This window comes from Alteraurantiacibacter buctensis (assembly GCF_009827655.1).
Classification (GTDB): domain Bacteria; phylum Pseudomonadota; class Alphaproteobacteria; order Sphingomonadales; family Sphingomonadaceae; genus Alteraurantiacibacter; species Alteraurantiacibacter buctensis.
On the sequence record NZ_WTYV01000002.1, the window covers coordinates 231,342 to 342,670 of the forward strand.

General features: G+C 67.3%; 113 protein-coding genes (2 of these 113 cut by a window edge). 72 read left to right on the forward strand and 41 right to left on the reverse strand.

Features of this window, described 5'->3' with window-relative positions:
* Positions 1-454, forward strand: the 3' portion of a protein-coding gene (locus GRI99_RS05560; protein ID WP_237438162.1) for a murein L,D-transpeptidase catalytic domain family protein. The gene continues 266 nt to the left of window position 1, outside the view; only the last 454 of its 720 coding nucleotides appear in the window; its start codon lies off the left edge, out of view; its stop codon occupies positions 452-454.
* Here the strand turns inward: GRI99_RS05560 and GRI99_RS05565 are convergent.
* Positions 451-2,055 (reverse strand): phytoene desaturase family protein, encoded by a 1,605-nt coding sequence (locus GRI99_RS05565; protein ID WP_160771054.1) that lies wholly within the window; start codon positions 2,053-2,055, stop codon positions 451-453. The genes GRI99_RS05560 and GRI99_RS05565 overlap by 4 nt on opposite strands.
* A 65-nt stretch (positions 2,056-2,120) precedes the next feature.
* Between GRI99_RS05565 and GRI99_RS05570 the strand changes: the two genes are divergently transcribed.
* Positions 2,121-3,404: a Xaa-Pro dipeptidase gene (locus tag GRI99_RS05570; RefSeq protein WP_160771055.1), complete on the forward strand. Its 1,284-nt coding sequence runs from the start codon at positions 2,121-2,123 to the stop codon at positions 3,402-3,404.
* Here GRI99_RS05570 and GRI99_RS05575 read toward each other — a convergent pair.
* Together GRI99_RS05575 and GRI99_RS05580 are read right to left on the reverse strand one after the other, a co-directional pair.
* Positions 3,401-3,709: a YdeI/OmpD-associated family protein gene (locus GRI99_RS05575; protein ID WP_160771056.1), complete on the reverse strand. Its 309-nt coding sequence runs from the start codon at positions 3,707-3,709 to the stop codon at positions 3,401-3,403. The two genes, GRI99_RS05570 and GRI99_RS05575, sit on opposite strands and share 4 nt — an antisense overlap.
* 12 nt (positions 3,710-3,721) lie before the next feature.
* Positions 3,722-5,713, reverse strand: coding sequence for a S9 family peptidase (locus tag GRI99_RS05580; RefSeq protein WP_160771057.1), 1,992 nt, complete (start codon positions 5,711-5,713; stop codon positions 3,722-3,724).
* Positions 5,714-5,800: 87 nt separating this feature from the next.
* On the opposite strand from GRI99_RS05580, the gene GRI99_RS05585 reads away from it, so the two are divergent.
* From GRI99_RS05585 to GRI99_RS05605, 5 genes are all read left to right on the forward strand, one after another.
* Positions 5,801-7,210: a M20/M25/M40 family metallo-hydrolase gene (locus GRI99_RS05585; RefSeq protein WP_160771058.1), complete on the forward strand. Its 1,410-nt coding sequence runs from the start codon at positions 5,801-5,803 to the stop codon at positions 7,208-7,210.
* 31 nt (positions 7,211-7,241) lie between these two features.
* Positions 7,242-8,414, forward strand: coding sequence for an aromatic ring-hydroxylating oxygenase subunit alpha (locus tag GRI99_RS05590; RefSeq protein WP_160771059.1), 1,173 nt, complete (start codon positions 7,242-7,244; stop codon positions 8,412-8,414).
* Between the two features lie 10 nt (positions 8,415-8,424).
* Positions 8,425-8,775 carry a DUF2200 domain-containing protein gene (locus tag GRI99_RS05595; protein ID WP_160771060.1) on the forward strand — a complete coding sequence of 117 codons (351 nt, stop codon included), beginning with the start codon at positions 8,425-8,427 and terminating at the stop codon, positions 8,773-8,775.
* Positions 8,772-10,514, forward strand: coding sequence for a tetratricopeptide repeat-containing sulfotransferase family protein (locus tag GRI99_RS05600; RefSeq protein WP_160771061.1), 1,743 nt, complete (start codon positions 8,772-8,774; stop codon positions 10,512-10,514). Before GRI99_RS05595 ends, GRI99_RS05600 begins: the two co-directional genes overlap by 4 nt.
* 174 nt (positions 10,515-10,688) lie before the next feature.
* On the forward strand, positions 10,689-13,121 hold the full coding sequence (locus GRI99_RS05605) for a TonB-dependent receptor (RefSeq protein ID WP_237438164.1): 2,433 nt from the start codon (positions 10,689-10,691) through the stop codon (positions 13,119-13,121).
* A gap of 60 nt (positions 13,122-13,181) precedes the next feature.
* Here the strand turns inward: GRI99_RS05605 and GRI99_RS05610 are convergent, their stop codons facing one another.
* Together GRI99_RS05610 and GRI99_RS05615 are read right to left on the reverse strand one after the other, a co-directional pair.
* Entirely contained in the window at positions 13,182-13,571 is a 390-nt protein-coding gene (locus GRI99_RS05610) for a MerR family transcriptional regulator (protein WP_160771062.1), read from the reverse strand.
* The gene (locus GRI99_RS05615; protein WP_160771648.1) at positions 13,564-15,228 is read right to left on the reverse strand and encodes a long-chain-fatty-acid--CoA ligase; all 1,665 of its coding nucleotides are present in this window, start codon (positions 15,226-15,228) and stop codon (positions 13,564-13,566) included. The genes GRI99_RS05610 and GRI99_RS05615 overlap by 8 nt, the downstream gene beginning before the upstream one ends.
* 251 nt (positions 15,229-15,479) lie before the next feature.
* Between GRI99_RS05615 and GRI99_RS05620 the strand changes: the two genes are divergently transcribed.
* The 7 genes from GRI99_RS05620 to GRI99_RS05650 all read left to right on the forward strand — a co-directional run bounded on the left by GRI99_RS05620 (position 15,480) and on the right by GRI99_RS05650 (position 23,752).
* The gene (locus tag GRI99_RS05620) at positions 15,480-16,601 is read left to right on the forward strand and encodes a thiolase family protein (RefSeq protein ID WP_160771063.1); all 1,122 of its coding nucleotides are present in this window, start codon (positions 15,480-15,482) and stop codon (positions 16,599-16,601) included.
* Positions 16,601-18,928, forward strand: a complete 2,328-nt coding sequence (locus tag GRI99_RS05625) for a 3-hydroxyacyl-CoA dehydrogenase/enoyl-CoA hydratase family protein (protein ID WP_160771064.1) — start codon at positions 16,601-16,603, stop codon at positions 18,926-18,928. The genes GRI99_RS05620 and GRI99_RS05625 overlap by 1 nt, the downstream gene beginning before the upstream one ends.
* A 28-nt stretch (positions 18,929-18,956) precedes the next feature.
* Entirely contained in the window at positions 18,957-20,747 is a 1,791-nt protein-coding gene (locus GRI99_RS05630; protein WP_160771065.1) for an acyl-CoA dehydrogenase C-terminal domain-containing protein, read from the forward strand.
* A gap of 65 nt (positions 20,748-20,812) precedes the next feature.
* On the forward strand, positions 20,813-21,658 hold the full coding sequence (locus tag GRI99_RS05635) for an NAD(P)H-dependent flavin oxidoreductase (protein WP_160771649.1): 846 nt from the start codon (positions 20,813-20,815) through the stop codon (positions 21,656-21,658).
* On the forward strand, positions 21,655-22,404 hold the full coding sequence (locus GRI99_RS05640) for an electron transfer flavoprotein subunit beta/FixA family protein (RefSeq protein ID WP_160771066.1): 750 nt from the start codon (positions 21,655-21,657) through the stop codon (positions 22,402-22,404). The genes GRI99_RS05635 and GRI99_RS05640 overlap by 4 nt, the downstream gene beginning before the upstream one ends.
* On the forward strand, positions 22,401-23,324 hold the full coding sequence (locus GRI99_RS05645; protein ID WP_160771067.1) for an electron transfer flavoprotein subunit alpha/FixB family protein: 924 nt from the start codon (positions 22,401-22,403) through the stop codon (positions 23,322-23,324). The genes GRI99_RS05640 and GRI99_RS05645 overlap by 4 nt, the downstream gene beginning before the upstream one ends.
* Positions 23,321-23,752 carry a PaaI family thioesterase gene (locus GRI99_RS05650; protein ID WP_337192878.1) on the forward strand — a complete coding sequence of 144 codons (432 nt, stop codon included), beginning with the start codon at positions 23,321-23,323 and terminating at the stop codon, positions 23,750-23,752. The genes GRI99_RS05645 and GRI99_RS05650 overlap by 4 nt, the downstream gene beginning before the upstream one ends.
* Here the strand turns inward: GRI99_RS05650 and GRI99_RS05655 are convergent.
* The gene (locus GRI99_RS05655; RefSeq protein WP_160771068.1) at positions 23,749-24,789 is read right to left on the reverse strand and encodes a chemotaxis protein CheB; all 1,041 of its coding nucleotides are present in this window, start codon (positions 24,787-24,789) and stop codon (positions 23,749-23,751) included. The genes GRI99_RS05650 and GRI99_RS05655 overlap by 4 nt on opposite strands.
* Before the next feature lie 168 nt (positions 24,790-24,957).
* Here GRI99_RS05655 and GRI99_RS18635 point away from each other — a divergent pair, with 168 nt between their 5' ends.
* The 10 genes from GRI99_RS18635 to GRI99_RS05700 are packed head-to-tail and all read left to right on the forward strand — an operon-like array spanning position 24,958 to position 32,428.
* Positions 24,958-25,608 carry a hypothetical protein gene (locus GRI99_RS18635; protein WP_237438166.1) on the forward strand — a complete coding sequence of 217 codons (651 nt, stop codon included), beginning with the start codon at positions 24,958-24,960 and terminating at the stop codon, positions 25,606-25,608.
* Positions 25,500-26,417, forward strand: a complete 918-nt coding sequence (locus tag GRI99_RS18640) for a methyl-accepting chemotaxis protein (protein ID WP_337192879.1) — start codon at positions 25,500-25,502, stop codon at positions 26,415-26,417. The genes GRI99_RS18635 and GRI99_RS18640 overlap by 109 nt, the downstream gene beginning before the upstream one ends.
* 29 nt (positions 26,418-26,446) lie before the next feature.
* Positions 26,447-26,698, forward strand: a complete 252-nt coding sequence (locus GRI99_RS05665) for a hypothetical protein (protein WP_160771070.1) — start codon at positions 26,447-26,449, stop codon at positions 26,696-26,698.
* Entirely contained in the window at positions 26,695-28,779 is a 2,085-nt protein-coding gene (locus GRI99_RS05670; protein ID WP_160771071.1) for a chemotaxis protein CheA, read from the forward strand. Before GRI99_RS05665 ends, GRI99_RS05670 begins: the two co-directional genes overlap by 4 nt.
* Complete coding sequence (locus GRI99_RS05675; protein ID WP_160771072.1) at positions 28,776-29,669, forward strand: CheR family methyltransferase; 894 nt, start codon at positions 28,776-28,778, stop codon at positions 29,667-29,669. Before GRI99_RS05670 ends, GRI99_RS05675 begins: the two co-directional genes overlap by 4 nt.
* On the forward strand, positions 29,666-30,697 hold the full coding sequence (locus tag GRI99_RS05680; RefSeq protein ID WP_160771073.1) for a protein-glutamate methylesterase/protein-glutamine glutaminase: 1,032 nt from the start codon (positions 29,666-29,668) through the stop codon (positions 30,695-30,697). The genes GRI99_RS05675 and GRI99_RS05680 overlap by 4 nt, the downstream gene beginning before the upstream one ends.
* Complete coding sequence (locus GRI99_RS05685) at positions 30,697-31,260, forward strand: chemotaxis protein CheD (RefSeq protein ID WP_237438167.1); 564 nt, start codon at positions 30,697-30,699, stop codon at positions 31,258-31,260. The genes GRI99_RS05680 and GRI99_RS05685 overlap by 1 nt, the downstream gene beginning before the upstream one ends.
* Before the next feature lie 15 nt (positions 31,261-31,275).
* Positions 31,276-31,647, forward strand: coding sequence for a response regulator (locus GRI99_RS05690; protein ID WP_160771074.1), 372 nt, complete (start codon positions 31,276-31,278; stop codon positions 31,645-31,647).
* Between the two features lie 23 nt (positions 31,648-31,670).
* Positions 31,671-32,114, forward strand: a complete 444-nt coding sequence (locus GRI99_RS05695; protein WP_160771075.1) for a chemotaxis protein CheW — start codon at positions 31,671-31,673, stop codon at positions 32,112-32,114.
* Positions 32,111-32,428: a hypothetical protein gene (locus tag GRI99_RS05700; RefSeq protein WP_202392962.1), complete on the forward strand. Its 318-nt coding sequence runs from the start codon at positions 32,111-32,113 to the stop codon at positions 32,426-32,428. The genes GRI99_RS05695 and GRI99_RS05700 overlap by 4 nt, the downstream gene beginning before the upstream one ends.
* 54 nt (positions 32,429-32,482) lie before the next feature.
* Here the strand turns inward: GRI99_RS05700 and GRI99_RS05705 are convergent, their stop codons facing one another.
* The 8 genes from GRI99_RS05705 to GRI99_RS05740 form a co-directional block, all read right to left on the reverse strand.
* Positions 32,483-33,232 (reverse strand): sigma-70 family RNA polymerase sigma factor, encoded by a 750-nt coding sequence (locus tag GRI99_RS05705; RefSeq protein WP_160771076.1) that lies wholly within the window; start codon positions 33,230-33,232, stop codon positions 32,483-32,485.
* A complete protein-coding gene (locus tag GRI99_RS05710; RefSeq protein ID WP_160771077.1) occupies positions 33,229-35,328 on the reverse strand; it encodes a flagellar biosynthesis protein FlhA in 2,100 nt (699 codons plus the stop codon). Before GRI99_RS05710 ends, GRI99_RS05705 begins: the two co-directional genes overlap by 4 nt.
* 3 nt (positions 35,329-35,331) lie before the next feature.
* Positions 35,332-36,213 carry a transglycosylase SLT domain-containing protein gene (locus GRI99_RS05715; RefSeq protein ID WP_160771078.1) on the reverse strand — a complete coding sequence of 294 codons (882 nt, stop codon included), beginning with the start codon at positions 36,211-36,213 and terminating at the stop codon, positions 35,332-35,334.
* A gap of 60 nt (positions 36,214-36,273) precedes the next feature.
* Positions 36,274-36,606 carry a flagellar protein FlgN gene (locus GRI99_RS05720; RefSeq protein WP_237438168.1) on the reverse strand — a complete coding sequence of 111 codons (333 nt, stop codon included), beginning with the start codon at positions 36,604-36,606 and terminating at the stop codon, positions 36,274-36,276.
* A complete protein-coding gene (locus tag GRI99_RS05725; RefSeq protein ID WP_160771079.1) occupies positions 36,606-36,893 on the reverse strand; it encodes a flagellar biosynthesis anti-sigma factor FlgM in 288 nt (95 codons plus the stop codon). Before GRI99_RS05725 ends, GRI99_RS05720 begins: the two co-directional genes overlap by 1 nt.
* Before the next feature lie 107 nt (positions 36,894-37,000).
* Positions 37,001-37,522 carry a flagella basal body P-ring formation protein FlgA gene (locus tag GRI99_RS05730; RefSeq protein WP_160771080.1) on the reverse strand — a complete coding sequence of 174 codons (522 nt, stop codon included), beginning with the start codon at positions 37,520-37,522 and terminating at the stop codon, positions 37,001-37,003.
* A 22-nt stretch (positions 37,523-37,544) separates the two neighbouring features.
* Entirely contained in the window at positions 37,545-38,000 is a 456-nt protein-coding gene (locus GRI99_RS05735; protein WP_160771081.1) for a hypothetical protein, read from the reverse strand.
* Complete coding sequence (locus tag GRI99_RS05740) at positions 37,997-38,662, reverse strand: MotA/TolQ/ExbB proton channel family protein (RefSeq protein ID WP_160771082.1); 666 nt, start codon at positions 38,660-38,662, stop codon at positions 37,997-37,999. The genes GRI99_RS05735 and GRI99_RS05740 overlap by 4 nt, the downstream gene beginning before the upstream one ends.
* A gap of 194 nt (positions 38,663-38,856) precedes the next feature.
* On the opposite strand from GRI99_RS05740, the gene flgB reads away from it, so the two are divergent.
* The 15 genes from flgB (at position 38,857) to GRI99_RS05815 (ending at position 51,804) form a co-directional block, all read left to right on the forward strand.
* Positions 38,857-39,204 (forward strand): flagellar basal body rod protein FlgB, encoded by a 348-nt coding sequence (gene flgB, locus GRI99_RS05745; RefSeq protein WP_160771083.1) that lies wholly within the window; start codon positions 38,857-38,859, stop codon positions 39,202-39,204.
* A gap of 41 nt (positions 39,205-39,245) precedes the next feature.
* On the forward strand, positions 39,246-39,650 hold the full coding sequence (gene flgC / locus GRI99_RS05750) for a flagellar basal body rod protein FlgC (RefSeq protein ID WP_160771084.1): 405 nt from the start codon (positions 39,246-39,248) through the stop codon (positions 39,648-39,650).
* Positions 39,650-39,952, forward strand: coding sequence for a flagellar hook assembly protein FlgD (locus GRI99_RS05755; protein WP_160771085.1), 303 nt, complete (start codon positions 39,650-39,652; stop codon positions 39,950-39,952). The genes flgC and GRI99_RS05755 overlap by 1 nt, the downstream gene beginning before the upstream one ends.
* 13 nt (positions 39,953-39,965) lie before the next feature.
* The gene (locus GRI99_RS05760; protein WP_160771086.1) at positions 39,966-40,784 is read left to right on the forward strand and encodes a flagellar hook-basal body protein; all 819 of its coding nucleotides are present in this window, start codon (positions 39,966-39,968) and stop codon (positions 40,782-40,784) included.
* A 25-nt stretch (positions 40,785-40,809) separates the two neighbouring features.
* Positions 40,810-41,550: a flagellar basal body rod protein FlgF gene (locus GRI99_RS05765; protein WP_160771087.1), complete on the forward strand. Its 741-nt coding sequence runs from the start codon at positions 40,810-40,812 to the stop codon at positions 41,548-41,550.
* A 22-nt stretch (positions 41,551-41,572) separates the two neighbouring features.
* Complete coding sequence (gene flgG / locus GRI99_RS05770) at positions 41,573-42,361, forward strand: flagellar basal-body rod protein FlgG (protein WP_160771088.1); 789 nt, start codon at positions 41,573-41,575, stop codon at positions 42,359-42,361.
* 8 nt (positions 42,362-42,369) lie between these two features.
* Entirely contained in the window at positions 42,370-43,032 is a 663-nt protein-coding gene (locus tag GRI99_RS05775; RefSeq protein WP_237438169.1) for a flagellar basal body L-ring protein FlgH, read from the forward strand.
* Positions 43,032-44,132, forward strand: coding sequence for a flagellar basal body P-ring protein FlgI (locus tag GRI99_RS05780; RefSeq protein ID WP_160771089.1), 1,101 nt, complete (start codon positions 43,032-43,034; stop codon positions 44,130-44,132). The genes GRI99_RS05775 and GRI99_RS05780 overlap by 1 nt, the downstream gene beginning before the upstream one ends.
* Positions 44,129-44,470: a rod-binding protein gene (locus GRI99_RS05785; protein WP_160771090.1), complete on the forward strand. Its 342-nt coding sequence runs from the start codon at positions 44,129-44,131 to the stop codon at positions 44,468-44,470. Before GRI99_RS05780 ends, GRI99_RS05785 begins: the two co-directional genes overlap by 4 nt.
* A gap of 3 nt (positions 44,471-44,473) precedes the next feature.
* Entirely contained in the window at positions 44,474-45,802 is a 1,329-nt protein-coding gene (gene flgK / locus GRI99_RS05790; RefSeq protein WP_160771091.1) for a flagellar hook-associated protein FlgK, read from the forward strand.
* Positions 45,802-46,716, forward strand: coding sequence for a flagellin N-terminal helical domain-containing protein (locus GRI99_RS05795; RefSeq protein WP_160771092.1), 915 nt, complete (start codon positions 45,802-45,804; stop codon positions 46,714-46,716). Before flgK ends, GRI99_RS05795 begins: the two co-directional genes overlap by 1 nt.
* Positions 46,717-46,755: 39 nt before the next feature.
* On the forward strand, positions 46,756-47,619 hold the full coding sequence (gene motA, locus GRI99_RS05800) for a flagellar motor stator protein MotA (RefSeq protein ID WP_160771093.1): 864 nt from the start codon (positions 46,756-46,758) through the stop codon (positions 47,617-47,619).
* A 1-nt stretch (position 47,620) separates the two neighbouring features.
* Positions 47,621-48,463, forward strand: coding sequence for a flagellar motor protein MotB (locus GRI99_RS05805; RefSeq protein ID WP_160771094.1), 843 nt, complete (start codon positions 47,621-47,623; stop codon positions 48,461-48,463).
* Between the two features lie 90 nt (positions 48,464-48,553).
* On the forward strand, positions 48,554-50,968 hold the full coding sequence (locus GRI99_RS05810) for an HAD family hydrolase (protein WP_160771095.1): 2,415 nt from the start codon (positions 48,554-48,556) through the stop codon (positions 50,966-50,968).
* On the forward strand, positions 50,965-51,804 hold the full coding sequence (locus GRI99_RS05815) for a class I SAM-dependent methyltransferase (protein ID WP_160771096.1): 840 nt from the start codon (positions 50,965-50,967) through the stop codon (positions 51,802-51,804). The genes GRI99_RS05810 and GRI99_RS05815 overlap by 4 nt, the downstream gene beginning before the upstream one ends.
* Before the next feature lie 34 nt (positions 51,805-51,838).
* Here the strand turns inward: GRI99_RS05815 and GRI99_RS05820 are convergent, their stop codons facing one another.
* Entirely contained in the window at positions 51,839-52,549 is a 711-nt protein-coding gene (locus tag GRI99_RS05820; RefSeq protein ID WP_337192880.1) for a DUF2189 domain-containing protein, read from the reverse strand.
* A 235-nt stretch (positions 52,550-52,784) separates the two neighbouring features.
* Here GRI99_RS05820 and GRI99_RS05825 point away from each other — a divergent pair, with 235 nt between their 5' ends.
* Positions 52,785-53,939 (forward strand): HEPN domain-containing protein, encoded by a 1,155-nt coding sequence (locus tag GRI99_RS05825; RefSeq protein ID WP_160771098.1) that lies wholly within the window; start codon positions 52,785-52,787, stop codon positions 53,937-53,939.
* Between the two features lie 369 nt (positions 53,940-54,308).
* On the opposite strand, the gene GRI99_RS05830 is transcribed toward GRI99_RS05825, so the two are convergent.
* The gene (locus GRI99_RS05830) at positions 54,309-55,127 is read right to left on the reverse strand and encodes a flagellin N-terminal helical domain-containing protein (RefSeq protein WP_160771099.1); all 819 of its coding nucleotides are present in this window, start codon (positions 55,125-55,127) and stop codon (positions 54,309-54,311) included.
* A 230-nt stretch (positions 55,128-55,357) separates the two neighbouring features.
* Here GRI99_RS05830 and GRI99_RS05835 point away from each other — a divergent pair, with 230 nt between their 5' ends.
* Genes GRI99_RS05835 through GRI99_RS05920 form a run of 18 tightly spaced genes read left to right on the forward strand, consistent with a single transcriptional unit; the run spans position 55,358 to position 70,296 of the window.
* Positions 55,358-56,635 carry a sigma-54 interaction domain-containing protein gene (locus tag GRI99_RS05835; RefSeq protein WP_160771100.1) on the forward strand — a complete coding sequence of 426 codons (1,278 nt, stop codon included), beginning with the start codon at positions 55,358-55,360 and terminating at the stop codon, positions 56,633-56,635.
* A gap of 17 nt (positions 56,636-56,652) precedes the next feature.
* Positions 56,653-57,006 carry a flagellar hook-basal body complex protein FliE gene (fliE, locus tag GRI99_RS05840; RefSeq protein WP_202392963.1) on the forward strand — a complete coding sequence of 118 codons (354 nt, stop codon included), beginning with the start codon at positions 56,653-56,655 and terminating at the stop codon, positions 57,004-57,006.
* Between the two features lie 3 nt (positions 57,007-57,009).
* The gene (gene fliF, locus GRI99_RS05845) at positions 57,010-58,650 is read left to right on the forward strand and encodes a flagellar basal-body MS-ring/collar protein FliF (RefSeq protein ID WP_160771102.1); all 1,641 of its coding nucleotides are present in this window, start codon (positions 57,010-57,012) and stop codon (positions 58,648-58,650) included.
* Positions 58,647-59,651: a flagellar motor switch protein FliG gene (locus GRI99_RS05850; protein ID WP_160771103.1), complete on the forward strand. Its 1,005-nt coding sequence runs from the start codon at positions 58,647-58,649 to the stop codon at positions 59,649-59,651. The genes fliF and GRI99_RS05850 overlap by 4 nt, the downstream gene beginning before the upstream one ends.
* Positions 59,635-60,252, forward strand: a complete 618-nt coding sequence (locus GRI99_RS05855; protein ID WP_160771104.1) for a FliH/SctL family protein — start codon at positions 59,635-59,637, stop codon at positions 60,250-60,252. Before GRI99_RS05850 ends, GRI99_RS05855 begins: the two co-directional genes overlap by 17 nt.
* Positions 60,246-61,577, forward strand: coding sequence for a FliI/YscN family ATPase (locus tag GRI99_RS05860; RefSeq protein ID WP_439098424.1), 1,332 nt, complete (start codon positions 60,246-60,248; stop codon positions 61,575-61,577). Before GRI99_RS05855 ends, GRI99_RS05860 begins: the two co-directional genes overlap by 7 nt.
* Positions 61,570-62,001 carry a hypothetical protein gene (locus GRI99_RS05865; protein ID WP_160771105.1) on the forward strand — a complete coding sequence of 144 codons (432 nt, stop codon included), beginning with the start codon at positions 61,570-61,572 and terminating at the stop codon, positions 61,999-62,001. The genes GRI99_RS05860 and GRI99_RS05865 overlap by 8 nt, the downstream gene beginning before the upstream one ends.
* 23 nt (positions 62,002-62,024) lie before the next feature.
* A complete protein-coding gene (locus GRI99_RS05870) occupies positions 62,025-63,341 on the forward strand; it encodes a hypothetical protein (protein WP_160771106.1) in 1,317 nt (438 codons plus the stop codon).
* 35 nt (positions 63,342-63,376) lie between these two features.
* Positions 63,377-63,967, forward strand: a complete 591-nt coding sequence (locus GRI99_RS05875; RefSeq protein ID WP_160771107.1) for a flagellar basal body-associated FliL family protein — start codon at positions 63,377-63,379, stop codon at positions 63,965-63,967.
* A 4-nt stretch (positions 63,968-63,971) separates the two neighbouring features.
* Positions 63,972-64,886 carry a FliM/FliN family flagellar motor switch protein gene (locus tag GRI99_RS05880; protein ID WP_160771108.1) on the forward strand — a complete coding sequence of 305 codons (915 nt, stop codon included), beginning with the start codon at positions 63,972-63,974 and terminating at the stop codon, positions 64,884-64,886.
* The gene (locus tag GRI99_RS05885) at positions 64,879-65,148 is read left to right on the forward strand and encodes a FliM/FliN family flagellar motor switch protein (protein ID WP_160771109.1); all 270 of its coding nucleotides are present in this window, start codon (positions 64,879-64,881) and stop codon (positions 65,146-65,148) included. Before GRI99_RS05880 ends, GRI99_RS05885 begins: the two co-directional genes overlap by 8 nt.
* Positions 65,148-65,441, forward strand: coding sequence for a flagellar biosynthetic protein FliO (locus tag GRI99_RS05890; RefSeq protein ID WP_160771110.1), 294 nt, complete (start codon positions 65,148-65,150; stop codon positions 65,439-65,441). The genes GRI99_RS05885 and GRI99_RS05890 overlap by 1 nt, the downstream gene beginning before the upstream one ends.
* Positions 65,441-66,229 (forward strand): flagellar type III secretion system pore protein FliP, encoded by a 789-nt coding sequence (fliP, locus tag GRI99_RS05895; protein ID WP_160771111.1) that lies wholly within the window; start codon positions 65,441-65,443, stop codon positions 66,227-66,229. The genes GRI99_RS05890 and fliP overlap by 1 nt, the downstream gene beginning before the upstream one ends.
* Before the next feature lie 4 nt (positions 66,230-66,233).
* Complete coding sequence (locus GRI99_RS05900) at positions 66,234-66,509, forward strand: flagellar biosynthetic protein FliQ (protein WP_160771112.1); 276 nt, start codon at positions 66,234-66,236, stop codon at positions 66,507-66,509.
* Positions 66,506-67,288, forward strand: a complete 783-nt coding sequence (locus GRI99_RS05905; RefSeq protein ID WP_160771113.1) for a flagellar biosynthetic protein FliR — start codon at positions 66,506-66,508, stop codon at positions 67,286-67,288. Before GRI99_RS05900 ends, GRI99_RS05905 begins: the two co-directional genes overlap by 4 nt.
* Positions 67,285-68,442 (forward strand): EscU/YscU/HrcU family type III secretion system export apparatus switch protein, encoded by a 1,158-nt coding sequence (locus GRI99_RS05910; RefSeq protein ID WP_160771114.1) that lies wholly within the window; start codon positions 67,285-67,287, stop codon positions 68,440-68,442. The genes GRI99_RS05905 and GRI99_RS05910 overlap by 4 nt, the downstream gene beginning before the upstream one ends.
* Positions 68,443-68,447: 5 nt before the next feature.
* A complete protein-coding gene (gene fliD / locus GRI99_RS05915; RefSeq protein ID WP_160771115.1) occupies positions 68,448-69,902 on the forward strand; it encodes a flagellar filament capping protein FliD in 1,455 nt (484 codons plus the stop codon).
* A gap of 1 nt (position 69,903) precedes the next feature.
* Positions 69,904-70,296 (forward strand): flagellar protein FliS, encoded by a 393-nt coding sequence (locus GRI99_RS05920; protein WP_160771116.1) that lies wholly within the window; start codon positions 69,904-69,906, stop codon positions 70,294-70,296.
* Here the strand turns inward: GRI99_RS05920 and GRI99_RS05925 are convergent.
* Complete coding sequence (locus GRI99_RS05925) at positions 70,293-71,198, reverse strand: helix-turn-helix domain-containing protein (protein WP_160771117.1); 906 nt, start codon at positions 71,196-71,198, stop codon at positions 70,293-70,295. The genes GRI99_RS05920 and GRI99_RS05925 overlap by 4 nt on opposite strands.
* Before the next feature lie 119 nt (positions 71,199-71,317).
* On the opposite strand from GRI99_RS05925, the gene pobA reads away from it, so the two are divergent.
* The gene (gene pobA, locus GRI99_RS05930; RefSeq protein WP_160771118.1) at positions 71,318-72,487 is read left to right on the forward strand and encodes a 4-hydroxybenzoate 3-monooxygenase; all 1,170 of its coding nucleotides are present in this window, start codon (positions 71,318-71,320) and stop codon (positions 72,485-72,487) included.
* A gap of 85 nt (positions 72,488-72,572) precedes the next feature.
* Positions 72,573-73,976, forward strand: coding sequence for an aldehyde dehydrogenase (locus GRI99_RS05935; protein ID WP_160771119.1), 1,404 nt, complete (start codon positions 72,573-72,575; stop codon positions 73,974-73,976).
* 61 nt (positions 73,977-74,037) lie between these two features.
* On the opposite strand, the gene GRI99_RS05940 is transcribed toward GRI99_RS05935, so the two are convergent.
* From GRI99_RS05940 to GRI99_RS05950, 3 genes are all read right to left on the reverse strand, one after another.
* On the reverse strand, positions 74,038-75,795 hold the full coding sequence (locus GRI99_RS05940; RefSeq protein ID WP_160771120.1) for a DUF8021 domain-containing protein: 1,758 nt from the start codon (positions 75,793-75,795) through the stop codon (positions 74,038-74,040).
* Positions 75,792-77,951: a PQQ-dependent dehydrogenase, methanol/ethanol family gene (locus GRI99_RS05945; protein WP_160771121.1), complete on the reverse strand. Its 2,160-nt coding sequence runs from the start codon at positions 77,949-77,951 to the stop codon at positions 75,792-75,794. The genes GRI99_RS05940 and GRI99_RS05945 overlap by 4 nt, the downstream gene beginning before the upstream one ends.
* Positions 77,952-78,030: 79 nt before the next feature.
* Positions 78,031-78,477 (reverse strand): MarR family winged helix-turn-helix transcriptional regulator, encoded by a 447-nt coding sequence (locus tag GRI99_RS05950; protein WP_160771122.1) that lies wholly within the window; start codon positions 78,475-78,477, stop codon positions 78,031-78,033.
* A 96-nt stretch (positions 78,478-78,573) separates the two neighbouring features.
* On the opposite strand from GRI99_RS05950, the gene GRI99_RS05955 reads away from it, so the two are divergent.
* Positions 78,574-79,461 (forward strand): alpha/beta hydrolase, encoded by an 888-nt coding sequence (locus tag GRI99_RS05955; protein WP_160771123.1) that lies wholly within the window; start codon positions 78,574-78,576, stop codon positions 79,459-79,461.
* Between the two features lie 5 nt (positions 79,462-79,466).
* Positions 79,467-81,050, forward strand: a complete 1,584-nt coding sequence (locus GRI99_RS05960; RefSeq protein WP_160771124.1) for a flavin-containing monooxygenase — start codon at positions 79,467-79,469, stop codon at positions 81,048-81,050.
* Here the strand turns inward: GRI99_RS05960 and GRI99_RS05965 are convergent.
* Entirely contained in the window at positions 81,047-81,187 is a 141-nt protein-coding gene (locus GRI99_RS05965; protein ID WP_160771125.1) for a hypothetical protein, read from the reverse strand. The two genes, GRI99_RS05960 and GRI99_RS05965, sit on opposite strands and share 4 nt — an antisense overlap.
* A 147-nt stretch (positions 81,188-81,334) precedes the next feature.
* On the opposite strand from GRI99_RS05965, the gene GRI99_RS05970 reads away from it, so the two are divergent.
* A complete protein-coding gene (locus GRI99_RS05970; protein WP_160771126.1) occupies positions 81,335-82,033 on the forward strand; it encodes a pirin family protein in 699 nt (232 codons plus the stop codon).
* A 21-nt stretch (positions 82,034-82,054) separates the two neighbouring features.
* Here GRI99_RS05970 and GRI99_RS05975 read toward each other — a convergent pair whose 3' ends face one another.
* Genes GRI99_RS05975 through GRI99_RS05990 form a run of 4 tightly spaced genes read right to left on the reverse strand, consistent with a single transcriptional unit; the run spans position 82,055 to position 86,715 of the window.
* The gene (locus GRI99_RS05975; protein ID WP_160771127.1) at positions 82,055-83,251 is read right to left on the reverse strand and encodes an ABC transporter permease; all 1,197 of its coding nucleotides are present in this window, start codon (positions 83,249-83,251) and stop codon (positions 82,055-82,057) included.
* Positions 83,251-83,955: an ABC transporter ATP-binding protein gene (locus tag GRI99_RS05980; protein ID WP_160771128.1), complete on the reverse strand. Its 705-nt coding sequence runs from the start codon at positions 83,953-83,955 to the stop codon at positions 83,251-83,253. Before GRI99_RS05980 ends, GRI99_RS05975 begins: the two co-directional genes overlap by 1 nt.
* A 10-nt stretch (positions 83,956-83,965) precedes the next feature.
* Positions 83,966-85,276: an efflux RND transporter periplasmic adaptor subunit gene (locus GRI99_RS05985; protein WP_160771129.1), complete on the reverse strand. Its 1,311-nt coding sequence runs from the start codon at positions 85,274-85,276 to the stop codon at positions 83,966-83,968.
* A complete protein-coding gene (locus tag GRI99_RS05990; RefSeq protein WP_337192881.1) occupies positions 85,273-86,715 on the reverse strand; it encodes an efflux transporter outer membrane subunit in 1,443 nt (480 codons plus the stop codon). The genes GRI99_RS05985 and GRI99_RS05990 overlap by 4 nt, the downstream gene beginning before the upstream one ends.
* A gap of 126 nt (positions 86,716-86,841) precedes the next feature.
* Here GRI99_RS05990 and GRI99_RS05995 point away from each other — a divergent pair, with 126 nt between their 5' ends.
* From GRI99_RS05995 to GRI99_RS06010, 4 genes are read left to right on the forward strand one after another with little or no spacing between them, the layout of a single operon-like run.
* Positions 86,842-87,975, forward strand: coding sequence for a HupE/UreJ family protein (locus tag GRI99_RS05995; RefSeq protein ID WP_237438170.1), 1,134 nt, complete (start codon positions 86,842-86,844; stop codon positions 87,973-87,975).
* Positions 87,976-88,944 carry an MBL fold metallo-hydrolase gene (locus tag GRI99_RS06000; RefSeq protein ID WP_160771131.1) on the forward strand — a complete coding sequence of 323 codons (969 nt, stop codon included), beginning with the start codon at positions 87,976-87,978 and terminating at the stop codon, positions 88,942-88,944.
* Positions 88,945-88,992: 48 nt separating this feature from the next.
* Positions 88,993-89,811 (forward strand): XdhC family protein, encoded by an 819-nt coding sequence (locus tag GRI99_RS06005; RefSeq protein WP_337192882.1) that lies wholly within the window; start codon positions 88,993-88,995, stop codon positions 89,809-89,811.
* Positions 89,801-90,373: a nucleotidyltransferase family protein gene (locus GRI99_RS06010; RefSeq protein ID WP_160771133.1), complete on the forward strand. Its 573-nt coding sequence runs from the start codon at positions 89,801-89,803 to the stop codon at positions 90,371-90,373. Before GRI99_RS06005 ends, GRI99_RS06010 begins: the two co-directional genes overlap by 11 nt.
* Here GRI99_RS06010 and GRI99_RS06015 read toward each other — a convergent pair.
* The 9 genes from GRI99_RS06015 to GRI99_RS06055 all read right to left on the reverse strand — a co-directional run bounded on the left by GRI99_RS06015 (position 90,357) and on the right by GRI99_RS06055 (position 99,426).
* A complete protein-coding gene (locus tag GRI99_RS06015; protein WP_160771134.1) occupies positions 90,357-91,172 on the reverse strand; it encodes a nuclear transport factor 2 family protein in 816 nt (271 codons plus the stop codon). The two genes, GRI99_RS06010 and GRI99_RS06015, sit on opposite strands and share 17 nt — an antisense overlap.
* Positions 91,169-91,555, reverse strand: a complete 387-nt coding sequence (locus tag GRI99_RS06020; RefSeq protein WP_160771135.1) for a lysozyme inhibitor LprI family protein — start codon at positions 91,553-91,555, stop codon at positions 91,169-91,171. The genes GRI99_RS06015 and GRI99_RS06020 overlap by 4 nt, the downstream gene beginning before the upstream one ends.
* Before the next feature lie 6 nt (positions 91,556-91,561).
* Entirely contained in the window at positions 91,562-92,851 is a 1,290-nt protein-coding gene (locus GRI99_RS06025; RefSeq protein WP_160771136.1) for an O-acetylhomoserine aminocarboxypropyltransferase, read from the reverse strand.
* Positions 92,852-92,873: 22 nt separating this feature from the next.
* On the reverse strand, positions 92,874-93,644 hold the full coding sequence (locus GRI99_RS06030) for an enoyl-CoA hydratase-related protein (RefSeq protein ID WP_160771137.1): 771 nt from the start codon (positions 93,642-93,644) through the stop codon (positions 92,874-92,876).
* 28 nt (positions 93,645-93,672) lie between these two features.
* Positions 93,673-94,503 carry an HAD-IIA family hydrolase gene (locus tag GRI99_RS06035; protein ID WP_160771138.1) on the reverse strand — a complete coding sequence of 277 codons (831 nt, stop codon included), beginning with the start codon at positions 94,501-94,503 and terminating at the stop codon, positions 93,673-93,675.
* 118 nt (positions 94,504-94,621) lie between these two features.
* Positions 94,622-96,082 (reverse strand): hydroxymethylglutaryl-CoA lyase-like TIM-barrel protein, encoded by a 1,461-nt coding sequence (locus GRI99_RS06040; protein ID WP_160771139.1) that lies wholly within the window; start codon positions 96,080-96,082, stop codon positions 94,622-94,624.
* 1 nt (position 96,083) lies between these two features.
* On the reverse strand, positions 96,084-96,566 hold the full coding sequence (locus tag GRI99_RS06045; protein ID WP_160771140.1) for a biotin/lipoyl-containing protein: 483 nt from the start codon (positions 96,564-96,566) through the stop codon (positions 96,084-96,086).
* Positions 96,563-97,603, reverse strand: coding sequence for a PEP/pyruvate-binding domain-containing protein (locus GRI99_RS06050; RefSeq protein ID WP_160771141.1), 1,041 nt, complete (start codon positions 97,601-97,603; stop codon positions 96,563-96,565). The genes GRI99_RS06045 and GRI99_RS06050 overlap by 4 nt, the downstream gene beginning before the upstream one ends.
* A complete protein-coding gene (locus GRI99_RS06055; protein WP_160771142.1) occupies positions 97,600-99,426 on the reverse strand; it encodes a PEP-utilizing enzyme in 1,827 nt (608 codons plus the stop codon). Before GRI99_RS06055 ends, GRI99_RS06050 begins: the two co-directional genes overlap by 4 nt.
* Positions 99,427-99,724: 298 nt before the next feature.
* Between GRI99_RS06055 and GRI99_RS06060 the strand changes: the two genes are divergently transcribed.
* The gene (locus GRI99_RS06060) at positions 99,725-100,912 is read left to right on the forward strand and encodes a cation:proton antiporter (RefSeq protein WP_160771143.1); all 1,188 of its coding nucleotides are present in this window, start codon (positions 99,725-99,727) and stop codon (positions 100,910-100,912) included.
* Here the strand turns inward: GRI99_RS06060 and GRI99_RS06065 are convergent.
* Both GRI99_RS06065 and GRI99_RS06070 read right to left on the reverse strand, forming a co-directional pair.
* Positions 100,909-101,724, reverse strand: a complete 816-nt coding sequence (locus GRI99_RS06065; protein ID WP_160771144.1) for a DODA-type extradiol aromatic ring-opening family dioxygenase — start codon at positions 101,722-101,724, stop codon at positions 100,909-100,911. The genes GRI99_RS06060 and GRI99_RS06065 overlap by 4 nt on opposite strands.
* A gap of 11 nt (positions 101,725-101,735) precedes the next feature.
* Complete coding sequence (locus GRI99_RS06070; protein ID WP_160771145.1) at positions 101,736-102,725, reverse strand: helix-turn-helix domain-containing protein; 990 nt, start codon at positions 102,723-102,725, stop codon at positions 101,736-101,738.
* Positions 102,726-102,779: 54 nt separating this feature from the next.
* On the opposite strand from GRI99_RS06070, the gene GRI99_RS06075 reads away from it, so the two are divergent.
* The 4 genes from GRI99_RS06075 to GRI99_RS06090 all read left to right on the forward strand — a co-directional run bounded on the left by GRI99_RS06075 (position 102,780) and on the right by GRI99_RS06090 (position 107,852).
* Positions 102,780-104,684, forward strand: a complete 1,905-nt coding sequence (locus tag GRI99_RS06075; RefSeq protein WP_160771146.1) for a nuclear transport factor 2 family protein — start codon at positions 102,780-102,782, stop codon at positions 104,682-104,684.
* A gap of 29 nt (positions 104,685-104,713) precedes the next feature.
* On the forward strand, positions 104,714-105,751 hold the full coding sequence (locus GRI99_RS06080) for an amidohydrolase family protein (RefSeq protein WP_160771147.1): 1,038 nt from the start codon (positions 104,714-104,716) through the stop codon (positions 105,749-105,751).
* 10 nt (positions 105,752-105,761) lie between these two features.
* Complete coding sequence (locus tag GRI99_RS06085) at positions 105,762-106,868, forward strand: CaiB/BaiF CoA transferase family protein (RefSeq protein WP_160771148.1); 1,107 nt, start codon at positions 105,762-105,764, stop codon at positions 106,866-106,868.
* Between the two features lie 72 nt (positions 106,869-106,940).
* Positions 106,941-107,852: a hypothetical protein gene (locus tag GRI99_RS06090; protein WP_160771149.1), complete on the forward strand. Its 912-nt coding sequence runs from the start codon at positions 106,941-106,943 to the stop codon at positions 107,850-107,852.
* A gap of 407 nt (positions 107,853-108,259) precedes the next feature.
* On the opposite strand, the gene GRI99_RS06095 is transcribed toward GRI99_RS06090, so the two are convergent.
* From GRI99_RS06095 to GRI99_RS06115, 5 genes are all read right to left on the reverse strand, one after another.
* Complete coding sequence (locus GRI99_RS06095) at positions 108,260-109,102, reverse strand: class III extradiol dioxygenase subunit beta (RefSeq protein ID WP_160771150.1); 843 nt, start codon at positions 109,100-109,102, stop codon at positions 108,260-108,262.
* Positions 109,102-109,506 carry a protocatechuate 4,5-dioxygenase subunit alpha gene (gene ligA, locus GRI99_RS06100; RefSeq protein WP_160771151.1) on the reverse strand — a complete coding sequence of 135 codons (405 nt, stop codon included), beginning with the start codon at positions 109,504-109,506 and terminating at the stop codon, positions 109,102-109,104. Before ligA ends, GRI99_RS06095 begins: the two co-directional genes overlap by 1 nt.
* 95 nt (positions 109,507-109,601) lie before the next feature.
* Entirely contained in the window at positions 109,602-109,985 is a 384-nt protein-coding gene (locus tag GRI99_RS06105; protein WP_160771152.1) for a PilZ domain-containing protein, read from the reverse strand.
* A gap of 75 nt (positions 109,986-110,060) precedes the next feature.
* Complete coding sequence (locus GRI99_RS06110; protein WP_160771153.1) at positions 110,061-111,119, reverse strand: DUF8021 domain-containing protein; 1,059 nt, start codon at positions 111,117-111,119, stop codon at positions 110,061-110,063.
* Between the two features lie 86 nt (positions 111,120-111,205).
* Positions 111,206-111,329 carry the end of a glutathione S-transferase family protein gene (locus GRI99_RS06115; RefSeq protein WP_160771154.1) on the reverse strand. 509 nt of this gene lie beyond the right edge of the window, so only the last 124 of its 633 coding nucleotides appear in the window; its start codon lies off the right edge, out of view; its stop codon occupies positions 111,206-111,208.

Genomic DNA, 111,329 nt, shown 5'->3' on the forward strand with positions numbered 1-111,329 from the left:
CTTGCTGGCCGACCGGCTGGCGATTGCCGATTTTACCGCCGGATCGGCCCGGCCGCGCTTCCACCTTGTGGACCGCGAGGCAGGCAGCGTTACGGCGCTGCACGTGACCCACGGCTCCGGCTCGGACCCGGGCCACACCGGGCTGTTGCACCGCTTTTCCAACCAGCCGGGCTCCAACGCGACCAGTGCGGGGGCCTTTGTCACCCGGAACCCCTACCACGGCCGGCACGGGCTGTCGCAACGGCTGGAAGGACTGGACCCCACAAACAACCTGGCGCTGGACCGGGCCATCGTGGTGCACGCGGCCTGGTATGCGGAAGCCGACGTGCTGGCACAGACCGGCAAGCTGGGGCGCAGCCAGGGCTGCTTCGCCTTCGCCCAGGCCGATCTGGCGCGGGTGATGGACTTCCTGGGTGAAGGCCGGCTGATCTACAGCGGCCGCAGCGTGGGTTAGCCGAACAGGCGCCCTAGCACGCTGCGGTCCTTCAGGATGGCGGCGGCGGCGTTGTGTCCCGGCGCGCCGGTTACCCCGCCGCCCGGATGGGTGCCCGCGCCGCACATGTACAGGCCCTTCACCGGCGCGCGATAGCTGCCGTGGCCCAGCACCGGGCGCGCGGCCCAGAGCTGGTCCAGCCCCATGTTGCCGTGCATGATGTCGCCGCCGATCAGCCCGAACTTGCGTTCAAGATCCAGCGGGGAGTGGACCTGGCGGGCGATCACGCTGGCGCGGAAGCCGGGGGCGTGGGCCTCCACCGTGTCGATGATGCAATCGGCCGCTACCTCGCGCTCGTCATCCCAGCTTCGCCCGTCGGGCAGTTCGGGGGCGAACTGCTGGCAGAACAGGCTGGCCACATGCTGGCCCGGCGGGGCCAGGGTGTCGTCCACGGTGGAGGGGATCAGCATTTCCACGATCGGCTGCTTCGACCAGCCATAACGCTTCGCGTCCAGGAAGGCGCGGTCCATGTAATCCAGCGTGGGGGCAATGATGATGCCGCTCTGGTGGTGTTCACCGGGTTCGGGCAGGCAGGTAAAGCGCGGCAGCTCGCTCAGCGCCACGTTCATGCGGAAGGTGCCGCTGCCGGCCTTAAAGCCGCGCATCCGGCGGCGGAAATCCTCGGGCAGGGCGCTTTGCGGCACCAGCCGGTCATAGAGCAGCTTGGGCCCCACGTTGGCCGCCACGATCGGCGCCACCAGTTCCTCGCCGCTGACCAGCTTCACGCCCACGGCCTTGCCACCATCGACCAGCACCTCGGCCACCGGGCTTTCCAGGCTGATTTCCACACCCAGCTTCTCGCAGGCCTGGCGCATGGCCCCGGTGATTGCGCCCATGCCGCCCACGGCGTGGCCCCAGGCACCCTTCTTGCCGTTCACCTCGCCGAACACGTGGTGCAGCAGGACATAGGCGCTGCCGGGGGTGTCCGGGCTGGCATAGTTGCCGACTACGGCATCGAAGCCGAAGGCGGCCTTGACAGCCTCGCTCTCGAACCACTGGTCCAGCATCCCGCGCGCGCTCTTGGCGAACATGTCGAGCAGGTCGCGCTTGGCTTCCAGCGGCAGGCTGGCCAGCGGGCGGCCCTGCGCGGCGGCGGCGATCAGCGTGGTCAGCCCTTCGCCCATGTTGGGCGGAGCCTTGAGGGCGAGGCTGCGCAAGATGTCGGCAATCCGCTCCAGCGCATCGTAATAGGCGGGCAGCGCCTCGGCATCGCGGGCGGAAAACTTGCGGAATTCCTCCTGCGTTTTCAGCATACCTCCACCAAGCTTCAGGTAGCCTCCGTCTTCCTGCGGCAGGAAATTGCTGATCGGCCGCTCGATCACGCGATAGCCGTAATCGGCCAGCCGCATGTCCGCGATCACCTTGGGTTGCAGCAGGCTGACGGTGTAGCTGGCGGTGGAATTGCGGAAGCCGGGGGCAAATTCCTCTGTCACCGCCGCGCCGCCGACCACGGCCCTCGCTTCCAGAACGCGCACTGACAGGCCGGCGCGGGCGAGGTAGAAGGCGCAGGTGAGGCCGTTGTGGCCACCGCCGATGATCAGGGCGTCATAAGTCTTGGTCATGGATGATCCTTGCTTGTTTTACACTTGTAAGACAAGATTGGCGGCGAAACAAGCGAGGAGGGCTTATGGCACGGTTGGCGGCGGCGGCAATTGGTCTGGCGGCGATAGTGGCGCTGGGCACCTCGCCCGCGCTGGCGGACCCGGCCTATGTTCACGCCGGGCGGCTGGTGGATGTGCAGGCGGGCCGCGTGCTGACCGACCAGCGCATTGTCATCGAGGACGAGCGGATCGTGGCAGTGGAGCCGTGGAGCCCGCCCGGCCCCGGTTCGCAGGTGATCGACTGGTCCGGCATGACCGTGTTGCCCGGCCTGATCGATGCCCATACCCACCTGGCGGACTGGGGCCAGAGCAACAACGTGGCCGAGCCGCTGCTGCATTCCCCACAGGAAATCGCCCTGATCGGCGCGCACCATGCGCGGGTCACGCTGGAGGCAGGGTTCACCAGTGTGCGTGACGTGGGCACCTTCCGCGCTTTTGGCGACGTGGCGCTGCGCGATGCCATCCATCGCGGCTGGGTGCCCGGCCCGCGCATGTGGGTGGCCAGTTCCTACATCACCGTGCCCGGCGGGGGCGGGGAGGTGACCGGCTTTGCCCACGGGGTTGAAGTGCCCGAGGACATGCGCGTGGGCGTGGTCCGCAATGCCGACGAGGTGCGCGAGAAGAGCCGCTACCTGTTCCAGCACGGGGTCGATTTCCTGAAGCTGATCGCCACCGGCGCCGTACTGGCTGAAGGGACCGAACCAGGCGCGATCGAGCTGTCCGAAGAAGAGATTGCCGCCGCGGTGGAAGTGGCGCGCGGCTATGGCAGCTATGCCACGGCCCATGCCCACGGGGCCGAGGGCATCCGCCAGGCGATCCGCGCCGGGGTCCGCTCTATCGAGCACGCCAGCCTGATCGACGCCGAAGGTATCCGCATGGCGCGCGAGGCCGGCACCTGGCTGGTGATGGACATCTACAACGGCGATTTCATCGAGGAGGTGGGCACGCGCGACGGCTGGCCCGCCGACATGCTGCGCAAGAACGAGGAGACGACCGACGCCCAGCGCGAAGGTTTCACCCGCGCGGTGCAGGCCGGGGTGCGGATTGCCTATGGCACCGATGCGGGCGTCTTCCCGCACGGCGATAACGCCCGCCAGTTCGCCTACATGGTCCGCTATGGCATGACGCCGATGCAAGCCATCCAGAGCGCCACGATCAGCGTGGCCGAGCTGATGATGGCGCAGGATGTGGGGGCGATTGCCCCGGGCCGCTTTGCCGACATGGTGGCGGTTGACGAAGACCCGCTGGCCGACATCACCGCGCTGGAGCGGATCGACCACGTGATGCAGGGGGGCAGGGTGGTGCGCTAGTCGCGCCGCCGTTTGCCCTCCACCAGCACTGCATGCTGCCACTTGCCCGGCACCTTGTCGGTCCGGTGGATACAGCCGGCCCAGCAGCAGGGGCGGCGGTTGCCTTCGGCCAGCTCCGCAAGCGTGCGGGTGATGCGTTTTGCGCGGGTGGCGGGTTGCTTTGCGTCTTCCACCCAACAGATAAACTCGTTGCGGCCGAGCGGGGTCAGGCCCTGCCACAGGGCCAATTGCGCAGGCTGTTCTCTCAGCGCGGCCTCAAGATCCGCTGGAACTTCGTGGACGGTGCCCTGGGCGATTGCAGTCATCCGGCCTTACCCTCATTGCCCCCGCAGCCACCTATCATACCAAGCAATAGACCGCACCATGCGGTCCTTCAGGTAGCTGGGCACCACCAGCCCGTGGTTCTGCCCCGGATAGACCACCAGCGTGGTCGGCACGTCGTTGCTTTGCAGCGCCTGGTACATCGCCAGCGAGCCTTCGCACGGCACGTTCCAGTCCTTCTCGGCGCACAGGTACAGGGTGGGGGCGGTGATGCGTTCGGACTGGAAGAAGGGGTAGGATAGCTGCATCCACCGCTCCACGTTGTTCCACGGCTCGCCCAGTTCCAGCACGTAGTCGCGGGCATATTCGTCCACGCCGAAGCCGCCGAAGAAGTTGGCCATACCGGCGCCCGCCACCGCCGCCTTCACGCGGGTGTCGCTGGCGATCATGTAGTTCGACAGGATGCCGCCATAGGACCAGCCGCCCACGCCGATCTGGTCCGGACGGGACACGCCGTTGTCGATCGCCCAGGTGATCCCGGCGCTGATGTCGGCCGCGTCGACCGTGCCCCAGCGGCCCATCTGTGCCTGGGCAAAGGCCGCCCCGCGCCCGGAAGATCCGCGCGGGTTGATCGCCAGCACGGCATAGCCGGCGGCGGCGAACACCTGGTGGTCGGCCATGAATTCGTGGCTGAACTGGTACACCGGCCCCCCGTGCAGCCGCACGATCATGGGCAGGGGTGTATCCTGCTCGCGCCCCGCAGGCAGGGTGAGCAGGCCGTGGATTTGCACCCCGTCGCTGGTGAAGCTGACATCCTGCGTAGTCGCCAGGCGGCGGTTGGCCAGCCAGCGGTTGTGCGGCGACAGCATACGCGGGCTCGCCTCGACCGAGCGCAGCGCCAGCGGTGTCAGCGGGTCGCCGTCCAGCACTGCCAGTTGACCCTGCGGCCCCTCGGCAAAGTCATAGGCGAAGCGCGCCCCGCCGGTCAGGTATTCCACCGCATCGGTGGCGGGGTCGATGCGGGCCAGCCAGGTGTCCTGCGGCTGCTCGACCAGCGCCAGGATATGGCGGCCATCGTGGCTCCATTCGGGCTGCTGCACCCAGCGGTCGATCCAGGCGACCTGCCGTTCCTGCCCGCTGGCGAGATCGGCCACCACCAGTTGCAGCGGGTTGTACCAGGTCTCCTGCGGCGGGCCGCTGCGCAGCCACAGCAGGCGGCGGCCATCCGGCGACCACTGCGGGGCATTGGTGTCCATGCCGGGGTCGGCGTCTTCGCCCTTGAACGTGTCGATCCGCCGCGCCGGGCCGCCGGCTACCGGCATCACGTAAACGTCCGAACAGCGCAGGCGAACGGCGGGATCGCACTGGCGCGAGACATAGGCGAGCTGGGTGCCATCGGGCGAGAGGCTGGGATGGCCCACATCGTAATCGCCGCTGGTCACCGGCACGGCCTCGCTGCCGGGCGTAAAGTCCACGCGGAACAGGTGGGTACGGCGATCGTCCACGAAGCCGCGATAGTCCTCGCGCGCGGTGAAGCGGGTGATCACGATGGGCGGGGCCACTGCGGGCGCTTCGGCCACCACGTTGGTGCCAACCTCGGTGAGGACTATGGCAAAGCTGCCGTCGGGAGCCAGCGAATAGTCACTGACGCCGCCCGCCAGCGTGCTGACCTGGCGCGGCGGTTCGCCAGCGGTACTGGCCCACAGCTGCGCCGCCTCGCCTTCCGCCCCGCTGCGGATGAAAGCGAAAACGCGCCCGTCGGCGCTCCAGCGGGGCATGGCCTCGTCGCGGTCCAGCGTGGGGTAGAGCGGCTGCGCGCTGCTGCCGTCCCATTGGGCGATCCAGATGTCGGACTGCGAAGCATCCCCCTCGGCCGGGCCATTGACCACATAGGCAATCCGCGCGCCATCGGGGGCGAAGACCGGGTCTGACAGGTCCTCCAGCCGCAGCACGTCGTCCACGGTAAAGGGCGCGGCCTCCTGCGCGGCCAGCGCGCCAGGCAGGGTGGCAAGCGCCACGGTGGCGAGGAGCAGCGGCAGGCGAAGCATGGCTATGGGTCCTGTTTTACAACTGTCCACTTGCAGCACGGCGCGGCTTGCGGTTCAAGGGTGGTTCCAGACGAAAGGAATTTTGCCGTGCGCCCCTCTCCCAAGCGCCATGCCGCCACCCTGCTCGCCGCTGCCGCCCTTGCAGGACTGGCCCAGCCCGCCGCCGCGCAGGCCGATCAGACGCTGGCACGGCAACTGCTGGCGGAAGCGGTCGCCAGCAACACCGCGCCCAGCGGCGGCACCACCACGCGGCCCTTGGTGGACCTGCTGGTGCGCCACCTGCGCGCCGCGGACTTCAGCGAGGCGGACATCGCCACCCCCGCCATCAGCGAAGCGCTGCCCAGCCTGGTCGTCCGCTATCGCAGCCCGAACCCGCAAGCGCGCCCGGTGTTGCTGATGGCGCACATGGACGTGGTGGAGGCCCTGCCAGCGGACTGGTCCTACCCCCCGTTCGAACTGACCGAGGAGGACGGCTGGCTCTATGGCCGCGGTTCTGAGGACAACAAGGCGGGCGTCGCCATCCTGGTGGCCAATTTCATCCGCCTGAAGCAGGAAGGCTTCGTGCCCGACCGCGACCTGATCGTGATGCTGACGGCAGACGAGGAAACCAACGGCCTCTCCGCCCAGCAACTGCTCAGCCAGCATAGCGATCTGGTGGATGCAGAATTCGCCCTCAACACCGATGGCGGCGGGGTGATCGCGGACGAAGCAGGCAATCCGCAGGCCTTCATCATGCAGACGGCGGAAAAGGTCTATGCCACCTATGCCTTCACCGCCAGCGACCCCGGCGGCCATTCCAGCCTGCCCAAGCCCGACAGCCCGATCTCGGCCGTGGCGCGCGCGCTGGTGGCGCTGGAGGACTGGCACTTCCCGATCAACCTGGGCGAGACAAGTCGCAGCTTTTTCCGGCAATGGAGCGTGGTGGCCGACGCCGACGAGCGCCCGCTGCTGGCGGCGCTGGCAGCCTACCAGCCCGGTGATCTGGAGCCGGCAGGGCTGGCGGCCAACCCCTATTACAATTCGCTGGCGCGGACCACCTGCGTTGCCACGGGATTGACCGGTGGCCATGCCGAGAACGCCCTGCCGCAGAATGCCCGTGCGGTGATCAACTGCCGTGTCCTGCCGCAGGAAAGCGAGGCTTCGGTGCGTGAGCGGCTGGCCGCGCTGGCTGCGCCCTATGGCGTGACGGTGGAGGAGGTATTCCCCTATGCCGGCAGCCCGCCTTCGGCGCTGGAACCGGGGATCATGCAACTGGTGAGCGATACTGCGGCTCGCCATTTCGGGGTCATTCCGGTGATCCCGGAACTCAGCACCGGGGCCACCGACGGCTCGTTCACCCGCAGCGAGGGCATCCCCACCTATGGCGTGGGCGCGGTTGCCGAAGACCCCGCCGGCACCCGCATCCACGGCAAGGACGAGCGGATCGCGATCACCTCGTTCAACCTGGCGCTGGATTACTGGTACGATCTGACCCGATCCGTAGCGACGCTCGATTGATCCGCTGTTTTACATCTGTTAAACAAGCGCCATGACCGAGATGACCAAACCCGTTGCCGACCAGTCCGGCTGGAGCCTGCCGGCCTGGACCTATTCCGATGCCGACTTCATGGCGCTGGAAAAGGCCAAGCTGTTTATGCCGGCCTGGCACCTGGTGTGCCACGTGTCCGACATTCCGCGGCCCGGCGATTACCAGACCTTCGCCATGATGGGCGAGCGGGCCGTGGTGGTGCGCGGGCGCGACGGGGCGATCCGCGCCTTCCACAACGTCTGCCCGCACCGCGCGGCACGGTTGCTGGATGGCGAGAGCGGCAATTGCGGCGGGCGCGTCACCTGCCCCTATCATGCCTGGTCCTTCGGGCTTGATGGCAAGCTGCTGGCGGTGCCCTTCATCGAGGAATACGAGAATTTCGAGAAGGCGGATTTCGGCCTGTTCCCGCTGGAGCACGCGGTCAGCCACGGCTTCGTCTATATCCGCTTCGAAAACGGCGGGCAGAGCCTCGACGAATTCCTCGCCCCGATCGAGGAGGAGATGGGCCTCTACCGCTTCGGGGCGATGGAGCCGCTGGTGCCGATCCGCAGCCGCGTGCGCGAGGTCAACTGGAAGAACGCCTGCGACAATTATGTGGATGCCCTGCACGTGCGCGTGGCGCACCCCGGTTTGAACAGCCTGGTGCGCGATACCTATCGCCTGACGATTGATCGCGGGGTGGACAAGATCTTCGCCGAAGCGGGCGCGGGCAAGAGCGCGCACGCCAGCGTCACCGCCTATCGCGAGGTGCTGCCCCGGGTGGACCATCTGCCCGAGGAGCGGCAGCAGATGTGGACCTATTACCGGCTGTTTCCCGGCCTGATGTTCGATGTCTACCCGGACCAGATCGACTTCATGCAGTTCATTCCGCTAACCCCCACCACCTGCATCCTGCGCGACGGGGCCTATGCCCTGCCTGACAGCCGGCGCGAGATGAAGGCAGCGCGCTATCTCAACGGGCGGATCAACCGCGACGTGAACTTCGAGGACAAGGGCCTGATCGAGCGGGTGCAGGACGGCATGGGCACCAGCCGCTTCCGGCAAGGGCCGCTGGGGAAGAACGAGATTTGCCTGCGCGCATTTGCCCAGCGGATGCGGCGCGAAATCCCGATCAGCGCCGAAGTCGACCGGCCATCGCCGGAACGGTTGCGCGAAAGCCTGAACGCGGCCTAACCTGCCCGCCATGAGCGGACACAAGATCTACGGCATGGCCTTTGCGCGCATCTATCCGATGTACGTGGCCAAGGTGAAGAGGAAGGGCCGCAGCACGGGCGAGCTGGACCAGGTGATTGCCTGGCATACCGGTTATGCGGGCGCATCGCTGGACGCGGCGCTGGGGGACGAGCGCAGCATGGAAGCTTTCTTCGCCCAGGCTCCGGCGCTGAACCCGGCGCGCGAGCTGGTCACCGGCAAGGTTTGCGGGGTGCAGGTGGAAACGGTGGCAGAGCCGCTGATGCGGGAGATACGCATACTCGACAAGCTGGTGGACGAACTGGCCAGGGGCCGCTCGCTGGAGAAGATCCTGCGCGCATGAGCCAGTCCGCCGCTCCCACCATCTCCCAGCTACAGGCCTTCCTGGCCGCCAATCCGCAATCGGCCGATGGCTGGCGGGTGCTGGGCGATGCCTTCACGGCTGCAGGCAAGGTGGCCGATGCCGATGCGGCCTATGCCCGTGCAATCAAGGCCGCCACGCGCGACCCGGAGCTGCTGCAGGCGGCCGATGCGCTGGTGCGGGGCGAGCTGGCCGTGGCCGAGCCGATCCTGCGCGGCCGCCTGAAGCGCGCGCCCACCGATGTCGCAGCGATCCGAATGCTGGCCGAACTGGCCAGCCGCCTGGGCCGGTTCGGCGATGCCGAGAAGCTGTTGCGCCGCGCGCTGGAACTGGCGCCCAGCTTCCGCGTCGCCCGCCACAACCTGGCGCTGGTGCTGCACCGCCAGGGCCGCAGCGTGGAGGCGCTGGACGAGATTGCCGCGCTGGAAGCCGATGGCGAGGACACTGCCGCCTTGGCCAACCTGAAGGCGGCGGCTCTGGGCCGCATCGGCGACTATGGCGATGCCCTGGCCCTTTACGAGGAGGCGCTGGATCGCCGTCCCGCACAGCCCAAGACCTGGATGAGCTATGCCCACGCTCTCAAGACCGTGGGCCGCCAGGCCGATGCCGTGGCCGCCTATCGCCGGGCAATCGAACTGCAGCCGGGCATGGGAGAGGCCTGGTGGAGCCTCGCCAACCTGAAGCGCGTGGCCTTCGCGCCGGAGGACCGCGCTGCCATGCGCCGGGCGCTGGCGGGGGAGCTGTCGCAGGAAGACCGCTTCCACCTGGAATTCGCGCTGGGCAAGGCGGAGGAGGACGCGGGCGATTTTCCCGCCTCGTTCGCCCACTATGCGCGCGGCAATGCCCTGCGCCGCACGATGATCCGGCACGATCCGGCAGAACTGGACGACCAGGTGGCACGCGCGCGCGCGCTGTTCACCCCGAGCTTCCTCGCGCAACGGCAGGGGTGGGGTTGCCAGGCGACGGACCCGATCTTCATCCTCGGGATGCCCCGCGCCGGATCGACGCTGCTGGAACAGGTGCTGGCCAGCCATCCGGCGGTGGAAGGCACGATGGAACTGCCCGATATCCCGCAGCTCGTCACCCGCGTGTCAGGCCGCAAGCTGCGCAGCGAGCCGAGCGCCTATCCCGAGGCGTTGGCCGCCCTCACGGCGGAGCATGCCCGGGCGCTGGGCGAGGAATACCTGGAAAACACCCGCGTGCAGCGCAAGACCGATGCACCGCATTTCATCGACAAGCTGCCCAACAACTGGCTGCACGTGGGCCTGATCCGCCTGATCCTGCCCAATGCGCGGATCATCGATGCGCGCCGCCACCCGCTGGCCTGCTGTTTTTCCAACTTCAAGCAGCACTTCGCGCGGGGCCAGACTTTCTCCTACAGCCTGGAGGATATGGGCCACTATTACCGCCGCTATACCGAGCTTCTGGCCCATTTCGACGAGGTGCAGCCCGGCCTGGTGCACCGCGTGTTCTACGAGCGGGTGGTAGAGGACCTTGAGGGCGAGGTGCGCCGGATGCTGGCCTTCCTGGGCCTGCCGTTCGATCCGGCCTGCCTGCGCTATTACGAAAGCGAGCGGGCGGTGCGCACCGCCAGTTCCGAACAGGTGCGCGAGCCGATCTTCCGCCAGGGGCTGGACCAGTGGCGGCACTACGAACCCTGGCTCGATCCGCTGAAACAGGCCCTCGGGCCGGCGCTCGCGGACTATCCGCACCAGTCCTGAGCCGTGGGGAGACTGTGGCCTTTGCGCCATAGTCTCTCGCCTTCGCAACATGGTTTCAGCGCAAACTTGACAGTTCGGTGACGGAGGAGTTCTTTTACACCTGTCAAACTGGGTGCCGTGCCGGGGGACAGGCCGCCGGCGCCTTGATCGATGGCGAACAGAAAAGGGGTCAATATGGGTACTGTGCGCATTGGCATGGCAGCGGGGCGGACCGGCAGGGCGCTGGGCGGTCTGCTGCTGGGGTCAACCATTCTGGCGGGCGTGCCCGCGCTGGCGCAGGATGCCGCCACTACCGAAGCAGAGGATGACGTGATCGTCGTGACCTCGCAGCGGCGCGAGCAGGACCTGCAGGACGTGCCGCTGTCCGTACAGGTGCTGGGCACCGAGCAGATGGACAACCTCCAAGTCAGCGACTTCGAGGACTATGTGAAGTTCCTGCCCAGCGTTTCCACCACCAACTTCGGCGGGCCGTTCAACCAGCTGGTCTACATGCGCGGCGTCGCCAGCGGGGGTGACGGCAACCACTCCGGCCCGATGCCTTCGGTCGGCACTTATCTGGACGAGCAGCCGATCACCACGGCGCAGGGCAACCTCAACGTCCACCTCTACGATATCGCCCGCGTGGAATCGCTGGCCGGGCCGCAGGGCACCCTCTACGGCGCCAGCAGCCAGGCTGGCACCATCCGCATCATCACCAACAAGCCCGACACGTCGGGTTTTGACATGAGCCTGGATGGAGAGCTCAACACCGTGGCGCATGGCGCCGAGGGCGGCTCACTGGAAGGCATGATCAACCTGCCGCTGAACGACATGGCTGCACTTCGCGTGGTGGGCTGGTACGTGCAGGACGCGGGCTACATCGACAACGTCCGCGTACGCCGGGTCTATCCCACGTCCGGCGCAGCCGATGACAACGGCTTTCTGGCCGAAGACAACTTCAATAACGTCGAGACCTATGGTGCCCGCGCGGCGCTGGGCATCGATCTGGACGACAACTGGACCGTGACCCCGGCGGTGATGGCCCAGCACCAGCGCGCCAACGGCAGCTTCGCGTGGAACCCGCGCTTGGGTGACCTCAATACCGCCGTCTATCGCGACAATTACGGCGTAGATGAATGGTATCAGGCATCGCTGGCGGTGGAAGGCAAGATTGGCAACTTCGATCTGGTCTATTCGGGCGCCTACCTTGATCGCGCGATCGACAGCCTGAACGACTATTCGGACTACTCGTACTTCTACGATACCGAAGCGGGCTATGGCACCTACTTCGTGGGCGATTGCCCGGCCAACGACTATTCGTGTGATCCGATCAACCCCTCGCAATACATCCGCGGCCGCGACCGGTTCACCAAGCTGAGCCAGGAACTGCGCCTGTCGACCGATATCGGGGACCGGCTGCGCTTCACCGGCGGTGCGTTCTTCCAGCGCCAGACGCACAACATCGAGCAGGCCTACACCATCGACAACCTGGCCCAGTTCCTGGGCGTGACCGGTTGGGACGATACCATCTGGCTGACCAAGCAGGAACGCGTGGACCGCGACTTTGCCGTGTTCGGCCAGGCCGAATTCGACCTCACCGACGATCTGACGCTGACCGGCGGCGCGCGCTATTTCCGCTACAACAACACGCTGGTGGGCTTCTTCGGCTATTCCACCGGCAACGCCTTCTCCAGCGGCGAAAAGCAGTGCTTCGCCGGGCCGGTGGTGGAAGGTTCGCCCTGTACCAACCTCGGCTCGGTAAGCGGCGGCGTGGTCAACCCGGCGCGGTCGAAGGACGATGGCTACATCCACCGCCTCAACCTCACCTGGAATGCGACTCCGGACAACATGTTCTATGCCACCTGGTCGCGCGGGTTCCGTCCCGGCGGCAGCAACCGGCGCGGCGGCTTTGCCTATGGGGCGGACTTCCTGACCAACTACGAAGTAGGCATGAAGCACACCCTGGCCGATGGCATGGTGCGGTGGAACACGGCGGTCTTCCAGCAGGACTGGAACAACTTCCAGTTTGCCATCCTTGGTCCCAACGGCCTGACCGAGATCCGCAACGCCGCCCAGGCCCGTATCCGGGGCATCGAAAGCGACGTGACGATCATGCCCGGCGACGGGCTTACCATCGGCGTGGGCGGGACCTACCTTGATGCCAAGCTGTCGGCCAACTACTGCGGCACCACGGACGCTCAGGGTGTGCCGATTACCAATTGCGGGGCCCCGCTGGCGGCGCGTGGCACCCAGCTTCCCGCATCGCCCGATTTCAAGGGCAACGTGGTAGCCCGCTACGAGTTCGAAACCGATCTGGACCTGCTGGGCCACATCCAGCTGGCGGGAGTTTACCAGACGGGCATTCGCACCGAGTTGCAGGACGCCGACGACGCGCTGATCGGTCGCCAGGCCGGGTATGGCACGATCGACTTCGCGGCGGGCGTGGAAAGCGAGGAGGACGGATGGAACCTGGAGTTCTACATCACCAACCTGCTGGATGAACGCGGTACCAATTACCAGTATACCCAGTGCTTCATCTCGGTGTGCGCCAATCCCACCACCGGTATCGTATACCAGGTGCCCAACCAGCCCGCGACAATGGGCATCAAGTTCGGCTGGGAGTACTGATCGGAAAGGGGGGCGGCCGCAGGGCCGCCCCCCTTGTCCCTTTACGGATCGCCTGTTGGCCTAGCCGCGCGTGGCTGTAACCAGCCGTTCGTTGGCCTCGCGCACGATCTGTTCCAGTTCGGTGATGGTTTCCTCGATCGCGGTCTTCTGGGCCTGCAGGCTGTCGAGCCGCTCCTCCACCCGGCCGATCAGGTGCTCCATCTGCTCGCGGTGGCTGGGATCTGCGTCGTAGAGGTCCAGGAACTCGCGGATCTCGCGGATGGTGAAGCCCAGCCGCTTGCCGCGCAGGATCAGTTGCATCCGCCCGATATCGCGCCGCGAATAGACACGGGTGGAGCCCACCCGCTGCGGGCTGATCAGGCCGTTGTCCTCGTAGAAGCGCAGGGTCCGCGGGGTTACCCCCAACTGGCTCGCCACTTCCTGGATGCCCTTGTGCTGGCTGTCAGGCACGCTTGCGCTTCTCCTCTTCGACGAGTTCCTTCTTCGACAGCTTGCCGATCATGGTCTTGGGCAGGCTGTCGCGGAACTCGAATTCGGTGGGCATTTCTATCTTGTTGATGCGCGTGGCAAGGAATTCCCGCAAGCCCTCCACCGTCAGGTCCGATCCCGGCCGGGCAGCGATGAACAGCTTGGGCACCTGGCCCAGCATCGGGTGGGGGATGGCAATGGCAATTGCCTCGCGCACATCGGGGTGTTCGTAGGCGGCATCCTCGATCACGCGGGGATAGACGTTGTAGCCGCCGCGCAGGATCAGGTCCTTGATCCGGTCGACCAGGAACAGGTAGCCGTCCTCGTCCAGATAACCGATGTCACCCGTGCGCAGGGCACCGTGATAGAAGGTCGCCTCGGTCGCCTGCGGGTTGTTCCAGTAGCCCTTCATCAGTTGCGGCCCGCGTGCCATCACTTCGCCACGCTCGCCCTGCGAGCAGACATGGGCGGGGTTTTCGGGGTCGCGGATCTCGATGATCGTTCCGGGAAAGCGCGGCCCGGCGCTGTCTGCCTTCACCAGCCCGAACAGCGGGTTGCAGGTGATGATAGGGCTGGCCTCGGACAGGCCATAGCCTTCCACCACGCGCGTCTTGGTGCGCGCCTCGAACACGGTGCGCACTTCCAGCGGCAGCGGCGCACCACCGGAGATGGCGCAATAGACCGAGCTGAAATCGGGCACCTGGTTTTCGGGCAGGGCATTGAAGGCAGCCCACATGGTCGGCACGCCATAGATCTGCGTGGGCGGCTTGCGCTTGGCTGCGGCCAGCACTTCCTTCATCACGAAGCGCGGCAGCAGAACCAGTTCGGCCCCTGTCTCGATGGTAAAGTTGAGCACCGAGGTAAGCGCGAAGACGTGGAACATCGGCAGCACGCCCAGCGTGCGCTGCTGCTCCACCGGATGCCCGCCGAAATGGGCCAGCATCTGCGCGCAGTTGGCGGCCAGGCTGGCGTGGGTCAGCATGGCACCCTTGGGCAGGCCGGTGGTGCCGCCGGTATATTGCAGCACGGCCACGTCATCGGGATGCCGCTCCACCGGATCGGGCTTGCCGGCATTGGCCAGCAGGTCGGCCAGTTCCAGCGTCAGGTCGGGCCGGGTTACGCGGATATGGTCGGCGCGGCGCAGCAGGCGGAAGCCCAGGTTCAGGTGCCAGGGCAGGATGTCGCGCATCCGGCAGACCAGCAGCTTCTCGATCCCTGCCTCGTCGGCCAGCTGCTCCACCTTCTCGTGCACGAAGCGCACTTCCGGCACGGCGACCATGCGGATGCCGGCATCGCGGGCGAGCTCGATCATCTCCGGCTCGGTATAAAGCGGGTTGAGGTTGACCACGATCAGCCCGATCCGCAGCGCGGCGAAATAGAGCACCACGTGATAGGGCGAGTTGCCCAGGCAAAGGCCGAACCTGTCGCCGGGCTGCATACCCGCGTCCTGCAACCCGCGCGCCGCACGTTCCACCAGCGCACCGATCTCGGCATAGGACCAGCAGCGCCCGTAATAGTCGATCGCGTTGCGCCCAGGCCAGCGGGCCACCGCATGGTCGATAAGGTCGGTTAGCAGGCGCGGGGGGAAGACATGCTCGCCGTTCTCGTCGAAATGCCAGGGCACGGGCACGTCGGACATGGCGCCGGGAAACTTGCCGTCCAGTGTGGCGGTTGCAGCCTTCTGCGAGGCCCGATCATGCGGGGGTGGGGCCAGCCCGCTTCCCATGGCTTTTCTCTCCATCGTGGCCGCCGGACATGGAATTGCCGCAAGCCCGTTCTATCTGATTCGCATAGTGCACATTTTTTGATTGACGTATAGGGAATTTGTATCACCTATAGGGAAAGTAACTGCCGGGCCTGCCGAGTCCCGGTCTGCGGAGAGACTGTATCATGCGCGATGTCGTGATTGCCGGCTATGCCCGGTCCCCCTTTACCCTGGCCAACAAGGGCGCGCTGGCCAAGGTGCGGCCGGACGATCTGGCCGCCGAAGTGGTCAAGGGCCTGGTCGCCCGCACCGGCGTGAATGCGGAGGATATCGAGGACCTGGTGCTGGGCTGCGCCTTCCCCGAAGGCGAGCAGGGCTTCAACCTGGCCCGCCTGGTGGTGCTGCTGGCCGACCTGCCGATCAGCATCGGTGGGATGACCATCAACCGCTTCTGCGGCAGTTCGATGAGCAGCGTCCACTATGCCGCCGGCCAGATCCAGCTTGGCGCGGGCGAGGCGTTCATCTGCGCGGGCGTGGAATCGATGAGCCGGGTGCCGATGATGGGCTTCAATCCCATGCCCAATCCTTCGCTGGCCAAGTCCAGCTATGCCTATATCGGCATGGGCGACACGGCGGAGAACGTGGCCAAGGCCTATTCGCTAAGCCGCGCCGACCAGGAGGCATTCGCCGTGCTCAGCCAGCAGAAGGCGCGCGACGCGATTGCCGCTGGCAAGCTGATGGACGAGATCGTGCCCGTGGCCGGCGTGACCGCCGATGGCACCCCGCGCCCCGATACCACGGCGGAGACGCTGGCCGGCCTGAAGCCCGCTTTCAGCGCTGACGGCACGGTGACGGCAGGCACGTCTTCGCCGCTTACCGATGGTGCGGCGGCGGTGCTGGTCTGCAGCGCGGACTATGCCGCAGCCAACAACCTTGAGGTTCTGGCCAAGGTGAAGTCGGTGGCCATTTCCGGCTGCGCGCCGGAGATCATGGGCATCGGCCCGGTTGCTTCCAGCCGCAAGGCGCTGGAGCGGGCGGGCATCACCGCCGCCGACCTGGACGTGGTGGAACTGAACGAAGCGTTTGCCAGCCAGAGCCTGGCCGTGATCCGCGATCTGGGCCTCGATATCGCCAAGGTGAACCTTGATGGCGGTGCCATCGCCATCGGCCACCCGCTGGGGGCCACCGGCGCGCGCATCGTGGGCAAGGCGGCCGCGCTGCTCAAGCGCCAGGGCGGCAAATACGCGCTCGCCACCCAGTGCATCGGCGGCGGGCAGGGCATTGCCACGGTGCTGGAGGCGATCTGATGGCAGACGGTTCGGTGAAAAAGGTCTGCGTGATCGGCGCTGGCACCATGGGTGCCGGCATCGCCGCGCAGGTGGCCAACGCCGGGGTGCCGGTCCTGCTGCTCGACATCGTGCGCGATCCGGCGGACCGCAATGCGGTGGCGCGCGGTGCGGTGGAGAAGATGCTCAAGACCGATCCCGCCCCCTTCATGGGCAAGGGCGCGGCGCGGCTGGTCGAGGTGGGCAACATCGAGGACGACTTGGCCAGGGTGGCCGAGTGCGACTGGGTGGTGGAAGCCATCATCGAGAAGCTGGAACTGAAGCAGGACCTCTACGCAAAGCTGGAAGCGGTGCGTAAACCCGGCACGGCAGTATCCTCGAACACCAGCACCATCCCGCTGGCGCAACTGACCGCTGGCCGCAGCGATGCGTTCAAGCGCGACTTCCTGATCACCCACTTCTTCAATCCGCCGCGCTACATGCGGCTGATCGAGATCGTGGCGGGGCCGGAGAGCGATCCGGCCACCGTGGCGAAGATCCGCGACTTTACCGATCGCGTGCTGGGCAAGACCCCGGTGGATGCCGAGGACAGCCCCGGCTTCATCGCCAACCGCATCGGAACTTTCTGGATCCAGGCGGCGGTGAACGCGGCGTTCGACATGGGCGTTTCGGTGGAAGAGGCCGATGCCATCGGCGGCAAGCCGATGGGGGTGCCCAAGACCGGCGTGTTCGGGCTGATCGACCTGATCGGGCTGGACCTGATGCCCTACCTGCAGAAGAGCCTGACCAGCACGCTGCCGGCCAGCGATGCCTACCAGCAGATCGCCCGCAGCGAACCGCTGATCGAGCGTCTGATTGCCGAAGGCTACACCGGTCGCAAGGGCAAGGGCGGGTTCTATCGCCTCAACCGTGAAGGCGGGAAGAAGGCCAAGGAAGCGATCAACCTGCAAACGGGGGAATATGCCCCGCAGGCGAAGGCCCCGGAGATTTCCGGCCCCGCCGGCAAGGGTGATCTGGCTGCGCTGGTGGCCCTGCCGGGCAAGACCGGCGCCTATGCCTGGGCCGTGCTTGGCCCCACGCTGGCCTATGCCGCCAGCATCGTGCCCGAAGCCACCAGGAGCGTGCTGGGCGTGGATGACGCGATGAAGCTGGGCTATAACTGGAAGGCCGGCCCGTTCGAGATGATCGACGCCTTCGGCCCCGCAGCGCTCCGCGCCAGCCTGGCGGAAAGCGGCATCCCCGTGCCGCCGATCCTGGAAGCCGTGGGCGATGGCAAGTTCTACCGGATCGAGAACGGCAAGCGCCAGTACTTCGGCCTTGATGGCCAGTATCACGATGTGGTGCGCCCCGATGGTGTGCTGCTGCTGGCGGATATCAAGCTGGCATCCAAGCCGCTGCTGAAGACCGCCTCCGCCGCGCTGTGGGACGTCGGCGATGGCGTGGTGGCGCTGGAATTCACCGGCAAGATGAACGCCCTCGACGTAGAGGTGATGAAGCTGATCGAACAGGCGATCCCGCTGGTTGCCGAGAAGTACAAGGCGCTGGTGGTCTATAACGAAGGCACCCACTTCTCCGCCGGGGCCAACCTGGGCCTGGCGCTGTTCGCGGTGAACATTGCCGCGTGGAGCGAGATCGACAAGCTGATCGCCGGCGGGCAGCAGGCGTTCAAGGCGCTGAAATATGCCCCGTTCCCTGTGGTGGCTGCCCCCGCCGGCATGGCGCTGGGCGGCGGGTGTGAGATCGTGCTCAATTCCGATGCGGCGCAGGCCCATGCGGAAACCTATATCGGGCTGGTGGAGCCGGGCGTGGGCCTGATCCCCGGCTGGGGCGGCTGCGGCGAGATGCTCGACCGCTGGCGCAACATGCCCAGAATGCCCAAGGGGCCGATGCCCGCCGTGGGTAAGGTGTTCGAGATCGTCTCCACCGCCACCGTGGCCAAGTCTGCTGCCGAGGCCAAGGAGCTGGGCTTCCTGCGCCATACCGATGGCGTGACCATGAACCGTGACCGGCTGCTGGCCGATGCCAAGGCCCGCGCGCTGGCCATGGCGGAAGGCTACATGCCGCCCGCACCGCCCGAATTCCGCCTGCCCGGACCCAGTGGCAAGGCGGCGCTGGACCTGGCGGTGCAAGGCTTCCGCGCCCGTGGCCTCGCCACCCCCTATGACGAAGTGGTGGCCGGCAAGCTGGCCACCGTGCTGACCGGAGGCGACACCGACCCGACCGAAGTGATCACCGAGGAGCGGATGCTGGAGCTGGAGCGGATCGAGTTCATGCACCTGGTCCACGAAAGCGGCACCCAGGCGCGCATCGAACACATGCTGGCCACCGGCAAGCCGCTGAGAAACTGACGAGATAGACCCGAGAGAGGACTGAACAATGCAGGTCTATGAAGCCCCCTTGCGCGATATGCGCTTCGTGCTGGACGAGCTGTGGGTGGACGATGGCTTCGGCGATCTCCCCGCGCTGGCAGAATTCGACGCTGACCTGACCAGCGCGATCCTGGAGGAAGCGGCCCGCTTTTCCCGCGAGGTGCTGCTGCCGCTGAACCGCACCGGTGACGAGGAAGGCTGCGTGCTGGAAAACGGCGTGGTCCGCACCCCAGCCGGGTTCAAGGATGCCTACAAGCAGTTCACCGAAAGCGGCTGGGCGGCGCTCGCCGCCGATCCGCAGTGGGGCGGGCAGGGCCTGCCGGAACGGGTCAACAAGCTGGTGGAGGAGATGACCTGTTCCACCAATCTTTCCTTCGGCCTCTATCCCGGCCTCACCCACGGCGGCGCGCTGGCGCTGGAAGCGCATGGGTCGGAAGACCTGAAGCAGCGCTACCTGCCGAAGATGACCAGCGGCGAATGGTCGGGCACCATGTGCCTGACAGAAAGCCATTGCGGTACCGACCTTGGCCTTCTGCGAACCAAGGCGGTTCCACAGGAGGATGGCAGCTACAAGATCAGCGGGGCCAAGATCTTCATCTCCGCCGGTGACCATGACCTGACCGAGAACATCATCCACCTGGTGCTGGCCCGCCTGCCCGATGCACCCAAGGGGGTGAAGGGCATCTCGCTGTTCCTGGTGCCCAAGTTCCTGCCCAATGACGATGGCAGCGTGGGTCCGTCTAACGGGGTGCAGTGCACGGCCCTTGAACACAAGATGGGCCTGAAGGCATCGGCCACCTGCCAGATGCAGTTCGAGGACAGCACCGGCTGGATAGTGGGTGAGCCCAACGCTGGCCTGGCCGCCATGTTCACCATGATGAATGCCGAGCGGCTTTCGGTGGGCGTACAGGGGCTGGGCGTGGGCGAGGCGGCCTACCAGTCTGCCGTGTGGTACGCCAAGGACCGGCTGCAGGGCCGCGCGCTCTCCGGCCCCAAGTATCCGGACAAGGCAGCCGATCCGATCATCGTCCACCCGGACGTGCGGCGCATGCTGATGACCATGCGCGCCTATAACGAAGGCTGCCGGATGCTCGGCGGCTGGGTAAGTCGCGCGCTGGATGCCGAGCGGCTGTCCGAGGAACCCGAAGCTCGCCAGCGGGCGGAAGACTTCGTGGCCCTGATGACCCCGATCGTGAAGGCCCTGTTCACCGACCTGGGGCACGAAACCGCGCACCTGGCGGTGCAGGTCTATGGCGGCCACGGCTATATCCGCGAAAGCGGGGTGGAGCAGTATGCCCGCGATGCCCGCATTGCCATGATCTATGAAGGCACCAACGGCATCCAGGCGCTGGACCTGGTGGGCCGCAAGCTGGGGGCCAACAACGGCCGCTTCCTGCGCAGCTTCTTCCACCCGGTGTCCGCCTTCATCGAGGCGAACAAGGGCGACGGGCCGATGAAGCCGATGATCGACGGGCTGGAAAAGGCCTTCGGCGCGCTGCAACTGAGCACCGCGACCATCGCCCAGCGCGGCCTGAGTGACCCCGAGGAGGCGGGCGCGGCGGCCAGCGACTACCTGCGCCTGTTCGGGCTGGTGGCCATGGGCTACTGCTTTGCCCGCGCCACGCTGCTTTCCGGCATGAAGATCGCCTTCGGGGCCGAGGACAAGGCGTTCTACGAAGACAAGATCAAGACCGCCACGTTCTACTTCGAGCGCATCCTGCCGCAGGTTTCGGCCCTGTTCCTGCAGATCAAGGCCGGCAAGAAGAGCATGATGGCCCTGACCGAGGACGCGTTTTGAACCCCGTTTCGACCAGGGCCGATGATCTGAAGGCCGGGCTGGCGATCCCCGCCATCATCGCGCCCATGTTCCTCGTCAGCGGCGTGGAGCTGGTCTGCGCCACCTCGCAGGCCGGGCTGCTGGGGACGTTCCCCACGCTGAATGCCCGCACCACCGAGGCGCTGGACCAGTGGCTGGGCGAAATGCGCGAGCGGCTGGGCGACAAGCCCTTCGGTGCCAACCTGATCGTCCACAAGAGCAACCCGCGCGTGGCGGAAGACCTGGCGCTGCTGGTGAAGCACAAGGTGCCGCTGGTCATCACGTCGCTGGGCGCGGTGCCCGATGTGGTGCAGGCGGTGCAAAGCTATGGCGGCATGGTGCTGCATGACGTGATTTCCATCCGCCACGCGAAGAAGGCGCTGGGGGCGGGAGCCGATGGCCTGATCGCCGTGGCGGCGGGCGCAGGCGGCCACGCCGGCACGCTCAGCCCCTTTGCGCTGGTAAGCGAAATCCGCGAGTTCCATGCAGGCCCGCTGGCCCTGTCCGGTGCGATGACGCGAGGTAACCATGTGCTGGCCGCGCAGGTGATGGGGGCGGACTTTGCCTATATCGGCAGCCACTTCATCCCCACGCACGAAAGCATGGCAGGCGAGGGGCAAAAGCAGATGATGGTGGAGGCCGAGGCCGCCGATATCGTCTATACCGACAAGGTGACGGGCGTTGGTGCCAATTTTCTGCGTCAGAGCCTTGAGGCCGCCAGCCTGCCCGACGGGCACGGCGAAATGAGCCTGTCTGACGAAGCCAAGGCGTGGAAAAATATCTGGTCGGCCGGGCATGGCGTGGGGGCCACCCATGCGCTACGGCCCGCCGCTGAGATCGCGGGCGAGCTGATCGCCCAGTACAATCAGGCGCGGGAGGAATTTGCACGATGAAGATCCTGGTGCCCGTGAAGCGGGTGATTGATTACAACCTGAAGCCGCGGGTGAAGGCGGATGGGACGGGCGTTGACCTGGCCAACGTCAAGATGAGCATGAACCCGTTTGACGAGATCGCGGTGGAAGAGGCCCTGCGGCTGAAGGAGAAGGGTGCCGCCACCGAAGTGGTGGCCGTGTCCATCGGCCCGGCCAAGGCACAGGAAACGCTGCGCACGGCGCTGGCGATGGGTGCCGACCGGGCGATCCTGGTGGAAACAGATGCGGAGGTGGAACCGCTGGCCGTGGCCAAGATCCTGCAAGCCATCGTGGCCGAGGAAGCGCCGGGCATGGTGGTGATGGGCAAGCAGGCAATCGACGATGACAGCAACCAGACCGGCCAGATGCTGGCCGCGCTGCTGGGCTGGGGCCAGGGCACCTTTGCCTCCAAGGTCGACGTAACCGGTGACAGCGTGGCGGTGACCCGCGAGGTCGATGCGGGGCTTGAAACGGTCAGCCTGAAGCTTCCCGCCATCGTCACCACCGACCTGCGCCTGAACGAGCCGCGCTATGCTAGCCTGCCCAACATCATGAAGGCCAAGTCCAAGCCGCTGGCGGTGAAGAAGCCGGAAGACCTGGGCGTGGACATTGCCCCGCGCCTGAAGGTGCTCAAGGTCAGCGAACCGCCGGTGCGCAAGGCGGGCGTAATGGTCGGCTCGGTGGACGAGCTGGTGGCGAAACTGAAGGAAATGGGAGCTGTCGCATGACCGCGCTGGTTCTGGCTGAACACGATGGCGCGAAGCTCAGCGCCGCAACCAATGCCATTGTCACCGCCGCTGCGAAGCTGGGCGGTCCGGTCCACGTGCTGGTCTGCGGGCCGCAGGCCGTGGCCGATCAGGCGGCCAAGATCGCCGGTGTTGAGAAGGTGCTGGTGGCCGCCGATGCCGCTGTCGCCAATCAGCTGGCCGAAAACGTCGCCCCGCTGGTGGCCGGCCTGATGGGCGCATACGATGCGTTCCTCGCTCCCGCGACGACCACCGGCAAGAACGTGGCCCCGCGCGTGGCTGCGCTGCTCGACGTAATGCAGCTTTCCGAAGTGATCGGCGTGGAGGGCCCCAAGACCTTCACCCGCCCGATCTATGCCGGCAACGCCATCGCCACAGTTGAATCGAGTGATCCGAAGCTGGTGCTGACCGTGCGCGCGACGGCGTTCGACAAGGCGGGCGAAGGCGGCAGCGCTGCGGTGGAAGCCGTGGGCGGCGCGGCTGATGCGGGCCTCAGCAGCTTCGTCGGCCTCGAAGCCAGCAAGAGCGAGCGACCCGAACTGACCAGCGCGGGCACGGTCGTCTCCGGCGGCCGCGCGCTGAAGGATGCGGACACCTTTGCCCAGGTCATCGCCCCGCTGGCCGACAAGCTGGGGGCCGCCATCGGCGCCAGCCGCGCGGCGGTGGATGCAGGCTATATCGGCAACGATCACCAGGTGGGCCAGACCGGCAAGATCGTCGCCCCGTCGCTCTATGTGGCGGTGGGCATCTCCGGGGCGATCCAGCACCTGGCAGGCATGAAGGATTCCAAGGTGATCGTGGCGATCAACAAGGATCCCGATGCGCCGATCTTCCAGGTGGCCGATGTGGGCCTGGTGGGTGACCTGTTCACCGTGGTGCCGGAGCTGGTGGCCAAGCTGTGAGCGAGTTGTTCGGGCTGGACCTCATCCGTTCGCGGATGCTGGATGCAGCCCCGCACGGCATGGCCGCACTGCTCGACATGCGGGTGACCGCAGCGGAGGAGGGCGAGGTGACGCTGACCGCCACGCCCACCCGCGCACATTACAACCTGATCGGCGTGGTCCACGGCGGCTTTGCGGCGACCTTGCTCGACAGCGCTTGCGGCCTTGCCGCCGTGGCTGCCACGCGCGAGCCTTCGCGCTGCCTGACGCTGGAGATCAAGGTCGCCTATCACGCGGCGCTGACCGACCATACGGGACCGGTCCATGCCAGGGGTCGCGTGCTCAAGATCGGGCGCCGCACTGCCTTTACCGAGGCTCGGCTGGAGGATGATGCCGGACGGCTCTACGCCAGCGCCACCAGCACCCTGCTGATCGAACCTGCCGCCTAGAGGAAATTGCAGGCAGCGATGATCCGGCCGCCAAGCTGCGCGCCGGGGACAGGTTCGCCGGCCCCGGCGGCCACGGCCGCGTGCGGGGCCTCGCCGGCCAGCGCGCTGGCCGGATCCTGCACCATCGTCGTCGCGCCCGTGCCTTTCAGCATGGCCAGCCCGCGCGCGCCATCGGTGCCCTTGCCGGACAGGAGCGCGCCCAGCGCGGGGGTCTCGGCCCGGGCCAGGCTGCCGAAAAGCAGCTCTGCCGAAGGCCGCACGCCGCCCACGGGATCGCGCGCCATCAGCCGCAGGCGGGGCGGGGTGCCCTTCTCGACGATGGCATGGCATGCGGGATCGCAGGCCACGTGGATCACGCCGGGCTTTAGCTCGGCATTGTCCTTCGCCTCCACCAGACCGCAGGCCACCGCGGGCGCCATGCGGGCGACGAAGTCGCGCGCCTGGCCGGGATCGTCCGGCAGGCAGACCACTGTAGGCGGGCAGTCCGCCGGATAGGCGGCCAGCAGCCCTTTCAGCACGTCCAGCGCGCCATTGCCGCCGCTCAGTGCTACCAGGGTGCCGTTCCACATGAAGTCGCCGCCCGCTGCATTGCTGTTGGCGGCCGCTTCGGCCAGCGCTGTGGCGCGCGCCTCCATGTCGGTGTTGGCGGCATCGAGCACGATCTTGCCCAGCTTGCCGACGGTGGCGTTGAAATCCTCCGGGCTGGTGTGCAGCGGCTTGGGAAAGCACTCGATCGCGCCCAGCTCCATCGCCTTGGCGGCGGTGCCGGTGCCCATCTGGGTGACGCTGGAGAGCATCACGACCGGCATGGGCTTGTCGGCCATGAGCTCGGCCAGGAAATCCATCCCGCTCATGCCGGGCATTTCCACGTCCAGCGTCAACACGTTGGGCTTCAGGTCGCGGATCTTGTCGCGCGCCTCGGCAGCGCTGGCTGCAACGCCCACGACGCTGACGTTGCGGGCGGAATCGGGGATGTCGCAGAACAGCGCGCGCATGGCCGCTGAATCGTCCACCACCAGTACACGTGCGTCTTTCATGATCAGTCCTTCCCTTCACACCGAAGGTTTGCCGCTCCGATCTAAGCCCAAGCAGAAAATGGAACCCACCTTCTAATCTAGGGAGTTGTGCCTAAGCGATCCGCAAGTCGGCCTTCGCCGCTTCCGACTATTTGGCCAAAGTGTAGCCCGAGAAGGAAGTTCGGTCCCATGTTTACCTGGTTCCAGAAGTACGCACCCATCCGCACAAAGTTCAGGGTGCTGGCCCTCGTCATCGGGGGCATGGGTTCGCTCTCCCTCCTCGGTTCCCTGCTGGCGACGCTTGGCGTGGTGGGCCCTGGCCTGGCCATGGCAACAAGTGCCTTCGTTGTGGCCGGCACGGTGGCAACCGTGATTGTTGCCGGCCAGCTGATATGCGAGCCTTACGTCAACACGGTCGTGCGCATGGAAGCCCTGGCTGCCGGCGATACCAGGAGCCACATTACCTATACCGACTTCAGCGATTGCGTGGGCCGGATGACCAAGGCGATGGCAACCTTCCGCCACAACGCCGAAATCGTCCGGGAAGCCGGCGCCATCCAGGAAAGCCTGGTCAAGACGCTGGGCATCGGCCTGGAACATCTGGCCGACAAGGACCTGGACTATCGCATTTCCGATCCCCTGCCCGCGACCTACGAGCCGCTGCGCCTCAGCTTCAATCGCTGGCCGAGCTTTCCGGCGCAATCGAGGGTGTCCACAGCGCCGCGCTGGCGGTGGAAACTGGTTCGCGTGAAATCCGCGCAGCATCCGATGACCTCTCGGTCCGCAACGAGCGGCAGGCCGCCAGCCTCGAAGAGACAGCGGCCGCCATGGACCAGGTGACCAGCCTGGTGCGCGAGTCCGCAAGCAGCGCCACCGAAGCCCAGGCTTCGATCACTGAAACGCACACGAAGGCGACCGACGGTGGCAGGGTGGTGCGCCAGGCCGTGGCCGCCATGGCCGCGATCGAGAAGTCGGCCAAGGAGATCACCCAAATCATCGACGTGATCGACGGTATCGCCTTCCAGACCAACCTGCTGGCGCTCAACGCCGGCGTGGAAGCAGCCCGTGCGGGCGATGCCGGCAAGGGCTTTGCGGTGGTCGCCAACGAAGTGCGCGCGCTGGCCCAGCGCAGCGCGGATGCCGCCAACGACATCAAGGCGCTGATCAATACGTCCAGCCAGCAGGTCAGCCAGGGCGTGGGCCTGGTGGGCGAAACCGGCACGCTGCTGGAAGCCATCGTTGAACGCGTGGGCCAGGTTTCGGCCCAGGTCCAGGCAATCGCCAAGTCAGCCGTGTCGCAGGCCGCCAACCTGGAGCAGGTCAATACCTCGGTACGCGAGATGGACCGGATGACCCAGCAAAACGCTGCCATGGTGGAGCAATCCACCGCCGCCGCTCGCAGCCTGGCAGAGGAAGCCGCGGAGCTCGGCCAGTTGGTCTCGCAGTTCCGGATCAGGGAGACGGGCCGGACGCAGCCGTCCCGCGCACGCAGCGCGGGGCCGCTTCCCGCCGCGGGCCCCGTGCGCCGTGCTGCCGCCCACCGCGCGCCGTCATCGCGCCCTACGGCACCGCGCAGCGCCGTGCCGCCAGTAGTGGGCAACCTGGCGTTGAGCCACGCCGCCGACGAAGACGACTGGAGCGAGTTCTGACGTCCGGTCGAACCATCGGGAGCATGCCCATGACCACGATTACCCTGCCACCCCAGTGTACCCGCGAAGCCGCGCTCGCCGTGCTTGCCCAAGCGCGCGAGCAGGGCACGGCGGACCTGGCCATCGATGGCATCGCGGTTGAATCCGTGGGCCAGGCGATGCTCCAGGTGCTGCTGGTGGTGCTTGGCGGCCGACCGCTGGGCAGCCCGTCTGCCGCCCTGGCCGACATGGTGCGCAAGGTGGGCCTTGGCCCGCGCCTGCTGGAAGGGGCCGCGCAATGACTCCCAAGGACCTGACCGATATCTTCTTCGTCGAGTGCGAGGAATCGCTGCAACTGGCTGAAGCGGGCCTTGCCGCCTGCCAGGAAGGCACGCACGACGATGATACGATCAACGCCGTGTTCCGCGGCGTGCACTCGATCAAGGGCGGCGCCGGGGCCTTCGGCTATTGGCCGCTGCAGGGCTTCACCCACATTTTCGAAACCCTGTTGAGCGACGTGCGCGACTGCACGGTGGCGATCGAGCCTCACCTGGTGGACCTGTTGCTGCGCGCGCTCGACACGGTGAGCGACCATGTGACGGCCGCGCGCGAAGGCGGCGATCCGCCGGCCGATGCCGCGCTGCTAGCCGAGCTGGAAGCGGCCATGGCGGCCAACCAGGGCAAGGCAGCCGCCTTCGCTGCGGCGGTGCCGGTGCCGGTTGTTGCCCCGGCGCCTGCGGCGGCGGACGATTTCGACCTCGATGCCCTGCTCGACGGACTGGGTGACGAGCCGGCTGAAACCGTGCCGGAGAAAGAATGGCTGGTCCAGGTCCGCCCGCACGCCGGGGCCATGCTGAACGGCAGCGAGCCGGTGCTGCTGCTGCGCGAGTTGGTGGCCCTGGGCGGCCAGTGCCTGGCCTGCGACACGGCGGACCTGCCCGATCTCGACAAGTTCGATCCGGCGCAGGGCTACCTCGTATGGACCTTTGCCATGCCGGCCACGGTCAGCGAGGATGCCCTGCGCGAGCTATTCGACTTCCTCGGCGAGGATTGCGATCTGGCCATCGGAGCAGATGCGCCGCGCCCGGCCCTGCGGCTGGCTGCCCCGCCGCCGCCGGTGCCCGTGGCGAGTGTCTCTGCAGGTGGGCCGGACAAGCCTGCCGCGTCCGCTGCGGCTGCCCCGCGTGCCGCCGCTGCTGCGCCCGGCCAGTCGGTCCGCATCGACCTCGCCAAGCTGGACCGGCTGATCGATACGGTGGGCGAGCTGGTGATTGCCCAGGCCATGCTGGCCCAGCGGCTGGGCCATGCCAACCTGGCCAACGTGGAGGAACTGGGCACGCTGGACGTGCTGGTGCGCGACATCCAGGAAAGCGCCATGGCCTTCCGGGCCCAGCCGATCGACACGGTGTTCGGCCGTGTGCCGCGCCTGCTGCGCGAACTGGGCAGCTCCACCGGCAAACGGGTCCGGCTGGAGGTGAGCGGCGAGACCACCGAGCTGGACAAGACCGTGATCGAGCGGCTGGGCGAGCCGCTGACCCACCTGATCCGCAACGCCGTTGACCACGGTATCGAGACGCCGGAGGAACGGCTGGCCGCCGGCAAGAGCGCTGAGGGGACGCTGACCCTGTCCGCCGAACAGCGCGCCGGCCGCGTGCTGATCCGTATTGCCGATGACGGGCGCGGGATCGACCGGGCCCGTGTGCTGGCCAAGGCGCGCGAACGCGGGTTGGTGGCCGCCAATGCTACCCCGTCCGACGAAGAGATCGACTTGCTGATCTTCGCCCCCGGGTTCTCCACAGCGCAGGCGGTGTCGAACATCTCGGGCCGCGGCGTGGGGATGGATGTGGTGCGCCAGAACGTGAAGGACCTTGGCGGCCGCATCACCATCGAGAGCGTGCCGGAGCATGGCACGGCCTTTGTTCTGGCCCTGCCGCTGACCCTGGCCATTTCCGATGGCATGATCGTGGAGGTGGGTGACCAGACCCTGGTGGTGCCGCTGGCCCACGTGGTGGAGAGCCTGCGTCCGGCGGAGGCCGAGCTGAAAGGCGTGGGCAGCGGGCGGCAGATGTTGAACGTGCGCGGGCGGTTCATCCCGGTGGTGCCCCTGTGCCAGGCCCTGGGCGACCACCGCACCGGGGTGGACAAGCAGGCGGGTGTCCTGATCGTGGTGGAAACGGGTAACTCGGGCCGCGCCGCGCTGGCCGTGGATGCCATTACCGACCAGCGCCAGTTCGTGATCAAGAGCCTGGAGCGGCACTATTGCCATGTCGACGGCGTGGCCGGGGCCACGATCATGGGTGACGGCCGCGTGGCCCTGATCCTGGACGTGGACCAGCTTGTCGCCAGCCATTCGCGGCCACCCGCGCAACTGGAGGCGGCATGAGCGCCGGTCCCGCCATTGCTCCCGGCCGCGCTGCAGGCGGTGAACCGTGCGTTCCGGGGATCAGCCCGGACATCTATTCGGTCGCCGATTTCGAGCGCGTCTCGCGCATGATCCATGCTGAAGCGGGCATCGTGATCGGCGATGCCAAGCGCATGCTGGTCTATTCCCGGCTGGCCCCGCTGGTGCGGGAGAGCGGGCTGGGTGCCTTCTCGCTGTTCCTCGACAGCCTGCCGCAGCAGCCGCAATGGCGTGCCAGGACGATTGCCGCGCTGACCACCAACCACACCTACTTCAATCGCGAGCCGCACCATTACGAGCACTTCGGGCTGGAAGTGCGGCCCGGCCTGCTGAAGGCCCTGGCCGCAGGCCAGCGGGTGCGGCTGTGGTCGGCCGCGTGTTCCAGCGGCGAGGAAGTCTGGACCCTGGCCATGACGCTGCTGGGTCCGGAAAAGGGCCCCGGCCTGAAGCTGGCGGGCGGCAACCTGCGGTTCCTGGCCACCGACCTGGCGCCCCACGCCGTCGCCCGCGCCGTGGCCGCGCAATACGATCCCGCAGCGCTTGATCCGGTGCCTGCCGATCTGCGCAAGACCTGGGTAGCGGTACGCGACGGCGTGGCCACGATCAGCGATGACCTGCGCCGGCTGGTCAGCTTCCGCGAACTCAATCTGCTGGGAGACTGGCCGATGCGCGGCGTGTTCGATGCAATCTTCTGCCGCAACGTGATGATCTATTTTGATGTGCCCACCAAGGAGCGGCTGATCCACCGCCTGGCGCAGCAACTGGCACCGGGCGGCTACCTCTACATCGGCCACTCCGAACGGGTCAGCGGCCCGGGCAGCGCGCTGCTCGATATCGCCGGCCCCACCGTCTATCGCCGGAGGGCGGCATGATCCGCGTCCTGATCGTCGACGATTCCGCCACCATGCGCGCGCTGTTGCAGGCGCGGCTGGAGGACGAGCCGGATATTCGCGTGGTGGGCAGCGCCTGCAACGCGGTGGAAGCGCGCGAACTGATCAAGCTGCTCGACCCCGACGTGCTGACGCTGGACATCGAGATGCCGGGGATGGACGGCCTCACCTTCCTGGAAAAGATCATGCGGCTGCGGCCGATGCCGGTGATCATCGTCTCCGGGTCCACCCAGGCGGGAACGGCCAACGCGGCCCGCGCGCTCGCCCTGGGGGCGGTCAGTTGCTATGCCAAAGCAGACCGTTCGGGCAGCCTGCTGCTGCACGACCAGGGCGCGCTGGCCGCGCTGGTGCGCGAGGCGGGACAGGTGAGGTTCGGCCCGGCCTGGCCGGTCTCGCCGCAGGTGGAAGCCCAGGTGCGCAAGTCCACGCAGACGGCCACCAGCCTGGTCGCCATCGGTTCGTCCACCGGCGGGGTGGAGGCCCTGCGCAGCCTGCTGCCCGAATTCGGCACCGATTGCCCGCCCACGCTGATCGTGCAGCACGTCAACGCCCGCTTTGCCGCAGCCATCGCGGAATCGCTTGACCAGGTGACCCGCGCCCAGGTGGTGCTGGCCACCAGCGATACCCGGCTGGAACGCGGCAAGATCTACCTCGCCCCCGGTGGCGACCGGCACCTGCTGCTGGGCCGCGCCGGCAACGGCTCCTATCGCACCGTGCTGCGTGATGGCGGGCTGGTCAGCGGCCACCGGCCCAGCGTGGATGCGCTGTTCCATTCCATCGCCGCGCTGGACGTGCCCGATGCCGTTGGCGTGTTGCTGACCGGCATGGGCAAGGACGGGGCCGAGGGCCTGCTGGCCATGCAGCAGAAGGGCGCGCTGACCATCGCCCAGGACGAGGCGAGCAGCGTGGTCTTCGGTATGCCGCGCGCCGCCATATCGCTGGGTGCGGCAGAGATCGTCGCCCCGCTCGGCCGCATTGCCGATCATGTTCTGGGCAGGAAGGCCGCCTGATGACGCTAATGACCCCCTTCGAAACCCGCTCTTCACCGGTCAAGCGCATTGCGGTGATCCAGGGCGAGGTGCGCACTTCGGCCGATCCCGATGTAGAGTTGACGACCGTGCTGGGAAGTTGCGTGGCCACCTGCCTGTACGATCCGGTCGCCCGCATCGGCGGCATGAACCATTTCCTGCTGGCCGAACCGCCCGAACACCAGCGCAGCAGCGGCGATTTCGACGAGCACTATGGCCTCTACCTGATGGAGCTGCTGATCAACCGCATGATCGGCTGCGGCGCGGTAAAGGGGCGGATGAAGGCGCGCCTGTTCGGCGGGGCCAACTTCTACCACACGATCCAGCAGATCGGCGCGATAAATGCCGAATTTGCCCGCAGGTTCCTGCAGCAGGAAGGGATCGGGCTGGTCAATGCAGACCTGGGCGGCACCTGCGCCCGGCGGGTCCATTTCCGCCCCGCATCCGGCCAGGTCCGCTGCAAGAATACTGAGGCGAAAGCCATCGCCGCGCCGCAACCCACCCGCCGCCCGCCCACCGCGCTCGGCGAAGTCGAACTGTTCTGAGCGAGGTACGTACCCATGACCAAGACAACCCGCATCCTTACCGTGGACGACAGCGCATCGATGCGCGCGCTGCTGTTGCACGCACTGACGCAAAGCGGCTTCGAGGTGGAGCAGGCCGAGGACGGCCAGGTGGCGCTGGAGTGGCTGGAGACCAACGAGGTCGACCTGGTGATCACCGACATCAACATGCCCCGCCTGGACGGCTTCGGCCTGATCGAGCAGTTGCGCGCCGGCCCGCTGCACCGGGACAAGCCGATCCTCGTGCTGACCACCGAAAGTTCCGACGAGAAGAAACAGCGCGCCCGCCAGGCCGGTGCCACCGGCTGGATCGTCAAGCCGTTCGATGCCGCCAAGCTTGCCAGCGCCGTGCGGCGCGTGGCCCACTGATCCAGACAGGAGTAACCGTCACCATGTCGCACCGCGAACTCATCACCTTCCAGGTTGCCGACCAGCTCTTCGGCCTGGACATCATGGCGATCCGCGAGATCCGCGCCTGGTCGCCCGTCACCCGCCTGCCGCAGGTGCCCGATTACGTCGCCGGCGTGGTCAACCTGCGCGGCACCGTGCTGCCGGTTTTCGACCTCGCCGCGCGGCTGGGCTGGGGGCCCACCCAGGCGACCCCGCGCAATCCGATCATCGTCACCAGCATCGGCGGGCAGACCCGCGGGCTGATCGTCCACAGCGTGAACGACATCGTGGCCCTGCCGGCGGATTCGCTGCAACAGCCCGAAGGCGGCGCCAGCGACGGCATCGACCGCTTCATCGAAGGCCTGGCCCCGCTGGGCGATGACATGGTAATCGTGCTGGACCTGGCCACCCTGGCCCGCGACGAGCCGCTGGACATGGCGGCGTGAACCACGTCACGCCCCACCGGCTGCTGGCCCTGGGAGCGGCAGAACTGCTGGCCGAGCTGTCCTATGAGGTGGAAGCCCTGGGCAGTGCGCTGTGCCGGGATCCGGCGCTGGCGCAGGGGCACATGCCCAGCCTGCAGGCCATCGACCTGGTGGCGCAGAAGCTGTGCGGCCTGGCCGACCTACTGGCTGCGGAAAGTCCCGCCACCGGCATTGCCCGCCTGCGGCTGGACAGCCTGCGCGAACGCTTCGCGCACCTTGAAGCCTATACCGATAGCCCGCCCGAACAGGTCGGGGAGAACGAGATCTGGCATTAGGAAAGGGGGCAAAAGCCCCCTTTTTGCTGGCCAGGGCTGGCAGCGGCGCGTCGCTCAGTCCGCCTCGTCCCGCTCCATCAGCGCGCGCAGCTTCAGCATGGCCTGCGCCTTCAACTGGTGGACGCGCGGCACGCTGACTTCCAGCACCTCGGCAATCTCGGTGAGGTTCAGTTCCTCCACGAAGAACAGTTGCAGCACCAGTTGCAGCCGTTCGGGCAGGTCCACCATCGCGCGGCCGAGCCGCTCGATGTCCTGCAGCTCGCACAGAACGGCAAAGGGGTCCGGCATGTCGCTGGCGAAGGCGGCGTTGCGATCGTCATAGCTTTCATCAAGCGAGGCGATCTGCACCTCGGCATCGCTCCACCCGGCAAGCTCGGCCACGGACACGTCCAGCCGGGCGGCCAGTTCGGCCATCGTCGGCGCGCGGCCCAGTTCCTGGCGCAGGCGCCCGCGCGCATCCTCAAGCTGGCGGCGGCGGCGCACCTGGCCCCGGCTTTCGGGCATGGCCTTGCGCACCAGGTCGAACATGGCCCCGCGCACGCGGATCTTGGCATAGGCGGCAAAGCCGTCCTCGTTGGGCCCCTCGTGGTTGCGGGCCGCTTCGGTGAGGGCGATGTAGCCTGCCTGCATCAGGTCCTCGATCTCCAGCCCGTCACGCCCGGCACCGTGGATGTGCCAGGCGGCCTTGCGCACCATCGGCACGAAGCGGCGGACGCGGTCCTCCACCAGGTCGCGGACCGGCCGGCCATAGGCGGCGGCAGCGGCAGTGCGGGGGGCGGCAAAGGCGGATTGGTCGTGTTTCATGCGGCCAGCACCTCGGGTTCGGGATCATGGGGTTGGAGGTCCAGCTGGCGCGGCTCGCCGCCGATCACGGCGACGACCTCCACCGGCTGGGTGGCGGGCAGTTCGGCAATCGACAGCACCAGGCAGTGCGGTACCCGCTGGCGCAGCAGCGCGGCCAGCGACCGGCGGGCCGGCGGCTGGACGATCAGCGCCAGGTTGCGGCCCGGCTCCTGCATGGAACACAGGCGGCCTACCTCGTCGGCGATCATGCGCGCGCAATCGGGCTCGATGATCGGCTGGCCGGTGGCAGGATCCTTCATCCCGCCCAGGATCGCGCCTTCCAGCGCGGCATCCAGCGTCAGCACGCCCAGCCGCTCGCCGGGCGGGCACACCTGGCCCACCAGCCAGCCGCCCAAGTCGGCGCGGACATGGTCGATCAGCGCATCGAAATCCTTGGTCCGCTGCAGCCCCAGCGCCAGGCTGGAAAGGATCGGCAGCGGGTGGCCCAACGATATGCCATCGGCCAGCAGCGCGCGCAGGAAGCGGGTGAGCGCGGCCAGCGACAGCGGATCGGGATGGATCGCCTCGGCAATGCCGGGGGCCTTGTCGCGCACGGCATCGATGATCGCGCGCACTTCCTCCGGCCCCAGCAGCAGGTCGGGCCGGGCGGACAGGAGCTGGTTGATGTGGGTGGCGATGACCGTGTCGGCCTCCACCGTCAGGAAACCCTCGGCAATCGCGTGGTCGCGCTCTGATGCAGGCACCCACAGGGCGGGGCAGCCGAAGCTGGGATCGCGCGTGGGCTCGCCGTGGACCTGGTGGCCGGGGCGGACCTCGCCGGTGTCGATCGCCAGGATCATGTCGGCGCGCGCCTCGGCCCGGGCCAGCTCCACGCCGCCCAACAGCACGCGATAGGTGTTGGCCGGCAGGTCCAGGCTGTCGCGGATGCGGAACTGCGGGACCACGAAGCCGAAGCTCTGGCTCAGTTGCTTGCGGACCCCGGTGATTCGCGCGACCAGCGGCGATCCGCGCGCTTCCTCCACCAGGTGGACCAGGGCAAAGCCCACTTCCAGCGTGACCAGCGTGGCATCCATCACATCGGTGATGGCGATGCGCTGCGGCTCGTCCACCGGGGCGGGTTCCTGCACCACCTGCGCCACGGCCAGCTTTTTCTTGAGCGTGCGATAGAGCCAGAAGGCAAGGCCGGCAGCGGGCAGGAAGATCATTTGCGGCATGGCCGGCACCAGCCCCACCGCGCCCAGCACCAGCGCCACCGGCAACCAGCTGCCGGGATCGGCAAATTGCCGCCCGATCTGGCCGACCAGGTCGCTGCTGTCGGACACGCGGGTAACGATGGCGGCAGCGGCAATCGACAGCAGCAGCGCGGGCACCTGCGCCACCAGCGCATCGCCCACGGCCAGCGAGATATAGGTCTGCGCCGCATCGCCGGCAGAAAGGCCGTGACTGATCATGCCCAGGGCAAAGCCGCCGATCACGTTGACGAACAGGATCAGCAGCGCGGCAATGGCATCGCCCTTCACGAACTTGGAAGAGCCGTCCATCGCGCCATAAAAATCCGCCTCGGTCGCCACTTCGGCGCGGCGAGCCTTGGCTTCCTCGGCCGTCATCAAACCGGCGGCGATATCGGCATCGATCGCCATCTGCTTGCCGGGCAGGGCATCCAGCGTGAAGCGGGCGGACACTTCCGACACGCGGCCTGCGCCCTTGGTGATCACCACCATGTTGATGATCAGCAGGATCACGAAGACGAACAGGCCCACGGCAAAGTTGCCGCCCACCAGGAAGGCAGCAAAGGCCTCGATCACGTGGCCGGCGGCCGCTTCGCCCTCGTGCCCGTGGACCAGCACCACGCGGGTGGAAGCGACGTTCAGCGACAGGCGCAGCAGGGTGGCGAACAGCAGGACGGTGGGGAAGGACGAGAAATCGAGCGGCTTCCTCGCATTCAGCGCGGCCATCAGCACGCCGATGGACAGCGCGATATTGAACACGAAGAATATGTCCAGCAGCAGCGTGGGGATGGGCAGCACCATCATGGCGATCAGCGCCAGGATGCCGGCCGGCAGGATCAGGGCGGCGGAGGGGAGCGGAAGCTTCATCGGTTACATCCCCAGCGCCGAAAGGCGGGCATAGGCGCGGCGCACGTGGGCCTGCGCGGGTGAGTTGCCGCTATTGCCGAAGGTCTGGCCGATCAGGTCGGCCATCGATCCGCTGCCGGGCGGCGGCAGGGAAGCCACCTGCGGCAGGGCCGGGGTGGAGAACGTGCGTTGCGGCTGGCCATTGGGCTGGCCGGGCAGCGGGACGGTATCCAGCGAGCCGGCGGGCAGCTCGAAGCCCTGTTCCATGGCATTCGCCATCCGGCTGCGGATCACACCCATCACTTGCGCGACCGAGCGGGCGGCACCGCCTTCGCCATAGAAGATGCCGCGGTTGGCGTGCGCGGCGCTGGGCAGCAGGCTGGCGGCGGGCGTATCGGGCGCGGTCTGGAGAGTGGTCAGCATCCGGCTGGCCCCGTCCGGACCCAAGAAATGGGCAAGGTAGAGCTCGCTGGCATCGGGCGTGCGGCCCAGCACCTGCTCCAGCGCGGCGGTGTTGTCCCCCGCCAGCGCGCCAGCCATCAGGGCCGAGGCTCCGGGATCATAGCGCAGGCCCATGATCGCCTCGCGCATGGCCGGATCGGTGATGCGGGCGCGCCCGCCGCTGGTATCGATTGCCTGGGCCAGCTGGCCAAAGCCCAGCCGCTCGCCGTGCCGGTCAAGCGTGGCGAGCCAGGTCTGGTCAAGGAACTGGAACAGGCCGGTGGCGCTGGAGGTGCGGGCGCGGGCGGCGGGGTTCAGCCCGCTTTCGATGCGCGCCTGGGCCAGCAGGTAGCCGAAATCCACCCCGGTGCGCTGCGCCGCATCGGCAATGGCCGCCTGCGTGCGCTGGCTGCGCGCAGGTTGCGCGCCTTGCAGGACCTGGTTGGTGCCGAGCGGATTGCTCATTGGTGGCGGGTTCCTTGCCGAAAAGTCTCTGCAGACTATTCAGCAAGTTGCGTGCCAAACTCAGGCCGTGCGGGCGCGCGGTCCTGTGTAGAGGCCAGGCGAGCGGGTGAGCGCGTCCAGCCGGGCGGCCACGTTGGCGGCCAGCAGGTTGCGAACCTTGCGGTTCACCTCGTTCTGGTGGCGGGCCGCTTCCAGCAGGCCTCGGCATTCGGCGTCCACGTCGTTCGCCGCGTGGCCTTCAAGCGCGGCGCACAGGCGCTGCTTGTCGCCGGTGGCCAGTACGAGGGCATCGATGTTCATCGCGGCAAGGGCTTGCCGCTCGGCATCGAGGGCGGCAACCATCTGCCGCAGGCTGGCGGCAAGGCCGTTCTCGTGCAGGACAACCTCGCCCATCAGTTGGTGCTCAACATCAGGCGCGCGGCAATCAGCGCGTCGGTGATCCTGGCGGGCACGATGGGATAGCTGCCGTCGCGCAGCGCCTGGCGGATGGTGGCCACCCGGTCGCCGTCCACCGGCACGCTGCCGGCAGAAACGCGGTTGCCGGTTTCCACCGTCACGCCCTGGTCGGCCGGGGCGATGCCGGATTGGCGCGGGGCACCGGTGGTCCGCGCCGCACTGTCGCGGCTGACGGGGCGCAAGGGTGCGGCGCCATTCAGCCTGGATACGTCGTAGAGAGACATGACCGTCACTCCTTCGCTTGATCTGTCAGAGGGCAGGACGGCGTGCGGTGCCCGGGTTTAAGGATTGCTTCAGCTATTTTTTCGCCCAAGCGGATTCGGGGCACCGCTCAGTGCAGCGGAATGGTGACGCGGATCGGGCTGTCCACGCGGGCGCGCACTTCCTCGCGGCTGCCTTCGGGGCGCACCCGGATCCACTGGCCCACGGCCCCCTGCTCCAGCGCCTCGGCCTGCTGGGTGATCGAGAAACCCCGGCCCTGCAGCGTGATCGTCAGCACCTGGCCGCGGGCAATGGCCGGCGGCAGGGGCGAGGCGGCCGAGCGAACGGCGTTGACTTCGCCGCCGGTGTTGACCGGCACGAAGATGCGCCAGGGGGCCTGCGTGGCATTGCATTCCACCCGCACCATGCTGGCCCCGCGGCCATGCCAGGCGAGTTGCAGCGGGCCACCGCAGGCGGTCATCCGCAGGCGGCGGTCCACCGGGCCGCGCGCGCCGCCGGGGGTGCCGGGTGCAGCGCCGGTGAAGGCGGCCACCTCGGCATCGATGGCGGCGGGATCGGCATAGCCGAGGGACTGGGCGTGGGCGGCTGCGGGCAGGGCCACGGCAGCCAGGAAAACGGCAAAGCGCAACATGGGACAGGCTCCTTGTGAACTGTCAGCGTTGCGCGTTCTCCAGCAAGTCGCGTGCCAATTGCGGGTCGCGGTCATAGGCGAACACGGTCACCACCTGGCTGGCGGCCCCCGGTTCCAGCACCACGCGCGGCTCCACCCCGGCGGCACGCGCCTCGGTCGCCAGCGTGTTTACCCTGGCCTCGATCTGCGGGCGGTCGGCAGCGGCGGCAAAATGGCCTTCGATCGTCACCAGCCCGGTGGCATCGCCGGCATGGCCTGCCAGCCACCGGGCCAGCGGCGGCGCGCCGGGCGTGTCGGCCAGCATGGCCACGGGCACGGTCTGGACGAAGCCGGTGGGCCGGCCATCCTCCTCGCGCGGACGCACGGCCGGCGCCGCCTGCTGCGCCAGCGCCGCGCCGGTGACCACGAACAGGATCATCGACAGGTCGGCCAGCGGCACCAGCCAGCTCGCGCCGGTGGTGGCGGGATGATCGCTCATGCCACCCGTTCCAGGCGCGGTTCCGGGGGCCGGGCAGCGGGCGGCACGGCAGCGGCGAGCTGGCGTGCCAGCCAGTCGATCAGCATCTGCCGTTGCGCTTCCTCGTGCGCGCCGCGCCGGGCGATCAGCCGGGCCAGCGGGTTGCAGGCCAGGTGCGCCAGGACCAGGCCATAGAGCGTGGTCAGCACGGCCATGGCGATGCCGCCCACCATCGATCCGCCGGCCGGCGCGGCCAGCGGCATCTGGCTGAGCGAGACCAGCGTGCCCACCATGCCGAACACCGGCCCCATTTCCGCCGCCAGCAGCACCGGGCGCATGGCCATGGTGCGGCGGGCAATCCGCTCGTCGCGAAACTTCTCGTGCGTGGCGACCAGTGATGCCAGCGACCGGTCGTGGATCAGCGCCTCGGTGGCAGACAGGATCTCGCGGTCGGTGCTGTGGACGCTGTGGGCGCGGACCACGCCATCCTTGCGCATGGCCGCCACGTCACGGGCAATCTCGGCCCGGGCCTGTTCGTAATCGAACGGGCGCCGGAACAGGTTGGCCACGGCTCCAAGGCTGGCCGCAACCTCGCCCCGGCCGCTGCCCAGCAAGGTCGCCGCCAGCGTCCCGCCAAGCACGATTGCGGCGCTGGCCGGGTCCAACAGGGCTGCAAGATCCATCCGTCCACTCCTTCGCGTCCCCGCAGAACGGCGCACCGGCAGGGCGGATTAAGGGCGGCAATATGCTGCCGGTGGCGGCAAGCGGCTGCCGGTTGCGGGCGCTTCCGGGCGCATGAAGGCGGCAAAGGCGCAATTGGCACGCTGCTTGCTGAAAGGACCGCGAGAAACCGCAACCTGAGCAAAAGGAAGCAGCCATGAGCGATCGTCTGTTCGGCATCCACGGTGCAGCGCTGGAATTGCGCTCGCAGCGGATGGGGCTGATCACCGCCAACATCGCCAATGCCGCCACCCCCGGCTACAAGGCGCGCGATATCGACTTTGGTGCCGCGCTGGCCGCCCGCACCGGCGGGGCCAGCCGCGATGCCGCCATCGATGGTGCCACCCGCTTCCGCCTTCCCACCATGCCATCGCTGGATGGCAACACGGTGGAACTGGCCAACGAGCAGATGGCCTTTGCCGAAAACGCGGTCGCCTATTCGGCCACGCTCAGCTTCCTCACGGGCAAGGTGAACACCATCACCCGCGCGCTGAAGGGGGAGTAGAGCCATGTCCTCAAGTAGCAACGCGATAGGACGATAGAGCCATGTCCGGTCCTTCTTCGCTGTTCTCCATCGTCCAGCGCGGCATGAGCGCGCAGATGGTGCGGATGAATGCCGCCGCCTCCAACCTGGCCAATGCCGGGTCGGTCGCCGGCAACGAAGCCGATGCCTACCGCCCCCTGCGCCCGGTGTTCCAGCAAGAGCTGGACCAGCAGAGCGGCCTCAGCAGCGTGCGCGTGGCCGAAGTGCGCCGCGCCGATGTGTCCGCCACCCGCCGCCATGATCCCGGCCACCCGCTGGCCGATGCCAATGGCGACGTGTGGGAGGCCCCCGTCGATGAGACGACCGAGATGGTCGAAGTGATGGAAGCCAGCCGCCAGTACCAGAACCTTGTCGAGGCCATGCAGACCGCCAAGCAGCTCATGCTCGACACCATCCGGAGCAAGTGATGACCACCATTTCCCCCACCACGCTCGCGCAGTTCAATGCTGCCGGCAAGCCCACCACCAGCAATGACGCGCTGGACCAAGGCGATTTCCTGAAGCTGCTGACCACCCAGTTGCAGCAGCAGGACCCGCTCTCGCCGGTCGATAACAAGGACATGCTGGCCCAGATGGCACAGTTCTCCGCGCTCGCCGGCTCAACCAAGACCAACGCCACCCTGGCCGACATCTCGGCCAAGATGGATGCGCTGATCGCCGCCCAGCAGGCCGCCACCGCCGCCAATCCCACCCCTTCCGCTACCGCCTGAGGAGCCTGAACCCATGACGTCCTTCTACACCTCGCTGAACGGCCTGAAGAATTCGCAGACCGATCTCTCCACCATCGCCCACAACATCGCCAACGCGGAGACCACTGGCTTCAAGAAGAGCAACGTGGAGTTTGCGGATATTGTCGCCAATGGCTCTGCCGCCAACCCGCGCATGACGCAGGGCATCGGTGCCACCGTGGCCGGCATCAACCAGAACTTCGGCCTGGGCGCGATCGAGCAGACCGGGCGCAGCCTGGACCTGGCCATCGATGGCGACGGCTTCTTTGCCACCAGGAACGCGGAAAGCGGCCAGGTGCTGTTCACCCGCAACGGCAGCTTCCAGATCGACAACAGCGGCACGGTGACCGATTTTGCCGGCAAGCGCCTGCAGATGTTCGAGGTGGATGCCACGGGGGCGGCGATCAACGTGCCCGCCACGGTGGATGCGGTGATCCCCACAACCAATGGCGCGGGTTCCGCGCTGGCCAGCATCACCATCGAGAAGAACGGCCTGATCAACGCGGCCTATGCCGATGGCTCCACTACCTCGGTGGGCCGCACCGCGCTGGCCACCTTCACCGCGCCCACGGGCCTGCGCCCAGTGGGGAGCACCAACTGGGAGGCCACCGGCTTTTCCGGCAGCGCCACTTACCAGTTGCCCGGCACCGGGCGGAATGGCCAGTTGCTGGCCGGATCGCTGGAAAAGTCGAATGTGGACCTGGCCGAGGAAATGGTCGGCCTGATCACCGCCCAGCGCAACTTCCAGGCCAATGCCAAGGCGATCGATACCGCCACCCAGTTCTCGCAGACGATCATCAACCTGCGCAGCTGATCCTGACTGAGAGGAGGCACCCGCCATGGACCGCCTGATCTACACTGCCCTTTCCGGCATGAATTCGGCAATGGACCGGCAGCGGGCCATTTCCAGCAACCTGGCCAATGCCAGCACCCCCGGTTTCCGGGCGGAGAGTTTCAGCACCCAGGCCATGCGCGTGGTGGGCGATACCTTCGACGTGCGCGGCATGGCGCAGGGGTCGGTGCGCGGGGCGGACATGTCGCCCAGCCAGATCAATCCCACCGGCCGCCCGCTGGACGTGGCCGTGCGCGGCGATGCGCTGATCGCGGTGCAGACTGCCGATGGCGGCGAAGGCTATACCCGGAGGGGCGACCTGATGACCGATGTCACGGGTCGCCTCCTCAACGGCGACGGCCTGCCGGTGATGGGCGAGGGCGGGCCAATCGCGGTGCCGCCCGGCTGGCAGGTTTCCATCGGCACCGATGGCAGCGTGTTTGCCGCCGATCCCGCCGCGCCCGATGCGCCCGCCGAGACCGTGGGCCGGATCAAGCTGGCCAGCCCTGCCGGTTCTGCCGTGATCAAGGGCCTGGATGGCCAGTTGCGCGTGCCCGATGGCGGCGTACTGCCCGCCGATCCCACCGCCGAGCTCAGCGTCGGCGCGCTGGAGCAGAGCAACGTGAACACCGGCGACGTGCTGGTGGACATGATCGAGGCCCAGCGCGGGTTCGAACGCCGTGCCAAGCTGATTTCCACCGCCGACCAGCTCGACCAGGCCAGCGCGCGCCTGATGTCGCTGAGCTGACCCCTCCCGAAAGGATTGCCCCATGCCCACTTCCGCCCTCCAGGTCGCCCGCACCGGGCTTGAAGCGCAGGACTCGCGGATGCGCGTCATTGCCAACAACCTGGCCAACATCGGTACCACCGGCTTCAAGCGCGACCGGGCCAATTTCCAGACCCTGGCCTATGACGATGCCCGCGTGGCCGGGCAGCGCAGCAGCAACCAGACCGCCTATGCCATCGGCCTGAACCTGGGCACCGGCGTAGCCGTGCAGGGCACCACCCGTGTCGATACGCAGGGCGCGCTGGCCACCACCGGCAACAACCTGGACGTGGCGCTGGATGGCGACGGGTTCTTCCAGATCGAGCTGCCCGGCGGACAGACTGCCTATACCCGCGCCGGCAACTTCACCCTGTCTGCCGAAGGCACGCTGGTGACCGCGCAGGGCTATACCGTGGTGCCTGCCATCCAGGTGCCGGCGGGCGCGCAGTCGATCGCCATCGGGCCGGACGGCACGGTGACCGCCATCGTGGAAGGCGATGCCGCCCCCGCCGAACTGGGCCAGTTGACCGTGGCCAGCTTCGTCAACCCGGCGGGCCTGCAAGCCACGGGTGACAACCTGTTGCTGGAAACCGCCGCCAGCGGGGCCGCCGACGTGGGCGCGCCGGGCGAGAACGGGCGCGGCCAGATCCGCCAGGGGATGCTGGAGTCCTCCAACGTCAACGTGGTGGAGGAACTGGTCGAGATGATCGAGGCGCAGCGCGCCTATGAGATCAATTCCAAGATGATCAGCGCCGTCGACGAGATGCTGCGCAACGCCAACCAGACCCTGTGAGGCTTTCCATGACCATGCGTTCAGCCACCATCGCCATTGCCTGCCTCTCGCTTGCCGCCTGCGGCATGGAGGGCGGCCGCCCGCAGGCCGGGTTCGATCCCGTGCTGCCGCCTGCGCCGCCGATCGTCACCCCGCAGAACGGCTCGATCTTCCAGGCCGAGCTTGGCTATGCCGCGCTGCACGAAGGGACCCGCGCCCGCCGCGTGGGCGATGTGGTGCTGATCCGGCTGGTGGAGAACATCGGCTCCAGCACCACCACCAGCGGGCGCACCCAGCGCCAGGGCGGTGCCAGCCTGACCCCGCCCAGCGCGGGCCTGCTGGGCTTCCTCAATCCCGATGCCCTTAATGCCGAGGCGGAAGCGTCGTTCAACGGGCAGGGCAATGCCACCCAGCGCAGCCAGCTTGCAGGCAGCGTGTCGGTGACCATTGCCGAAGTGCGGCCCAACCGGACCGCGCTGGTGGTCGGAGAACGGCAAATGAGCCTGAGCCAGGGGCAGGAATGGGTGCAGTTTGCCGGCATTGTCCGCCTGGCGGACATCGACAGTGACAACACCGTGCCCAGCAGCCGGATTGCCGACGCTCAGATCCTGCACGGCGGGCGTGGGGCCATTGCCCAGGCCAGCCGGCCGGGCTGGCTCAGCCGGTTCTTCAACATGGTGAGCCCGTTCTGATGCGCCGGTTCCTCTCCGCCCTGCTGCTGGTGCTGGCCGCCCTTGCCGCTGCCGCCCCCGCCCATGCCGAGCGCGTGCGCGACCTGGGCAGCTTCGATGGCGTGCGGCCCAACCAGTTGACCGGCTATGGCATCGTGGTGGGCCTGGACGGCACAGGCGATGACAACTTCGAATACCTGACCGAGGCGATGCGCGGCGTGTCGGGCCGCATGGGCCTGACCCTGCCGCCCGGCGTCTCCCCCGGCCTGAAGAACGCCGCCGCGGTAATGATAACTGCCGAGCTGCCGCCCTTCGCCAAGCCGGGCCAGACGATCGACGTGACCGTGTCCGCCATCGGCAAGGCGCGGTCCTTGCGCGGCGGGTCGCTGGTGCTGACCCCACTGTATGGCGCGGACGGGCAGATCTATTCGATGGCCCAGGGCAACCTGGCCGTGGGCGGGCTGGGCGTGTCGGGCCGCGATGGCTCGCAATTGTCGGTCAACGTGCCCACCGTGGGCCGCATCGCCGATGGCGCGACCGTGGAGCGCGAGGTGGCGACCGGGTTCGACACGCTGGGCGAGCTGCGCTTCAACCTGAACACCGCCGATTTCCAGACCGCTGCGCGGATGCGCGATGCGATCAATGCCCGCTATGCCGGCGCGGCGCGGGTGGTGGACGCGGTGACGCTGTCCATCGTCATGCCCTTCGGCTCCGACGCGCGCGCCGAGATGATCGCCGGGATCGAGATGATCGAGGTGACCCCGGCGCAGACCCCGGCACGGGTGATCGTCAACAGCCGCACCGGCACCGTGGTGATCAATTCCGCCGTCCGCCTGTCTCCCGCGGCGATCAGCCACGGCAAGCTGGTGGTGCGGATCGAGGAAGACCCGCTGATCGTGCAGCCCGAACCCTTCAGCCGCGGCGAAACCGCGCAGGAGGAGGCAAGCACAATCAGCATCGAGGAGGAGGAGGCCCGCGTGGTCGCCATGCCGGGCGCGGCCAACCTGTCCGAGATCGTCGATGCGCTCAACATGCTTGGCGTGGGCGCATCGGACCTGGTGGTGATCCTGGAAGCCCTGAAGCAGGCCGGTGCCCTGCAGGCCGAGATGGTGGTGATGTGACACTGATTTCGTCCCTTTCCACTGGCGCCATCGCCACTGGCGCCATCGCGGTGCCTGCCGGTTCTTCGTCCGAAGAGCTGAAGCAGGCCGCGCAGGCTTTCGAGGCGATCTTCCTGCGCCAGATGCTGGCCAGCGCCCGCGCGGCCGACTTCGGCGGCGACGAGCTGTTCGGCGGGCCCGGCCTGGAACAGTTTGAAACCATGCGTGACGAGCACCTGGCCGATGTGGCCAGCCGGCAGGGCGTGTTCGGCCTGGCCGAGGCGATCGAGCGGCAGGTCACGGCCATGCAGCCGCAGACCTACGTTTCGCCCGCCAGCAATCCCACGGGAGGCGGCTAGGCCATGTCCGGCAACCTGATCCTGATCGGCAAGAGCGGGGCGATGGCGGCCCGCGCGGCGCTTGACGTTACCGCGCAGAACATCGCCAATGCCGCCAACCCCACCTATGCCCGGCGCACGCTGAGCATGGCGGAACTGGCCAGCAAGGGCGGGATTGCCAACGAGCCGGGCGCGGCGCTGTCCGGCGTGCGGCCCGATCAGGTGCTCCGCACCAATTCGCTGTTCCTGCAGACCGAAGCGCGCCGCACCGGCAGTGATCTGGCGCGCGCCAATGCCGAACTGACCGGGCTGACCAACGCCGAAAGCGCGGTGGAGCAGGCCGGTATCTATCCCTCCATCGTCGATTTCGAAGCTGCCCTGTCGCAGCTTGCCAGCGATCCGCTGTCGGGCAGCTTGCGCGCCGCCGTGCTGGAAGAAGGCCGCCGCGTGGCGCAGACCTTCGCCATCGCCAAGAACGGGCTGGACGTGGCCCGCGCGGACCTGACCTTCTCCGCCGACGAGGGCGTAAACCAGATCAACCTGCTGGCGGGCGAACTGGCCCGCACCAACGCCGGCATCGCCCGCGCCAGGCCGGGATCGGCCAACATGGCCGTGCTGCACGACCAGCGCGATGCCCTGCTGGGCGAAATGTCCGGCTATGCGGGCCTTTCCACCACCTTCGATGCCCTTGGCCGCGCCACCGTGAAGCTGGGCAGCGAAACGCTGGTGGACGGGGTCGACGCCTTCACGCTGGCCAAGACCGGCAATGCCAACGGCACCCTGTCCTTCACCGTGAACGGCGCCGCCACCACCGTGACCAGCGGCAGCCTGCAAGGGCAGAGCCAGGCCCTGCAGGGCATCGTGACGCTGGAAGGCGAGCTGGACGATCTGGCCGCGCTGATGATCGACAGGGTCAACGATGCGCAAGCCACCGGCGCGGCGCTGGATGGCACGCCCGCGCAGCCGTTCTTCTCCGGCACCGATGCGGGCACCATCGCGCTGGCCCTGACCAGCGGTGACGGCATCGCTACCGCCCCCGCCGGTTCGGGCGCGCGCAGCCGCGACATTTCCAACCTCCAGGCCCTGCGCGACAGCATGGCCGTGGATGGCCCCGCCAAGGAAGCCGACGCCCTTCTGTTCCGCCTTTCCAGCGGCATCAGCGCGCGCTCGGTCACCCGCGATGCCCTGTCCACCATCGGCCAGACGGCGGGGGTGGCCCTGTCTGCCGAAACCGGCGTGGACCTGGACCAGGAAGCCACCAACCTGCTGCGCTACCAGCAGATGTTCCAGGCATCCGGCAAGGTGATCCAGGCTGCGGCGGACATCTTCGACACGCTTATGGGGATCGGCTGATGACGACGATAACCAACGGCACGCTGGCCTTCTATCGCCGCGCCGCGCTGCAGATGGGTGACCTGCGCAGGAGCGCCGAGGACCTGCAGAACCAGCTTTCCACCGGTGAGCGGCTGACCCGTTCGTCAGACGATCCGGTGGCCGCCTCGCGCCTGCGGATGCTGGCCCGCGACGAGCGGCTGGCCACGATCGATGCCACCAACGCGCGCCGCACGGCAGAGAACCTGGAACTGGCCGGCAATGCGCTGGAATCGATCGCCTCCGATCTGATCCGCGCCCGCGAGCTGGCCCTGTGGGCCGCCAGCGAGACGCTAGGCAATACCGAGCGCAAGGCCATCGGGGAGGAGCTGGAGCAGCTCCGCATCCGCATCATGTCGGCCGCCAATGCCCGCGATGCCGGGGACAACGCGCTGTTCGGCGGCGAGACCAGCGGCAACGCCTACGAGATGAACGGGGCGGGCGTGGTCAGCTATATCGGCACGGCCAGCGCGGGCGAGATCGACCTGGGGCAGGGGCAGATGCTCAGCCGCGGGCAGACCGGGCCGGAAGTGCTGAACTTCACCACCGGCGGCACGGCCACCGATGTGTTCGCCTTCCTGGGCACGCTTGGCACCGAATTGCAGGCCGGGGCCGATCCGGTCACCGCCGCGCGCGATGCGCTGCCGGGCATGGACGATGCGATCGACGCGCTGACCCGCGCGCAGACCGTGGCCGGCACCCGCATCGCCTGGATCGAGGTGATCCAGGACCGTCAGATCGACCAGAGCCAGACCCGCGCCCAGCGCACCAGCGATGCCGGCGGCGTGCCCTTTGCCCAGACCGTGGCCGAACTGCAGCAGATGCTGACCGTGCTGGAAGCCAGCCAGGCCGGCTTCACGCGGCTGGCCGGCCTGACGCTGTTCGACAAGATCTGATTGCTTCGCCCGCTTTTTATTTAGTTACGGGGATTTACCATGTTTGCTGCCATCGGCATCGTCCTGTTGATCGTGTTCGTCTTCGGCGGGTTTGCCATTACCGGCGGCGCGCTGGGCCCGGTGATGCATGCCCTGCCGCACGAAATGCTGATCATCGGCGGCGCGGCCATTGCCGCCACCGTCACCGGCAATTCCATGCACGAACTGAAGTTGCTGGGGGCGGGCATGGGCAAGGTGTTCAAGGGCCCCAGGTACAACGACCAGGACCATATCGATGCCATTGCCCTAACCAGCCGCCTGATGCGGATGATGAAGACCGAAGGGCCGGTGGCGCTGGAAAGCCACGTGACCGATCCGGCAAACTCGGCGATCTTTGCCGAATATCCCCGCATCCTGGCCGACAAGGCCCTGACCGGGCTGATCTGCGATACGCTGACGCTGATCGTCGTCTCCTCCGGCACGCTGGACACCCATGCGGTGGAGGACGTGATGGACAATTCGATCAAGAGCCAGCTGCACGAACTGGACGAGCCTGCCCATGCCCTGCAGACGCTGGCCGACGGCCTGCCCGCGCTGGGCATCGTGGCCGCCGTGCTGGGCGTGGTGAAGACCATGGGTTCGATTGACGAGCCGCCTGCCGTGCTGGGCGGCATGATCGGTTCGGCCCTGGTCGGCACCTTCCTGGGCGTGCTGCTGGCCTATGGCATTGTGGGCCCGCTGGCCGGCCGCCTGAAGCAGGTGAACGCGCACGATGCGCAGATCTTCCATTCGGTGAAGCAGGTGCTGATCGCCTCGCTCCACGGCTATCCGCAGCCGCTGGTGGTGGAAAGCGCCCGCTCGGGCCTGCCGCCGGCGCACCGCCCGGCGCTGACCGAGCTGCTCGACATGCTGCGGGGCAAGTAACATGGCCTCCGCCCCCGTTCCCAACGAGCCGCTGGCCCCGATCATCGTCAAGAAGATTACCGTGGTGGCCGGCGGCCATCACGGCGGTGCCTGGAAGGTGGCCTATGCCGACTTCGTGACCGCGATGATGGCCTTCTTCCTGCTGATGTGGCTGCTGGGCGCGACCACCGAGGACCAGAGGAAGGGCCTGGCCGACTATTTCACGCCCACCCTGGTCAAGATGCGCGAGCAAAGCGCCGGGGCCGATGGCATGCTGGGCGGATCGTCCATCGTCGATGCCGACAACTATCCCCATGCCGCCGGGCAGACCGGCAACATGGCCATCACCATCCCGCGAGACGCCAGGGGCGGCCCGCAGGAAGGCGGCGAGGCCGAGCAGGAGCGCCGCCGCCAGCAGATCGCGCAAGCGATCCAGGACAGGATCGACAGCGTGGAGCGCCTGCGCCGCCTGTCGCGCCAGGTGCGGGTGACCCGCACGCCCGAAGGCATCCGCATCGACCTGGTGGACGATGCCGATTTCTCGATGTTCCACCTGGGCTCCACCGTGCTGGTGCCCGAGGCGCGCGAACTGCTGGGCATCATTGGCGAGTCGCTGGCGGGCGAGGGCGGCCAACTGATCGTGCGCGGCCACACCGATGCCGTGCCGTGGCGCAGCGGGGCAGGGGCCAACAACTGGTCGCTGTCCAGCGCCCGGGCCGAGGCGACGCGGCAGGAGATGTTGCGCCACGGCCTCACCGATGCCCGCTTCGACCGGATTGAGGGCGTGGCCGACCGCGAGCCGCTGGTGCCCGCTGACCCCGCCGATCCGCGCAACCGGCGCATGTCGATCCTGCTGAAGTCCTGAGGGCCAACCCCTAGTCCGGCTTCGGCGCATGGTTAACCAGATGTTTTTACACCCCGGCAGGTGACCCGCTGCCGTGGGAAGGAGTGTGCCTTGACCCATACCGTTCTGCCGCACGAAGTGCCCGCGCTGCTTGACCGGTTCCCGGATGCGCGGTGCCTGTCGCTCGATTGCTTCGATACGCTGCTGTGGCGCGATTGCCATGCGCCGGTGGACCTGTTCACGGCCCTGCCGGGCGTGGCCCGGGCGCAGCGGGTGGGTGCGGAAGGCGCTGCCCGCAAGGCGCGGGCGCTGGCCGGCAAGGGGACCGAAGTCTCGCTGGCCGAGATCCACGCGCGGTTGCACCCCAACGGCTCGGCCGCCGGGCGGGCACAGTCTGCGGCGGAGGAACTGGCTGCCGAGGCGCGCCACTGCCATGGCTTTGCGCCCGTGGTGGCCCTGATGCAGGCGGCAAAGGCGCGCGGGATGGAGGTGGTGATCGTGTCCGACACCTACCTCGACGCCGCGCAGTTGCGCGCCCTGATCGCCGCCGCTGCCGGTGCAAATGTCGCCGCGCTGATCGACCAGGTGTTCTGCTCCAGCAAGTTCGGCCTGTCCAAGGGGGCGGGCCTTTATGGTCAGGTTCTGAAGAAGCTCCGCCACGCGCCGCACGAGATTGTCCACCTGGGTGACAATTTCCATGCCGACGTGGAAGGGGTGGCCCCGCTGGGGGTCAATGCCGTCCACCTGGTGCAGTTCGCCGACGAGGTGCGCCAGCGGCTGCGGCTGGAGGCCTCTGCCGATGCCCTGCTGCATCCGCACTGCGCACCCAAGGCCCGCGCGCTGCAACCGCACCGTGCCGCCCTGTCCCTGGCCGAGCCGCTCTGCGGCGACGCTGCCGAACGGCTGGGGGCCAGCGTTCTCGGCCCGGTGTTCCACGCCTTCCACCACTGGTTGGATGGCGAGGCGGCGGCGCTGGAAGCGGCCCACGGTGGCCGGGTGCACAAGCTGTTCCTGATGCGCGACGGCTACCTGCCGCTGCGCGTTCACCGCGAACTGGGCGGGACTGACGGGCACGAGCTGGAGATCAGCCGTTTCACCGCCACCGCCGCGCATTTCACCAGCGATGCCGCGATCACCGCCTTCGTCGAGGACGAGATCGGCCTGCGCCCCACCACGCTGGCACGCCAGATGCTGCTGCCGGAGGAGCGGATCGCCAGCCTGCTGGAACCGCTTTCGATGGAGGACGGCACCCAGGCATTGCTGAAGGAAACCCGCACCGGCCCGTTCCGCAAGGCCCTGCTGCGCGCCAGCCGCGCCTTTGCCGACCGGCTGCAAGCCCATTTGCGCGCCACCTGCAAGCCGCAGGCCGGCGATACGCTGATGCTGGTGGACCTTGGCTATAACGGCACCGTGCAGAACCGCGTGGCCGCGCTGCTGGCCAGCCGCCTGAAGGTGCATGTCGCCGGCCGCTATCTTGTCCTGCGCGAGAAGGAGGTAACCGGCCTCGACAAGCGCGGGCTGATCGATGCCCGCCACTATGCGCCCGAGGTGCTGGAGGGCTTCTGCGCCAACGTGGCCCTGCTGGAACAGCTCTGCACCAAGGCGCAAGGTTCAGTGGTGGACTACACGCCCGATGGCACCCCCCTGCGCGGGCCGAACGACATCAAGCAGCAGCAGAGCGCGGTCCGCGAGGCGGTGCAGCAGGGCTGCCTGGCTTTCCAGCGCGCCGCCCGTAATGCCGTGGTCCGCACCCCTTGCGATCACGCACCAGCCATGTGGCGCGAGGCCGCCGCCAGCGTGCTCGCCCGCGCCATGTTCCTGCCGCTGCCTGCCGAACTGGCCGTGGTCGAAGCTTTCGAGCACGATGTGAACCTGGGCACCCAGCAGACCGTGCCGCTGTTTGACCGCGCCGTGGCTGCCCGCGGCCTGAAGCAGCGCGGCCTGTTCTACATGAACGGGGCCGAGCGGATGCTGCTGCCCGCCGAGATCGACCGCGAAGGGCTGGCCACGCGCCTGTCGCTGATGGTCCACCGCCTGTTCGATCCGCCGTTTGCCTACAGCGATTTCGGCCAGGGCGGGGTGGCGCTGGATGTCACGCTGGTGGATCCCGCCAGCGGCCAGGTGGCCCGCCGCCAGGTGCAGGCCACCCCCACGCACGATGGCTTCTACACCGCCGCCATTCCCGTGGGCGAGGGCCGCTTCGCCGTGGCCGCCCACATCGGCCAGCTTGCCGAATGGTTCGAGGTGGAAAGTGCCGTGCATGTGCCGGTGGCCGATTTCATCTCCGGCAAGCATGAGGCGCTGCGCCGCGAAACCGTGGCCCATGCCGCGCCCGAGGGGATCGGTCGCATGGCCGACCGCCTGTGGCACAGTCCCGCCGCCGATGGCCACCTGCTGTTCCCGCCCCCTGCCGACAGCCGGGATGAACCCGTGCTGCTGGCGCTGACCTTCCGCCCGCTGGTGCTGCGCCAAACGCGCGCCGCTGCCGGGCAAACCACACCCGCCGCCGAAAGGACCGTTGCATGACCAACCTGCTGATCCACTCGATGGCGGAATTCGCCCCCATCATTCGCCCTTGCCTGGAACGGGCCGGCGTGCGTGACGTGGTGGAAATCGGTGCCGAATTCGGCGGCATGAGCCACGTCCTGGGTGACTGGTGCGCCAGTGTGGGCGGCACGCTGACCAGCGTTGACCCCGCGCCCAAGCAGGAATTCCTGGACTGGGCGGCAGACCATCCCGCCGTCGCCCATGTTGCATTGCCCAGCCTGGAAGCGCTGCCGCAGATGGCCCGCTGCCCGGATGCCTGGGTGGTTGATGGCGATCACAATTATTACACCGTTTTCAACGAATTGCTGCACATCGATGCGATCTGCCAGCGCGAAGGCAAGCCGCTGCTGGCCTTCCTGCACGATATCTCGTGGCCCTGCGCCCGGCGCGATTGCTATTACGCGCCGGACCGGATCCCCGCCGCCCACCGCCACCCCTACAGCTACAAGGCCGGGGTGCATGTCGACGATGACGCGATCCACATGGGCCGCGGATGGCGCGGCATGGGCCAGTTCGCCTGGGCGTTGCACCAGGGCGGCCCGGAGAATGGCGTGCTGACCGCGGTGGAGGATTTCCTGGCCCGCGCCGACACGCCCCAGCGCCCGCTCGCCTTCGCCCACGTGCCCGCCGTGTTCGGCCTGGGCGTGGTGATGGACGCCAGCGCTGAATGGGCCGAGGACCTTGCCGGCATGCTGCTGCCCTATCACGCCAACGGCCTGATCGCCTCGCTGGAGCTGAACCGTCTGCGCAACTACCTGGCGGTGATCGACTGGCAGGACCGCGAGGCCGAGCGGGAGCAGGGTGCGGCGGCATGACCGCCAGCCGGGCAGCCCTGGCTGGTTGCCGTCCCTAACCGATCGCGCGGCGATAGAGGTGCCAGCTTGCATGGGCGAACACCGGCAGCACCAGCAGCAGGCCGGTGAGCAGGGGCAGCATTGCCACGAACAGGGTGATGGCGATGAAGGCGGCCCAGCCCAGCAGCACCATCCGGTTGGCCTTTACCAGCGCTACGCTGGCGATCATGGCTGACACGCAATCGACATCGCGATCGACCAGCATCGGCAGGCTGATCAGGGTGATCGCGAAGATTGCCATGGCCAGCACGCCACCCACGCCGCCGCCCACCAGCAGCATCGCCATGCCCGAGGGCGTGACCAGGAAGTCCAGGCTCTCGGTCCTCAGGCCCGCCTGGCCCAGGAAGATATAGAAGATGGCGTGGGCCAGGATCACCCAGAAGCAGAAGATCACGAAGGCGATCACCCCGATGCCCAGCACCTGGCCATCCCCCCGCCCGCGCACCGCGCCCAGCACGGCACCCCAGTCGGGCGGCAGCCCCGCCCCGCGGCGGCGGCTCACCTCGTACAGGCCCACGGCCGAGAATGGCGCCAGCAGCGGGAACCCGGCTGCCGGAACCAGCCAGACGAACTGCCCGCGCTCCACCAGCGCGTAATAGAGGCCAAGGCCTGCCAGCACATAGATGCCGGCAAAGAACAGGCCATAGGCCGGACAGGCGCGGAAATCGGCCCAGCCCGCGGCCAGCGCCCGGCCAAGATCGGCCACGGAAATATCGGCTGCAACGCGCGCGGACGGCAAGCGCTCTTGCTGCGAGACATGCATGTCTCTTCCCCCTCCAGAGCGATCCTCCGGGGCGAAGGTGCATCAAGTGGGGCACGGGCGCAAGCGGGGGCGGGATGTGAGGGGAGGACACTCCACACAGCTGTCTTGAAAGCATGGAGATAGCAGCAATCCGTGACAGGTTGACTAAGAGGTAGCTCAGAGACCAGACTGAGACTGCATGACCAACGAACTTGAGAAATTAATTGGCGAATACCTTGCAATGAGATCGGGTGCACTACCTGTGCCGGAGGGGCAGCATCCTGGCCAATACCTCAATAGCAAAATCGAATTGATTGAGCCCGTCAGTCGGTTGGCAAAGTCCACAGTTTCCATGGGGCCTGCCAATGGAGGAGCCAGCGGGTCAGGGCTTGCAGGCACCTTCGTAAGGTCGTTAGCTGATGCTGGTCGAGACGCGGCGCATATCGCGGTTAGCTTAGTTCGACAAATAGGAAAAAATTCATACACCTATTATGATACTTACGCCATTTCCGGTGTCTCGGTAGACCGCCGCATCTCAATCTCGGACAACATCTATATCGTTCCGAACGACCAAGCGCCTAAGGGATGGTTTACCGATCATATTTTTACCGATTTTCGCTTTCCCTCGCCGTTTGGTGATCGAGAATTTCGAAAAAGCGAAGATGCGGCCCTGATCATCGAGAGAGTTGTTTCTCCAGCTTTAGTCGATGGAGAAGCACGAACCGATGACGAGGCGCATGCTTGGGAGGATGAGCGTCACAGGCTGACGCAACTTCTGATGCTTTCGATATCGCTCGTCACAGGCGGCTTCTCCGGTATTCGCAATCGAACCTACACTTATGAAGAGGATTCGCTATTTGGCCTAATGGGCCAAGGGATATTCGGCGGGACGTCGCGATATCCGAAGGGGTCGAATAAGCTACTGAAAGACGGAGCAGAGGTAGCAAAATATCTTCAAAAACTTTCTGATTTTTCGTATCCTAGGGCAATCGAATTAGCCGCGATGAGACTTCTAAAATCACGGTCGCTTAGTACAATTGAAGATTCGATAATCGATCTTGGCATCGCGATTGAGGTCCTACTAGTGCAAGGTTCACGACAAGAGATTTCGATGCGTGCAGCATTGAGAGGCGCATTTCTGCTCAGCAGTGAGCCCGTTGAAAGACGAAAGTTGTATGAATCCTTTCGGGACCTCTACAATGCTCGTTCTGCGACCGTGCATGATGGCGAGACCCCTAAGAAGTTTCGGCGGCGCCTAGCCGAATGGGATCAGCTCATAGATCGCTTGATCAAGAGCCTTCTTGCCAGAGGTGAATTCCCAGATTGGGATACCCTTGTACTCGGAGCCACGTGATATTTGACGAATATCTCAGTTGCGCGCGAGTGCAGGTCTCCAATTTCGTGGGAAATCAAAAGAGCATATCTCGTTCTCGATTTTCTACCCGCCTCCTGTCACAAAGCCCCTTTCCTACAGCCTTCCACCTGTGCCAAGTCAGGGAGGCTCTTTCCCCTCGTCCAGCCCCTTTCTCGCAGCCGCGCCGCCGGAACGCAGCGCGCGGCAGCCGCTCGCGCACCCGCGCGCCTTTGGTATCGACATGCGCCGCCCCCCCGCATGTACTTCATCAACTAAACCCACCCCCAAACGCCAAAACGGCCCGGAACCGAAGTTCCGGGCCGCTGTGCGGGAGGGGACGGGGCTCCTCCCGGGGGGAGAGCCGGTGGCTTAGCGCAGCAGCGACAGCACGTTCTGCTGGCTCTGGTTGGCCTGGGCCAGCATCGCGGTGGACGCCTGGCTGAGGATCTGCGCCTTGGCGAGCGCGGTCGTTTCCGCCGAATAGTCGGCATCCATGATCCGCGAACGGGCGTCCGACAGGTTGGTGCTGTTGGTCGTCAGGTTGGCGATGGCCGATTCCAGGCGGTTCTGGCCGGCGCCCAGCGTGCCGCGGGTATCGCTGATGGCGGTCAGCGCGGCGTCCACGTTGGTGATCGTGGTGGCGGCCTTGGTGGCATCCGTCACGTCCAGCGCGGTGGTGCTCAGCTTGGTGCCGTCGATGCCCTTGCTGGTCAGCGTCACCGTGCCGGTGGAACCGGTGGCGACCGAGACCGACACGTCGGTGCCGCTGGTCTTGCTGAACAAGGTCACGCCGTTGAACTTGGTGTTGGTCAGCACGTCATCGATCTGGGCCTGCAGCTGGTCCACTTCGGCATCCATGTAGGTGCGGTCCGAGGTGGAGTAGGTGCCGTTCTTCGACTGCACCGCCAGTTCGCGGACGCGCTGCAGCATGTTGGTCACCTCGTCCAGCGCGCCTTCGGCGGTCTGGGCCAGCGAGATGCCGTCGTTGGCGTTGCGGATGCCCTGCTTCATCGCGCGGATGTCGCTGGTCATAGTGGTGCTGATGGCAAGGCCGGCGGCGTCGTCCTTGGCGCCGTTGATGCGCTTGCCGGTCGACAGGCGCTCCATGGCCACGCCCTGCATCTTCTCGGCCGAGACCGAAGCGTTGGCGGCGCGCAGAGCGCTGATGTTGGTGTTGATAACGCCCATGATAGTTCTCCTGGTTCTTCGTTGATCTGGTCACTTCAAGCCACAGCCTGATTGGCGGATTGCCGCGGCTGTCAGGGCAAAGAGCGACCCCCCGGCGAAATGTTTAAGCCTGGCCGGGCGAATGTGCGGCGCCGGGAAATAGGTGTTTCTACCGGGGCTTACATTACCGCTTCCTTGGCCGTTGGAGCGGCATTTCCCCTCTTGCAACACGGTTAACAGGGGCAAGGGACATGGCATCGATCACGGCTTCGGCAGGGGTGAAAAAAACCCATCCCGTGCTGTCGGCGCAAGTGGCGGCGGTGGCCGGATCCTGGCCGCAGGTGCCCGGAATCAAAGGTGAAGTGCTGCTGGCCCAGGCCGGTGACCCGCTGCCCGCCCGCCGCAGGGACGATCGCCTGCTGCTTCTGGCCGACGGCACCGCGCCCCGCATCGAGCGGCTGGGAGCTAATGCCTTCACGCTGGCCGGCCTGGGGGACGAATGCCCCGCCGCCCGCGCTGCGCTGGTGGCCATGGCGGCCGCGCCGGGCGAGCCGGTGCATGCCGATACCGGGGCCATTGCCCTCCTCAACCTGGCCGCCCGCGTGGCCTCCGCCGATATTCCGGTGCTGATCGAGGGGCCGACTGGCACCGGCAAGGAAGTGCTGGCCCGCTTCATCCACCGCGCGAGCGCGCGCAAGGATGGCCCGTTCGTGGCGGTCAACTGCGCCGCCATGCCCGAAACTATGCTGGAAGCGCTGCTGTTCGGCCACAAGAAGGGCGCTTTCACCGGTGCGGGGGAGGCGGCCGAGGGGCTGTTCCGCGCGGCCGACGGCGGCACCCTGCTGCTCGACGAACTGGGCGAGATGCCGCTGCCGCTGCAGGCCAAGCTGCTGCGTGCGCTGCAGGAAGGCGAGGTGCTGCCGCTGGGCGCCACCCAGCCTGTGCCGGTGGACGTGCGGGTAGTCGCCTGTACCAACCGCGACCTGCCGGGCGAGGTGGCCGCCGGTCGTTTCCGCGAGGACCTGTATTACCGCCTCAACGTGTTTCCCCTGCGCATCGAGCCGCTGCGTGAACGCCGCGACGATATTGCCCCGCTGGCCGTGGCCATGGTGCTTCGCCATGCGACCGGACCCGTGGTGCCGTGGCTGTCTGCCGATACCCTGGCCAAGCTGGCCGCCCATTCCTGGCCGGGCAACGTGCGCGAGCTGGAGAACGTGGTCCGCCGCGCGTTGCTGTTGGCGGGGGACGAGGCGACCATCACCCCGGCGCACATCGTGTTTGACCATGCCGTTCGCCCGGTTGCCGAGGCTGCGCCCGTGTCGCAGGGCCTGAGCGTGATCGAGGGCGGCAAGACCCTGTCCGCCGTTGCCCGCCAGTCCGAAGCCCAGGTGATCGCCGATACGCTGGACCGCAACGGCGGCAACCGGCTGGCCACGGCCCGCGAGCTGGGCATTTCCGAACGCACGCTGCGCTATCGCCTGGCCTCCATGCGTGAAGCCGGCCTGGTGGCCGCCGGAGGCGCGCGGTGAGTACCATAGGCTCAGGGATGGGCGCAGCCCAAGGCAGCCTGCAGCAGGTGATGGCCCTGCGCCGTCAACTGGTGGAGCAGAGCGACTCCTTAAAAACCCTGCGCCAGGCCGGCGCCAGCGAACAGGCCGAAGGGCCGCGCCCGGCTGCAGGCGGCGGCTTTGCCGATACGCTGCAATCCACGCTGGACCAGGTCAACCAGATGCAGGCCCGGTCGGAGCAGATGTCGACCGCCTACGAACGCGGCGAGGTTACCGATATCGCCCAGGTGATGCTGGCCCGCCAGGAAGCGGGCGTGGCGTTCGAAGCAACGCTGCAAGTCAGGAACAAGCTGCTGTCCGCCTACCAGGACATCATGCGGATGGGGGTTTGATAGATGGCTGATGCTGCTCTCCCCGCCACCACGACCCCGCTGCTCCCCGGCGGCGGGGCTATCCCTGCGCGCCTCAACGGCCTGATGGCCAACCCTGCCGTGCGCCGCAGTCTGCCCGCGCTGGCGGGCCTTGGCATGCTGGGCGTGGCGGGGGCGCTGTATCTCTCGCTGTCCAACGGCCCGGAGCGCGTGCTCTATGCCAGCCTGACCGACGAGGAGCGCGCCGGAGTGACCGCCGCGCTCGATACCGGCGGCATCGCCTATGACATCGATCCGGCCAGCGGCACGCTGACCGTGGCCGAGGACGATCTCTACCGCGCGCGGATGCTGGTGGCATCGGATGGCGCGCTGGCCAGCCCTGACAGCACCAGCGAGATGCTCGACGCGATCCCGCTCGGCTCCAGCCGCACACTGGAAGGCGAGCGGCTGAAGAACGTGCGCGAGCGCGAGCTGATGCTGACGATCCAGGAAATCGACGGGGTGGAAAGCGTGCGCGTGCACCTGGCCAGCCCGGAACGCAGCGTCTTCGTGCGCGAGAACGTGGCCCCCAGCGCATCGGTGATGGTGCGGCTGGCGCGCGGCCGCAGCCTGTCGGAAGATCAGGTGCGCGCGATCGTCAATCTGGTTGCCGGCTCGGTACCCGGCCTGGCTCCGGAGGCGGTGAGGGTGGTCGACCAGTCGGGTCGGCTTCTTTCCGCCTCCGGATCTTCCGCTGGCGACGGGCTGGAACTGCAACGCCAGTTCGAGGACAAGCTGCGCCTGCAGGTGGCCCAACTGCTGACCCCGCTGATCGGCGAAGGCAACTTCTCGACCGAAGTGCAGGTGGAACTGAACCGTTCCGAAGTCACCTCGGCTACCGAAAGCTATGACAACGAAGGCGCGATCAGGGCGGAAAGCGAAACCAGCTCCTCCCAGGGAGGTGAGCAGCTTGCCGGCGGCGTGCCGGGCGCTACCACCAACACGCCACCACCGCCGGCCACGCTGGAGGAGGGTGCGCCACAGGGCAATGCGGCCAATGCCGCAACCACGCCCGCCAACGGCGCACGCAGCACTACCCGCACCTATGAACTGGGGCGGGAAGTGGCGGTCAGCTCGACCGGGCCGGGCGGCGTGCGTCGCTTGTCGGTGGCCGTGGCGCTGAGCAAGGAAGCGCTCGACAAGATCCGCCCTGCCACGGCAGCGCAGGTGCAGCAGCTCGTCTCAGCCGCGGTGGGCGCCAACACCCAGCGCGGCGACCAGGTCACCGTGGTGGCCGGTGCCTTCGAGGCGGTGGAAGATGTGGAAGTGCCGTTCTACGAGACCGGCTGGTTTGCCATGGCGTTGCGCTATGGCGGTGGCCTGCTGGCCCTGGTCCTGGCGCTGGTGCTGGGCGTGCGGCCGATCGTCAACGCCATCCGCGGCAAGCAGACCGATGCCGCTGCCGAGGACGCCGGTGGGGAGGGCGCCGATGCCGCCGAGGGCGAGGACGCCTTCCAGGTACCCGGCCGCCCGCAGGCGACCGTGGCCAACCTGACGGTGGACAACGGTAACGATGTGCTGCGCGAGCAGGTTGACCTTGCCCGCCGCCTGGCCGCCGAACAGCCCGACCGCGCCGTGGCGGCGCTGCGCCGGATGCTGGCCGCACCCGTGGAACCCGTGGCATGACCCTGATGCAACCCGTCAACGAGGCCGAACGCGCGGCCGTGATCCTGATGCTGATGGATGACGACGAGGCCGCACGCCTGCTGGGCCAACTCGAGCCCGACGAACTGCAGGTGATCGGCGAGAAAATGCTGGCGCTGGGCGAGGTCGGTCCTGACCGGATTGCCGGGGCCATCGAAGGCTTCGTGACCCATGCCGACAGCGCCACGCTGGACGATCGCGACCGCCCCGCACTTGTGCGCCAGAGGATGACCCTGGCCCTGGGCGAGGTGAAGGCGGATTCGATCATGCAGAAGATCGCGCCCGACGTGCGCCCGCACAGCCTGGAACTGGCCCGCTGGCTGGCCCCGCAGGTCCTGCTGCCGCTGGTCGAAGGCGAGCATCCGCAGGCCGTGGCCGCGCTGCTGCTGCTGCTGGATGCGGAACCTGCTGCCGAACTGCTAAGCCTGCTGCCGCCCGCGCTCCAGCCCGAGATGGTCGAGCGGATCGCCCGGATGCGGCGCGTTTCCGCCCATGCCATGGCGATGCTGGACGAGATGCTCTCGGCCCGGATCGGCCAGCGCTTTGGCCAGGCCGCGCTGCAACTGGGCGGCGCGCGCGAGGCGGCGGAACTGATCAACCTGGCTGCGGGCAACCTGGGCAAGGTGGTGATGCCGGTGATTACCGAGCGCGACGCAGACCTCGCCAAGGCCATCGAGGCCGAGATGTTCACCTTCGAGATGCTGTTCGCGCTGGAACCGATGGCCATGGGCCGCCTGCTGCGCGACGTGGAAAGCGAAGTGCTGGTGGACGCGCTCAAGGGCATCGCCGAGGAACAGCGCGACCCGTTCTTCCGCGCGATGTCCAGCCGTGCGGCGGATGGCGTGAAGGACGAGATCGACATGCGCGGCCGCCTGAAGCTGGACGATGTCCGCGCGGCGCAGCGCAAGATCATCGCCAAGGCGCGCGAACTGGCAGAACTTGGCGAAATCAGCCTGGGGGCCGGCGATGCCGAGTTCGTTTGAGCCGCTGTTCGCCGCCCCTGCGGCCAGCGGCGCTACGCCTGCATGGCTGGCCGCGCTGGCTGACGGGCAGGGTGGCTTTGCCGGCGATGCCCGCTTTGGCGGCGCGGCTGCTGCGGCTCCGCCCGAAGCCCTTCTTTTCGACCGGGCCGAACTGGACGCGGCCTATGCCGATGGCCTGGCCGCAGGGCGCGCCGAGGCCGAGGCTGAGGCTGCTGCCAATGCTGCCGCCCGTGCCGGGTTGGGGCTTGCGCTTGCCCGGCTGGACGACGAACTGGGCGAGGCCCTGGCCGCGCGGCTGGCGCAGGCCGTGATGGCGCTGTGCGAGGCGACGATGGCCCCCTATGCCATCGATCCCGATAGCCTGCAGCGCCGCTGCGTGGTGGCGGCGGCCCGCGTGGGCGAAGGCATTATCGATGCCAGCCTGCGGCTGCACCCGGCTGACATTGACCTGCTCGATCCAGCCTTTGCCTCCACTTGGCATATCGTGCCCGATGCCGGGCTGGAACGCGGCAGCGTGGTGTTCGACATGGCCGAGGGGGCGATCGAGGATGGGCCCGCGCAATGGCGTGACGCCCTGGAAGAAGCGCTGCTGCGGTGCTGAACCTGCTGGATCATGAACTGCGCCGCATGGCCAGCGCCGCGCCGGTGCTGGAACCCGTGCCGTTGGGTCGAATCGTTTCCTGCGATGGCGGGATGATCGAGGTGTCCGGCCTCAACGCCCCCATCGGCACGCTTTGCCGCGCACGGGTGGCGGCAGGTGAACATGCCCCGGCAGCGGAGGTGGTGGGCTTCCGCGGCGGGCGCAGCCTGATGATGCTGCTGGGCGATACCGTGCGGCTGCAACCCGGCACGCTGGTGCGGGCCGAGGGCCATCCCGGCATGGTCATGGTGGGCGAGGAATTCCTGGGCCGGGCCGTTGATGGCACCGGCAGCCCCATCGATGGCGGCCCGCCAGTGCGCGCTGGCCAGCCCTGGCCACTGGGCGGCAAGCGCGAAAGTGCGCTGGAACGCGCCTCGGTGGAAGAAACCTTCGATTGCGGCGTGCGCACCATCAACGCGCTGATGACGCTTGGCGTGGGCCAGCGGGTGGGCGTGATGGCGGGGTCCGGCGTGGGCAAGAGCGTCCTGCTGGACATGATGGTTTCGGGCGCGGACTGCGACGTGGCGGTGATCGGCCTGATCGGCGAACGGGCGCGCGAAGTGTCGGACTTTGTTGGCCGGCACATGCAGGGTGCCAAGAAGATGAAGACCGCCATTGTCGCGGTGCCGGCGGACCATGCCGCCAACCTGCGGCTGCGCGGCGCGCAGTTCGCCTGTGCGCTGGCCGAGTATTTCCGCGCGCAGGGCCTCAAGGTGATGCTGGTGCTCGACAGCCTGACCCGCGTGGCCCACGCCGCGCGGGAGATTGCCCTGTCGCTGGGCGAACCCGGCGCGGCGCGCGGCTATCCGCCATCGGCACTTGCGACCATCACCAAGCTGGTGGAGCGGGCGGGCAATGCGGCCTCTACCGGGGGTTCGATCACCGGGCTCTACACCGTGCTGGCCGATGGCGATGACCAGGCCGATCCCGTGGTGGATACGGCACGCGCCATCCTGGACGGGCACATCGTCCTCAGCCGCGAGATTGCCCAGCGCGGGCTTTATCCGGCGATCGACGTGCCAGGTTCGCTCAGCCGGGTGATGGAGCACGTTGCCGCGCCCGCGCACCGCAGGCAGGCGCGTGCGCTGCGGGCGCTGATCGCCGCGCTGGAAAGCAACCGTGATTTCCTGCTGATGGGCGCCTATCGCGCGGGGACCGATCCGCAGCTTGACCGGGCGATGGCCTTGCAGGACCGCATCCAGGGCTTCCTGATGCAGGAAACGCACGAACTCGCCTCGTTGCCTGCAAGCGTGGACGCGCTGGCGGCGCTGATGGGCGATGGATAGGCACAAGCGCCGCATCGCCCTGCTGGGCCGGCTGGTGCAGTTGCGCGAGGTGGAGCGGCGCCACGCAGCCAGCTCTGCCGCCGAGGCGCAGGGCGCGCACGGCAAGTTGCAACAGCTCTATACCCGCAGCGGCGAGATTGCCGCCAGCCATGCGGCCCGGTCGGATGCCGGCAACGGGGCCGAACTGGCAGGGCAACTGGGGTTCCTGTCAGGCCTCAACGCCATCATGCGCGATACCCGCAAGGCCGAGGCGGAAGCTGCCCTTGCGGCGGAGCGTGCCCTGCTGCGCCTGCGCGAGGCGGACCGGCGGCGCGAGCGCGTGTCGGAGCGGCTGGGCGAGGAGCGGCGCGCGGCTGATCGAACAAATCTGGCCAAGGAGAGCGCCGCCAGTGCCATTCTGGCACGGAAGTTGAAAGGACGCTGAGGAACGCCACTCCAAACGGGGACTTGCCCAAAGTGAACCTCTCGCTGATCCTCAACATGCCCGCCGGCAATACCCCGGCCAATCCTGTCAGCGCCGCCGTCGTGCAAGGGCAAAGCCCGGCGGAAATGGCTTCTTTTCAGGACTTTCTCTCGCTGATGGGCCTGTCCCCGCTGGCTACTAGCGATGGCGACGAGCTGCCCGAGGCAGACATGGCACTGACCGATCCGGCAATGCTGGCGGCAATTGTGCCGGACACGACCGGCAATATCTTGCCGCCTGCCTTGCCGGTCCTGCCGGATGCTGCTGCCGGTTTCACCGATCCCGCGCCGGCAGCACCGGCGGCACCGGGTGCCCCGGTTGCGGCGGGCAGCGCGCCGGTGGTGCCGCAGATGCCGGCCGCGTTACTGCCGCAAGGTCTGGTGCAGACCATGCCGGTGGCCATGTGGCTGCGGGCCGAAGAGGCACCGGTCGGCAGTCCGCTCGCGCAGTCCCTGCCGCAAGAGGCCGGCGGGGCTGTCCCCGCTTCGAAGGTGCAGCCGCAGCCCGCGCCGCACCCGCAGGGCGGTGTGCAGGTGGAACTGGTGCTGCCCCCTGGTACCCAGCCCCTGCCGCCGGCGGCGGCCCCCTTGGTGCAGCAGCAGGTCGCCGCCCAGCCGGTGCTGGCCCAGTTGCTTCAGGGCGCGCCGCGCGCTGCTCCGCGCAAGGGCGGGGAAGAGCCCGTCGTGACGCTGACGCCCGCGGTAACCGCCGCTATCGCGGATGCCGAACCGGCCGCGCCCGCTCTGGTCCTGCCGGTAGCGGCCGCGGCGATGGTTGCAGCCCCCGCAGCGGATGCCGCCCCGGTTCAGTCCGTCCAAGGCGCGCAACTTGCGCCTGCCGCCGCCGAGGCTACCCCTGAGCGCCACGATTTCTCCGCCGTGATCGACAAGCTGAGCGAGGCGCGCGAGCTGTCCCGCCCCGGCCGGGCCGACATGCATCTGGCCCACCGCGAATTCGGCCAGGTGTCCGTCCAGTTCGAGCTGGCCGGCCAGGCTCTGAAGGTGGCCATGACCAGCGCTGATCCGGGCTTTGCCCCGGCGGTGCAGGCCGCCCTGGCCGACCGTCCTGCCGCCGCAGTGGCCGATCCCGCGCGGACCGACAGCCAGCCCCAGCGCGGCGACAGCGTGAACGCCGCCAACGCTTCGTGGCAGGCTGGCGCGCAGGCCGATGGCCAACGGCAGGACCAGCAGCGCGCCCAGCAATCGCGTCCCGGCCAGCAGGTGGTCCACCGCCAGGCCGATGGCGATGGCGATAGCGGCACCGGCCATGCCGCCGGTCGCGACGGCAGCCGGTTCGCCTGATCGTCCCTTTCTGCAACCCCCTGAGGAGTTGACCCATGAGTAAAGCCAAGGCCGAAGGTGAGGCCAAGCCCAAGTCGGGCAAGATGAAGCTGATTATCGGCGCGGTGGTGCTGCTCGCCGCCGGTGCCGGGGGTGCCTATGGCGCAGTGGCGGCTGGCCTGCTTGGCCCGCACACCGAAGAGGAGGAAGGCCCGAACGAGCCCGAACTGGTGCGCAAGGGCGAGGAAGACCCCTATGCCCCCGCAGCGGAAGGCGGCGAGGGTGAGGGCGAAGGCACCAGCCCCGTTTATGGCGAAGGCGGCAATGAATACCGCACGCTCTATTACATCTTCGAGGAAGGCTTCACCTCCAACCTCAAGGATAGCGCCGGTCTGGTCCAGGTCAGCCTGGCCGCTTCCACCCACCGCGACGGGCGGGTGATCCAGTGGCTGGCGATGCACGACCTGGCAATCCGCTCCGCCATCCTAGTGGAACTGGCCAACACGCCGGAGGACGATGTCTATTCGGTGGAAGGCAAGGAGCGCCTGGCTGAGCGGCTGAAGGATGCCGTCAACCGCGTGCTGGAGGAAAACGAGGGCTTCGGCGGCGTCGACGAAGTGCTGTTCCGCAGCTTCCTGGTGCAGTGAGGCAATGCGGTCCGAAGGGTACCTGAAGGCCGAACGGGCCCTGGCGCAGCACAGCGAGCGGCTGGCCCGCCGCGCGCCCGAGCCGGACGAACTGGCCGCGCTGCTGGTTGCCGCCGCATCCAGGCTGGAGCAGGCGCTGGCGGATGACCTGGCCGCGCTGCTGGGTGGCGATCGCCCGCAGGTAAGCTGCGGCAAGGTGGAACGCGCCGCCGCCCCGCGCCTGCACAAGATGATCGATGCCGTGGCGGTGAACTGGCTGTTTGCCGATGCCGCCGGGGGCGAACTGCTGGTCAGCCTGGGCCTGGGCGGGGCGCTGGCCCTGACCGACATGGTCTTCGGCGGCCCCGGTGCCGTGCCCGCCGTGCTGCCCGAACGCCTGCCCAAGTCTACCGACCTGGCGCTGGCGCGGGCCGCCGATGCCGTGGGCATTGCACTGGGCAAGGCGCTGGAGCGCGATGGGTCGCTGGCCCTGGCCGCGCGCCATGACGTGCTGGGCAAGCTTGTCCCCGCGCGCGACGAGGAAACCTTCCTGACCGTGCGCGCCCAGGTGGCCCAGGGCGAAGCCGCGCCGGTTGACCTGCTGCTGGTGCTGCGCCTGTCGCACGCCGCGCGCGTGCTGGCTGGAGGGGCAGTGGCCGCACCGGTGCTGAAACCAACGGCGGACTATGCCGCAACCAGCGAGCCCTTTGCCAGCGTGCCCCTGCCGCTGGTGGCTGTGCTGGCCGAAATCAAGCTGCCGGTGCGCCGCATCACGGCGCTGAAGGCTGGCGACATCATCGCCCTGCCGATGCCGCGTGACGTGCCGCTGAAGCTGGGAACCAGGGAAATCGCGCGCGGACAGGCCGGTTCCGCCGATGGGCAGATGGCCCTGCGCATCACCTCTACCGGCTGGACCAAAAAGGACATGACCAATGGCTGAAGCATTTACCGGGCTGGACCTGATCCGCGACGTTGACGTCTCGCTGACCGTGGAACTGGGCCGCGCCAAACTGCCGCTGGCCCGCGTGCTGGAACTGGCGGAGGACGCCGTGGTCCCGCTGGAGCGGCAGGTGGACGAGCTGTTCGACGTGATGGTCAACGGCAAGCTGATCGCCCGCGGCGAGGTGGTGGCCGATGGCAACCGCTTTGCCCTGCGCATCGTGGAACTGGCCACCGACAACCGCATGGCGGAGCGCGCCTGATGGTCTGGTACGTGGTCAAGCTGCTGGTGCTGCTGCCGCTGCTGGCCGGCATGATCTGGGGCAGTATTTGGCTGACCCGCAAGCTGCAGGGCCAGATGGTGGCCCGCAGCGGCACCAAGGCCGCACGGCTGGTGGAGACGACCATGCTCGCCCCCGGCCTGAAGCTGGCGGTAATCGAATTCCACGGTCGCGAGATCCTGGTGGGCGCCAGCAAGAACGGCCTGGTGCGCCTGGCCGAGAGCGAGCCGCTGCCGCCGCCCGACCGCTTCCCGCTGGTTGAGGAGAACCTGTGATGCGCCGCGCGATCGTGCTGGCACTCGCTGTGGTGGCCGCGCTTCTTCCGGAATTTGTCCAGGCGATGGCCCCCGTTGCGTCGGAGGCCGCCGGACCAGCCGCAGCGGGATTGGGCGGTGCGCTGGAGCGGGCGATGGGCGGCGCCAACGGCGGGGCACCGCTCAGCATGAGCCTGCAGCTGCTGCTGCTGATGGGCCTGCTGACGATTTTGCCCGCGCTGGTGCTGATGATGACCAGCTTCACCCGCATCATCATAGTACTGGCGATCCTGCGCCAGGCGCTGGGCCTGCAGCAATCGCCGCCCAACCAGGTGCTGATCGGCCTGTCGCTGTTCCTCAGCCTGTTCATCATGGCCCCCACGCTGGAGCAGGTGAACCAGAGCGCCATCGAACCCTATGCCGCCGGCCAGATCGAGGCCGATGCCGCGATCAGCAACGCCGGCGATGCTTTCCACGCCTTCATGGTGCGCCAGACGCGCGAGACGGACCTGGCCATGTTTGCCGACATGGCCGGGCATGACGAGCCTTTCGCCAGCCCGCAGGACGTGCCGTTCTCGATCCTCCTCCCCAGCTTCGTGACCAGCGAGCTGAAGACTGCCTTCCAGATCGGCTTCATGATCTTCCTGCCCTTCCTGGTGATCGACCTGGTGGTGGCATCGGTGCTGATGAGCCTGGGCATGATGATGCTGAGCCCCACGATCATATCCCTGCCGTTCAAGTTGTTGCTGTTCGTTCTTGTCGACGGATGGGCGCTGCTGATGGGCAGCCTTGCGATGAGTTTCGCGTAGAGCCATGGACCAGTCCGCCAACCTCTTCGCACTGGTCGACCAGGCGCTGTGGATCACCGCACTGGTGGTGGGGCCGATCCTGCTGGCCACCCTGGCCGTAGGCCTGGTGGTGGGCGTGGTGCAGGCCGCCACGTCGATCCAGGAGCAGACGCTGACCTTCGTGCCCAAGCTGGCCGTGGTGGCCGTGGTGCTGGTGGTGCTGGGGGCCAGCATGATGGGCCTGATCGTTGATTTTACCGAGGAGATATTTGCCCAGATCGCCGGGATTTCCGCCGCATGAACCTGGGGATCCTGGGTCTCGGCGTGCTGGAAGGGCAGCTGTGGCAACTGCTGTTCGTGATGGTGCGCGTGGGCGCTGCGCTGGTGGCGGCCCCTATATTCGGCGCGCGCAGCGTGCCGGTGCAGGTGCGCATTGTGCTGGCCGCCGTGGTGGGCATCTTCGTGCTCAACTGGGTGCCGGTTTCCCTGCCACAAGACATGACCGCCCTGTCGACCATAGTGGCGATCGCCACCGAGGCGGTGATCGGCTTCACGCTGGGCTTCGTGCTGCAACTGGCCTTTGCGGCGCCGCTGGTGGCGGCCGAGCAGATCGGCGGCGCGATGGGCATGGCCATGGTGACGGCGGTTGACCCGACCAGCGGCAACCAGTCCGGCGCCATCGGCCAGTTGTTCGGCATCGTGCTGGCGCTGGTGTTCCTGGCCGTGGGCGGGCACCTCCTCTGGTTGCGGCTGGTGGTGGAAAGCTATAGCCTGATCCCGCCCGGCAGCGGCTGGGACGTGGGCGAGCGCGGCTGGCTGGTGGCCAGCTACCTGACGCAAGGGCTGGCAACCGCAGTGGCGATTGCCCTGCCAGTCACGCTGGTGCTGCTGCTGGTGCAACTGGTGACCGGCGTGATCAGCCGCTCCGCCCCCTCATTGAATCTGTTTGCCCTGGGCCTGCCTGCGGGCGTGCTGGCAGGCATCGCCGCTCTGATCCTGGCCGCGCCGGTGCTCAACGCCCAGTTCGTGGCCTTGGCCACCACGGCCATCGAACAGGCAGGGGAAGCCGTCCAGCCATGAGCGAGCAGGCCGCAGGCGAGAAGAGTTTCGAGCCAACCGAAAAGAAGCTGAAAGACGCCGCCGACAAGGGCAATGTCCTGCGGTCAAAGGAGGTCGCCACCGCCGTCGCCATGCTGGTTGGCGCGCTGTGGCTGAAGCTGGCTGGCCCGTGGATGCTGGCAGTGATCGAGGGGACGGCGGAACGCTCGCTCACCTTCGACCGCTCGGCGCTGACCGATTTCCAGCCCGGCCGGATCATGACCGACCTGCTCTATGCCGCCCTGCCGCCGCTGTTCACGCTGGGGCTGGCGGTGATTGCCGTGACCATGGTGGCGCAGCTTGCCGTGGGGCAGGGGCGCTGGGTCCTGGGGAACCTTGCCCCCAAGGCCGAGCGGCTCAGTCCGCTGGCAGGCTTTAAGCGGATGTTCGGCCTCACCAGCCTGATCGAACTGGGCAAGAGCTTTGCCAAGCTGGGCCTTCTCGGCGCCATCGCGTGGTACTGGGGCACGGCCAACCTTTCCGCCATGCTGGTGCTGGGGCAGGGCGAACTGTCGGGCCAGCTTTCCGCCGCCTGGGCCGCGATTGCCGACCTGCTGCTGCTGCTGGCCGCAGGCCTAGCCGTGATCGCCATGATCGACTGGCCGATCCAGTTCTTCCGCCACCGCCAGCAACTGATGATGACCATGCAGGAGCTGAAGGACGAGGCCAAGGAAGCCGAAGGCAGCCCGGAAAAGAAGCAGGCCATCCGCCAGCGCCAGCGCGACATGGCGCGCGGCGGGGTGGCGGGCGCAATGAAGCAGGCCCAGTTCGTCATCACCAACCCCAGCCATTTCGCCGTGGCCATGGCCTATGACCCTGCCGTGGCTCTGGCACCTTACGTGCTGGCCAAGGGGCGTGACGAGAAGGCCCTGGCGATGAAGGACCTGGCGCGCGAAATGGCCCTGCCCACGCTGGAATACCCGCAGCTTGCCCGCGCCGTATATTTTACCACGCGCGAAAACCAGATGGTCCGCAGCGAGCTGTACGGCGCCATTGCCAGCGTGCTGGCCTTCGTCATGGCGCTGAAGCGCGGCGATCCCATGGAGCGGCCGCAGGTGGCCGTGCCGGTGGAACTGCGGTTCGATGCCGATGGCCGGGTGAACGGCATTAATCCTGGCCAGCGCAGGCCGTCCTGACAGCCATGGTAAGCGCAACAACCTCGTCCGGCTCATCCTCCCTCGTCGCGGCTTTCGGCGGGGGCAGCGGGGTTGACATGCAGAAGCTGGCGAGCGACCTGGCCGAAGCCCGCTTCCTGACCCAGAAGACCCAGCTGGAAAGCCGGGGCGAACTGCTCGACGCGCGCATTTCCGGTGCCTCCACGCTCAGGAACCAGCTGACCCAGTTGGCGAGCGCCCTAGGGGACCGGATCCGCAACGGCGACCTGGCCCCAGCCGCCGTGCTGGGCAATTCCTCGGTTGCGCAAGCCGGCGTTCTGCCCGGCGGGATCGGCTCTGGCAGCTACACCCTTGAGGTGAACCACCTGGCCGCAGCGCAGACGCTGGCCAGCAAGCCCTATGCCGCCGGCACCGACCTGGTGGGCGAGGGGCAGCTGACGATCACCTTCGGCAATTTCAACGGCACCTCCACGCTCACCCCCGATGCGGCGCGCACCCCGGTGAACATCGACGTGACGGCAACCGATACCCTAGCCGATGTGGCCACCAGGATCCGCGCCAGCGGGGCCGGTCTCAACGCCTATGTCGCGCAGACGGCCACCGGCGCGCGGCTGGTGGTGAAGGGAGCGGACGGGGCGGCCAGCGGGTTCGAGATCAGCGCCAGCGGGGCCAGCGCCAGCGGCGGCACGCCTGCTGCGGGGCAGATCGACTACCTGGCCTGGGGCGCGGCCACCGACAGCGGCCAGCGCACCGCTACGGCCCGCGATGCCGATTTCGTGTTCGACGGCCTGCCGATGACCAGCGCCAGCAACAAGGTCACCGGCCTGCCCGGCGCGCTGGTGCTGACCCTCACCGGCGAGAACCCCGGTGCGCCGACCAGCATCACCTTTGCTGACAAGAGCAAGCAGATCACCGCGATGATGGGCGATTTCGTCACCGCGCTGAACGAGATTGCTGGCACCGTGGCGGAACTGGCCAATCCCAAGGGTGGCGACCTCGGCAGCGATCCGGGTACGCGGGCGCTAAAGCGCGCTCTGGCGGGCCTTAGCACGGCGGTGGTCATGCCCGGCGCAGCCGAAGGTGAGCCTAGCACGCTGGCCGACCTGGGCCTGGCGGTGAACCGCGACGGCACCTTCCGCCTCGATACCGCGCGGCTGCAAAGCACGCTGACCAGCAACCTGGCCGCCGCCGGGGCGATGTTCACCACCGGCCTCAAGGGCGTTTACGCCACGATCGACAACCTGGCCCGCAGCGCCTCCACCAGGGGTGATCCGGGGTCGCTGGGCGGATCGATCGAGCGCTACGCCAGCCAGAAGGCGCAACTGACCGAAAAACTGTCGACCATTGCCGAGAGCCAGGAAAAGCTGCGCGAGCAACTGGCCAGGCAGTTTACCTGGGCCGATCGCAACGTGGCCACATCGCAAAGCACCCTGAGCTTCATCAGGAACCAAGTGGCGATGTGGACCAATGCGGGGAACTGACGTGTTGCGCGCCGTTGACCCGCACGAAGCCTATCGCCGCGTGGAACTGGATGCCCGCGTGTCCGGTTCCCACGGGGCCGACCTTGTCCGCCTGTGCCTGCGCGAGGTGGACGTGGCGCTGGGCCAGGCGCTGTGGGCGCAGGACAACCAGCGGCCCGACGTGCGCCGCCGCGCGCTGGAGCGGGCGCAGAACGGCCTCGGTGCCCTGCGGCTGGGGGTTGACCGGCAAAACCCCGTCGCGCCCGCTTTGCTGGCCTTCTACGAAGGGCTTGCCGCTGCCGTGGCGCAGAACCAGGTGCGCTTCGACCCCGCGAAAGTGGCCGCGGTGCGGGCCGACCTGGTGGAAGTGTCGGGCGCCATGCTGGGCCAGCGGGCGCTGGGCCGCGCGGCTTAGCCTTGCACCTCCGCCAGCGCGCCGCCCCGCTTGCGCTGCTTCAGGTCTGCCCGCCACTGGGCCGGCGAAATCCCGAAATGGCGGGTGAAGAAACGCGAGAAGTAGGCCGGGTCCGCCAGTCCCACGCTCTCGCCCACCTGCGCCACCGACAGGGCGGAAAAGGCCAGCAGCCGCTGCGCTTCCAGCATGGCGCGCTGGTCACGGATTGCGGTGGGTGACTGGCCGGTCACGGCGCAGGCCTCCCGCAGCGAGGTTTCGCTGACCCCCAGCATACGGGCGATGGTCGAGAGCGGCTCGCGCAGGCGATAGCGCTGCTCCACCAGCTCGCGATAGCGGGCCAGCAGCGCGCGCTGGCGCGCCGTGCCCTCGGGCGGATCGGCGGCGCGTTGCAGGCGGCGGGCGGCCAGCACCAGCACGGCGAGCAACCCCGCGTGGAGGGCGGCTGCCTGGCCCAGTCCGGCCCACGACAGCTCGCGGTCGATCCGGCCCATCGCCCGGTCGATTTCGGCGGCATCGTCCGCGTCCAGCGCGATGCAACTGGGCATGGCAAACAGGGCGGCAAGTTCGGGATAGGTGGCCAGCACCTGGCTCAACTGCACCTCGGCCACGGTTAATACGTGACCCTTCGATTCGGTGGTCCAGGTGAAGCCGTGCACGCAGCGCGCGGGTACCGCCAGCAGGGCGGGGGCGGTGAAGGGGAAGCTTTCCGCCTCGTACTGGATCGTGCCGCCGCCCTCGGCGATCAGCAGCAGGTGGTTGAGATCGCTGTGCTTGTGCGGGGCGATGCGCCAGTTGCCGGGGCGGCTACGGGTAGCCAGATCCTCCACATGCAGGAAATCCGGGTCCGCCACCTGGCTCGGCTCGCCATAGAGGAAGAAGTGGGGCAGCGGTTGCTCGGTCATCGTGGTCGGCACTTTAGGCCCTCCCGTTGAATAGTCCAAGTCTGTCGCTGGCAATGCCATTGGCCGCGCGTGGCGTGCCGCGTAAGCCATGCCGCAAAATTGGCGAGAGGATCAGCTCCATGAAAACCCAGGTTTGCATCATCGGCGCAGGGCCCGCAGGGCTGCTGCTGGGCCACCTGCTAAAGGCCGAAGGCGTGGATTGCGTGGTGCTGGAACAGCGCGATCCGGACTATGTGCTGGGCCGCATCCGCGCCGGCGTGCTGGAAAACATCACCGTCAGCCTGATGGAGCGGCTGGGGCTTGATGCCCGCCTGAAGGCCGAAGGGTTGCCCGAGGACGGCTTCAACCTGGCCGATGGCGAACGGCTGATCCGCATTCCGATCCGCGAGCTGACCGGCCAGCAGGTGTGGGTCTATGGCCAGACCGAGATCACCAAGGACCTGATGGACGCCGCCCCGGAACGTGGGCTGGAGGTGATCTACGAGGCCGAGGGCGTTGCGCTGCACGATGTGGACAGCGATGCGCCCTATGTCACCTACACCAAGGACGGGGCACAGCAGCGGGTGGACTGCCGCTTCATCGCCGGCTGCGATGGCTATCACGGCCCCAGCCGCCAGGCCGTGCCCGCCAGCGTGGGGCAGGTGTTCGAGCGGGTCTATCCGTTCGGTTGGCTGGGCATCCTGGCCGATGTGCCGCCGTGCAACCATGAACTGATCTATGCCAACCATGAACGCGGCTTTGCGCTCGCCAGTATGCGCAGCCACACGCGCAGCCGCTATTACGTGGACGTGGCGCTGACTGAGAAGCTGGAAGACTGGCCGGACGAGCGGCTGTGGGACGAACTGGCGATCCGCCTGGGCCCCGATGCCGCCGCCAACATGACGCGCGGCCCGGCCATCGAAAAGTCCATCGCTCCCTTACGCAGCTTCGTGTTCACGCCGATGCGCCACGGCAGCCTGCTGCTGTGCGGCGATGCGGCGCACATCGTGCCGCCCACGGGAGCCAAGGGCCTGAACCTGGCGGCATCGGACGTGCACTATGCCAGCGCGGCGCTGGTAGCCTATTTCAAGGGTGGCGATGCCGATGCCGTGGCCGGTTACTCCGCCAAGGCGCTGGCCCGCGTGTGGCAATGCGAGCGGTTCAGCTGGCAACTGACCAAGCTGATGCACCGTTTCCCGGAAGATGGCCCGTTCGAACGCGCGATGCAGGTGGCTGAGCTGGACTACATCGCGGGCAGCCGCGCCGCGCAACTGGTGATCGCCGAGAACTACGTGGGCCTGCCAGTCTGATCGGCCTGTCGCAACCTCTTGCCACGGGCATCCGGACTGGGCATATACTGTTATAGCCTATAGCAATATCCGTGGAGAGATTCCGATGGCCCAGTTCAACCGCCTGAACCCGATTACCGGTGAGGTCGCGTCCAGCGCCGAAGCCATGCAGGCGGGCGATATCCCCGCCATTGCCGCCCGCGCGCAGGAAGGCTTTGCCGTCTGGTCGAAGATGGGTCCCAATGCCCGCCGCGCCGTGCTGATGAAGGCGGCCGATGCACTGGTGGCCAAGAAGGATGATTTTGTCGCCGCGATGATGGGCGAGATCGGCGCCACTGCCGGCTGGGCCATGTTCAACCTGATGCTGGCAGCCGGCATGGTGCGCGAAGCTGCCGCCATCACCACGCAGATTACCGGCGAAGTCATCCCTTCGGACCATGAAGGCACCATCGCCATGGCCGTGAAGGAGCCGGTGGGCGTGCTGCTGGGCATTGCCCCGTGGAACGCGCCGATCATCCTGGGCGTGCGCGCCATCGCCGTGCCGCTCGCCTGCGGTAACGCGGTGATTCTGAAGGCATCGGAAACCTGCCCGCGCACCCATGCGCTGATCATCGAGGCCTTTGCTGAAGCCGGCTTCCCCGAAGGCGTGGTCAACGTGGTCACCAATGCGCCGGAAGATGCCGGTGCCGTGGTCGGCGCGTTGATCGATGCGCCGCAGGTAAAGCGGATCAACTTCACCGGCTCCACCGCCGTGGGCAAGATCATTGCCAAGCGCGCCGCCGAGCACCTCAAGCCCGTGCTGCTGGAACTGGGTGGCAAAGCCCCCATGCTGGTGCTGGAAGATGCCGACCTGGACGAGGCAGTGAAGGCCGCCGCTTTCGGCGCCTACATGAACCAGGGCCAGATCTGCATGAGCACCGAGCGGATCATCGTGGTGGAAGCCGTGGCCGATGAATTCGCCGCCAGGTTCGCCGCCAAGGTGAAGTCCATGCCGGCGGGCGATCCAACGGCGGGCAATACCCCGCTGGGTGCGGTGGTCGATCGCAAGACCGTGGACCACTGCTACAGCCTGATCGCAGACGCGACGGCCAAGGGTGCCGAACTGCTGGTGGGCGGCGATACCAGCATGAACGTGGTCATGCCCGCGCACCTGGTGGACAAGGTGACGCCGGACATGAAGCTGTTCCGCGACGAAAGCTTCGGCCCGGTGGTCGGCATCATCCGCGCACGCGACGAGGCGCACGCCATCGAACTGGCGAACGACACCGAATATGGCCTGTCCAGCGCAGTCTTCACCCGCGATACCGCGCGCGGCCTGAAGGTCGCCCGCCAGATCCAGGCCGGCATCTGCCACGTCAACGCCAGCACGGTCAGCGACGAGCCGCAGATGCCGTTCGGCGGCATGAAGGCATCGGGCTATGGCCGCTTCGGTGGCCGCCAGGGCATCGATGCCTTCACCGAGACCCGCTGGATCACCTTCGAGACCGAACCGGGCCATTACCCGATCTGATCGGGTTGCCAGGCAGAACAACAAGCGGGCGCTGGTGGAAGCCAGCGCCCGTTTTTTTTGGTCAGCGCGGGCGCATGCCGTACGGCAGTTCGGCCGTGAACGCCTCGATCCGCGTGATCCGGCCCTCCTCGAAGCGGTACAGCTCAACTACCTGATAAGTCAGCGGATAGCCCTGCCCATCGGCGGCGGGAATGTCCTCGAAGAAGCGCACCACGGCCAGGCCGCGCGCCTCGTCCACGGCCAGCACCTCGCGGTCGCGCACCGCTTCGATGCGTTGCAGCGGCGGGGTGCCGAACGATGCCGCGCAGCCGCCAACGGCCATGCCGTTGACCAGCCATTCGCAGCCATCGGCAAGGAAGTCGGGCGCGGTGGTGGCGCGCGATCCCAGCGCGTGCATGAACTGCTCGGCCGCGGCAATCATCGCATCGCGCCCGGTGCGCCGGCCTTCGGGCAGTTCGGTGAAATCGGTGGCGGAGACCGGCTCCGCAAACGGCGGGCTGTAGTTGCTGCGGCGGACGAGGACATCGACGCTGCCAACCGCCTGCCCCTCGGGCGCGACGGTCACAGCAGCCCAGGCGGGTTGGCCATGTTCCTCGATCCGACCGATCCAAACCGCCTTGCCGATCTGGGCATCGGCCACCACCAGCGGGCTGTCGTCAACTGCGGTCACGCTGCGCCAGATGCTCTCGCCCACGCGAATCCCGACCGAGTTTTCGGAATAGCCCACCCGATCGCCCCAATAGACTTCCTCCCAGCGATTGCCTGGCATGGCGCCGACCACCATGGTCGCGCGGTCGGCCAGGCACTCGGCATTGCAGTCCAGCGGTTCGACAAAGAAGCGCGGCATCGGCGCGGCTTCTCCCCAGAAGGGGTTGTGCATGAAATAGGGCACATAGGTGAAGGTCGCCTCGATCCGCTGGATCGCCCCGTCCCGGATGCGGAAGGCTTCCAGCAGGGTGATCGAATTGGGCCACTTCAGCGCCGTGCGCATCTCGCGCCCATCGGTCAGCGTATAGCGGTCCCACTCGTTGGCATGGTCGAAGAAGCCGCTGCCCACCACAACACCGCGCCGCTCGTCCACCAGCGGCAGGGTGCGGCGCACGCGCTTGTTGATCTTGTAGATGCCCAGTTCGAACTGCTCGCGGCAACCGCTGGCAATGGCCGCGGCGCTCTGCTGCTGGCCAGGAAGCGGCGCGGTGGTGGAAATGCCGTTTTCCAGTCGGCTGCAATCCTCGGTAAACGGGGCGAACACCTGCCCGTCGTTCAGCTCCACCGTATCGAAATAGGCATCCGCTATGGCCAGCATACGCTCGCGCGGGCGGCGCTCTGCCTCGGGCAGTTCCTCGTAGAATTCGGGGAAGTGCTGCATATTCTGCCAGTCCCCGAACGGGGCGGGCAGGGCGGTGCGGCGGTGGACCACACTCTCGATCTCGTCGATCAGGCCGTTCTCCACGTGGATGCGCACGGCGTAGAAGGCGGCATGGTCGTTCTCGCGCACCGATCCGAACCAGGCAGCATGGCCGGTGGTTTCGTCAGCCACAGCCAGGCCATTGTCATCAATGTCAACCACCGTGCGCCACAGGCCATGACCCACGGGCAAGGGTACGTTGTTCTCCGTGAACAGCACTTCCGGTGCAAGCTGGAGATTGGCCGGATCGCGCGCCTCCAGTGCCGCCATGTGCCCGCGCACGGTGGCGATCAGGCATTCGTAAAGGCATGACCGGTCCTGCACGGCACTGGCCTCGCCGGGAGCCTGGGCAAGCGCCGGGACGGATGCACCCAGCAGCAGGGCGACGGTGGCGGCTTTCAGCAGCTTCATTGTTCTCTCCTGGGCGGCAGCACGGGTGCGCCCGGGCTGGCATCGGCATAATCCTCGTTAGCGCGGGCGATCAGGAAGGCGTGGATCGCGGCGGCACCGTCTTCGTCCAACACGTCGGCAAAGCCGATCATGCCGCGTTCGGCATAAAGGCCGCGCAGCACGATATCGGCAAAGCGGGCGCGGGTTTCGGCTGTCATCCAGCGCAGATCCTTCAGCCCGCCCACGGCGTTGGGGCCGTGGCAGCGGGCGCAGGTTTCGCCATAGAGTTCGCGGCCACGGGCGACCTGGTCCTCCGTCGCGGTCAGGAACGGCGGGCGCGGCAAATCGCCGGGCGGGGGCGGGGGTGGCAGGGTTACGCCGCTGGCATCCAGCCGGAACACCAGCAGCTTGGCGGTGCCCGTGGTAAATGGCCCCAGGTTGTAGACCGGTGATCCGCCCCAGCCGGCGTTGATGGCGATATATTGCACGCCATCGACCAGATAGGTGATCGCGCCCGCCACCGGGGCCTGATCGATGTCCATCTCCCACAGCTTCTCGCCGTTGTCGGCGCGATAGATTGCCAGCGTCTGGTCGATCGTGCCCTGGATCACCAGGTTGCCTGCCGTCGCCAGCACCCCGCCGCTGCCGGGCACGCGATAGGGCACGCGCCATGCCTCGGTCTGCGTCACGGGGTTCCAGGCGAGGAGATAGCCCTTCTCCTCGGCCCGCGCCTGCGCCATCAGCCGGGCGCGCAGTTCCGGATCGTTCCGGCGCTGCTGGCCGCTGTTGCTGCGGTGGCGCACGAAGGTGAAGTCCCCGGCGTCCATCGCCGCATAAACATCGCCCTGCTCCTGCGCCGAGAAATAGACGAGGCCCGTCTGCGGGCTGTAGGCCATCGGGTGCCAGGTGTGTGCCGCCATCCAGCTCGGGCTCATCAGGTGCGGCGTGGCAGTGTTGTGGGCGCCGGGTTGCAGCACCGGGCGGCCGGTGGCCATGTCGATATGGCTGGCCCAGGTGTTCTGGCTGACATAGGTCTCGGCGCTCAGCAGCTCGCCGGTGGCCCGGTCCAGCACGTAGAAGAACCCGTTCTTCGGTGCCTGCATGATCACCTGCCGGGTGCGCCCGGCGATCGGCAGGTTGGCCAGAACCATCGGCTGGGTGCAGGTGTAGTCCCAGTCCTCCTCGGGCACCATCTGGTAGTGCCAGCGGTACTCCCCGCTGGTCGCGTCAACCGCGACGATCGAGCACAGGAACAGGTTGTCCCCCTGGCCATTGCTGCGGATCGACCACATGTGCGGTGTGCCGTTGCCGGTGCCGATGTAGACCAGGTTGAGATCCGGATCATAGGCGAAGCTGTCCCACGCCGTGCCGCCGCCGCCCCAGCGCCACCATTCCCCGTGCCAGGTGGGGAGGGCAATCTGCATGGCGCTGTCGCTGGCTGCCCCGTCCGGGCCATCGGCGGGGTTGCCGGGCACCGTGTAGAACTTCCACAGCCGCTCGCCCGTTTCCGCGTCATAGGCAGCCACGAACCCGCGCACGCCATAGTCCGCGCCGCCGTTGCCGATCACCACCTTGCCATCGTAGACGCGCGGTGCCCCAGTGATGGAGTAGGCGTTGAGCAGCCCTTCGCGCTCGAAAGTCTGCGTGGTCCACACTTCCTGCCCGGAGGCCGCATCCACCGCGATCAGGCGACCATCCAGCGCGCCGATATAGATCTTGCCGTTCCACGCCGCGATGCCGCGCGCCGAGGGGCCGCAGCAGGCCAGCCGCGCCCACTCCGCGCCCACCTGCGGATCATAGGTCCACAGCTTGCGGCCGGTTGCGGCATCATAGGCGGTGACGATGTTGTAGATACTGACGTTGTACAGCACGCCATCGACCACCAGCGGGGTGCCCTGCACGCCGCGCATGGTGTCCAGATCGTCAAACCAGGCCAGGCCCAGCCTTGCCACATTGCCCGCGTTGATCTGGGCCAGCGGGCTGTAGCGCTGCTCGCCCCAGTCGCGGCCATAGCTCAGCCAGTTGCCCACCTGCGCTGGGGCATCCACATTGCCCAGCGCGGCATGGTCAACCGCAGCCGCACGCCCCTGTGCGCGGCCTTGCAGCGGCGCGGCAAGGGCAACTGCGGCGAGCAGGAGCGCAGCAGCAAGGCCGCGGCCAAAGCGCGTTGACGGCATGTCTCTCCCCGGAAATCTTCCCTTGTGGACGCTACCGCGAAAGAACCGTCCGCCGCAAGTACGGTCGGACAAAATCAACTCAGTCGGCAGAGCCGCGCGCGCCCAGGGCACCGATTGCCCGGTCCAGCAATGCTATCAGCATGGCCATGTCCTGCGGGCCCAGGGCATCACGTACCGGCTTCTCGATCTCGGTCACGGTGGCGAACAGGGCTTCCATCGTCTGGCGGCCGGCGGCGGTCAGCACCACCATGTTGCGCCGCCGGTCGGCACTGTCACGCTCGCGGCTCAGCAAGCCGCGCTCTTCCAGCTCGGCAATGATGCCCACCAGGCTGGGGCCGGTGATTCCGGCCAGCGCGGCAAGCTGCACCTGGCTGCATCCGGGGTTGGCGGCGATCAGCGCCATCACGGTCAGCGATCCGGTGGGCAGGCCATAGGGTTCCGACTGGACCAGCGACCCGGCGTTCAACGTGTTTCGCAGCAGTCTGACCCGTGGCCCGATCGAGCCGCCGAGGATTCCCCAGTCCATGTGTCCCTCCCAACCTTGCCGCTTTGCGGAGCAGCAGTTTGCGCTATGGTCCAGCAGGCGACGCGTCGCAAGCACGCGCGACAGGGGAGAGAGTGAATGGCAAGCGAGGTTCTGGCCGAACTAGTGGCCGCAATGCGTGCGGGCGGGGTGGATTTTTCCGATATCCAGAAAGGCCGTGCCGACCTGGAGGCGTTGCTGGCGGGGATGCCGGCCGATGAGGGGCTGGCTTACGAACGGGGCGAGCTGGCCGGGGTGCCGGTGCTGCGGATCAATTCCGGCCCGTCCGGGGCAGGGGCGATGCTGTATCTGCACGGCGGGGCCTATATCGCCGGGTCAACGCAGGGCTACCGCGGCCTGATTGCCGAGATCGGCAAGGCGCTGGGCCTACCCGCCGTGGCACCCGACTATCGCCTGGCCCCCGAGGCGCCATTCCCCGCTGCGGTGGAGGATGCCGTGGCAGTGTACCAGGCGCTACTGGACGAGGGCATTCCCGCCAGCCGCATCGTCATCGCGGGCGATTCGGCAGGCGGCGGCTTGACGCTGGCCACGCTGGTGAAGCTGCGCGCCGAAGGGATGCCGCTGCCGGCTGCGGGCTTCATGATCTCGCCCTGGGCGGACCTCACGTGCTCGGTCGCCACGATGGAGAGCAAGGCGGCGGAAGACCCCTCGCTTGACCGGGCGGGCCTGCTCGGCGGCGCGGCGGCCTATCTGGCGGGACAGGACCCGGCGCACCCGCTGGCCTCACCCGTCAACGCGGACCTTGCCGGCCTGCCGCCCTTGCTGGTGCAGGTGGGGTCGGCCGAAATCCTGCTGGGTGACAGTATGCTGATCGCCGAACGGGCGGGCCACGCGGGCACCCACGTGCAACTGGAGGTGTGGCCGGACATGATCCACGTGTGGCACAGCTTCCACTTCATGCTGCCGGAGGGGCGGCAGGCACTGGATGCCGCAGGCACGTTCCTGCGCGCCCGGCTGGGGGCTTGACGGTCATGCGGGCGCTGGACGCGCTGGTCGTCGGCGCAGGCTTCTCCGGCCTCTACATGCTGGTCAAGCTGCGGCAGGGCGGCTTTTCCTGCGCGGCGGTGGAAGCGGGCAGCGGGGTGGGCGGCACCTGGTACTGGAACCGCTATCCCGGCGCGCGCTGCGACATTCCCAGCATGGAATATTCCTATTCCTTCGATCCGGCGCTGGAGCAGGAATGGGAATGGACCGAGCGCTATGCCGCGCAGCCCGAAATCCTGCGCTATATCGAGCACGTGGCCGAGCGCTATGACCTGGCGCGGGATATCGCCTTCAACACGCGGGTGACAGCCGCCGAGTGGAACGAGGAACGCGGGCGCTGGCGGGTGGATACCGACACCGGCGATAAGTTCGACGTGCAGTTCCTGATCCTGGCCACCGGCGCCTTATCCGAACCCAGGGGCATCGACCTGCCGGGCCTGGAAAATTTCGCCGGCCCGGTGCTCTACACGGCGAAGTGGGATGATGGCGTGGACCTGGCGGGCAAGGCCGTGTGCCACTTCGGCACCGGGTCCAGCGGTATCCAGGCGGTGGCGACGATGGCGGACTATGTCGGGCACCTGACCGTGTTCCAGCGCACGCCCAGCTATGCCGTGCCGGCCAACAACCGCCCGCTGCTGCCGGGTGAGCAGGACAGCGCCAAGGCCACCTACCAGCAGATGCGCGCTGTGGCCCGCCAGTCCCCGCTGGGCTTCGCCGCCCCGCCGCGCCCGGGCAAGGCGCGCGAATTTGCGGAAGGCGACCGTGTGCAGCGGCTTGAGGAGGCGTGGAACGCGGGCACCACCGGCCTGCTCAACGCCTTCGAGGACCTGCTGTTCGACGAGGTTTCAAACGAGCAGGCCGCCGCCTTTGCCCGCGCCAAGATTGCCGCCACGGTGAAGGATCCGGCAAAGGCGCGCGCGCTCACCCCCCATTACCCGCTGGGATCGCGGCGGCTTTGTTCGGAGATCGGCTTTTTCGAGACGTTCAACCGCCCGCACGTGGACCTGGTCGATGTGCGGCAGGATCCGGTGGTGGCCGTTGAGGCCGATGCCGTGATCACCGCCAGCGGCGCGCGCCATCGGGCCGATGCCATCACCGTAGCGACCGGCTTTGATGCCTGCACCGGGGCGATAAAGGCCATCGCCATCACTGGGCGCGGGGGGCAGCGGATCGCCGAGGAATGGGCCGATGGGCCGCGTGCCTACCTGGGGCTGGCCGTGGCCGGCTTTCCCAACCTGTTCGCCATTACCGGCCCGGGCAGCCCATCGGTCCTGTCCAACGTCATCATTTCCATCGAACAGCACGTCGAATGGGTGGCCCGCTGCCTGGCGGACATGCGCGCCAGCGGCAAGGCGGTGATCGAGGCCGACGCGGATGCCGAGCAGGACTGGATGCGCCACGTGGACGAAGTGGCGCAGACCACCCTCTTTCCGCGTGCGGATAGCTGGTACATGGGCCGCACCCGCGATGGCGGGCAGGTGTTCATGCCTTACGTGGGCGGGGTGGGATCCTATCGTGCGAAGTGCGACGCGGTACGCGAGGCTGGCTACGAAGGGTTCCGGCTGAGCTAGCGGAAGTTCATCGCCACGATGAAGGCGGCCCCGGCAAGGCCGATCAGGGCCAGGATCACCCGTTCCCTGTCGATGCTCCGCTGTCCCTGGGCGGCCCCTTTGCGGGTTGTCTCGCCGGCCTTGTGCTGGTCGGTCATAGGTTGCGATCCTGCGTCCCCTGGCACGAGACTGCCATAGCTGCGCGGCGAGTCAAGCCGGGGGCATTGCGCGCCGGTGAACACTTCCTATCTGGCACCCTGACGGCGGACGGCCCGGGAGGGGCAAGGTCCGCGAGGAGTACCGACATGATCGAAGTGCGTCCCTTTGCCACCCTGGGCAAGGCCGATCACGGCTGGCTGCAGGCCAACTTCCATTTCTCGTTTGCCGATTACTTCGACCAGCGCCGCATGCACTGGGGCAAGCTGCGCGTGTGGAACGATGATGTGATTGCGCCCAAGACCGGCTTTCCACCCCATCCCCATGCCGACATGGAAATCATCACCTATGTCCGCAAGGGCGCGATCAGCCACCGCGACAGCCTGGGCAACCAGGGCCGCACCGCCGCGGGAGACGTGCAGGTGATGAGCGCCGGCACCGGCATTACCCATGCCGAATACAACCTGGAGGACGAGGAACTGCTGTCTTTCCAGCTGTGGATCCTGTCCGATCGCAAGGGCATTGCCCCGCGCTGGGGCGACAAGGCGTTCCCGAAGGAGGCGCGGGACGGGCGCTTCGTGGTGCTGGCCAGCGGGCGTGACGAGGCCGAGGATGCCGATGCCCTGCGCATCAATTCCGATGCCCGCGTGCTGGGGGCTACGGTAAAGGCGGGCGAAACGGTCAGCTACCGGCTGGACGGGCGCAAGGCCTATCTGGTCCCTGCCACCGGCAGGGTGCGGATCGACGGGCAGGAAGCCAACGCGCGCGACGGCGTGGCTATTGCCGATGTCGATGTGCTGACGGTGGAAGCGCTGGAAGACGCCGAACTGGTGCTGGTCGACGCGTGATCGATCTGGGGGCGCTGCGGCCTATTCGTGCCGCAGCGCCTCAATCGGGTCGAGTTGGCTGGCACGGCGCGCAGGGAAATAGCCGAAGACGATGCCGATCAGCGCCGAAACCACGAAGCTGAGAACGTTGATGCCGGGATCGAAGATGAAGGCGAAACCCAGCACCGAGGCGAGCGAATAGCTGAGCACGAAGCCCAGCAGGATGCCCACCAGCCCGCCAAAGCAGCACAATACCACGGCCTCGGTCAGGAACTGCAGTCGCACCTCGCGCGCCAGGGCGCCGATTGCCAGGCGGATGCCGATCTCGCGCGTGCGTTCAGTCACGCTCACCAGCATGATGTTCATGATGCCCACGCCGCCCACCACCAGGCTGATGGCAGCAATGGCGGCCACCATCACGGTCATGGTGCCGACGGTGGCCTGCACCGTCTCGTTGATCTGCGCGGTATCGACGATGTCGAAGTCGTTCGCCTGCCCGTCCAGCAGCACGCGCCGTTCCCGCATCAGGTTGACGATGGCGTTGGTCATCGTCGCGCTGTCATACGAGGCATCGTAGCTGACCGACATATAGCCGATGTTGTCATTGCCGGTGAAGCGCCGCTGCACATTGGTCAGCGGCATCAGCACCGAGTTGTCATCATCCCCGTTGCCACCCACGCTGCCGCGCGTGGCGAACACGCCGATCACCTGGCAATCGACGTTGTTGAGGCGCAGCCGCTCGCCGATCGGGCTCTGGTTGGGCAGGAAGATCTCGTCCTGCACCGTGGGGCCGATGATGCACACGTTGGCGCCCGCTTCCATCTCGGCCTCGGTGAAGCGGCGGCCCTCGTCGATCTCGATGCCGCGCGCGTCGAGGAAGTCGTTGTTCACGCCTTCCACCTTGCTGTCCCAGTCCTGCCCGTTGTGGATCGCGGTGACGTTCGCCTCCACCTGGCCGGCGACCGACTTCACCCCCGCAATCTGCTCGCGCACGGCCACCACGTCGCGCTCGTCGAACGGGCGGAACTGGCCGCGGTCGCCCTCGATGGGAAACACGAAGAACACGTTGGAGCCCAGCGAGCTGATCTGGTCGCTGATGTCAGCGGTGACGCTGCGGCCCAGCGAGACCATGGTGATCACCGCCGCCACGCCGATGATGATGCCCAGCGTGGTCAGGAAGCTGCGCATCAGGTGGCGGCGGATCTCGCGGAAGGCGAGGAGGAGCGAGGTGCCCAGCATCAGGCCGTAATCCCTTCACCGGCCTCGATGCGCTCTACCAGTCCGTCCTTGAAGTGGACGATGGTCTTGGCAAAAGCGGCCATCTCCGGCTCGTGCGTCACCATCAGGATGGTGATGCCCTGCTGGTTCAGTTCGCGCAGGAACTTCATGATTTCAATGCTGCGTTCGGAATCGAGGTTGCCGGTGGGCTCGTCCGCCAGCAGCACCTCGGGATCGGTGACGAGGGCCCGGGCGATGGCCACGCGCTGTTGCTGGCCGCCCGACAGTTCCGCCGGTGTGTGGTCGGCCCAGGGGCCCAGGCCCACCCGCTCCAGGCTGCGCATGGCCGCCGCGCGCCGTTCCGCCTTGGGTGTGCCGCGATAGAGTAGCGGCAGCTCCACGTTCTCCAGCGCGGTGGTGCGGGCCAGCAGGTTGAAGCCCTGGAACACGAAGCCCAGGTAGCGCCGCCGCAGCAGGCTGCGCTGGTCCTTGGTCAGCGACTGCACTTCCTGCCCCATGAAGCGGAACACGCCGCCGGTCGGCTGGTCCAGGCAGCCCAGGATGTTCATCGTCGTGCTCTTGCCGGAGCCCGAAGGGCCCATCACCGCCACGAAATCGCCGCGCTCGATCGAAAGGTTCACCCCCTTCAGCGCCTGGAAAGCGGCCGCGCCCTCGCCAAAGGTCTTGGTGATGCCGCGCAGTTCGATCAGGGGGCCGGTGGACATCGGGCGGCGCTCACTCGCCCTCGGCGGTCTTGATTGCGGTCACCACCTTCATCCCCGGCTCCAGGTCCTCCGAGGTGACGATGGTATAGCGCCCGTCGCTGAGTCCGGTCGTCACCAGCACCTCGCGCAGTTCGTTCTCGGCCGTCAGCACATAGATCGTCTGGCGGCTGCCGGCGTTGATGGTGGCACGTTCCTCCTCGCGTTCGAGGCCGAACTGCTCGTCATTGCGCATCTCGATGCCGCCGGCGTCATCCTCCTCCGGCGGTTCGAAGCGCAGCGCGCCGTTGGGCACCACCATCTGGCGAGCGGTGCGCTGGGTCTCGATGCTGGCGCTCGCGGTCATGCCCGGGCGCAGCAGGCCTTCGGTGTTGGAGACCGTCAGGCGTGCCTCGTATTCCACCACGGCGTTGCCGCTGCTGCCCGACGTGTCGGCAGAGGTGGTGGAAATGCTGCCGCTGGCCAGGTCGATCCGCTCCACCCGCGCCGGGAAGCGGCGGCCGGGATAGGCATCGACGGTGAAGGTGGCGGGCTGCCCGGCGCGCACCTGGCCCACGTCTGCTTCGTCCACCTTCACGCGGAGCTGCATGATCGACAGGTTCTCGGCCAGCACGAACAGGGTGGGGGTGTTGAAGCTGGCGGCCACGGTCTGCCCCGGTTCCACCTGGCGGGCCAGCACCACGCCGGTGATCGGGCTGCGGATCACCGCCCGGTCGCGCTGGGTCAGCGCGGAATTGAGCGAGGCCTGCGCGGAAGTGACATTGGCCTGGGCCGAGGCGAGGGTTGCCCGGCCGCGCCGTACGGCACCTTCGGCGGCGGTCAGTTCCTGGGCGCTCGGCACGCGGCCGCCCGACTGGCGGTGAACTTCGCGCAACCGCTCCAGTTGCGCCGTGTCCACTTCCAGCGTGGCCCGCGCCTGTTCCACGGCGGCCTGCGCGGCGTTCACGCTGGCGCGGCCCTGGGTGATCTGGTCATCGATGATATCGGTGTTGATCCGCGCCAGCACCTGCCCGCGCACCACCTGGTCGTTCACATCGACATAGATCATGTCGATCTTGCCCGAGGTTTCCGAGCCGACATCCACCTGGGTGGTGGGGCGCAGGTTGCCGGTGGCGGTGACCACCAGGTCAAGGCTGCGGGTGGTCACTTCCTCGGTGATGTATTCGGTCTGCTTCTCGCCTTGGCCGAAGATGACGAACGCGATGAGCAGTAGCACGGCGATCAGCGCCGGAATCCACACGATCCGCCGCTTCCAGAAAGGCTGCTTTCCGGTGCCCAGAAATTCGTCCAGGTCTTGGCCGTTGACGGCAGTCGTATCGGTCATCGCTCGCTCTCGTCTTGGGCGGGTAGCAGGGAAGGATCGGCGGCATAGTCGGTCCCGCTCCAGCCGCCGCCAAGGGCCTGGGTCAGCCGCACGAAGGCGCTGGCCCGGTCGGCCTGGGCACCCACGAGCTGGTTACGGGCGGACAGGAGCTGGTTCTCGGCGGACAGCAGCGTGCGGAAATCTATCAGGCCGGCCTGGTACTGGCTGCGGGCGAGCAGCACCGAATTGCTGGCCGCGTCCACCGCCTCGGCCGAAAGGTCCACCCGCTCGGCGCTGGTGCGCTGGTCAACGGCGGCGCTCTCCACCTCTTCCAGCGCCTGCAGGATCGCCTGCTCCCACGCGGCTTGGGCACCGCGGGCACTGGCCTCTGCCCCTTCGATCTGGGCCCGGGTGCGGCCGCCATCGAACAGCAGTTGCGTAACCCCGGCAAAGACGTTGGCTGTCAGGATGTCGAACAGGCTGCCGATCCCCAGCGCGCCGGTGCCCACGCTGCCGGTAAGGCGCAGGGCAGGCAGGAGCTGGGTGCGGGCCACACCCACGCGGGCAGCGGCGGCCACAAGGCTGGCCTCGGCCCCGCGCACGTCGGGGCGGCGGCGCAGCACTTCGGCCGGGGCCTCCCAACCCGCCAGCGGGGCGGGGCTGGGCACGAAGGCATCGCTGCCGGCCAGCGCGGCCAGTACGCGGCCCGGCGGCTCTCCCGCCAGGGTAGACAGGGCGTTGGCGGTGGCCGCCAGGCTGCTTTCCAGTTGCGGGATGGTGGCGGCGGTCTGCGCCCGCTGGGTGCGCGCCTGCTCCACATCCAGGCTGTCCACCAGGCCCGCCTGGTTGCGCCAGCGGGCAATCTGCAGGTTGTCCTCCTGGAAGGCCAGCGTGTCGCGCGCGATCTGCAACTGCAAGGCCAGCGCCCGCGCCTGCACGGTGGAAATCGCCACCTGGCCCACGATGGCCCGCTGCAGGTCGGCCAGCGAATAGCCGGCGGCCACCAGGTCGGCTTGTGATGCGGCAACATTGCTGCTGACCCGGCCGAACAGGTCCGCCTCCCACTGGGCGTCGGCCCCGATGGATACGGAGTTGCGGCCCGGGTTGTTGGTGCCAAGGTCCCGCCCGGATCCGGCGCTGGCGGTGACGGATGGCAGATAGCCCGCGCGCGCCTGCCGCAACTGGCTGCGCGCCAGGTCCAGCCGCGCGGCGCTTTGTGCCAGGTCGCGGTTCTCGGCGATGCTGCGTTCGACCAGCTCGGTCAGCAGCGGGTCGTTCAAAAGGCGCCAGTATTCGGCAATGTCCACGCTGATCGGGGCGGGATCGCTCTCAACCCAGGCGGCGGGCACGGGCAGGCTGGCCTGTGGCGCGGCCACCTGCGGCCCGGCGCAGCCGGCGGCGGTTAGCGCTATCAACGCCAGCGTCAGGTTGCGCGCTGCCTGGCCGGAAACCGACTTCACCCCAAATATCCCCAAAGCAAGATTCCGTTTGCCTGCCTAGACCCGTCCGGCGCTTGCACCAAATGCCTGCTTGCAACAAAGGGTAACAGCCAGTCCTGCCCCCTTATGCACCGAACATTGTTCAACATGAAACCTTTTTGCCTCCATTCCGGCAGCGTTTGGCCATTTTCCGGCTGGCGCCGGCTGCTGGCCGTTATTGCGGGCGTGGCCGCGCTGTTCGTTTCCATGGCGGCGGCGGCCCATCCCGCGCCGTTCAGCTACCTTGACCTGCGGCTGCAGGACCGATCGATCGAAGGCACCTTGACCGTGCACGCGATCGACCTGGCGCATGAACTGCGAATTGACCAACCCACGACTTTGCTCGACCAAGGTGTGTTAGATGGGCAATACGGCAATATCCAGAGAATTCTGGCAGGCCGGCTGCGGATCGGGGGAGAGGGAACGCCAGCCCTGCAATGGCAATCCATCACGCCGGTGCCGCAGGACCAGGCCGTGCGCCTTGCCTTCATCGTGCCTGCCGCGCCGCCGCCCGCGCTGGCGCTTGATGCGCGGCTGTTCCCCTACGATCCGCAGCACCAGACGTTCGTGAATGTGTACGAAGGCGGCGGCCTGGTGCAGCAGTGGATCCTGAGCGATCGCGATACCACCCGCACCCATTTTGCCGGCACAGCGGCAGGGGCATGGGAGGTGCTGAAGACCTTCGTCCCCTCCGGAATCCACCACATCCTGATCGGGCCGGACCACATCCTGTTCATCATTGCGCTGATCCTGCTGGGGGGCACCTGGCGGCGGCTGGCGCTGATCGTCACCGCCTTTACCCTGGGCCATTCGGTCACGCTGAGCCTGGCGGCGCTGGGGCTGGTGATGCTGCCCGCTGCAGTGATCGAGCCGCTGATCGCGCTCTCCATCGTGGTGGTGGCGGTGGACAACCTGCTGCGCGGTAACGGCGAGCGGCCGGGGCGGGACCTGCGCGCCGTGATGGCCTTTGCCTTTGGCCTGATCCACGGGTTCGGCTTTGCCTATGTCCTGAGGGAATTCGGCCTGCCGCAGGGGCAACTGGCACTCAGCCTGTTCGGCTTCAACCTGGGGGTGGAGATCGGCCAGGTGCTGATCGTGCTGGTGGTGGCTGCCCTGCTTGACCAGGCGCGCCGCCGCAGCCCCGCAAGGGCGCGACAGATCGCGACAATCGGTTCGCTTGCCGTAGCGGTGGCAGGTGCCTATTGGTTCGTGGACAGAGTCATTCTGACGGGAGCAGGGTAGATGGCCGCAAGTGGAACAATACGATATGCGGTGCTGGGCACGCTGGTGGCAGCGGGCGTGGCAACCGTGGCGGTCACCGCCCAGGGCCTGCCGCCGATCACCGAGATCGAGCACGTGAACGGCAATGTTTACAAGGTATTCGGCGCGGGCGGCAACACCACGGTGTTCGTCCGCAGCAATGATGTGGTGCTGGTGGATACCAAGCTGCCCAACAGCGGCGAGGGAATCCTGGCGCAGGTCCGCTCCATCACCGACAAGCCGATCGGCGTGATCATCAACACCCACTCGCACCCCGATCACATGGGGTCCAACAACCAGCTTCGCGAGATGCAGGCAGGGAGCCCGATCCAGGTGGTCGCCCACGCCAACAGCGAACGGCGGATGGAAGCTGGCGGCGGGCCGTTCGGGGCCAGCCAGGTGGATACCAGCTTCACCACCAGCATGACGCTGGGCGAGGGGGATGACCGGGTGGACGTATACCACTTCGGCGCGGGCCACACCGATGGCGATGCCTTCATCGTCTTCCCCGCCGCGCGCACGATGGCGGCGGGCGACATCTATGCCTGGCACATGAGCCCGCTGATCGATCCGGGTTCGGGCGGCTCCATGCTGGCCACGCCCACCACGCTGACCCGCGCCTATTACTCGATCAAGGACGTGGACCACGTGATCCAGGGCCATGGCGGTGTGTCCACCTGGCAGGAGTTCCGCAGCTTCATGCAGTTCAACCGTGCGCTGGTGGCCCAGGCCGAGCAGACGCTGCTGACGGGCGGCACGCCCGAGGACGCGCTGAACGCATTGAACCGCAATCCCAGCTTTGCGATCTTCCTGGATCACAACATCAAGCCGGGGCTGGAATACGGCGGCACGCCGTGGAGCCGGGCGCTGATCAACCTCAGGGTAGTGTTTCAGGAACTGCGCGGCGAAACCCCGCAACTGATCATGAACCTGCCCCCCGAGGAGCAGTAAGCGCTGACGGGACCGTTTCTCGCGGATGACCGGGCCGCCTTGCGCGCCGTGGCGGCAACGCCCGGCGCGGGGCTGTGCACCATCGTGGGGATCGAGGGCAGCTTCTCGCGCCGGCTTGGCGCGCAACTGGCGGTGGCCCCCGATGGCACGGTAACCGGTAGCCTGGCCGATGGCTGCCTGGAGCGGCAACTGGCCACCGAAGTGCTGGCAGGGGGTGAGCGGCGCGTGCTGCGCTTTGGCGCGGGCTCTCCGCTGATCGATTTCCGCCTGCCCTGCGGCAGCGGGCTGGACGTGCTGGTGGATCCCGCGCCCGACCGGGACGCCTGCCGCGCCGCGCTTTCCGCGCTGGACCGGCGGCAGGCGGCCAGCCTGGCCCTGCCGGCGGGGCCACTGGCGCACCGGTTCTTTGTTCCTGCCTTGCGGCTTGCCCTGTTCGGTGAGGGGCCAGAGCTTGATGCGCTGGCCCTGCTGGGCCGAACCGCCGGCCTGACGGTGGAAACGTTCAGCAAGGACGCGGGTGCCAGTGAATCAAGCGGGGGCCTGTCGCTGGGCCAGGCACCGCAGGGCGTTGCCGCCGATGCCTGGACGGCGGTGATCCTGCTGTTCCACGATCACGAATGGGAACAGGCCATCCTGCAGTGGGCGCTGGGCACGCCCTCCTTCTTCATCGGCGCGCAGGGCGGCCGACCGGCGCGCGAGGAGCGCACGGCGCGGTTGTTGTCGGCCGGGATTGCGCCCGACCAGGTGGCGCGGGTGAAAAGCCCCATCGGCGTGGTGCAGCACAGCCGCGAGCCGGTGGCGCTGGCGCTGTCCATCCTGGCCAGCGTGGTGGGTGCCTACGAGGCGCTGAATCCGCATGCCGGATGATCCGCCGCCGCTGGTCGCCGTGCTGGCGGCAGGCGCGGCCAGCCGCTTCGGCGGCGGCAAGCTGGATGCCGATCTTGCCGGCAAACGGGTGGGGCGCTGGGTGCTGGATGCCGTGGGCGAGGCGGGCCTGCCGCCGGGCGTGATCGTGGTGCCCGGCCATGTGCCCGCTTTCGCGGCAGAAAGTGGCTGGCCCACCCTGACCAACATTTGCGCCAGCGATGGCATCGGCACCTCGATCGCGCTGGCCGCCAGTGCGGCGCTGGGTCAGGGGCGCAGGCTGCTGGTGCTGCTGGCGGATATGCCGCTGGTTACGCCGGAGCATCTGGCAGCGCTGCTGGCGCACCCGGCGGCGGCCACGACCTATCCGGATGGCAAGGCGGGCGTGCCCGCGCTTGTGGGGCCGGACTTGCTGCCGCATCTGGCCGAGCTGGACGGGCCAACGGGGGCCGGGCCGCTGCTGGCCCGTTATCCGCGCGTGGCCGCACCCAACGGCATGCTGCTGGACATCGACCGGCCAGAGGACCTGGCCCGCGCGGCACAGTTACTTACTGGTCGCGGCTGAACACCGGCTGGCCCGCGCGCTTCACGCCGATGTGGCAGATAAGGCCATCGCGCAGGGTATAGGTTACCTGCACCCGCACATCGATCCATTCGCCCTGTTTTAGCGCCCCGACCACGAAATCGGGCGCGTCCTGCACGGCGGTAAAGCGGCTGGTGCAATCGACGATCAGCCGCTCGTCGGTGGCGTCGAGGTGGTGGATGGTCAGCGTCTCGCGCACCGACTTGAACATTGCGCGGTAGAAGCCGGCGATTCCGTCCGAGCCCTCGATCCTGCCGACCGAGCTCAGTTCCAGCACCACATCGGGCGTGTAGAACTTCGCGAAACGGTCCGCGTCGCCCGATGAGAAGGCGGCGGTATAGGCATCGTAGGCGGCAAGCTGGCCCGGATGGGCGCCCAGTCTCGGGGCCTTGGTCACGCCCTGTTCGGGCGGCCAGGCCATGGTGGTCAGCTTCGTGACCTTCCCATCACCATCCAGGTCATAGCGGGCAAGAAATTTAACCGTTATGGTATCTCCTGGCATCAGGGGGCCGAAGGGGAAGTCTGGCCGCGGCCTGGTGCAGTGAAAGTCCATGTCGATGTCCGCAAACACCACCTCCTCTTCCTGCACATGGCGTTGCAGGCGCGGGCATTCGCGCACCCCGTCATGTGCCCAGGCCAGGAACTCCTTCATCCCCTGCTTGCCGCTGCGCACGCCGCCGGAGGAGTGCATCTCGCACCCTTCGGCAAAGAAGCGCTCCACCAGCGCGTCATCGTCGCCGGTCAGGAAGCAGTCAAGGTAGGCGAGATAGTCGAAGCTCATGGTTCGATCAGGTCCTGTAACTGGCTGGTTCGCAGGCGGGTAAGCTGGGTGCGGCACATGGCCACCAGCATGGGTTCCATCGATCCGCCCCGTGCGGCGTAACAGGCGCTGGCACAGTGGGCATCGCGGAAGGCCAGCCAGGCGCGCTGGGCGGCCAGCAATTGTGCGAAATAGCCGGGGTGGCCGTCGTCGAGCGATTGCGTCAGGGCATCACGCTCGCGCATGTCGGCCGCCGTCACCTCCCACTGGGCGTTCAGCGCGGCATCGGCGGCGGCAAAGTCATCCCCGGCGCAGCGGTTCATGTCCATCTGGGTGATCGCCTTGCCGCAATCGACCGGGGCGGCGACAGCCTGTGACAGGACGATGGCGAAAAGGAACGACATCGCCCCTCAGATCGCCGCCAGGGCCTGATCGAGATCGGCGATGATGTCGTCGATATGCTCGATCCCCACCGACAGGCGCACCACGTCCGGCCCTGCCCCGGCTGCCACCAGCTCTGCCTCGCCAAGCTGGCTGTGGGTGGTGGAGGCAGGGTGGATGATCAGGCTGCGGGTATCGCCGATATTGGCCAGGTGGCTGAACAGCTTCACGCCGGATACCAGCTTCACGCCCGCATCGAAGCCGCCTTTCAGGCCAAAGGTGAACACTGCCCCGCCGCGCCCGCCGAGGTACTTCTGCGCCAGCGCATGGTAGGGATTGCTCTCCAGCCCGGCGTAGAACACCCAGTCGACCTTGGGATGGGCTTCCAGGTGCCGCGCCACGGCCATGGCGTTGCTGCAATGCCGGTCCATCCGCAGGGCCAGCGTCTCCATCCCGGTCAAGGCCAGGAAAGCGTTCATCGGTGCCATTGCCGGCCCAAGGTCGCGCAAACCAAGCACCCGGCAGCCGATGATGAAGGCGATGGGGCCCACCGGCTCCAGCGCATCGACCAGCACGGCCCCGTGGTACGATCCGTTGGGCCGGGTCAGGCTGGGGAACTTGTCGCCCTGCGCCCGCCAGTCGAACCGGCCGGAATCCACGATCAGCCCGCCGATGGAATTGCCGTGGCCGTTGAGGAACTTGGTGGCCGAATGCAGCACGATGTCCGCGCCGTGTTCGATCGGACGGCACAGGGCGGGGCTGGCCATGGTGTTGTCCACCACCAGCGGCACGCCGGCGGCATGGGCCACCTCGGCAATGGCGGCGATATCGCTGACCACGCCGCCGGGGTTGGCCAGGCTTTCGATGAACACCGCGCGCGTCTTGCCGTCGCAGGCGGCGGCCACATTGGCGGGATCGTCGGCATCGACGAACTTCACTTCCCAGGCAAACTTGCGGAACGCCTCGCCAAGCTGGTTCAGCGATCCGCCATAGAGCTTGCGGGCGGCCACGATGTTGCAGCCCGGTTCCATCAGCGTGTGGAAGGTGATCAGTTGTGCGGCATGGCCCGATGCGACCCCCAGCGCCGCCACGCCGCCTTCCAGCGCGGCGATCTTCTTTTCCAGCGCATCCACGGTGGGGTTCATGATGCGGCTGTAGATGTTGCCGAATTCCTTCAGCGCGAACAGGTTGGCGGCATGCTCGGCACTGTCGAACACATAGCTCGCGGTCTGGTAGATCGGCGTGATCCGCGCCTTGGTGACGGGATCGGGCTCGCAGCCCGCGTGGACGGCTAGGGTTTCGATCTTGGGGTTGGTCATCGGGGGGTCCTCTTGTGCGGCCTCAGCGGCCTTCGAACTGCGGCGGGCGCTTCTGGGCGAAGGCGGTGACGGCTTCGCGGAAATCGCGGGTGCGGCCGGCCAGGGTCTGGTTGGCGTGCTCCACGTCCAGCATCTCGCTGAACGGCGTATCCAGTGCTGCGGCCATCTGCTTGCGGATCAGGCCCAGCGCCAGGGTGGGACCGGCAGCCAGTTTCGCGGCGAGGGCCTGCGCTTCGGCCAGCACGTCCTGGTCTTGCACCACGCGGTTGATCAGGCCCATTTCCAGCGCCTGCTCGGCCATCACCTGCTCGCCCAGCAGGGCCAGCTCCATCGCGCGGGGCCGCCCCACGGCGCGGGCGACCACCCAGCTTGCCCCGGCGTCGGGCACCAGCCCGATGTTGGCAAAGGCCAGCATGAAATAGGCCGAGCGGGCGGCCAGCACGATATCGCCGGACAGGGCAAAGCCCATCCCGGCACCCACCGCCGGGCCGTTGACTGCCGTCACCAGCGGCACCGGCAGGTCGGCAATGGCGCGGGCCAACGGATTGTAATGGGCATCCAGGATTGCCCCGAGGTCATCCGGCATTCCCCCAGCGGCGGCCAGGTCCGCGCCCGAGCAGAAGGCGCGGCCTTCCCCCGTCAGCACCAGCGCCCGCGCGCCGCCCGCCACGGCAGCGGCCAGGCCTGCGCGCAGCTCGTCCAGCATGGCGGGCGTCAGCGCGTTCAGCCGGTCCGGCCGGTTGAGCGTGAGGGTGGTGACGGCACCATCGCTGGTGGCCAGGATATCGGGCATCTGTTGTTCTCTCCCTTTGGAGAGAGGCTTAGCCCAATCCGCAGGCGGCCACCAGTTCGCCAATTGTGGGGATCACCAGGTGGGGCCGTTTTTCGGGCGGCTGGGCGGCCCATTCTTCCGCGCTGGTCGATCCGCTGGTGACCGCGATGCCGATGGCGCCGGACTGGTGGGCCATCAGCATTTCGGCCACGGCATCGTCACCCACCACGCCAACGTCTTCCATCGCTACGCCCAGCACCTCGGCAATCATGTCCATCGCGTGCATCGAAGGCTTGCCGGTGGGTTCCGGCTCCACCCCGGTCACGCGCGAAATCGCCCCGTTGATGGCGCACGAATAGCCGAAGCTGCGGCCTTCCTTGGTGGCGAAGAAGGGCACGTCCGAAGCGCTGAGCAGTGCCGCGCCCGCCAGCACCCGCTCGCAGGCCAGGTGGATGTGGTCCATCACGCAGTCCGGGTGCCAGGCGACATAGACCGCGTCGCACTCCTCGCTGCGGGCCTCGGCCGGCAGGTAGCAGTTGATGCCAAGCTCGGTCAGGGCATCGGCCACGCCATTGGTGCCCAGCACCAGAACTTTCTCGTAACCGCGTGCCTTGATCACGCGGGCAGCGGCGGAGTTGGGGGTGAACAGCTTCTCGTCCGGCACGGGCACTCCGGCAGCGCGCAGCTTCGGCCCCTGCACACGGGAGGCATAGGCGCTGCCGTTGGTGAGGGCGAGCCAGGGAATGCCGAGGCGATCCAACTCCTGCAAGGCTTCCGCCGCGCCGGGAATGGCATCGTAGGCCCCCAGCTTGCGGTTCGACAGGATCAGCGTCCCGTCGAGGTCGAACATGAAGCCTTTGGGCTGGCGTAGGAGGGTCATCGAACAAGCCTTGTCTATTTCCCCTCCCGACTGCGGGAGGGGTCAGGGGTGGGTGACAGGGGTGCGCCAAGTCTCGGCCCACCCCCGGCCCCTCCCGCGAGCGGGAGGGGAGAAACGGTCAGGCCGAAACCTCCAGTTTGAAATCCTCGCGCTCTATGGCGAAGGCATCCACGCTGCGGTTGTTCAGGACCGTGCGGACCAGTTCCATCACCGCGATCGTTTCGGGATCGTAGTGGCGCGGGGCGGGGCCGGCGGCCTGCATGGCATCCACCTGGCCGGCGGGCATGGTGGCCCGCAGCAGGAATTCCTCGTCCGACAGCGTTTCGCCAATGCGGCTGCGCAGCGTCTTGAGGTCGGCCATGCCGGTTTCGGCCTGCAGCTCCTTCGTGCGCGGGTTGGCCATGATGCGGTCCATCACGTCGGGGTCGACCGGCGCGTTTGGGCGGCCGAACTTGCCGATGGCGAAGCGGATGATCTCGTCCGGGATAACTTCCCAGCGGCCCTTGCCGGTCACGTTCATCACCGCCTGCGTTTGCAGCATCTGCGCGAACGGCGTCATCACGATGGGCCATCCCAGTTCCTGCCGCACGCGGCCCAGTTCCTCCACCACCGCGCCTTCCAGGTGGGGCACGCGCTGGTCGGCCAGGTGACGGCGCATGGTGCCCACCATGCCGCCGGGCAGGTTGTGGTGGAAATAGGCGGCATCGAAGGCCATCGGGCTGCCGGTGGGCAAGCCTTCCGCCTCTGCCATCGCGGTCCAGAAGTCGGCCACTTCCTGCGCGGCTTCATCGTCGATGGGAACGTCATGACCCTGCGCGCGTAGGTTGGCGATCATGCGCATGATCGGCGGGTTGCTGGTGCCATCGGCAGCGCCGCCGCTGGCGCATTGCACGGCGGCCACGCCCAGGTCCGCCGCTTCCAGGCAGGCGGGTTCCGCCAGGCCAATGGTGCAGTGGTTGTGCAGCTCCAGCTCCTTGTCGCCGATTTCAGCGAGGATGGCGGGGATCAGCGTGGCGGCGCGCTTGGGGGTGAGCAGGCCACCGGGGTCCTTGATGTAGAGCGCGTCAATATCGGGGCTGGCGGCCATCAGCTTTGCGGCGGCGGCATAGTGCGCATCATCGTGGATCGGACTGATCGAGAAGACGAGTGCGCCCACCACCTGCTCGCCGCCCGCGCGCTTGACCAGGCGGGCGACTTCCACGTTGCTGGCGGCATCGTTCATCGGATCGGCCAGGGCGAAGCGGCGGATGCCGTTGGTGGCCAGCGTGCGGAAGGCCAGCTCCATGAACTCCGGGCTGGCCGTCTCCCACGAAATGAAGCGGAAGCCGGTGGAGAGGAACTGCAGCGGCGTGGTCTTGCAGATCGCCGCCATGGCGCGGATGCGCTCCCACGGGTCCTGCTGCTTGTAGCGCACGGCCACACCCATGTGGGTGGAGGTGGTGAAGTCAATCGCCTTGTAACCTGCGCGCTCCATGGCGGGCGCGACGGTCAGCGTCTTGGCGGTATCCACGCCCAGCGCGCCCCACAGGCACTGGTTGCCATCGCGCAAGCTGGTTTCGACGATGCGGACGGTGGCCATGTCAGCCCACCTTCACACGGACCAGGGCCTGGCCCTGCTCGACGGCCTTGCCGTTTTCCGCCAGCTTGGCGGTGATTGTGCCGGACACGCCCGCGCGGATCGGGTTCATCAGCTTCATTACCTCGATGATGCCGATGGTGGTGTCCGGGCCAACGGTATCGCCCACAACCACGAAGTCCGGCTCGCCCGGCCGCGGGGCGGCGTAGAAGTTGCCGAGCAGCGGCGCGGGGACGTCGACCTCGTCCGACGCTGCGGCAGCGGCGGGTGCCGGAGGCGGGGCGCTGGCGGAGGAAGGGGCCGGGACGGGGGCGGGAGTATAGTCCTCGTCTTCATCGCGCGCCCAGCCGCCCGAGCCGCCCAATCCGGCACCATTGCGCCGGATCTTCAGGCGGAATTCGCCCATCTGGAGGTCAAGGCTGCCGAACTGGCTCTCGTCCAGCAGCTTGGTGATCTCGGCAATGTCCTTCAGGCTCAGGCGGCTCACTTGCGACCTCCGAATACGCTCATCACGTGGGCCATGGTGCTGGCTCCCGCGGGCGCGAGCGGTTTGGCAGCAGCATCCTTCTGTGCCCATACGGTCTCTGGTCTGGACTGGAGCAGCAACACGTTGCCCGCCTTGTCCAGCGCCCATTCGATATCCTGCGGCTTGCCGTAATGCCGCTCCACCTTGCGGCCGACCTCGCGCAAGGCCAGCAATTGCGCGTCGGTGAGGCAGGGCTGCGAGCGCATCGGCTCCTCGTTCTCCACCTCGACGATGCCGCCCTGTTCGGCAGGCACCTGGCGGGCGTGCTTGTCGGAGATATCGCGCTGGCTGATCTCGCCGGTTATCTTGCCCAGCACCCATTTGTCGGGCGTGACTTCGCCGGATACGACGGACGAGCCGAGGCCCCAGGCCCCTTCGATGGTGATGACGGACTTGTCGCCCGTGGTGGGGCTGCGGGTGAACATCACCCCGGCGCACAGGGCATCCACCATCTGCTGCACCACCACCGCCATGGCCACGCCCGCTTCGGGCAGGCCGTGCTTGCGGCGATAGGTCATGCTTTCCACCGAATAGAGGCTGCCCCAGCACTCGCGCACCTTGTGGGCCATGTCTTCCGGCGTCAGCACCCACAGGAAGGTGTCCTGCAGGCCGGCAAAGCTGGCGTCCTCGGCATCCTCGGTGGTGGCGCTGGAGCGGACGGCGACCGGTTGGCCATCGGGGCACAGCGTGCGCATGGCGTCCATGATCGGGCCTTCCACTTCCGGCGGCATGGGATCGGCCATCACCCGGGCGCGCAGCTTCTGCGACAGCGCGGTGGCGGCGTCCATGTCGTCGGGGTCCAGCGCTTCCACCAGCGGGCGGATCGGCTGGCGCGCTTCCAGCGCGGCCAGGAACAGCTCGAAGGCGGCGGTGGTCACCACGAAGCCCGGCGGCACGGCGATCCCGGCGCGGGTCAGCTCTCCCAGCGAGCCGCCCTTGCCGCCCACGGTGGGCCGGTCATGGATGCCGACATCGGCGAACCAGGCAACGGGTTTCATGCATCCTCCAGGATCGAGACGGTGCCCTTGCCGCCATCCACGCGGATGCGCTGGCCGTCCTTGATGCGCTGGGTGGCAACGCCGGTGCCGACCACGGCGGGCAGGCCATATTCGCGCGCCACGATGGCCATGTGGCTCATCGACCCGCCGATGTCGGATACGGCCGCGCTGATCTTCTGGAACAGCGGCGACCAGGTGGGATTGGTCACCTGGCAGACGAGGATATCGCCCTGCTGGATGCGGCTGATCTCGGCCACGGACTTGACCACGCGGGCAATGCCTTCGACCACGCCCGAACAGGCGGCAAAGCCCTTCAGTTCGTTGGGGTTGCCGCTGCCATCGTCCAGCCAGCTATCCAGGTTCTCGCGGGTGATGCCCCACAGCATGTTGATGGCCGGATCATCGATTGCATCGGGCACGTTGCCGAGGGCAGGCGGAGTGGGGTGCTTGCCCCACTCCTCGATAGCCGCCTTGCGCTGGGCCACGATCGGCGGCCAGTAAGCGGGGCCGCGCGGCGGCGCGCCCACGCCCCAGCTCAGCATCAGGTCCACGATAGCGCTTTCCAGCTCGTACTGGGCCAGGTGGAAAACGTCCTCCTCCACCCCGTCAGGCCCGAAGAAGCCGTGGGCCAGCAGCAGGCGGCCAAACTCCCTGATCTTGTTGAAGAACAGGTTGGTGTACCAATGTTCGCAGTAGAACTTGTGGCCTTCCACATAGGGGAACACGCGGTGCGCCAGCGTGATGAGCTGGTCGTAGGTGGCCTTGTCCTCCTCGGTATCCAGCAGTTCGCGGTAATCGGCCACCAGCGCCTCGCGCTCGGCGATCAGCTGCTCGGTGGGGCGTTCGATGTTCTCGCCCGCCTTCACCTTGGCGATATAGCCGGGCAGCGCCGCGAACGGCATCGACAGGTCATCCTGCCAGGACCGGTGATAGTGGTAGAAGCCATCGCCGCTGGACACGTTGAACCACGGGTTGCGGCTGACTTCGAGTTCGTTCAGCCAGTCCTTGCCTGCCGCCACCTTGTCGAGATCGGCCAGCACGGCATCGATATCGACGTTGTCGGTGAAGTGATGGTCCACCCCCAGTTCCACCGCGCGGCGGGCCAGGCGCTTCACTTCTTCGTCCGGGCGGAAGATCTCCGCCTCCATCCCCGCCACCATGCGGCTGATCGCCTGGTCGGAAATCTCCGGGAAGGCCTGCTTGCAGAACCCGAAGAAGGTCATGTAGGCGCCATAACCCAGCAGCAGGAATTCGAAGTGGTGGTGCCACATGCGGTGGTAGCCTTCCACCTGCTGCTGGTAGATCTTCAGCAGGTCATGGCTGGCGGCAACGGCGTTGCCTTCGCGGAACGTGGCTTCCGGTTCATACGCGGGCAGGGTGGGACTGGGGAGCGCCTGCGCCTCGGCAATCAGGGCGCGCATCTTGTCCTTCCACTGCTCGTAGAGCTGTTCCCAGTTCTCGTAGTAGAAGTTGGCGCGGCTGGTGAATTCGGCCACTCGCTCGGCAATCTCGTCCGGATCGGTGACGACCACGCCGCCGATGTAGACGCGGCCATTGATGATGCGGTGATCCACCCCCTTGGCCGTGGGCAACACGTGCATGCGGGTGTTCATCGCGCCCATCGCCACATAGGCGGCTTCCGCCGTGATCATGTCGAAGTGATGCATCGGCTCGGGGAAGTGCATCGAGTTGTAGAACCAGAACTTGCCGTCATCCTCCGGCACGAACTGGGTGTAATAGGGATAGGCGGCCTGGGCGGCTTCGGTGCCGGGCACGACCTTGATCGAACTGGGCAGGGGAAAGCCCTTTGCGGCGTCGGTCATCGGCTGGCAATCCTCTCTTGTTTGGTGTTCGGCGCGCCGCCCCGCTCAGGTAGGGTTGGCGGTGGCGGCGCGCCCAGGCGTCCTCCCGTTTTCGGTGAGCCTGTGAATGTGTGCCTTATGCGAGCCGAAGGGCTTGGCGACATCATTCGCAGGCATGGTAACCCGTGTGCGCTTCTGTCCCAAGGATTCGCGCGCATGACAAACCGGACAAAAGCGCATGGCAATTTGTCTTGATTGTCCTTCCCCGCATGCTCGTGCGATGTAGCAAACCTGCCGACAGAGCGGGAAGGATGGGGCCATGACGACGACCGAGCTATTTCTGATAGCGCTAACAATCATCTTCGCCGTGCCCTACCTGTTCTGGCGGCTGCTGAAGACCGACTACTATGCCCCGCTGGTGGTGGTGCAGATCGTGGGCGGCATCATCCTTGGCCCCGGGGTGCTGGGCGCGGCCTATCCCGCCTATTACCAGACCGTTTTCGCGCCAGAGGTGATCGCGGCGCTGAACGGCATTGCCTGGTGGGCGGTGATGATGTTCGTCTTCGTGGCCGGGGTGGAACTGGACCTGTCGGCCGCGTGGAAGGACCGGCGCGAGACGACGACCACCGCTGCGCTTGCGCTGTTCACCCCGCTGGCACTGGGCGCGCTGGCGGGCATGGCCATCCTGGCCTTCCCCGGCTGGCTGGGGCCGCAGGGCACCTATGTCCAGGCGTTGCTGGGCATCGGCATGTCCTGCGCGGTCACCGCGCTGCCGATCCTGGTGCTGCTGATGGAGAAACTGGGCATTTTTCGCGAACCCTTGGGCCAGCGGCTGCTGCGCTATGCCAGCCTTGATGACCTGGCGATCTGGGGCGTGCTGGCGCTGATCCTGCTGGATTGGGAACGGATCAGCCGGCAGGGGGCCTTCCTGCTGTTCTTTGCCGTGTTCGCCTGGGGCATGCGCCGCCTGATGCAGCGCATTTCGGAAAACGACCGCTGGTATGTCAGCCTGGTGTGGCTGGCGCTGTGCGGGCTGGTGGCCGACTGGGCGGGCCTGCACTACATGGTCGGTGCCTTCCTGGCCGGTTGCGTGCTGGACCGCGAATGGTTTGGCGAGAAGCGGCTGGACGAGTTCCGCGGTGTGGTACTGCTGTGCGTGATGCCGGTATTCTTCTTGTCGACCGGCCTGCGGACCGATTTCTCCAGCGGCGGGGTGGCGGTGTTTGCCGTGGCCCTGCTGCTGCTGGCAGCATCGGTGGCGGGCAAGCTGCTGGGCGTGCATATTGCGGGCCGCATCCTGAAATGGCAGCCGGGCGAGGCCAGCGTGATCGGCTGGCTGTTGCAGACCAAAGCGCTGATCATGATCATCTTCGCCAACGTGCTGCTTGATAAGGAGATCATCACCGGCCAGACCTTCACCGCCCTGCTGCTGATGGCGGTGATGAGCACGATGCTGACCGTGCCGGTGGTGACGCCCAAGCTGAAGCGGATGCTGGCGAAGGACTAGGTCGCCAGTTCCCCGAACTGGAAGCTGCTGGCGGCCAGTCCGCCGAAGAAGTCGTCCTCGTGATAGGTCAGGTGCCCGGTCTCGCCCTCGGCCGCGCCCACGGCCACGTGCAGCGGCATAAGGTGGTCCTCGCGCGGTTGGACGATGCGGGCGGCGGGGGCCTGTTCCCAGTTGAGCAGCCGCCCGTTCCGCTGCGCCCCGGACAGGCGCACCAGGCTGTCCTGCAACCACTGATCGAATGCATGGCTGGGCGCGTGGGCGGCGGGGTGGCGCATGGCCCGCAGGTTGTGGAATGACAGGCCGCTGCCCACGATCAGCACGCCTTCGTCCCGCAGGGGAGCCAGCAGTCGCCCCGCTTCGATATGGGCCGCCGGATCGAAATCGCGCCGGATGGACATCTGCACCACCGGGATATGCGCGCTGGGCCACAGGGCCTGCATAAGGCTGAAGGTGCCATGATCGAAGCCGCGCGCCGGGTCGGTGGCGCTGGCCATGCCGCCATCGGTCAGCAGCTTCGCCGCCCGTTCGCCCAACGCCGGCAAGCCGGGGGCGGGATAGGTGATCTGGTAGGTCTCCGGTGGGAAACCGCCATAGTCGTAGATCATTCCCGGCCGTTCCGCCGTGGAAAAGGTGAACACCGGCGTCTCCCAGTGGGCGGTGACCACCAGGATCGCCGTGGGCCGGTCCCCCAGTTGCCGCGCCATGTCCTTCAGCGAGGCATCGAGCACGCGGTAGAGGTGCCGGCTGGTCTCCATCATCCATGGCCATGGCCCGCCGCCGTGGCTGAGGTAGTAGGTGGGGAGCGTGGTCATGGTCGGATCTTTCAACTCTGCGGCGCGTGGCCACCGCGCCATTCGCGCGGGGTAATGCCGAAGCGCTTGCGGAACAGGCGGGTGAAATAGGCGGGATCAAGGAACCCGGTGCGGAAAGCCACCTCGGCAATCGGCACGGCGGACAGGCGCGGATCGGCCAGGATCTCGCTCGCGCGCTCAAGCCGGGTGGCGTTCAGCTCGGCGACAAAGCTGGTGCCGCTGGCCGCCAGCAGCGTTTGCAGGTAGCGCTTGGAAATACCGACCTGCCGCGCCACCCCTTCGGGTGACAGGTCGGGATCGGCATGGTCCTCCTCGATCCGGCGCAGGATGCGGCTGGCCAACTGGTTGCGGTGGCGCGGTGCTTCCTCGGCCGCGCTGCCCCCATCGCGATCCTGCCCCATGGCCAGGGCCAGCAGGCTGCCGATCTGTTCGGCCACCAGGGGGCGGGGGAGCGGGGCGGTGTCCAGCCCGCCGGCGATGATGGTATCCAGCAGCGCCCCCAGTGGCGCGGCCCAACCCTGGCGGGTATCGACCGGGCGCGCCAGGTAGCTGCGGGCATCGGGCAGGTAGCGTTCCAGCCAGGCCAGCGGCATCATCAGGTCGATCGCCTCATGCGGGGTGACCATCTCCATCTGGTAGAAGCGGGTGTTGTCCAGCAGCACGAACTCGCCCGCCCCCAGGGTGAATTCCTTGCCGCCCATGCGCGTCTGGCACAGGCCGGAGATGTAATAGACAAGCTGGATGGAGGGCGCGGCGCGGCCGCTGGTGCCTTCCGCCCCCGTGTGCGTCACGCGCTGGGCGGGGGCGTGCAGGTGCAGCAGGCGCAACTGGCCGATGCCGTGGCTGACCCAGCGGGCGGCGAAGGCATCGGCGTCGAATACCTCCACCTCGATCGGGGCGATGGTGCTGGCGGCCCATTCGCGCCAGGCGTGGATCGCCTCGGCCTGGGCGATGCCGGCGCTGGTCCAGCTCTGGTCATCGGCGGGGGTGGGGCGGGCCATGCCACAAGGGTAGGTGCCGCTTGCCGCTGCTGCAAGCGGCGCTAAGCTGGCACGATGTTGCGCGCCCTGCTTGCCCTGTTCGCCTTGCTTGTTGCCGTGCCGCTGGCTGCACAGCCCGCGCCGCCCGATCCGGCGGTGGAGACCGCGCGGCTGGAGGACCTGGCCGCCATTCGCCAGATCAAGCACCTGCAGGCCCATTGGGGGCACCTGGCCCTGCGCGGCCAGTGGCAGGCCATGGCCGACCTGTTGACCGATGACGCGGTGCTGACATTCCCGCATGGCGAGCTGGCGGGGCGGGCCGACATCCTGGCGGACCTGCGCGAAACGCAGGGCGGCGGGGCCGACGGACTGCAACCGGGCCGCCTCAACCTGCACCTGTGGATCAGCCCCGTCATCACCCTGGCGCCGGACGGGCAGAGCGCCACCGGCCGCTGGCAGGAACTGGCGCTGACCGGCACCGTGCGCCAGGAAGCCGATTGGGCGGGCGGAACCTGGGTGGTCCATTACCTGAAGCAGGGTGACCACTGGCGCATTTCGGCCATGGGCTATTTCCTGCAATTCGAAGGGCCCTATGCGGAAGGCTGGCGGCACGATGCCGCCAATCTCTATCGTGCGCCGTTCCATTTCACGCCGCAGGAAGCGGGCGCGATCCTGCCGCAACGCCGTGCTGCCGCTGCCCTGCCGGCAGAGCAGATCGCCGCCGAGGCCAGCCTGCTCTACGAACACGGCCGCGCGCAGAACCTGACCAACGCCTTCGGCTATTACCTCGACCGGGGAATGTACGATGACGTGGCGGACCTGTTCTATGCCGATGCCCGGCTGGTGGTGCAGGGGGGTGGCACCTGGCTGGGGCAGGACGGGGTGCGCCGCTTCCTGGCGCAGTTCGGTGCGCCGGGTCTCGATCCGGGCGAGATGAACGACCACCTGCAACTGATGCCCAAGGTGATCATGAGCCGCGATGGCACCGTGGCCAGTGTCTCGGCCGTGGAACTGGCCATGGCGGGGCAGCACGAGGGCGCAGGATACTGGAGCGCCACGCTCAACCACTTCGTGCTGATGCGCGACGCGGAAGGGCGCTGGCGCATTGCCAGCCTCTACCGCATCCCGATCATGCGCAGCACCGTGGCGGACGGGTGGGTGCAGCCGCTGCCGGCTATCACGGCCATCCCAGCAGGCGGCGCGCCGGACCGTGACCAGCCGCAGCGCTCCATGTCCTATCCCGAAGCCAGCGTGACCCAGCCGATCAGCGAACTGGGCATTTTCGCCCCCGCCGTGGTGGCCGGGGCGGCCCCCGAAGTGGTCCCCGATGCGCTGACCCGCGCGGAAGCCTTCGATGCGGCGGAGAACCTGGGCAATGCCTATGGGGCCTATATCAACGCTTTCGCGTGGGACGATATGGCTGCCCTGTTCGCCCGGGATGGCTGGCGCGAGCTGCCGTTTATCGGCGTGGTGGCGGGCCGCCAGCATATCCGCGATGCGGCGCGGGTGCGCTATGGCGATGCGGGGCCAAGCAACGCGTTCCAGGCCGTCCACATGCTCACCCAGCCCTACGTCACCGTCAGCCAGGAAGAGGCGACGGGGGAATGGCGCGCGCAGATGCGCACGCGGCTGGTACAGATGAATTCCAGCGCCAGCGGGCCGGGAAGCTGGATGGCGGGCGTGTACGAATGGCAGGTGCAGCGCGATGCCAATGGCGCCTGGGCCTTCGCCGGCATGGACCTCGACTACACGTGGATGGCCCCCTACGCCGGGGCGTGGACGGCGGCCGATCCGGCGCTGGCGGCGGCCTTGCAACCTACGGCGGAGCAGATGGCCCGCTATCGCCTGGCCGCCCCGATCCGGGGAGCAGCGGGCGTGCCGTTCCCCGCCATCGAGGCGCTGCCGTTCCACTATGCCAACCCGGTCAGCGGAAGGCCGCCGGAACGGCGCGTGGAGTGGACCGAGATTACCCCGCGCTGAGGCGCGGACACTACTGGGAGAGAGACACCATGGGAAAGAAGTGCCGCCTGATCGCCTGCGAGGAAGCCTGGACGATTCCCGAAGTGGCCGAGGAATTGCGCCTCGTCTCGCGCGGCCCGTCGCAGAGCAGCGACAAGCTGCTGGTGGGCGGGATCTACGACGCGGACCATGACACCACCGGCTATGGCAAGATGGGGTTCCTCTCCGGCCTGATGGACGTGGAGGAGCGCCGCCTGCCCGAGATGAACCAGTACGGAGTGGACATGCACCTCCTAACCCTGACCGCGCCGGGCGTGCAGATGTTCGATGCCGATACTGCCACCGAGCTTGCGGCGCTCTCCAATGACCGGATGGCGGAAATTATCGCCAAGTACCCTACCCGCTTCGCCGGCCTCGCCAGCTTCGCCCCGCACAGCCCCAAGCGCGCGGCGAAGGAAATCGACCGGGTTATGACCGAGCTGAAACTGAACGGCCTGGTGGTCAACGGCCACACCAACGGCGAATATTTCGACGATCCCAAGTTCTGGCCGATCTTCGAGGCGGCCGAGGCGCTCGACGCCACGATCTACATCCACCCGCGCGGGCCTTCGGACACCCTGAAAGGCCCGCTGATGGACTATGCAATGGACAGCGCCATGTGGGCCTATGGCGTGGAAGTGGCCACCAACATGCTGCGGATGATGGCCGGCGGGGTGTTCGACCGGTTCCCCAAGCTGCGCATCTGCGTGGGCCACATGGGCGAAATGGTGCCGTTCTTCATCTGGCGCATCAACTTCATGAACAGCCGCGCGCAAAAGGTGGGCCGCGCACCCAAGACGCAGCGGAGCATGGAGGAATACTTCAAGGACAACTTCGTCTTCACCACCAGCGGCGTGGAAGACCCGCTGACGCTGCGATATGCGATTGACCGGATGGGGATCGAGAACGTGATCTGGGCGATCGACTACCCCTATCAGCCGATGAAACCGGCGGTGGATTTCATCGAGAACTTCGCCTGCACCGAAGCTGAGATGCACGCGCTGTGCCACGGCAATGCCGAGCGGGTGTTCCGGATTGCGGCGGAGTGAGGCTGTTCCGATGAGCCCCCTTGAAGGCGTAAAAGTCGTCGAACTCGCCCGCATCCTCGCCGGTCCCTGGGCGGGGCAGGTGCTGGCTGATCTTGGCGCCGAGGTGATCAAGGTCGAAAGCCCCGAGGGCGACGATACGCGCGGGTGGGGGCCGCCGTTTATCGAACGTGAGGACGGGTCGAAAGACGCCGCCTATTTCCACGCCGCCAACCGCGGCAAGACCGGCATGGTGGCGGATTTCCGCGATCCGGCAGACCTTGCGAAAGTGAAGGAGCTGATCAGCACCGCCGACGTGGTGATCGAGAACTTCAAGCTGGGCGGCCTTGCCAAGTTTGGGCTCGACTATGACAGCCTCAAGGAAGCCAACCCCGGCCTCGTCTACTGCTCGATCACCGGCTTCGGGCAGAATGGCCCCTATGCGCCGCGCGCGGGTTACGATTTCATCGTGCAGGGCATGGGCGGGATCATGGACCTGACCGGCGATCCGGCGGGCGCGCCGCAGAAGATCGGCGTGGCCTATGCCGATATCCTGACCGGTCTCTACGCCGTGATCGGCATCCAGGCCGCGCTGCACATGCGCCAGCGCACCGGCAAAGGGCAGCTCGTGGACATGGCGCTGCTCGACGTGATGGTGGGCACGTTGGCCAACCAGGCGATGAACTACCTTGCCAGCGGCGTTTCCCCCACGCGGCTGGGCAATGCCCATCCCAATATCGTGCCCTACGAGGCCTTCCCCTGCGCCGATGGCTGGGCGATCATCGCCGTGGGCAACGACAGCCAGTTCCAGCGGCTGTCCGACCTGCTGGACCTGAACCCGCGCCCCGGCTGGTCCACCAATGCCGGCCGCGTGGCTGACAGGGTGACGGTGTCCGCCGCAGTATCCTCGCGCACGCAGGACTGGGAGCGCGATGCCCTGCTGGAGGCGCTGGAGGGCGAGGGCATTCCTGCCGGGCCGATCAACACGGTGGAGCAGGCGCTGGCCGACCCGCAAGTGCAGGCGCGCGGCATGGTTGTGGACCTGCCGGGAGGGATCAGGGGGCTGAGGACGCCCATCCGCTTTTCCGATGCGGATCTGGCGCTGGGCAAGGCATCGCCCATGCTGCCACGCAAGACCTAACAACGCTTGTCACCTGCCAGCGGCATGATCCGCTGCTACGATTGCCCCGCACAAGGGCGATGAGGACGAAGCATGGTTTTGCGCAGTATCATGGCGGGCGCAGCTATGCTGCTCGCGGCGGAGTGTTTTACCGTTTCAGCCAAGGCACAGGAGACCGCAGGCGGGGTTGAAGGCTGCGCATTCATCAACAGCACATCCGATCAAATGGATGCGGTGTTGCGCGATAAGGGGGCCGTCATCGACGGCTATGGGGCATTTTGCACCCAGCTCAACGCTGCCAACATGGGTGTGGATGTGGCTGAGTTTGCCCGCCCGCAGTTCGACGAGACAGCCGCTGTCGTGACCTTGCGGCTGTATGACCTTGCCACCGGGGTGCGGGGTCCGGAATCGTCCTCTGCGCTTACCGTTGTCACCGGAACCGACGCGGTCGCGAATGTCGAAGCGCTGTCGAACGCCTTTGACAGGGCGCTGCAGGATATGGCGGATCAACTGGATACTTTCACCGCCTCTGTCCGGAACGAGAAGGCCCGGCTAGCCGCACTGTACAGCGAGCCGGCCGCACCACTGGTGCGGGACACCGCGGAGCCGTGCCGCCTGCTTTATGTCGGGTCGGCCAACATGAACGAGGCGATCGACCGCTGGGGCGGATTTCCGCAGTTCGACGGCTACGATGCCTTGTGCCGGGCCCTGCGCGCGCGCGGTGCCGGTCTGGGTTTTGCCGGAGGCGGCGCCATGAACGGCACGACATCGCAGGCATGGGCATCGGTCAGCGTATACGATGCCGCCACGCAGACGCTGGGCGCGGCCACCGCCTTCGGTATCGCCGCAACGCAGAACGCGCAGGAGGCACAGGTCGACGACAACCTGTTTCAGGCGCTGGGCGGCGCCCTGGCTGGTGTTGCCCGGGAGCAGGAAGCCGTTTTGGCGACGCTCGATCTGGTGCTGGCGGGCGACCGGCGGACATTTGCTGCGGAAAGCCCATAGCCCTGTTACGAGCGGGGAACGTGTAGTCGTGCCTTTGGCGGCATCACTTTTCACTTTCCTACAGCACCGGAAATGGTGCAGCCCGACTCGCGTCCGATGCGTCTGGCCAGAGCAGCGGATGGGCCATCCTCCGGCGAGCAATCGTGCGGAGGAAATGACCGGCGCGGGCGTCCCGGCATTATGTCGAACGTTCGCACCAGGCATGGCCGCCACGCGAGTGCTGCCCTCCGTCGCGTCAATAGCTGGAGGATGGCCGCGGGCCGGCGGCAACAAATCTCGACGCGATTACCGTACCTCAAATACAAGAAGCGTCGTCGAGTCCGGGCACAGAATGCGGCAACCCCGCGCCGGTCATTTGCTCTTCCCGTCCACCCCGGCAGCCGCAGGCTGGCCGGGCTAGCGGCGCGTCAGCTCCGCGCCTCGTAAACCACGTGCCCCACGGCGGTGTTGCTGGCGGGCACGCGGTAGAAGCGATGCTTCTCCTCCACGCCATAGCCCAGCGCGGCGCGCATGATCAGCCACATGATCAGCTCGATCCCTTCGGTGCCGGTCTCGCGCAGGTATTCGATGCGGGTGATGTATTTCAGCTCTTCCGGCTCATGCGCCAGCAGGTCGATGAAGCGCTGGTCGAACTCGGCGTTGATCAGGCCGGCGCGGGTGCCCTGGAGCTGGTGGCTCATGCCCCCGGTGCCCCAAACCTGCACGTTCAGGTCTTCCGGGAAGGTCTTGACCGCGTTCCTCAGCGCCTCGCCCAGCTTCCAGCAGCGTTCGCCGCTGGGGGTGGGGAACTGGGTCACGTTGACCGCCAGCGGGATCACCTTGCACGGCCATTCTTCCGGCTGGCCGAAGACCAGGGAGAGGGGCACGGTCAGCCCGTGGTCCACGTCCATCTCGTTGATCAGGGTAATGTCGAATTCGTCGATCACCAATTGCTCGGCAATGTGTGCGGCCAGCTCCAGGTGGTTGTGCACCGTGGGCACGGGGCGGCGGCCCCAGCCTTCGTCGGCCGGCAGGAATTCCTCGGCAAAGCCCAGCGCGAAAGTGGGCACGATGTCGAGCATCAGGGCAGAGGCGTGATCGTTATAGACCAGGATCACCACGTCGGGCGTGTTGTCCTTCACCCATTCCTTGACGAATTCGTAGCCTTCGAAAACGGGTGCCCAGTATTCATCCCGGGTGCGCCCGTTGTCGATCGCCGCGCCGATGGCGGGCACGTGGCTGGTGGCGATGCCGGCGGAGATGCGGGCCATCAGTTCTGGTCCTTCTTCGAGCGCAGGCCTTCGGGCGAACGGCCGCCGTCCTTCATCATCTGGGCATATTCCTCGGCGCTCATGCCGGACATGGAGGAGACCGCCTTCTGCGCGCTCCACCCGTCGGTGCTGGCGATCTTGACCAGGAAATACATGTTGCCGCCCAGCTCGATCAACTTCGTCAGGTCACGCGCCAGCACGGCCTGCTTCTGCTCCTCGGTCATCTTGTAGCGGTCGAGATAGGCCCGCTCGTCTGCCCGGAAGGCGGCACGGTTGTCCTCGCTCATCAGGCTCATGCAGAACTTGTGCAGGTGATAGGCCTGGCGGCTTTCCAGCGCGCGGAAGACCTTCGTGCCGGGAATGTCGTCCAGCTCGTCGAGCGAATAGAGGCGGGTGCGGGGCATAGTGGGCCTCCCTTTGGCGGGACCACCATACACCGGCAATTGCGATTAATGCACGTGCTGTTGCGTGCCAGGCACGTCAGCGCCAGCCCCAGCCCCTATCGCCAGCCCTGGTACCAGGCGCGGGCAGCATCGATGGCGACTTCGTCAGTGCTGCGGACCCTGCCGGCATCAACCTGTTCGCGCGTATGGAGCAGCACGGGCGCGGGAACCAGGTCGTAGAATTCCAGCCCTGCGTCGGAACCGCTTACCCAGACCACGCGGCCGAAGGCCTCGAAGCCCAGCCACCACAGCATCACGTCCTGGCCGGTCCGCAGGGGTTCGCTCAGCCGCAGGTGAGCGCCGGATTGCGACAGGTCCAGCACGCTGGCCGAAAGCTGGCCGTCCAGCGTCATCGCCTGCGCCGGCACGCCCTGCCGGATGCGCAGGCGGCTGTCGCGCCGGCGGCCGGTGGCCGAGGGGAAGGAGGAGCCCATGTCCATGAAGCAATCATGGCAGAACGTGCCTACCGGCCTGTTAGGGATACCCTGCGCAGGGTTACCTAAGGTTCCCGCCTGTCAGCGCACGTCGAGCACTTCCTCGCTGCGGCACTGCTGGTAAGTGCCCCAGCCGGAACACATGCCATAGGGGCTGCGGATGAAGATTGCCTCGATGCGGGAAATCTGCCCGTTCTCCACCTTGAACAGCTCGCCCAGTTCCCAGGTCCAGTTGATCGGCCGGTGATCGAAGAAAGCGAAGGCGAAAACCACCCCGCGCTCCTCGTCCACCGCCACCACCCGCCGCTCGCGCACGCCGGTAACGGTGCCGACCAGGCTGGTTTCGAACTGGCCGCGGCAGGTCTGGATCGAACCGAAGGCGGGCCGGTCCGGCAGGGCGGCGCGCTCGGCGTCGGAGGCGGCGGCGATCATGCCGTTTTCCAGCCGCAGGCAATCGTCGGTGAAAGGGTAGTAATCGTTGCCGGTGTTGCGCTCCACCGCCTCGAAATAGGCGTTGGCCACTTCCACCAGTTCGGCGCGGGTGTGGCGCTGCCCTTCCGGCACGGGTTCGGCATAGCCGGCCCAGGGGCTGCCCAGCGCATGCACCGCCCCGCCGATATCGGGGAAGGGGTTGGTGGATGGGCCGGAGGCGGCACCCAGCGCCCGGTCCGGGCGGGCGGCAACATGTTCCACCTCGGTGATCCTGCCATCACGGCCCACCCGCAGGCGCAGGGCCAGGCCCACGTGCTCGGGCGCACGCTGCGGGCCGGTGGCGGAGCTGTTGGCCTGTTCCTGCACCGTCACCAGCGCGGCCACCTGCCCGGTGGTGACATCGGACACGACCAGCCGATAGCCCTGCGGCGAGACGGTGGTGGCCCACAGCCCCTCGTTGCCCAGCGGCAGCTCCACCCCGTTCTCGGTAAAGCGGGCGTGGCGGGCAAACAGGTCATCCGAAACGACCCCGTCGCTCATCGCCGTCAGATAGGCTTCCAGCTTGCCTTCCAGGCAGGCGCGCTCGCAAGTGTTGGGCTCCATCTCCAGCGGCACCCCGGCGACCACGTGGGCCGGCTGGGCCTGGGCCGGTGCGGCCAGGGCGACAAGGCAGGTGGCCGCAAGCGCGGCGCGGATGGTTGTGGTCATGGCTCTCCCCCATTGCTGTTATGGCCGGGAGATTAGCCGCGCGGGGGGCGCTGGCCAGCACCAAATTGTAACGGTCCGGATGGCCCTCAGACAGCGATGGAACGCTGGTAGGCGGGCCGTGCCTGCAACCGCGCCCAATAGGCGGCGACATGTGGCGGCAGGGCCACTTCCACCCGGGTGAACTCGGCCAGCAGGAAGGCATAGCCGATC

Coding starts and splice junctions, on each gene's coding strand:
- GRI99_RS05565 (WP_160771054.1), bottom strand. CDS start 2,055: ATGACCAAGACTTATGACGCCCTGATCATCGGCGGTGGCCACAACGGC.
- GRI99_RS05570 (WP_160771055.1), top strand. CDS start 2,121: ATGGCACGGTTGGCGGCGGCGGCAATTGGTCTGGCGGCGATAGTGGCG.
- GRI99_RS05575 (WP_160771056.1), bottom strand. CDS start 3,709: ATGACTGCAATCGCCCAGGGCACCGTCCACGAAGTTCCAGCGGATCTT.
- GRI99_RS05580 (WP_160771057.1), bottom strand. CDS start 5,713: ATGCTTCGCCTGCCGCTGCTCCTCGCCACCGTGGCGCTTGCCACCCTG.
- GRI99_RS05590 (WP_160771059.1), top strand. CDS start 7,242: ATGACCGAGATGACCAAACCCGTTGCCGACCAGTCCGGCTGGAGCCTG.
- GRI99_RS05595 (WP_160771060.1), top strand. CDS start 8,425: ATGAGCGGACACAAGATCTACGGCATGGCCTTTGCGCGCATCTATCCG.
- GRI99_RS05600 (WP_160771061.1), top strand. CDS start 8,772: ATGAGCCAGTCCGCCGCTCCCACCATCTCCCAGCTACAGGCCTTCCTG.
- GRI99_RS05605 (WP_237438164.1), top strand. CDS start 10,689: ATGGGTACTGTGCGCATTGGCATGGCAGCGGGGCGGACCGGCAGGGCG.
- GRI99_RS05615 (WP_160771648.1), bottom strand. CDS start 15,228: ATGTCCGACGTGCCCGTGCCCTGGCATTTCGACGAGAACGGCGAGCAT.
- GRI99_RS05620 (WP_160771063.1), top strand. CDS start 15,480: ATGCGCGATGTCGTGATTGCCGGCTATGCCCGGTCCCCCTTTACCCTG.
- GRI99_RS05625 (WP_160771064.1), top strand. CDS start 16,601: ATGGCAGACGGTTCGGTGAAAAAGGTCTGCGTGATCGGCGCTGGCACC.
- GRI99_RS05630 (WP_160771065.1), top strand. CDS start 18,957: ATGCAGGTCTATGAAGCCCCCTTGCGCGATATGCGCTTCGTGCTGGAC.
- GRI99_RS05635 (WP_160771649.1), top strand. CDS start 20,813: ATGTTCCTCGTCAGCGGCGTGGAGCTGGTCTGCGCCACCTCGCAGGCC.
- GRI99_RS05640 (WP_160771066.1), top strand. CDS start 21,655: ATGAAGATCCTGGTGCCCGTGAAGCGGGTGATTGATTACAACCTGAAG.
- GRI99_RS05645 (WP_160771067.1), top strand. CDS start 22,401: ATGACCGCGCTGGTTCTGGCTGAACACGATGGCGCGAAGCTCAGCGCC.
- GRI99_RS05655 (WP_160771068.1), bottom strand. CDS start 24,789: ATGAAAGACGCACGTGTACTGGTGGTGGACGATTCAGCGGCCATGCGC.
- GRI99_RS18635 (WP_237438166.1), top strand. CDS start 24,958: ATGTTTACCTGGTTCCAGAAGTACGCACCCATCCGCACAAAGTTCAGG.
- GRI99_RS05665 (WP_160771070.1), top strand. CDS start 26,447: ATGACCACGATTACCCTGCCACCCCAGTGTACCCGCGAAGCCGCGCTC.
- GRI99_RS05670 (WP_160771071.1), top strand. CDS start 26,695: ATGACTCCCAAGGACCTGACCGATATCTTCTTCGTCGAGTGCGAGGAA.
- GRI99_RS05675 (WP_160771072.1), top strand. CDS start 28,776: ATGAGCGCCGGTCCCGCCATTGCTCCCGGCCGCGCTGCAGGCGGTGAA.
- GRI99_RS05680 (WP_160771073.1), top strand. CDS start 29,666: ATGATCCGCGTCCTGATCGTCGACGATTCCGCCACCATGCGCGCGCTG.
- GRI99_RS05685 (WP_237438167.1), top strand. CDS start 30,697: ATGACGCTAATGACCCCCTTCGAAACCCGCTCTTCACCGGTCAAGCGC.
- GRI99_RS05690 (WP_160771074.1), top strand. CDS start 31,276: ATGACCAAGACAACCCGCATCCTTACCGTGGACGACAGCGCATCGATG.
- GRI99_RS05695 (WP_160771075.1), top strand. CDS start 31,671: ATGTCGCACCGCGAACTCATCACCTTCCAGGTTGCCGACCAGCTCTTC.
- GRI99_RS05705 (WP_160771076.1), bottom strand. CDS start 33,232: ATGAAACACGACCAATCCGCCTTTGCCGCCCCCCGCACTGCCGCTGCC.
- GRI99_RS05710 (WP_160771077.1), bottom strand. CDS start 35,328: ATGAAGCTTCCGCTCCCCTCCGCCGCCCTGATCCTGCCGGCCGGCATC.
- GRI99_RS05715 (WP_160771078.1), bottom strand. CDS start 36,213: ATGAGCAATCCGCTCGGCACCAACCAGGTCCTGCAAGGCGCGCAACCT.
- GRI99_RS05720 (WP_237438168.1), bottom strand. CDS start 36,606: ATGGGCGAGGTTGTCCTGCACGAGAACGGCCTTGCCGCCAGCCTGCGG.
- GRI99_RS05725 (WP_160771079.1), bottom strand. CDS start 36,893: ATGTCTCTCTACGACGTATCCAGGCTGAATGGCGCCGCACCCTTGCGC.
- GRI99_RS05730 (WP_160771080.1), bottom strand. CDS start 37,522: ATGTTGCGCTTTGCCGTTTTCCTGGCTGCCGTGGCCCTGCCCGCAGCC.
- GRI99_RS05735 (WP_160771081.1), bottom strand. CDS start 38,000: ATGAGCGATCATCCCGCCACCACCGGCGCGAGCTGGCTGGTGCCGCTG.
- GRI99_RS05740 (WP_160771082.1), bottom strand. CDS start 38,662: ATGGATCTTGCAGCCCTGTTGGACCCGGCCAGCGCCGCAATCGTGCTT.
- flgB (WP_160771083.1), top strand. CDS start 38,857: ATGAGCGATCGTCTGTTCGGCATCCACGGTGCAGCGCTGGAATTGCGC.
- flgC (WP_160771084.1), top strand. CDS start 39,246: ATGTCCGGTCCTTCTTCGCTGTTCTCCATCGTCCAGCGCGGCATGAGC.
- GRI99_RS05755 (WP_160771085.1), top strand. CDS start 39,650: ATGACCACCATTTCCCCCACCACGCTCGCGCAGTTCAATGCTGCCGGC.
- GRI99_RS05760 (WP_160771086.1), top strand. CDS start 39,966: ATGACGTCCTTCTACACCTCGCTGAACGGCCTGAAGAATTCGCAGACC.
- GRI99_RS05765 (WP_160771087.1), top strand. CDS start 40,810: ATGGACCGCCTGATCTACACTGCCCTTTCCGGCATGAATTCGGCAATG.
- flgG (WP_160771088.1), top strand. CDS start 41,573: ATGCCCACTTCCGCCCTCCAGGTCGCCCGCACCGGGCTTGAAGCGCAG.
- GRI99_RS05775 (WP_237438169.1), top strand. CDS start 42,370: ATGACCATGCGTTCAGCCACCATCGCCATTGCCTGCCTCTCGCTTGCC.
- GRI99_RS05780 (WP_160771089.1), top strand. CDS start 43,032: ATGCGCCGGTTCCTCTCCGCCCTGCTGCTGGTGCTGGCCGCCCTTGCC.
- flgK (WP_160771091.1), top strand. CDS start 44,474: ATGTCCGGCAACCTGATCCTGATCGGCAAGAGCGGGGCGATGGCGGCC.
- GRI99_RS05795 (WP_160771092.1), top strand. CDS start 45,802: ATGACGACGATAACCAACGGCACGCTGGCCTTCTATCGCCGCGCCGCG.
- motA (WP_160771093.1), top strand. CDS start 46,756: ATGTTTGCTGCCATCGGCATCGTCCTGTTGATCGTGTTCGTCTTCGGC.
- GRI99_RS05805 (WP_160771094.1), top strand. CDS start 47,621: ATGGCCTCCGCCCCCGTTCCCAACGAGCCGCTGGCCCCGATCATCGTC.
- GRI99_RS05815 (WP_160771096.1), top strand. CDS start 50,965: ATGACCAACCTGCTGATCCACTCGATGGCGGAATTCGCCCCCATCATT.
- GRI99_RS05825 (WP_160771098.1), top strand. CDS start 52,785: ATGACCAACGAACTTGAGAAATTAATTGGCGAATACCTTGCAATGAGA.
- GRI99_RS05830 (WP_160771099.1), bottom strand. CDS start 55,127: ATGGGCGTTATCAACACCAACATCAGCGCTCTGCGCGCCGCCAACGCT.
- GRI99_RS05835 (WP_160771100.1), top strand. CDS start 55,358: ATGGCATCGATCACGGCTTCGGCAGGGGTGAAAAAAACCCATCCCGTG.
- fliE (WP_202392963.1), top strand. CDS start 56,653: ATGGGCGCAGCCCAAGGCAGCCTGCAGCAGGTGATGGCCCTGCGCCGT.
- fliF (WP_160771102.1), top strand. CDS start 57,010: ATGGCTGATGCTGCTCTCCCCGCCACCACGACCCCGCTGCTCCCCGGC.
- GRI99_RS05850 (WP_160771103.1), top strand. CDS start 58,647: ATGACCCTGATGCAACCCGTCAACGAGGCCGAACGCGCGGCCGTGATC.
- GRI99_RS05855 (WP_160771104.1), top strand. CDS start 59,635: ATGCCGAGTTCGTTTGAGCCGCTGTTCGCCGCCCCTGCGGCCAGCGGC.
- GRI99_RS05865 (WP_160771105.1), top strand. CDS start 61,570: ATGGATAGGCACAAGCGCCGCATCGCCCTGCTGGGCCGGCTGGTGCAG.
- GRI99_RS05875 (WP_160771107.1), top strand. CDS start 63,377: ATGAGTAAAGCCAAGGCCGAAGGTGAGGCCAAGCCCAAGTCGGGCAAG.
- GRI99_RS05880 (WP_160771108.1), top strand. CDS start 63,972: ATGCGGTCCGAAGGGTACCTGAAGGCCGAACGGGCCCTGGCGCAGCAC.
- GRI99_RS05885 (WP_160771109.1), top strand. CDS start 64,879: ATGGCTGAAGCATTTACCGGGCTGGACCTGATCCGCGACGTTGACGTC.
- GRI99_RS05890 (WP_160771110.1), top strand. CDS start 65,148: ATGGTCTGGTACGTGGTCAAGCTGCTGGTGCTGCTGCCGCTGCTGGCC.
- fliP (WP_160771111.1), top strand. CDS start 65,441: ATGCGCCGCGCGATCGTGCTGGCACTCGCTGTGGTGGCCGCGCTTCTT.
- GRI99_RS05900 (WP_160771112.1), top strand. CDS start 66,234: ATGGACCAGTCCGCCAACCTCTTCGCACTGGTCGACCAGGCGCTGTGG.
- GRI99_RS05905 (WP_160771113.1), top strand. CDS start 66,506: ATGAACCTGGGGATCCTGGGTCTCGGCGTGCTGGAAGGGCAGCTGTGG.
- GRI99_RS05910 (WP_160771114.1), top strand. CDS start 67,285: ATGAGCGAGCAGGCCGCAGGCGAGAAGAGTTTCGAGCCAACCGAAAAG.
- fliD (WP_160771115.1), top strand. CDS start 68,448: ATGGTAAGCGCAACAACCTCGTCCGGCTCATCCTCCCTCGTCGCGGCT.
- GRI99_RS05925 (WP_160771117.1), bottom strand. CDS start 71,198: ATGACCGAGCAACCGCTGCCCCACTTCTTCCTCTATGGCGAGCCGAGC.
- pobA (WP_160771118.1), top strand. CDS start 71,318: ATGAAAACCCAGGTTTGCATCATCGGCGCAGGGCCCGCAGGGCTGCTG.
- GRI99_RS05935 (WP_160771119.1), top strand. CDS start 72,573: ATGGCCCAGTTCAACCGCCTGAACCCGATTACCGGTGAGGTCGCGTCC.
- GRI99_RS05940 (WP_160771120.1), bottom strand. CDS start 75,795: ATGAAGCTGCTGAAAGCCGCCACCGTCGCCCTGCTGCTGGGTGCATCC.
- GRI99_RS05945 (WP_160771121.1), bottom strand. CDS start 77,951: ATGCCGTCAACGCGCTTTGGCCGCGGCCTTGCTGCTGCGCTCCTGCTC.
- GRI99_RS05950 (WP_160771122.1), bottom strand. CDS start 78,477: ATGGACTGGGGAATCCTCGGCGGCTCGATCGGGCCACGGGTCAGACTG.
- GRI99_RS05955 (WP_160771123.1), top strand. CDS start 78,574: ATGGCAAGCGAGGTTCTGGCCGAACTAGTGGCCGCAATGCGTGCGGGC.
- GRI99_RS05960 (WP_160771124.1), top strand. CDS start 79,467: ATGCGGGCGCTGGACGCGCTGGTCGTCGGCGCAGGCTTCTCCGGCCTC.
- GRI99_RS05965 (WP_160771125.1), bottom strand. CDS start 81,187: ATGACCGACCAGCACAAGGCCGGCGAGACAACCCGCAAAGGGGCCGCC.
- GRI99_RS05970 (WP_160771126.1), top strand. CDS start 81,335: ATGATCGAAGTGCGTCCCTTTGCCACCCTGGGCAAGGCCGATCACGGC.
- GRI99_RS05975 (WP_160771127.1), bottom strand. CDS start 83,251: ATGCTGGGCACCTCGCTCCTCCTCGCCTTCCGCGAGATCCGCCGCCAC.
- GRI99_RS05980 (WP_160771128.1), bottom strand. CDS start 83,955: ATGTCCACCGGCCCCCTGATCGAACTGCGCGGCATCACCAAGACCTTT.
- GRI99_RS05985 (WP_160771129.1), bottom strand. CDS start 85,276: ATGACCGATACGACTGCCGTCAACGGCCAAGACCTGGACGAATTTCTG.
- GRI99_RS05995 (WP_237438170.1), top strand. CDS start 86,842: ATGAAACCTTTTTGCCTCCATTCCGGCAGCGTTTGGCCATTTTCCGGC.
- GRI99_RS06000 (WP_160771131.1), top strand. CDS start 87,976: ATGGCCGCAAGTGGAACAATACGATATGCGGTGCTGGGCACGCTGGTG.
- GRI99_RS06010 (WP_160771133.1), top strand. CDS start 89,801: ATGCCGGATGATCCGCCGCCGCTGGTCGCCGTGCTGGCGGCAGGCGCG.
- GRI99_RS06015 (WP_160771134.1), bottom strand. CDS start 91,172: ATGAGCTTCGACTATCTCGCCTACCTTGACTGCTTCCTGACCGGCGAC.
- GRI99_RS06020 (WP_160771135.1), bottom strand. CDS start 91,555: ATGTCGTTCCTTTTCGCCATCGTCCTGTCACAGGCTGTCGCCGCCCCG.
- GRI99_RS06025 (WP_160771136.1), bottom strand. CDS start 92,851: ATGACCAACCCCAAGATCGAAACCCTAGCCGTCCACGCGGGCTGCGAG.
- GRI99_RS06030 (WP_160771137.1), bottom strand. CDS start 93,644: ATGCCCGATATCCTGGCCACCAGCGATGGTGCCGTCACCACCCTCACG.
- GRI99_RS06035 (WP_160771138.1), bottom strand. CDS start 94,503: ATGACCCTCCTACGCCAGCCCAAAGGCTTCATGTTCGACCTCGACGGG.
- GRI99_RS06040 (WP_160771139.1), bottom strand. CDS start 96,082: ATGGCCACCGTCCGCATCGTCGAAACCAGCTTGCGCGATGGCAACCAG.
- GRI99_RS06050 (WP_160771141.1), bottom strand. CDS start 97,603: ATGAAACCCGTTGCCTGGTTCGCCGATGTCGGCATCCATGACCGGCCC.
- GRI99_RS06055 (WP_160771142.1), bottom strand. CDS start 99,426: ATGACCGACGCCGCAAAGGGCTTTCCCCTGCCCAGTTCGATCAAGGTC.
- GRI99_RS06060 (WP_160771143.1), top strand. CDS start 99,725: ATGACGACGACCGAGCTATTTCTGATAGCGCTAACAATCATCTTCGCC.
- GRI99_RS06065 (WP_160771144.1), bottom strand. CDS start 101,724: ATGACCACGCTCCCCACCTACTACCTCAGCCACGGCGGCGGGCCATGG.
- GRI99_RS06070 (WP_160771145.1), bottom strand. CDS start 102,725: ATGGCCCGCCCCACCCCCGCCGATGACCAGAGCTGGACCAGCGCCGGC.
- GRI99_RS06075 (WP_160771146.1), top strand. CDS start 102,780: ATGTTGCGCGCCCTGCTTGCCCTGTTCGCCTTGCTTGTTGCCGTGCCG.
- GRI99_RS06080 (WP_160771147.1), top strand. CDS start 104,714: ATGGGAAAGAAGTGCCGCCTGATCGCCTGCGAGGAAGCCTGGACGATT.
- GRI99_RS06085 (WP_160771148.1), top strand. CDS start 105,762: ATGAGCCCCCTTGAAGGCGTAAAAGTCGTCGAACTCGCCCGCATCCTC.
- GRI99_RS06090 (WP_160771149.1), top strand. CDS start 106,941: ATGGTTTTGCGCAGTATCATGGCGGGCGCAGCTATGCTGCTCGCGGCG.
- GRI99_RS06095 (WP_160771150.1), bottom strand. CDS start 109,102: ATGGCCCGCATCTCCGCCGGCATCGCCACCAGCCACGTGCCCGCCATC.
- ligA (WP_160771151.1), bottom strand. CDS start 109,506: ATGCCCCGCACCCGCCTCTATTCGCTCGACGAGCTGGACGACATTCCC.
- GRI99_RS06105 (WP_160771152.1), bottom strand. CDS start 109,985: ATGGACATGGGCTCCTCCTTCCCCTCGGCCACCGGCCGCCGGCGCGAC.
- GRI99_RS06110 (WP_160771153.1), bottom strand. CDS start 111,119: ATGACCACAACCATCCGCGCCGCGCTTGCGGCCACCTGCCTTGTCGCC.